Here is a 115,343-nt window from a genome sequence, read left to right on the forward strand (position 1 = left end):
GCTCCCCGCATGCTCCCGGCGTCGCCGTCCTTGTCCTTGTCCAGCAGCACTGTCACCGAGACGGACTCCAGATCCGGCACCAGGACCAGCTGCGAGATGCTCGTGCGCGGCACCGACTCCAGCCACACCGTTTGCCAGATGCCCGACTGCGCCGTGTACCAGATGCCGCCGCGGTCCAGGGTTTGCTTGCCGCGGCTGTGATAGCCGGTGTCGCTGATGTCGCGCACCCGGACCACGAGTTCCTGCTCGGCACCGGCAACCAGCGCATCGGTGATATCCAGGGAGAAGGGCAGGTAGCCGCCGTCGTGCCCACCCACCTCCGTGCCGTTGACCGTCACCGTACAGCTCTGGTCCACCGCGCCGAAGTGCAGCAGCACCCGCTCACCGGCAAACCCCGCCGGCAGCCGGACCGTGCGCCGGTACCAGAGGAGCTGCTGGGGCTGAAGCTGGCGGCCGACGCCGGACAGCGGAGCCTCGGGCGAGAACGGCACCAGGATCTGCCCGTCCCAGTCCCCGCCGCCGGGGACCGCGGACTGCCGGGCGGAGGTGATGGCGTACTGCCAGTACCCGTTCAGGTTCACATAGCTGTCCCGGACCAGCTGGGGACGGGGGTACTCCTGCAGCACGGAGGCCGGATCCAGGTCCGCTCCCCAGGGGGTTGAAAGTGTCACGGGTGGCGGTGCTCCTTGGAGAGTGGCGGTGCGGACGGACATCAGCTGCCGATGCCGATGGCGGGACCAAACAGTGCAAAGCCCACAAACCCGGTGATGTCCACCAGGGCATGGGCAATGACCAGCGGCATCACGCGGCGGGTTTTGACGTACGCGTAGCCGAAGAGCAGTCCCATCAGGAAGTTTCCGATGCCGGGGCCGATCCCCTGGTACAGGTGGTAGCTGGCACGGATCAGGGCGGAGGTGAGGATGATCGCCGGGGTGCCCCAGCCCAGCTGCCGCAGCCGCAGGAAGAGGTATCCCACCACAATGACTTCCTCGAGCACCGCGTGCCGCATTGCGGAGAGGATGAGCACGGGCAGCGTCCACCAGTAGGTGTCCAGGGCCGCGGGAACCAGTGCCGTGGTGATCCCCAGTGCCCGGCCTGCGGCATACACGCCCAGGGTTCCGACGCCGATCACCGCTGCCAGTGCCGCACCCATCCCGAAGTCGCGCAGCGGTTTCTCAAACGTGAACCCGATCCGCCGGAATGCCGACTTTCCCGGTTCGGTCAGCAGGAACAGCACCAGCGCCACGGGCAGCAGGGAAAAGAAAATGCCCAGCAGCTGATAGGTCAGGTCGAACCAGGGATTTTCATCCAGCACCGGGTTCAGCGTGGTGGTCTGCCCGGCCAGCGGCCCCTCGGCGGCCTTTTCCAGCAGCTCGACGACGGCGTAAACACCCGAGCGGCCGAGGGACAGTCCCAGCACAATCAGGATTTCGAAGACCAGCATCTTCCGGGCCCGCGGATCAAGCGACTCGGCGGGAACGGAGGGGTAGGCAGCGCGCATGCCTACCATTGTGCAGGATAGGGCGGGCATCACACGTGTGGCGGACTCTGGGAGGGCGCCGGGGCCGCTACCGGACAGGGCCGCTACCGAGCGGGCATTCCCAGCTGCTGACCGGCCCGCCACACGGCACCGGTCAGCGGCATCCCCGGCCGGTAAGCCAGATGTGCGGCTGAGGGTGCGTTGAGCAGCTGCAGGTCCGCACGGTGCCCGACGGCGAGCGAGCCCACCGCCCGGTGCCCGTTCCGGTCTTCCCCGGTATGCACGCGCAGCGCGAGTGCACCGCCGAAGGTCGCGGCCCGAACGGCTTCCTGAACCGTCAGCTCCATCTGCAGCACCGCTGTGGCCACACAGAAACCCATGGAACTGGTAAAGGATGTTCCGGGATTGCAGTTGGAGGCCAGCGCCACCTGCACGCCGGCATCGAGCAGCCGCCGCGCCGGAGCCAGCGGCGCACGGGTGGACAGGTCGCAGGCCGGCAGGCAGGTGGCAACCGTACCGGCAGCACCGGCCGCGTCGGGCTTCCACCCGGCCCATGTTCCGGCGAGGGCCTCGACGTCGTCGTCGGTCAGGAAGTTCACGTGGTCCACGCTGGCGGCCGCGAATTCCACGGCCAGGCGCACACCCGCTCCGGTGCCCAGCTGGTTGCCGTGCACCCGCAGCCCGAGGCCCGCTTCCCGGCAGGCGTGCAGCACCCGGCGGGACTGTTCCTCGGAGAAGGCACCCCGCTCGCAGAAGACATCCGCCCACTGCACGTACGGCAGCACCGCTTCGAGCATCCGGGTGCAGACCAGATCGGTGTACTCGTCCGCATCGGCGCCGGCCGGGACCAGATGGGCTCCCAGGAAGGTCACCTGGTTCGCCACGGTGGAGGCGATGCGGGCGTGCCGCCGTTCCTCCTCCACGCTCAGCCCGTATCCGGTTTTGGTCTCCAGATAGGTGGTGCCGCCGGCCGCCGCTTCGGCGGCCCGTGCCAGCAGCAGCCGCGTCAGGTCATAGTCCGAGGCCGCCCGGGTGGCCTCGGTGGTGACGGCAATTCCCCCGGCGGTGTAGGACTCCCCCGCCATTCGGGCTTCGAATTCCGCGCTGCGGTCCCCGGCGAAAACCAGGTGGGTGTGTGAATCCACCCAGCCGGGCAATCCCGCCCGGCCGCCGGCGTCGACCATCCGGTCCGCGGCCGGTGCCTCGGACGCCGCACCGATCCAGCTGATCCGCTCGCCCTCGAACACCACGGCGGCGTCCCGCAGCACGGACTCCGCCGCCCCCCGGGACGCTTCCTGGGTGGAGAGTTCGCCGATGTTGGTGATCAGTGTTGAAGCCGGGCCTGCAGTGGGTGTGCTCATGGAACTTCCGTTGTAGTGGCGGGAGTGAGGATGCGGGAAGAGTCAACGGCGCCAATGGCCGCTGACAGCAGCGCGGCCGGATCCCCGAGCAGCGCGTGCTCTCCGTTCCGGGCGAGGATGCGCCCGCCGACGACGACGGTGTGCACATCCGCGGCGGTGGCGGCCAAGGCCAGCTGCCCGGGGCGTGCACCGGCGGTGCGGAGGCTCCCGGGATTGACCGACATGAGGTCACAGACATTCCCGACCGTCAGCCCCGGGTCCGGCCGCCCCTGAGCGGCTGCCCCGGCCGCTGAGACCGCGGCGTGCAGATCCGCGGGGGCAAACCGGCCGCGGGCACCAGAGCTCAGGCGTTCGCCGTGTTCCAGCGCCCGCATCTCCAGCCAGGGATCGACGACGGCGTGCTGGTCGGTACCCAGCGCAAGCCGTGCACCGGCCGCGCGCAGCTCGGCCGCGGGGCCGATGCCGTCGGCCAGGTCCGCCTCCGTGGTGGGGCAGAGAACCACGGTTGCCCCGGCTTCTCCGAGGACCCTGATGTCTTCAGCGCTCAGGTGGGTGGCGTGGACTGCCGAGAGCCGCCCGGTGACCAGGCCGTGTTTCGCCAGCAGCCGGGCCGGCGTGAGTCCGGTGGCTGCCAGGCAGGCTTCGTTTTCGGCGGGCTGTTCGGAGAGGTGGATATGCAGCGGCAGGTCCGCAGGGAGCTTCGCGGCGATGACCGCCAGAGCTGCTTCGGGAACCCCGCGCACCGAGTGCAGGGCCGCTCCCACGCTGACCTGTGCCGGGTCGAATTCCTCGGCCAGCGCGGTGCGCAGGGAGGCCAGCCGCTGCAGCCAGGCGGCGGCGTCGCGGTCCCCGAACCGCAGCTGCCCGGCGCTGAGCGGCGTCCCAAAGCCGCCGGCCAGGTAACAGGTGTCCAGCAGGGTCAGCCGGATGCCCGAGGCGACGGCGGCCCGCGCCAGCGCCCGTTCCATGGCATGTTCTTCCGCGTAGGCGCTGCCGTCCGGCTGGTGGTGGACGTAGTGGAACTCCGCGACCGAGGTCCATCCGGTGACCACCATTTCCGCGAACACCGCGGTGGCAAGCTGCCCGTACAGGTCCGGGGTCAGGGCACCGGCGGCCCCGTACATCTGCTCGCGCCAGGTCCAGAAGCTGCCGGGGCCGGCGTCGTGCGTGCGTCCGCGCAGGATCCGGTGAAAGGCATGGGAGTGGGCGTTCGACGCCGCCGGGAACGTCACGCCGGAGAGCCGGCAGTCCTCCGGGCGGGGCTGCACACCGGTTTCCGACGCCGTCACCATGCCGCCGGCGCCGATCTCCACCCGGACTCCGTCCGCGGGTGCACCGTTGATCCAGCCGGTCTCGCACCAGAAGGACGCCTGCCGTTCCGGGGCGCTCACAGCAGGTCCTGCAGGGCGTCGGCGAGCGCGGCGACCCCGGCCTCGGCGTCGGCGTCCTCCACGTATTCTTCGGGCGAGTGGCTGATCCCGGAGGGATTGCGGACAAACAGCATGCCGGTGGGCACCCGGGCCGCCAACACCCCGGCGTCGTGCCCTGCGCCGGTGGCCAGGACGGGAGCCCCGGGCACGGTCCGGGCCACTGACTGCTCAAGTGAGCGCTGCAGGGCGGCATCGAAGTGGACGGTGCCGGAGAGTGATTCCTCGGTCAGTTCCACAGTGCAGCCCTCAAACGCGGCAATCTTCTGGGCCTGGCCGTGGATTTTTTCCACCAGTGCAGCTGTCACGGCGTCCTCGGGGTGGCGGACGTCCAGCCACACATCCACCCGGGACGCAATGACATTGGTGCCGCCGGGCACCGGTTCCAGCCGGCCCACGGTGGCACGGGCACCGGCCTGGGCGGCGGCGGTCTGGCGCACGGCCACGATCAGCTGCGCGGCAGCGACCATCGGATCGGCGCGGTCCGTCATCAGGGTGGTTCCGGCGTGGTTGCCCTGCCCCGTGATGGAGAACCGCCAGCGGCCGTGCCCCAGGATGGAGCCGCCCACCGCGACGGCCGGTCCGCGGCCCGCGGCATCAGTGAACTCTTCCGTGTTCAGGCCCCGGCCCTGCTCCACATGGAGTTCCACAAAGTCGCCGATGCGGCCCAGCGCGTCGTCGTCCCTTCCCATCAGGTCCGGGTCCAGTCCGTTGGCCCGGACGACGTCGGCAAAGGTGTTGCCGTCGGCGTCGCGCAGGGACAGTGCCTTGGCCGGATCGATCGCGCCGGCCAGCAGGCGGGAGCCAAGGCAGGCGACGCCGAAGCGCGAGCCTTCCTCTTCCGGGAACACCGCGACGGCGAGCGCCCGGTTCCGGGTCAGGCCGCCGTCTTTTTCGCGTGCCTGCAGCAGATCCACCGCGGCCAAAGCGCTGGCCACCCCCAGCGGCCCGTCGAAGGCGCCGCCGCCGGGCACGGAATCCAGGTGGGATCCGGTGACCAGCGCGCCGCGGCGTTCCGGAGCCGATTCGCTGCCGGATCCGTCCCCGGGCAGGTCCCACCACGCCCAGAGAATGCCGTTGGCGTCCGTCTCCACTGACAGTCTCCGGCGGGACGCCTCGGCGGTGAACCACTCACGCAGGTCCCGTTCGGCAGCGGAGTACACCGGACGGGAGTAGCCGCCGCGGCGTCCATCCCGGCCGGTGTCCTCGATGGCGGCGAGCAGGGCGGTGACGGGGGCAGCAGGTAACAGGTCCATGAACTTACTCTGCCATCGGAATGCGGATGCCGCGCTCGGCGGCAACTTCGGCGGCGCGGTCATAACCGGCGTCGGCGTGGCGCATGACGCCGGTGCCCGGATCATTGGTCAGCAGCCGCTCCAGCTTGCGCGCCGCCAGTTCCGTTCCGTCGGCCACCGACACCTGTCCGGCGTGGATGGAACGCCCAATGCCGACGCCGCCGCCGTGGTGGATCGAGACCCAGGTGGCCCCGGACGCAGTGTTCAGCATCGCGTTGAGCAGCGGCCAGTCCGCAATCGCATCGGAGCCGTCCGCCATGGCTTCGGTCTCCCGGTAGGGCGAGGCCACCGAGCCGGAGTCCAGGTGGTCACGGCCGATCACGATTGGTGCGCTGACCTTGCCCTCGGCCACGAGCCGGTTGAACAGCAGCCCTGCCTTGGCCCGGTCACCGTAGCCCAGCCAGCAGATGCGGGCCGGCAGTCCCTCAAACTCCACGTGTTCCGCCGCGGCGTCGAGCCAGCGGTGCAGGCGGGTGTTCTCCGGAAAGAGCTCCTTGATGGCGGCATCGGTGACGGCGATGTCCGCCGGGTCCCCGGAGAGCGCCACCCAGCGGAACGGGCCCATGCCCTCGCAGAAGAGCGGGCGGATGTAGGCCGGGACAAAACCGGGAAACTCGAAGGCCCGCTCGAACCCGCCCTGGCGTGCTTCATCCCGGATGGAGTTGCCGTAGTCGAACACCTCGGCTCCCGCGTCCTGGAAACCCACCATGGCCGCAACCTGGCGGGCCATGGAGTCGCGGGACTTCTTGGTGAATCCTTCCGGGTCCGATTCGGACTCGGCGGCCCAGTCCGCCAGCGGGATACCCACCGGCAGGTAGCTCAACGGGTCGTGCGCGGAGGTCTGGTCCGTCACGATGTCCACGGTGATGTCCCCGGCCAGCTGCCGGCGCAGCAGTTCCTCGAACACCTCGGCGGCGTTGCCCGCCAGGCCCACGGAGAGCGCCCGCTTCTCCCGCTTTGCGGCCATAACCCGTGCGACGGCGGTGTCCAGGTCCGGTGCCACTTCGTCCAGATAACGCTTGCCCTCGCGGCGGCGGAGGCGGGCTTCGTCGACGTCGACAATCAGCACCGCTCCCCCGTTCAGGGTCACGGCCAGCGGCTGCGCTCCGCCCATGCCGCCGCAGCCGCCGGTCAGGGTCAGGGTGCCGGCGAGGGTGGCGTTCTCGTCGTTGAACAGTTTCCGGGCGACGGCGCCGAAGGTCTCGTAGGTGCCCTGCAGGATGCCCTGCGTACCGATGTAGATCCAGGAGCCGGCGGTCATCTGTCCGTACATCATCAGGCCTTCGGCCTCCAGCCGGCGGAACTCCGGCCAGGTGGCCCAGTCCCCCACCAGGTTTGAGTTGGCGAGCAGTACCCGCGGCGCCCACTCGTTCGTGCGGAACACGCCCACCGGTTTGCCGGACTGCACCAGCAGGGTTTCGTCATCCTCAAGGGTGGCCAGCGTGCGGATGATCGCGTCGTAGGCCTCCCAGCTGCGCGCCGCCCGGCCGGTGCCGCCGTAGACCACCAGGTCCTCCGGCCGCTCGGCCACTTCAGGGTCCAGGTTGTTCATCAGCATGCGCAGCGGTGCTTCGGTCTGCCAGCTCTTAGCCGTCAGGGAGGTGCCGCGGGGAGCCCGGATGCTGCGGGAAGGATCAGAAAGGGTAGCCATCTCCCGACCGTAACCGACGGGCAGGGCCCGTTGGCGGCCGCGTGTGCATTGTCTGGGATGCCAGACAGACAGCTCAGGGGACGTCAGGCAGGCGCCGGGTTGGCGGGACGCGGAGCACCGAGCCGGCGGGAGATTTCGGCCGCGCACCGGGACACAACAGGCAGCTGCCGGGCGGCAAAGCCGGCAATGTCCTGCGCGGGCGCACGCCCCGCATGCCCCGGACGCTCCCGGCCACCGGCACCCGTCCGGCCCGGTGGCCTAACCGGCCTCCGGTTCGGTGCGGTCAGGGTGACGCTGGCGACGGCATGCCCGGACCGGTCCAGGACCGGCACGGCAACTGATGAAAAGCCCTCAGTGACCTCGTCCTCCTCCCAGGCGTAGCCGAGAGAGCGGACCTGTTCCAGCAGCGCAGTGAGGAGGGGCCCGCCGGCGCGGCCGGACCGCAGAGTTCCCGGCTCGGGGTACAGCGCCCGCAGCTGCGCCTCGGTCATCCGCGCCAGCATGGCCCGCCCGCTGGCGGTGCGGTGCGCCGGAAGCCGGATGCCGGCGTCGGTCACCAGAGGATCCTGCAGCGGCGCCCGTTCCTCGATCACGTAGATCACGTCGGTGCCCTGCAGGACGGCCAGGTGTGCGGTGAGCCGCGTCTGTGCCACCAGCTTCCGCAGCGGAAACCGGCCGATGCGCTGCAGCGGCGCCTGCCGGGCATATCCGCTGCCCAGCTCGTGCGCGGTGGCCCCGAGGGCGTACTTGCGCTCCTCCGGCAGGTGGACGGCAAAACCGTCGGAAATCAGCGCGGCAAGCAGATGGTACGTGGTGGAGCGGGGCAGATCCAGGTCCCGGGAGATGGCGGTGGCGCTGACCGGTCCCGCCTGGACGCCCAGGTACCGCAGGATGGACAGGACCTGCGCGGCAGCAGGAACCTGCACCTTGGAATAGCTCTCTGGCATATGCAGATCCTAGTGCAGTCTGGGATCCCAGAAACGGAATCGGCCGCGGGCTAGGGCAGGCCGCCGTTGCCGTGCTCAGATAGGACGATGGAAACCCTGCAGACTCCCCGCACCGCCGTCGAGCTTGGAACCGGTGCCCTGGCGCCGGAGGATGTTGTCGCCGTCGCCCGGCACGGCGCTTCCGTAGCGCTCGCAACCGAGGCTATCTCCGCGATGCGCACCTCGCGTGCCGTCATTGAAGAGCTCGCCGCCGATGAGAAACCGCACTACGGCGTGTCCACCGGTTTCGGTGCGCTGGCGGTCAAGCAGATCATTCCTGAACAGCGCCGGCAGCTGCAGCGCTCGCTGATCCGCAGCCACGCGGCGTCGTCAGGTGCGGAGGTGGACACGGAGGTGGTGCGGGCGCTGATGCTCAACCGGCTCTCCACCCTGGCCACCGGCCGCACCGGTGTCCGTCCGGAAGTGGCCGAGGCCTATGCCGGGATGCTCAATGCGGGCATTACCCCGGTGGTGGGCGAATACGGGTCGCTGGGCTGTTCCGGTGACCTTGCTCCCCTGTCCCACTGTGCGCTGGCCCTGATGGGTGAAGGCGAGGTGCGCACGGCCGGCGGCGAACGGGTTCCGGCCGCTGCAGCGCTCTCCGCTGCCGGTCTGGAACCGGTGGAACTGCAGGAAAAGGAGGGCCTGGCCCTGATCAACGGCACCGACGGCATGCTGGGCATGTTGACGCTGGCGATTGCTGACCTTCATCTGCTGCTCTCCACCGCGGACCTCGCCGCCGCCATGAGCGTGGAGGGCCTGCTGGGCAGCGACGCGGTGTTCGCGGCGGATCTGCAGGCGCTGCGGCCCCAGCCCGGGCAGGCCGAATCAGCCGCCAATGTCCGGGCCGTGCTGGCCGGATCAGCGCTGATCGAGGAGCAAAAGACGGGCGGATTCACCCGGGTCCAGGACGCCTATTCACTGCGCTGCGTTCCCTCCGTCCACGGTGCCGCCCGGTCCACCCTGCTGCATGCCGAGAATGTGGCAGCCTGCGAGCGGGCGTCGGCGATCGACAATCCGGTGGTGACGCTGGACGGCCGGCTGGAGTCCAACGGAAATTTCCACGGCGCACCGGTGGGCTACGTGCTGGACTTCCTGGCCATCGCCGTGGCCGATGTCGCGTCCATGAGCGAACGCCGCACGGACCGTTTCCTGGACCGCTCCCGCAGCCACGGTCTCAATGCGTTCCTGGCCTTCGACCCGGGAGTCGATTCCGGGCACATGATCGCCCAGTACACGCAGGCCGGGATCGTCTCCGAGCTCAAGCGGCTGGCCGTTCCGGCGTCCGTGGATTCCATTCCGTCCTCGGCAATGCAGGAAGACCATGTGTCCATGGGCTGGGCCGCCGGGCTGAAGCTGCGCCGCTCCATTGACGGACTGACACGGGTCCTGGCCATTGAGGTGCTGACCGCTGCCCGGGCACTGGACATGCGCGACGGCGGTGTCTCCACCTCGCGCAGTGCCCCGGCAGTCACCGCAGTGCGGGCGGCGCTGCGTGAAGTGGTCCCGGGACCGGGTCCGGACCGGTACCTGGCTCCGGAGATCGAGGCCTGCCGGCTGGCCGTGGCGGACGGTTCCCTGGTTGCTGCTGCTGACTCGGTGCTGGACGGGCCGCTACTCTAGGGCCCATGACGCCTACGGATACCAGCTCACCCGCCCGCCGCCTCACGGCCCGGATCACCGGCAACGTGCAGGCCGTGGGGTTCCGCTACCGCACCCTGCAGCAAGCCATCCGGCTGGGGCTCACCGGGGTGGTTTCCAACCGGAACGACGGCTCGGTGCGGGTGGTGGCGGAGGGCTCCCCGGCGGATCTGGACAGCCTGCTTCAGTGGCTGGAGTCCCCGGCCGCTCCGGGCAGCGTTGCCGCCGTTGAGGCGTCCTCGTCCGATGCCACCGGGGAGTTCCCGGATTTCCGCACGGACTGAACCGGACTCTGCGGGAACCCGGTGCGGTCGCGGCGGGGGAAGTTCGGGTCCGAGCGCTGCCGGATCACCGCTTCCCGCGTCCGGCTGAGCGAGTCGTTCACGGTGTCGAAGAGGCTCTGCGCAAGCCGTACGAAAAGCACGTCGACCACCGCAAGCTGGGCGGTCCGGCTTGCCGTGGCTCCGGAACGGAAAGCATGCTCGCGTGCCTGCGTGGTCAGCAGGATGTCGCACATTCCGGCCAGCGGAGAACCGGAGTCATTGGTGATGCCCACGGTGGTGGCACCGGTGCGCCGGGCCTCCCGCAGCAGGCCGAGGACTTCCGGGGTGACGCCGGAGTGGGACACGGCAATGAACACGCCGCCCGGGCGGAGCAGGGCAGTCGAGGACAGGGCCAGGTGCACGTCCGCGTGATGGGAGCTGCGGCGGCCGATGCGCTGCAGTTTCATGTTGAGGTCATGCGCCGTCAGGCCGGAGGAGCCAAACCCGGCAATCACCACGTCCGGTGCCTGGACCAGTGCGTCCCGGGCACGGTCAACAGCCGTAAGGTCCAGCTCCCGGAGGGTGTGCTCAATGGCCTGGGTCTCCTGGAAGAGCACTTTTGCGGCGACGTCGGCCACCGTGTCCGCCGGATCGATGTCCCCGGTGGACACGTTGGAGCGGTCAAGATCCGCCTGGTCCCGGCTGGTGGTTCCCACCAGGTCAAACCGGAATTCGCGGTACCCGGAGTAGCCCAGGCTCTGGCAGAACCGGGCCACGGTGGCCGCCGACGTACCGCAGAGTTCGGCCACGCGGTTGATGGGGTTGTCGACGACGATGTGCGGATCGGCCAGGATCGCACTGGCCACCTTGGCCTCGGCGGTGCTGAAGCGGTCCAGTGACCCCTGGATCCGGGTGAGTGCGCGCATCAGTGTGCGGTCGCTTCGGAGATGGCGGGGCGCAGGAAGCCGCCGTTGGCCTCAAGCGCAGCAACGGCGTCGGAAGCGGGAATGCCGGCTTCGATCGCCAGGATGGCTGCCTTGACCCAGCCTCCGCTGGCCTCAAGCGCAGCAGCGGCGTCGCAAGGATCGGCCCCGGTGGCGAGGATAACGGTGCGCTCGCTGCGGGCGCGCAGCTTTTCATTCGTAGCCCGGAGGTCAACCATAAAGTTACGGTAAACCTTGCCGGCCCGAACCATGGCACCGGTGCTGATGGTGTTGAGCACAAGCTTCTGCGCGGAACCTGCTTTGAGCCGGGTTGATCCGGTGAGAAGCTCGGGGCCAACCTCTGTTTCGATGGCGACATCCGCTGCAGCACCGATTGCCGAATTCGGGTTGCAGGAGTGCGCCACGGTGAACGCTCCGCGCTCCCGGGCCCGCTGCAGCGCGCCGATTACGTACGGAGTCCGCCCGGAGGCGGAGATGCCCACCACGCTGTCATCGGGTCCCAGCTCCAGTGCATCCACGTCAGCGGCGCCGGAGCCGGCGTCGTCTTCGGCGTTTTCGACGGCGGTGCGGATGGCCCCGGCCCCGCCCGCGATCCGGCCGATAATGACGTCGTCGGTGATCCCAAAGGTGGGCGGGGCCTCGCTCGCGTCCAGGATTCCCATGCGTCCGGCGGTGCCGGCGCCCATGTAGATGAGCCGGCCGCCGCGGGCCATGCCGGCGACAATCCCGTTGAGCGCAGCGGTAATCCGGGGGGCCTGGGCGGCGACGGCGTTGGCTACCGCACGTTCGCTGTCGATCATGGCGTGCACAAATTCAGCATCGGTGAGCAGGTCGAGGTCCGGATAACGCTCGCCCACCGTCTCGGTCGGCAGGGTGCCGAGGAAATCGCGCAGGTGCGCGCGGTCCTCGGTTCGGTGTGCGTTATCCACGGATAATCCTTTCTTCGTAACCCAAATCGGTGCGCGTGATGATGAGTGCAGCGCCGTCCAGGGCGTCCCCTCGGGACGGGATGATGGTGATGCCCGCTGCGGCGAACGTCGCCGTCAGTTCGGCAGAGAAATACGGGTGCCCGGCGACGCCGCCCCACACTGCCAGCTCCGGGGATCCGGCTGCGCGGGCCGTGGCGGCAAGAGCGGTGCACGCCCGGCTCACGATGTCCCGGGCAACGGGATCGCCGTCGGCAGCGGCGTCCAGTACGTCCGGGGCGAAGCGGCCCAGGCGGCGGGCCGGGTTGCTTTCGGCTCCCACCCACGCCGGCATGGCCGCCAGGTCACCGGCGAGGTCGGCGGCGCGAAGGGTCAGTGCGGTGGGTGCGCCGCGGCCGTCGAAATGACGCAGCGCCGCGAGCAGTCCTTCCTGACCGATCCAGCGGCCGCTTCCCTCGTCCCCGAGCCACGGACCCCAGCCGTCAATCTGCCGGGTTTTTCCGTCTTCCGCCACGGCGTAGGCGATTGCTCCGGTTCCGATGATGAGGATGACTCCCGCGCCGCCGTCGAAAGCGCCGGCATGCGCGGCCAGGGCGTCGTTGATCAGGGCCACCGGCGCGCCGGTGAAGGCGCGCACCCGGGCCGCTAGGTCCTCGGCCGCGGCACGGGCTGCCTCGACGCCGGCAGCGCCGATGCCGACACCCTCGATATCCGCGCGGTTCTCCGGGGAGAAACGGTTCAGTACGGTGCGGATGGCATGGGCGGACTTGGCCGCTCCGTCAAAGTCGGCCAGGCCGGGAGCACCCGGCCCGCTCTCTTCCGCGATGATCCCGCCGGCATCGAAGAGCCGGATGCGGCAGGAGGTTTTTCCCAGGTCTACCGCCAGGCGGCGCGGTTCTGTCAGCACTGTGTTCTCCGGGTTGAGGGCGCAATCATGGTCAGGCTGCCGATGCCGTTCAACGGTGCCGGCAGGGTGAATCCGAGCGGCCCCGGGCTGAGGACACCGGCGATCCGGGCGGTTCCCCGGTTCAGGCTTACCGGTATGCGGTGCCATGAGCAGAAGCCCAGGAAGGCGAAAAGCAGGGACTCCTTGAAATCGGGGTTGAGGCCCAACTCGTCGCTGGTCCGCAGGCTCACGCCGTCCGGGGTCAGGGCGGCTGAGAGCTCGCGCAGCAGGCCGGGGTTCCGCACGCCGCCGCCGGAGGCGACCACCGTACGGACCTCAGGGCCGTGGCTCCGCAGGGCAGCAGCAACGGTGGCTGCCGTATACCGGGTCAGGGTTGCCAGCCGGTCGGGAAGGTCCAGCCGCACTCCGGCGGTTTCCTCGGCTGCGAGCACACCGGCCAGGGTGAACGTTTCGCGGCCGGTGCTCTTGGGCGCCGGCCGCTGCAGGAACGGGTGTTCCAGCAGCGCCGCGAGCACGCCGTCGTGCACTGTACCGGCGGCCGCTAGTTTTCCGTCAAGGTCAAAGCCCAGGGCGCCGCCCGTCTGCTCCGCCACGGCCGCATCCAGGAGGACGTTGGCCGGGCCGGTGTCGAAGGCGAGGGCAGACCCGTCACCGCGCAGAATCTGCAGGTTGGCGATGCCGCCGAGGTTCAGGGTGGCGGTCCGTGCGGCGGGATCAAAGAATGCTGCGTCGAACAGTCCCATGAGCGGAGCTCCCTGGCCGCCGGCAGCAATGTCCGCGGCCCGCAGGTTGGACAGGACCGGGCAGCCGGCTGCCTCAGCGATCCACGCGGGCTCGCCCAGCTGGAGCGTTCCGCGCGCCCGGCCTTCCTCGACCCAGTGGAACACCGTCTGTCCGTGTGAGACCACCAAATCCGGCACGGCACCGCATTCGGTGATCGCCGCGGCCGCTGCCGCCGCGAAGCCCTGCCCGAGGGCGGTGGTGAGGGCGGTGTGCGCTCCCGCGTCCAGGGCCGCGCCGTCAGCATAGGCCAGGATTTGGGCCTGGAGTTCAGGCGCCCAGTCCACTGTGCGGGTCAGCAGCGGAGCCAGGGCAACGTCCGGAGCCGCCGGATTACCGCTCGCGGTCGCTTCCACCACAGCCACGTCGATGCCGTCCGCGCTCGTGCCCGACTGCAGCGACACGATGATCATGCGGTGCCCTCCGCGCAGATGAGCCGGGCCACAATGCCGGCGCTCAGCGCGGAGTCGGCCAAAGCGTCAATGCGGTCCAGCCGGCATTCGTATCCGGTGCCCGGGACCACGCCCACATTGACGACGACGGCGTCGGGACGGACCGCCCCGATCTGCTCCAGCGCCTCCCGCTGGCTTCCCGGAACCCCGATGCGGTCCACCAGGACAACGACGTCGGTATCCGTTGCTGCCTGCCCGAGGCTGTCCGGAAGAGCAGCCGCTGACACGGCCGGGTCCAGTTTCCGGCGCTCCGCGAAGGCCCGCCGGAAGGCATCGGACTCCGACGCCACGGCAATGGTTGCCCGGGCCCGCAGATCAAGCAGGGAAACGCGCGATCCGTGACGCGCCGGGCTGCCCTGTATTTCCATTCCGGGAGCCACTTCGGCCGCCCAGTCCGGTTCAGGCTCCGTGTTCAGCCCGGATCCAGCGACCGGACCCGAGGTCGGCGGCCCGGACAGGCTCCGGGCCGCTTCCAGAGCATCCGCCAGCGATCGGACCCGGGCGGCTGCGCGCCGCAGCAGGTCCAGATCGAGCTCATCCGAGGCGACGGCCGCCAGCAGCGCATCCCGCACCTCGAGATAGTCCGAGTAATCGGCGTCGGGCTTCCCGGTGGTGCCGGGGTTGGTCCGGGGATTGCCGATGCACAGCAGATCCGCGCCGGCCCGGATTGCCGCGACGGCACCGGGTCCGGCGCCCACGCTTTCGCGGATAACTGCCATGTCCAGCGCATCGGTGATGATGACGCCTTCAAAGCCCAGCGCGCGGAGCTTGCCCAGGATCAGCGGATTTAGGGTCGCCGGCGCCTGGCCCCACTCCGGCACCCGGATATGCGCCGTCATGATGGTCCGGACACCGGCATCGATCGCCGCGCGGAACGGCTCAAAATGGACGGCTTCAATCTCGGCAGTTCCCAGGTCCAGCTCCGGCAGGGAAAGGTGGGAGTCGGAGTGGGTGTCCCCGTGCCCGGGGAAGTGCTTGGCGCAGGCGGCGACATCCCCGGATGCCTGGATCCCGCGAACCGTTGCCGCAGCATGGACGGCGACGGCGGGAGCCTCGGCTCCGAAGGAGCGCACCCCGATGACCGGGTTGGCGGGGTTGGTATTCACGTCGGCAACCGGCCCCAGGACGAGGTTGACGCCGGCCGCGCGGGCGCGGGCGGCAATCGCCGCACCAGCAGCGGTGCTGAGTCCGACGTCGTTCACCCGGCCCAGCTGTGCCGGACCGGGGATCGTGGAGCCGGAGACCGCTTCCAGGCGGGTCACGGTACCGCCCTCCTCATCGATGGCGAGGAGGGCGTTGGACCGGTGGGCGCGGACGGAGGCCGAGAGGGCTGCGGTGTCTGCGGAGATGTTCTGGCCGAAGTAGACAACACCCGCAAGGCCTTCCTCGAGGGCGGCGGCAAGCCACGGGGGCAGCTCGGTGCCGAAGAAGCCGGGAACGATGACTCCGTTGACTGCTTCAAGCACCGCCGGGTCCGGCGTCAGCGCCGGGATACTCATCCCTTCACCGCTCCGGCCACGAGGCCGGAGGAGAGTTTGCCCTGGACCACGATGAAGAAGATCATCACGGGCAGGGTGATCAGCGTTGACGCTGCCATGACGTGGCCCCAGTCGTTGGAATTCTCTCCGAAGAACTGCTTGAGGCCGATCGCCACGGTGTAATTCTCGCTGGCTCCGCCGAGCATTGTCATCGCAAAGATGAACTCGTTCCAGGCGGTGATAAAGCTGAAGACGCTGGTTGCCACCAGTCCCGGCATGACGAGCGGGAGCATGATGGAGCGGAACATCCGCCACCAGCTCGCGCCGTCCAGGAACGCGGCCTCCTCGAGCTCAACCGGAACTGCTGCCACAAAGCCGCGCAGCATCCAGATGCCGAACGGCAGCGAGATGGTGACGTAAACGATGATGAGGCCCAGCAGTGTGTTGAGCAGCTGCAGGTCACGCACCTGCACAAACAGCGGGATAACGAGGGCTTCCAGCGGAACCATCTGCACAATGAGGATCATGAGCAGCACCGCGGTCCGGAACTTGAACCGAAAGCGGGCCACGGCAACCGAGGCAAAGAGTGACAGGACTGCACTGCAGCCAACCACTGCGACGGCGACGATCAATGAGTTGCGCAGGAACCGGGCAAAGCCGCCGTCGTCCAGGACAAAGGCAAAGTTGTCCAGGGTGAGTTTTGACGGGATGAGCCCCTGGGAGCCGCTGGCTGCGTTGGCGTCGAACGCGCTGGACATCATCCAGTAAACGGGGAAGAGCGTGAAGAGCAGGAGCAGTGCAACAAGCAGGCCCATGATTGCGTTGCGGCGGACGCGTGCCGCGGCGGATTTGCGGCTCACAGCTCGTCCTCCTTCATCAGTACCCGGATGTAAATGACGGTGATGACCAGCAGCACCAGGGTGAGCAGCACGGCGATGGCAGAGCCGAATCCGTACCGGTTTTGGCCAAAGGACTCCACATAGGACCAGACGCCGAGGTTGAGGACACTGCGGTTGGTGCCCGCTCCGCCCGGCATCAGGTAGACCTGTCCGAACACCTTGAAGTCCCAGATGGTGGACAGGATGATAACCACGGCGAAGACCTGCTTGAGCGAGGGAAAAGTGATCTGGAAGAACCGGCGGAAGGCTCCGGCGCCGTCCATTTGGGCGGCCTCCAGCATTTCTTTGGACACGCCGAGCAGGCCGGCCATCACGGTAATTGCCACAAACGGAAAACCATGATGCACCACGTTGATTAGGACAATCAGGTAGAACGTCCAGCGGTTGGTGAACCAGTTGAACGGCTCGTCCATCAGGCCCGCACCCATCAGCAGGTGGTTGACGATGCCGTTGTCGGCGTCGAAAATCCAGACCCAGACGTAGGTGCCGGTCACGGCTGGCATGGCCCATGCGACCATGATGGCGCTGCCCGCGACGGTGCGCCAAAACATGCCCAGGTTGCTCATCAGCAGGGCAACAAGTGTTCCGAGCAGCACGGTGCACAGCACCGCAGCAACGGCAAAGACCACCGTGTTCGGCAATACGACCGACCACAGCGCGGGATCGCTAAGAGCCTCCGTGTAGTTGGCGCCGCCAATGAAGTTGGTGTCCCCGCTGACGATCTGGCGGAGTCCGTAATCCTGGAAGGAAAACAGCACCACGCGGATAAGCGGCCAGAGGAGCAGCGCCGCCAAAACAAGCAGGGCGGGCGCGAGCAGGAGCCACGGGCGAGCCGCAGCCGCAGCGGCGGCGGCCGCCCCGCGCCGTCGTCCGCCGGGGCCTCCGGCCGCCGGGGAGCGTGAGCTTCCCGGGACGGCCGGAGGCTGAACCGTGGTGGTCATGGGTAGGTCTTCTTACTTCTCGTTGAGAATTTCGGTCATTTCGGCTGCCGCGTCGGCCGTGGCCTGCTCCACGTTCTTTTCGCCGGAGAGGATCGACTGAATCATCGCGTTGGTGGTCTTCTTGGCCTGTACGGCACCGAATTTGGGAGTGACGGGCAGGTAGGCTCCAGCTTCGACCATCTGGTCTGCGAAGGCTTCGGTTATTTCATCGGCATTGGCGACTGTGGCGTCAAGTGCAGAGGTCTCGCCCGGGAAGTAACCGCTCTGGGTGGCCCACTCCGTGGCGAACTCCCCCGTGGTCATGAGGTCAATGAACTCCCAGGCCAGATCCTTGTCCTTGGTTGTCTCGAACATGGTCAGGTGGGATCCGCCCAGCATCGACGGACTGATGCCGTCCTTCTGGCCGGGAACGGGGAAGGATCCGATCTTTCCCTCCAGCTCCGGGTTCTTTTCGATGATGGTGGCGGGGGTCCAGGAACCCATCATGGCCATGCCAACCTTGCCCTGGGCGAAGTTGTCCAGGACGTCCGTTTCCTTCCAGGTGGTTGCGCCGGTAGTGGAGGACCCGTCCTTAAGCGCCAGATCCGTGTAGAACTGGATTCCGGCACGAGCCTCCGGGGTGTCCAGCCCGGAGGTCCAGGTGTCGCCGGATTTGGTGGCTACCTCGCCGCCCGCTCCCCAGACCCAGGGATACGTCAGGTATTCCGCGTCTCCGGCGACCGGGAAGGGGATGAGATCGGGGTTGGTTGTCTTGAGTTTCAGGACTGCGTCCCGGAACTGCTCCCAGGTGCCGGGTTCGGCGATGCCGGCAGCTTCGAAAATGTCGGTGCGGTAGACAATGGAGCGAACGCCGGCGTACCAGGGCATGCCGTAGAGCTCGTTATCGAGTTTGCCCGGTTCCACAAGGCCCTCAACAAGCTTGCCGTCCAAGCCTGCCTCGGTGACGTAATCCCCGATGGGTGCCAGCGCTCCGGCTTCCGCGAACTCAGCCGTCCAGGTGGTGCCGGTCTCGGCAACATCGGGGGTGGTGCCGCCGGCAATGGCCGTCACGAAGCGGTCGTGGGCATCCGCCCACTGCACCATCTCCACGTTGAGCGTTGCTCCGGTCCGTTCCGTGAAGGCTTCCCCTGCCCGGTCAAAGAAATCCTCGGATTCCGTATTGGTGCCCTGCATGATCCAGACGTCGAGCGTTTCACCGTCCCCGCCGGTGCCGCTGTCGCCCGCAGAACAAGCACTCAGACCGAGTGCAGCCGTGGCCAGGATGGCGAGCGGCAGATGGCGCTTCTTCATTGAAGTCTCCTCGTAGATGGCAGATGCCCGTGATGGTCTGAAAATAGTATTCACGGAGATTGCCTGTGACGCAACTAACTTTCAAAGGCTTCTGGTTTTGGGCAAAGAAAAGCGCCGGCAGACTGTGTGGGGAAGTTGGGGGAACATCCCTAGTCTGCCGGCGCCGGATAGGTCACTACTCTATCCATTCATCACTCGCACCCTTATGAGGTATCTCCTACAGTAATCACACCGGCTGGGCGGGAACTGTAGGAAAGCTGGCAACTTCCTGAGTGCCTCTTCTGCGGGTTAAACCGCAGATCAGGAAGCTTTTTGGCAACCCGGTGCCTGACGCGCTTTTTGGACTTCCTGCGGGGCACTGCTGGAAGCCAGAACCAGCCTGGGGCGCTTGGCCGCGGACGCCTTCGGTTCGGAAGCGGCCGTGCCGCCGGGCTTCTGTTCGCGGTTATTCTGGGGTTTGTTCTGCTGGGGTTTGTTCTGCTGGGGCTTGTTCTGCTGGGGCTTGTTCGCTTCAGGGGTCTCGTGAAGGGGCGGGCGCACTGCCGCTGCCTGGGCGGCAGCAACAGCCTGGGCCACGGACTCTGCCACGGCGGCCCTGCGTGCAGCTGCCACTGCGTCGGTCATGGGCACTCCCGGACCGACATTGCGGACCGCGGGGGCATACCGCCCCGTTGGAGCCGGGGGCCGCAGGGCCGCGCGGAATTCCTGGGAGGCGGAACGGGCGGTATCGACAAGCGCCACCGCTGCCGTGTGCTCCTGGGTTCGCTCAGTCCGCTGCAGCAGGAATTTCTGGACGAACCGGTAGATTGCCGCAATCACCACGATCAGCGCGATGCCGGTGCCGTAAAGAAGGGTCAGGGAAAAGGCCAGGGAGGTGGTTCCGCCGGAAAAGAATCCGATCCCCGTTATTGCCATCAACAGCCATAGGCAGGAAATAACAGTGAGCACGGTTCGGGCTTTTATGTAGAGGGAACGCTGCTGCACGCCAACCAGCTGTGGCGGCAATATATCTGGCACTGGGACAGACCTTTCAAAGCAAAAGGCGGATCAGAAAAGAGGAGAACGACCGCCTGGGTTTATTCTTCAACTCTAGGCACCCGGGCCCGGAAAAAAGACCATTCCAACCAGCCCGGAGCGATTCGTTATACAACCGTAAGTGTGATATTGGTCATAATGTGAGGCGGCCCGGGCTGAGCGCTTCAGCGGCCGGTGAATCCTGTCCCTGGCCGAGCAGGAGCGCAGCACCAAGTTCGGCAATTCCGGATGACGTTTGGAAGCCGTAACCGCCCTGGCCCGCAAGCCAGAAGAAGCCGGGAACGACGTCGTCGTACCCCACCACCGGCAGGCCGTCAGCGGCTTGGGTCCGCAGCCCGGTCCAGGATTTTTCCACTCCGGTAATGCCCAGCGTCGTCACTGAATTGACCAGCTCCACCAGGGCGGCCACCTCATCGGGCACCGGCTGGGCGTCCGTCGGTTCACTGGGAACGCTCTCCGACGGCGAAATCAGGACCCGGCTTCCTTCGGGACGGTAATAGAAGGACTCGTCGGCCGCGGCCACCATGGGAGCGCCGTCGCCCGGCGGGTTCTCGGCGTCGACGACGGCGGCGGTGCGGCGGTAGGGCTGCAGTCCGCGCGGCCGGGCGCAGTAGAGGGTTGCCAGCTCGTCTGCCCACGCACCTGCGGCGTTGACCACCGTCCGGGACCGGATGCTCGAGTGTCCCGCCCCGGTCCGCCACCTGCCGTCCTCATACACAGCACTGTGGACCGGTGCACCGGTGCGGATGCTGCCGCCGCGATCCAGGATCCGCTCCCGGTGGTACTCCATGAGCGCATCGGTGTTGCAGGCAACGGAGGAAGTATCCAGGCCGGCGGCAGGAAAGAGGTCCTGCTTCAGTTCCGGTGCCAGCACCTGCAGCTGCGCCGGCGTAATGGGATGCATGTGGCCGCTGGCCCGGTCCCGTACGGTTTCTTCGCTGCCCACCAGGACAAAGCTGCGCGGGGTGAGGACAGGCTCCGGCAGATGGACTTCCAAGGCCCGGATCAGTGCCAGGGTTCGAATGGTCAGGTCCTGGATGACCGGCGGGCCGTAACTGGGAATGAGCTGGCGCGCAGAACGGGACGAGGTGTGGAACCCCAGCGTCTCCTCGGCCTCCACCACGAGGACGCCGGTCCGGCCGGCCAGCGCCGAGGCCAGCGACAGCCCCGCGATTCCGCCGCCGACCACCAAAACATCACACTCCACCGCATTCTCCTTTTCTGTCCCGGCCGGCTGTCCCGGCCGGCTGTCCCGTCACAGCCAGTCCGGCACGTCGGTGAGGATCTCCATCAGGGTCTCCGAACCCAGGAGGTACATGCCCGGATGGTCGTCGGAGTTGGACAGCAGAGCCGAGGCCATGCAAACGGCCCAGGCCTGCGCCCGGCCCCAGACGCAGGGATCGCCGTCGTACTGGCTTCCCAGGGCTGCCCGGAAGGCACTGCGCCCGTTTTGGTCAAAGACCAGCCAGGCCGCTGCGAGGTCGGTGGCCGGATCTCCGGCGGTCAGGTCGCCGAAATCAATGACGGCCTGCAGGGTGCTGCCGTCCGCGGTGCCCACGAGGTTTCCCGGATGCAGGTCGCCGTGGAGCCACAGTGCCGGGCCCGGCCAGGGCGGGAGCTTGAGGCCGGCCTCCCAGAGTTCACGGACCCGGGCCGCATGCGGCACCATGCCGCTGGCCAGCCGGTCCCTCACCGCATCGTTGCGTTCCTCCAGCGGTACGCCCCGCACCGCGTTGTAGGGGAAGCCCGGCGGGGCAGGCTGGTGGAAAACGTTCAGGAACCCAGCCAGTTGGTTGGCGAGGGCCGTGTTGCGGTCCCTCGGCTGCAGGGACACCTCCACCCCGTCGAACCAGCGGGTGATGTTCCACGGCCAGGGAAATGCTTCGGAGGGCCGGCCGGCCAGGACGGGAGCCGACGTTGCCACGGGGAGGTTGCTGGTCAGTCCCGGGAGCCACTGCTGCTCATTGGCCGTCAGCTGCGCTGCCGAAACTCGCCGGGGAAGCCGGACGGCGTGGTCGGCTCCGAGCCGGAAAATGTAGTTGTCCCAGCCGTTGGCGACCGGGAGCAGCGGCTCATCAGCCAGCGAGGGATGCTGTTCGCGCAGCAGGCGCTGCACCAGATGAGTATCCACAAAGATCTCTGCCGCAGGATGGTTGGCCATGCCAGAACCCTACAGTCCGTCCACATCCGGCGTCTGCTTAAAGCACTGCCGACCCCGGGAATCCCGGGGCCGGCAGTGTTGCGGCGGTTGGCGCGGCGGTGATTAGCCCTGCACGCCGAGGCGTTCCAGGATCAACTCGCGGACGCGGCCGGCGTCGGCCTGCCCGCGGGTGGCCTTCATGACGCCGCCAACAATGGCGCCCACAGCCTGGACCTTGCCGCCGCGGATCTTGTCCGCAACGTCGGGCTGGGCTGCCAGGGCGGCATCGATGGCTTCGAGCAGGGGGCCGTCGTCGGACACCACGGCCAGGCCGCGGGCTTCGATGACTTCCTCCGGAGTGCCTTCGCCGGCGAGCACGCCGTCGAGGACCTGGCGGGCCAGCTTGTCGTTGATCTTGCCGGCCTGGATCAGGCGGTCAAGCTCCACGATCAGTTCGGGAGTCACGCCCACCTCGGTGGGATCGACTTCAGCTTCCTTGGCGCGGCGGGACACTTCGCCCATCCACCACTTGCGGGCCACCTGTGCGGAGGCTCCGGCGGCGACGGTCTCCTCGATGGAGTCCATGACGCCGGCGTTGACGACGTCGCGGAACTCGGCATCCGAGTAACCCCAGTCCGACTGCAGGCGCTTGCGGCGCTCGGCGGGCGGCTCGGGAAGGCGGGAGCGCAGCTCTTCGATCCATTCCGGCGTGGTGACTACGGGAACCAGATCGGGCTCCGGGAAGTAGCGGTAGTCATCGGCGTCGGACTTGGGCCGGCCCGACGTCGTCGAGCGGGTGTCCTCATGCCAGTGCCGGGTCTCCTGGACAATCTTGTTGCCGGATTCCAGAACGGCAGCGTGGCGTTGGATCTCGAAACGGACGGCGCGTTCGACGGCGCGCAGCGAGTTCACGTTCTTGGTTTCCGAGCGCGTGCCGAACTTTTCCTGGCCGTACGGACGCAGCGACACGTTGGCATCGCAGCGGACGTTGCCGCGTTCCATCTTGGCGTCGGAAACGCCCAGGTTCTTCACGATCTCGCGGATTGCCGCCACATAGGCCTTCGCCAGTTCGGGTGCACGGGAACCGGCACCCTCAATGGGCTTGGTGACAATTTCCACCAGGGGAACACCGGAGCGGTTGTAGTCCACCAGGGAGAAGTCGGCGCCCTGGATGCGGCCGGCCGCGCCGCCCATGTGGGTGAGCTTGCCGGCGTCTTCCTCCATGTGCGCACGCTCGATCTCGACGCGGAACACGGTGCCGTCTTCCAGCTCGATATCCAGGTAGCCGTCGTACGCAATGGGATCTTCGTACTGCGAGGTCTGGAAGTTCTTGGGCGTGTCCGGGTAGAAGTACTGCTTCCGGGCGAAGGTGCAGGATTCGGCGATCTTGCAGTTCAGCGCCAGGCCGATCAGGATCGAGTACTCCACGGCGGTCTTGTTCACCACCGGCAGGACGCCGGGCATGCCCAGGCACACCGGGGTGACATTGGTGTTCGGCTCGTCGCCGAAGACGTTGGGCGCATCGGAGAACATCTTGGTGTTGGTGCTGAGCTCCACATGGACCTCAAAACCGAGCACCGGATCATACTTCTCCATGGCCTCGTCGAAGGACAGGGTCTCGTCCTGGATGTGCACAGACATTACTTGACTCCTCCGAGTACGGGTGCGGAGGCCAGCAGCGGGCCGCCCCACTTCTTTTCCAGCAGGCCCTCGAGAGCGGCACCGGCGCGGTACAGGCGGGCATCTTCCCGGACCGGAGCCAGGAACTGGATGCCCACGGGCAGTCCGTCAGCAAGGCCGCCGGGGATGGAGATGCCCGGGACGCCGGCCATGTTGGCCGGGATGGTGGCAACGTCATTCAGGTACATGGCCAGCGGATCGTCCAGCTTCTCCCCCAGCTTGAATGCCGTGTTGGGCGAAGTCGGGGAGATCAGCACGTCAGCCTTGGCGAATGCGGCGTTGAAGTCGCGCTGGATTAGGGTGCGCACCTTCTGGGCCGAGCCGTAGTAAGCGTCGTAGTAGCCTGCGGACAGGGCGTAGGTGCCCAGGATGATGCGGCGCTTGACCTCGTCGCCGAAACCGGCGGCACGGGTGGCGGCCATGACCCGTTCGATGGTCATGGGGCCGTCGGCGGGCAGGGCACGCAGGCCGTACCGGACGCCGTCGTACTTGGCCAGGTTCGAGGAAGCCTCGGACGGCATGATCAGGTAGTAGGCACCCAGCGCGTACTTGAAGTTGGGGCAGGAAACCTCAACGATTTCCGCGCCGGCGTCCTTCAGCAGTTCCAGGGATTCGGAGAAACGGGCCAGGACTCCTGCTTCGTAGCCTTCGCCCTGCAGTTCCTTGACGATGCCGATGCGCATCCCGGCGACGCTGCCGTTTCGGGCAGCTTCCACGAGGTTACCCACGGGATCGGGCAGCGACGTGGAGTCGCGGGGGTCGTGGCCGCCGATGACTTCCTGCAGCAGTGCAGCGTCCAGGACGGTGCGCGATACCGGGCCGATCTGGTCCAGCGAGGAGGCCATGGCAATGGCGCCGTAGCGGGAGACGCCGCCGTAGGTGGGCTTCACGCCGACAGAACCGGTGACGGCGGCCGGCTGGCGGATGGATCCGCCGGTGTCAGTGCCCAGCGCCAGCGGAGCCTCGAAGGCGGCGACGGCGGCTGCGGAACCGCCGCCGGAGCCGCCGGGGATGCGGTCCAGGTCCCACGGGTTGCGGGTGGGGCCGAATGCGGAGTGCTCGGTGGAGGAACCCATGGCGAATTCGTCCAGGTTGGTCTTGCCCAGCATCGGCATGCGGGCGGCACGGATCCGGGTGATCACCGTGGCGTCGTACGGGCTCATCCAGCCCTCAAGCATCTTGGAGCCGGCCGTGGTGGGCTGGCCCTTGGTGACAATGAGGTCCTTGATGGCGATCGGCACGCCGGCGAGGGTGTGCAGCGATTCGCCGGCGGCGCGGGCCTTGTCGACGTCGGCTGCTACCTGCAGCGCTTCGTCGGTGTTCACGTGGAGGAAGGCGTTGACGGCGCCGTCCACCTCGGAGATGCGGTCCAGGTGGGCCTGCGTGACCTCGACGGCGGATACCTCGCCGGCCGCGAGCTTGTCTGCCAGGACGGCAGCGCTCGAAGTAATCAGTTCATTCATGGAAGTCTTTACTCCTCATCCAGGATGGCAGGGACCTTGAAGCGGCCGGCCGCATTGTCGGGAGCACCGGAGAGCGCTTCTTCATTGGTCAGGGTCTGCCCTACAACATCCTCGCGGAACACATTGACCAGCGGGATGGGGTGGGAAGTGGCGGGGATGTCCTCACCGGCAACTTCGCTAACGGATTTGATCGAATCAACAATGACATCGAGTTCGCCGGCCATTTTGGCCAGTTCATCCTCGGTCATCTCAATGTGGGCCAGATGCGTCAGGTGCGCCACAGCCTCACGATTGATCTCAGACATGAGTCTCCCATGCGTCTTTTTTCGGATAAAAAGGTATCCGTTCCAGTCTACGGCGTTTGGTGGCGCCGTTTTTCGGAGCACCGGGGAGGGGAAGCGCCGTCGTCCCGGCCAGCCGGCGGTCCTCCGTGCAGAAAACGGGACCACACGCCCCTCCGCCCATTCCTCCGTGCAGATAACGGGACCAAAAAGGCGTTTTGAGCCGGTATGGGCCCCTCATCTGCCCGAAGGATCCCAGCAAAGCCCCTCATCTGCCCGAAGGATCCCAGCACCCCGGAACGGGGCCACAGGAAACCCCCACCCGCAGAAGGTGCGGATGGGGGTCTCATGAGCGTTGCTTTGCCCGAAAGGCGGCCGTGCGGGTCAGAGCTCCAGAACGAAAACCCAGAGGAGGATGTCTTCATCCTGCACGTACCAGTCGCGCTCCGGAACACGTTTGAATCCCAGGGACCGGTAAAGCGCGTGCGCCCCGGTCATGGGAGTCATGCTGGTCAGGCTGACAGCATGGATGCCGTCGAGGGTCCGGGCGTAGTCAATGATGGCTGCCACCAGGGCCCGGCCGACGCCGCCGCGCTGCAGGGCGGGATCCACGGCAAGCATGCGGAACTCCAGCTCGCCCTCGATCGCAATGTCCGTGTAGGGCTGACCGGCAAAAGTAATGGCTGCCGAAGCTGCCACCTTGCCGTCCAGTTCAGCAACCCAGACCAGCGCGTTCGCGGCGCGGTCTTCTACGTTTTCCAGATCCTTCACGTAGGGGTTGTCTGCCTCGATGAAGTTGGCAGTCAGGTATGCGTCACGGGTGATCCGGCGGATGTCGTCGAAGTCTGCCTCGGTGGCCTGCCGGATGGTGATGCTCATGCGTCGTACGGATCCTTGCGTCGGTCTTGATTTCCACCGATGATTCTAGCCGCCCTGATCAGTCCCTTGGCGCCGGTCGTGTCGCCGGACACCGCCGGGGTGACCGGGCACTTATTCATCCCAGGCGGCAACCGGCTAACGACGCCGCGCGGCCGCCGCGCAGGCAACGCAAAAACGTGCCTCGGGCCGGATTTCCAGACGCTCGGCCGGAATGGGATTGCCGCACATCTCACAGACCCCGAACGTGCCTTCGTCCAGCCGGACCCGTGCATCAAGGAGTTCAATGAGCGAGGCTTCGGCGGCCGCGAGCAGGGCCATTTCATTGTTGCGTTCAACTGAGACGGTGGATCCTTCGGGATCATGCTCGTCGTCGGCGGGAGTGTCCTTGGCCGCGAGGGTTACCTCACGGATATCCGCCACGACACCGCTGATCTTTTCCCGGGCGGAATGGATGCGCTCGTCCAGAAGCTGCTCAAAACGGGCCTTGTCCAGATCAGCCGGGGTGGCACGCTTGGGAGCCGCAACGTTCGCGGATGCAGCCGTTGAGGGGTTCCGCGGAGCGGCAGTTGCTTTACGTGTCATGGGGGTTCCTCCTGGTCCCGGAATGCCAAGCAGTGTCATAGATTATCCGCTCTCACCTGCCCAAACGCCCTGCTGCAGAAAGCCGCTTTCCTCAGGGCTTAAAGCCGCGCTGATTCACGGCTGAGGATCAGGCTGATCCGCCTTTCAACGGACCGGCGGACCGGTGCAGGGTTGCTGTCACACAGCGGCAGTGATAGTTCCGGGCAGGTGCAGCGTGGTCCCGCACCAGGCCTCCAGGAGTTGGCGGTCATGGCTCAGCACCAGGACCCCGACGCCGCGGGCAGCGACCTCCTCACGGACAACCCGGACCACAGCCGCCGTGGTGGCGGCGTCAAGCATGGCTGTCGCCTCATCGCAGATGAGGTAGCCCGGTGCAGCGGCCAGGGACCGGGCAAGACAGGCACGCTGGAGCTGGCCGTCGGAAACCTCGTGGGGGTGCCGGTCCAGCAGGTCGGGAGTCAGCTGGACCCTGTCGGCGAGCTGCCGGACCCCCGCGTCCACGTCCTTGCGGCGCCCGGTACGGCTTATCCGGGAATACCCCTCCGCGATAACGCTCCGCAGCGTCATCCGGGGGCTGCAGGACCGGCGCGGGGACTGAAACAGCATGGCCACACCGCCGTCGCCCGCTGCCTGGACGGGTGCTCCGTTGCAGGACACGTGCCCCGTTGACGGCCTCAGCAGGCCGGCCAGTATCCGGGCCATGGTGGTTTTGCCACTGCCGGAGGGACCGGCCAGGCCCACTTGGCTGCCTCCGGGGATGCTCAGGTTCACGTTCTGAAGCACCGTTATGCTGCCGTAGGCGAATCCCACGTTCACGGCGCTGAGTTCACCGGGCACGGCCGGCCTCCTTTTCCCTGGCCGTACGCAGCCGGTCAGCATAGGTGTAATCCGGCGGCAGATTTGTCAGTTCCGGCGGCATGCCGGGCATCGGATGCAGCCCGTTGGCTGGAAGCGCCGCGAGCAGATCCGCGGTGTACCGTTCCGCGGGCGCCGTGAGGATCTGCGCGGCCGGACCGGTTTCGATAATCCGTCCCGCGTACATGACGGAAAGCTCGTCCGCTATGGCCGCCGAGGCGAGCGCCTGCAGATCGTGCGTGATCAGTACGACGGCGGTGCCGGAGTCTGCGGTGCTGCGCAGCAGTTCCAGCGTGAGCCGGGCCAGGCCGGGATCCAGACCGGAGATCGGTTCGTCCGCCACGAGCACGTCGGGATCCCCGGCAAGGGCGAAGGCAAGGGCCGCCCGCTGCAGCATGCCCCCGCTCAACTCATGCGGAAACGCCTCCATGGCAGCCTCATCCAGGTTGACCCGCGCCAGCAGCTGCTCTGCGGTGGCGTTCCCGCGCAATTCGCCGATCGTCTCGCGCAGCTGCGCCCCCACCCTGCGGACCGGGGTGAGATAGGTGGCGGCGGACTGGGGAACGTAGCCGATCCGCCGTCCCCGAAGCTTTGCGGTCCTGGCGGCCGCTGCACGCCCCGCGCCGGTCAGGGCCGTGGCAGTTCCCCCGCGGTCCACATAGTCCAGCCGTCCCCGGGCCAGCGTGCCAGCCGGAAGCATGCCGAGGATGGCGGCGGCCAGCGTCGTCTTTCCGCAGCCTGACTCCCCCACCACGGCATGCACCCGGCCGCGGCTGGCCGTAAAGTCCACGTCAGTCGCAGCGTGCACCCATGCCGGAGTTCCGCGGATCACCACCGGAATCCGGATGGTGTGTCCCTTGGCCCTAATAGCTGCGCTCACGACCGGCCTCCAATTCTGGAGACGAGCCCGCCTCCGCAGGCCGCAAGGGCCCAGGCGGCGAGGAGGAGCAGCAGTGCGGGGAACACCAGCGCCCACCAGCCGCCCAGCAGCACCTCGGCCTGCGCTTCCTGCATCAGCGTCCCCAGGGAAGCCCGGTCAGGTGAGAGGCCGAGCCCAAGGAAAGACAGCGTGGATTCATGCCAGATGGCGTGGGGCATGAGCATCACGGTGGCCACCACGCCCTGCCCCAGCGCGGCCGGCAGGAAATGCCGGCGGATCACCTGGGCAGGGGTCCCGCCCAGAAGGTAGGACGCTTCCACATACTCCAGGCCGCGCACCGACAGAACTTCCGCGCGGACTATCCTGGCAACCTGCGTCCAGTGCGTCAGGGCAATGGACGCAATGATGGCAATGACGGATCCCCTGAACATTGCCACGATCACCACGCCCAGCAGCAGGTGCGGAACAGCATTGACCGCATCGATGATCCGCATGATGATCCGGTCTGTCCGGCCGCCCGCGGCCGCAGACACCGATCCCACCAGCATTCCCAGGCCCATTGCCAGGACGGCGCAGAGCGCGGCAATGAGCAGCGACACGCGTAGCCCTGAGGCCAGCCGGGTAAACAGGTCGCGGCCGGCATGGTCTGTTCCGAACCAATGGGCGGACGACGGCGGCAGGCGGCCGGAGCCGAAATCGGTCAGTTTCTGGTCCGTGCCGGCCAGCAGGGGAACAAAGACTGCATAGGCAACAATGGCGGCAAGGATGGCCGCGCCGCCGATTGCACCCCTGCGCGTTCCGGCACGGCGGCGCTCCGGGGGAACCACGCGGCGCAGGTCCGGCGCATCCTGCGGGCTGGAGCTGTCTGCGCTAGGCATCGGCGGTCACCCTCGGATCGATAAGGACGTACAGGAGATCCGCGAGCAGCGAGGCGGCCAGCACAGCCATGGTCGTCATCACGGTGAGGGCTGCCAGCAGGGCAAAATCCAGTGCCTGCGCTGAAGACACCACAGCCGCGGCCAGGCCCGGCCAGGAAAACACCGTCTCAATCAGCACGGCACCAACAATGACTTCCGGAAGCCTGGATCCGAGCACCGCGATGAACGGAGCCAGCGCCGAAGGCAGCACATGTTTGTGAATCACCGTTCTTTCCCGCAGTCCGCGGAGCCGGGCACCGCGCACGGCATCGGATCCCAGCACCCCCGTCATGGAGGCGCGCAGGGAAAGAACCAGCCACGGCAGCTGGGACAGCGTGGTGGCCAGCACTGGCAGCACCATGTGCCGGGCCACCTGCCCTGCGCTGATCCCGGCGCCGGGATCTGTCAGCCCGCCGCCGGGCAGCCAGCCGGCCGTTACCGCGAAAACGGCCAGCAGGCCCAGGGAAATGACAAACGGCGGCAGTCCCTGAAGGAGGGTGGCGGCACAGCCCATGGTCCGGTCCAGCAGTGCGCCCGGACGGTGCGCGCAGCGCACGGCCACCAGAACCGAGACGACCATTGCAAGGAACAGTCCTGTCCCTGCAACCAGCAGCGTCCACGGCAGGCGCTCGGACATCACCGTCGTCACCGGCTGGCGGAAAACCCTTGAATGCCCCAGGTCGCCGCTGAGCGCCGAAACGACCCACTGCCACCAGGCCTGATACCAGGACGTGTCCAGGCTCAGGGCTTCCGAGAGCTGCTGGCGCTGGTCGACTGTGGCCTGCACGTACCGGTCCCCCAGGTAGGCGGCGAGCGGATCGAAGGGTGAAATTCCGGCGAGCAGGAAAACCAGCAGGCTGACTCCTCCGACGATGGGGACTGCCAGGACACAGCGGCGGAAGGCAATGGTGCCCAGGTCCGCACGCCGTCGCCGCCGGCGCATCTTCCGGCCGGGCAGCAGCGCCGTTTCCCTTTGCACGGGCTACTCCCGGGTCCAGTCACGCAGGCTCCACCAGAAGCCCCAGCCGACGTCGTGGGTGTGTGGTTCCAGGACCGTCCGGATGTTTTGCCAGCCCATGTCCTTCTGGATGTAGTTGTGGTTGATGAAAGCCAGCATGACGTAGCCGGGTTGTTGGATGTACAAATCCTGGACGGCCAGGTAGTGGGCGGTACGTTCTGCCGGGTGAGGACTTTGACGGGCTGCTTCCAGGTGGCTGTCCATCGCTGCAGTGCCGGTGTTGCCGGGATTCGCGAACGGTGAGCCGGAGCCCGGTATAGCCGTATGGAGGGTCTCGAAGAGCTGCGAGTCCAGGTCATAGGGTTTGTCGCCGCCGCCCAGGAGGATCCCGACGTCGGCGCGCCGTTCCTCGATGACGTTCCAGTCGGTGCCGAGGAGGGTCACGTCCACACCGAGCTTGGACATGTCCGAGGCAAAGGCAAGGGACAGGTCCCTGCGGAGGGTGTCGCTGGCGTTGTACGCCAGTTCAAAGGAGGCCCGCACTCCGTCTCTGGCCCGTACCCCGTCCTCTCCCGGGAGCCAGCCCGCCTCGTCCAGGAGCACTGCGGCTGCCTCGGGGTCATAGGGAAAAGCAGCCTCCGGATTGAAGGCATCCCCGTATACCGGTGCCACCGGAGTGTGGGCCGGGATGCCGCGGCCGTCCAGCACATGGTCCACGACGCCTTCGCGGTCAACGGCCAGGTTCATGGCCAGCACCGAATTGGGGTCGCCGGCGAAAACGCTGCCGGACGGCAGGGACAGCCCCCGCCAATCGGCCGTCCCCACGGCTTCGTGCGAGTATCCGGGCTTGTCCTCATAAGCTGCAGCCAGCCGCGGCGGCAGCACAGTTCCGTCGATCTCTCCCGATTGAAGCCGCTGAGCCCGTGAGTTGTCATCGGGAACGTGGATTATGGTCACGGTTTTCACCTCCGGGGCACCGTTCCAGTAGTCCTCATTGGCGCTCAGGACCAGCTCATCCGGGCGCAGAGAGGTGACCTTATACGGTCCGGTTCCCACCGGCTCCGTGTTGAGGGACGATTCGGCTGCCAGGCCCGGTGTGAGCCGTTCCGACGGCGCGATGCCCAGCAGCAGCCTGCTGGCGAACCCCGAATAGGGGTACTTCAGCCGGAAGGTGACGGTTCCGTCAGCTGCAGTGGTAACGTCCTGGAGCATGTCGTAGGAAGGCGCCAGCTCGGAGGCTGACCCAGGGTCGATGACGGCCTCATAAGTGGCAGCAACATCACCGGCATCCAGGGCAGTCCCGTCGCTGAAGTTCACGCCCTCGCGGACACGGACCGTCCATTGGGTGCCCTCGGCATTGCTCTGCGGCAGCTCCGTCGCCAGCCATGGAACGAGGTCGGGCAGGGACGAGGAACCGTCCTTGGGCGAAAGCCGCAGGAGCCCGTCATAAATATGTGACTGTCCACTGTCCCCATGGCCTCCCACGGGGTTGAACCGGCCGGGTTCAGTGGCATCAGCGAGTACAAGCGCGGCGTTGTCCCGTGTCCCCTCCGCATCCGCTGTGCAGCCGGTCAAAGCGGTCAGCAGCAGGACAATCGCCGCCGCTCGTGGGCGGTTCTGCAAACTAGGCTCTGCCATGGGGCTCCCGTCAACGTATGCATCCCTGTGCAGATAATGATGAATCAGCGCCTGCCTTCGCCACCATGCTCAGGTCCCAAACCTGCTCCGGAACCCGTGCTTTCGTGTGCCTGGTCCCGGATCCGGGGACGCCCCGTGCCGGAGCTCTGCAGCGGACTCGGCGTGTGCAAGGATTCGAGGTATGGAACCCTTGCCGTACAAGGCCGCCGCTGACTCGGTGGAGGACGTTCCCGGCACCGTTGATGTGCAGGGATGGGCTGCCCGCTTTGACCTGATTTCGGATCCGACCCGGCTCAAGCTGCTCCTTTGCCTGCACTTTAGTCCGGAGATCTCGGTGACCCGGCTGGCTGCAGCCTCCGGCGTCTCGCAGACGGTCGTTAGCCAGTCGCTGCGTCCGCTGCGGGACCGCGAATGGGTGGTGATGGTGAAAGTCGGCCGCGAGCACCGCTACCGGCTGGTCGACGATTCCCTTCACCTCCTGCTGCACACCATCGGGGCGCCGCATCCCCATTGACCTGGTGCTCTGAGTGAACGGAAGAAGGACTGCAGTGGTTGATGCGCACTACAACGAGCCGCGGCTGGTGGCGCTCTACGACGAGGACAACGCAGGCAGGTGGGACATCGACTTCTACACCGGCATGCTCGGCACGCTCAGCGAACAGCGCGGGCCGCTGCGGATTGCGGACGTCGGCTGCGGCACCGGCAGCTTTGCCGTGGAACTGGCGCAGGCCGGTCATGCGGTGACCGGCATTGACCCGGCGCCCGGGATGCTGGACGCCGCGAGATCACGCCACGGCGGTGAACTGGTGACGTGGCTGCGCGGAACCGCCGAGGACCTGCCGGCGGGTCCCTTTGATGCAGCGCTGATGACCGGGCACGCTTTTCAGTGCCTGCTCACCGAAGCGCAAATCCTCGCCTCGCTCCGGGCCGTGCGTTCCCGGCTTGGCCCCGGGGGAACCTTTTATTTTGAAACCCGGAACCCGGCCGCGAAGGCGTGGCTGGAGTGGGACAGCGGCAGGACGGGACCGGAACGGCAGGAATCCTCGGCGGGAACGCTGGAAGTTGAATGGGAGCTGATTGCCGTCACCGAGGAGCCCGACGGCGTCCTGGTCACCTTCGAGGACCGCACACATTTCCTGTCCGACGGCGAGCGCTTCGCCAGCCGCAGCACCCTGAAGTTCACACCGGCCGACGTCCTCGCGCAGCTGCTGCACAAAGCCGGCTTTGGGCCGGTGGACTGGTACGGCGACTGGAACGGCGGGCCGCTGGACCCGGAGTCCAGCCGCGAGATCATTGTCGCCGCCAGCGCACGGAACCGGCTCCCCTAACACCTCGCTGGCCCCGCGGCTAAGAAACCACGGCAGCTCCGGCGGCCGTCACCGCCTCCAGCCGCTCAGCATCGCTGCCCGGTTTTCCCGGGCGCCGGACCGGAACTCCTGCCTCCTCGGCAATCAATGCCCCGGCGGCGTAATCGTATTCGTTGAGGCCGCGCTCCAGATAGGCGTCCAGCGTGCCGTCTGCCACCATGCACAAATCCAGCGCTGCGGACCCGAGCCGGCGCACATCGGCGAACCCGGCGGCCAGTTCCCCCAGCGCCGAATACTGTTCGGCGCGGACTCCGGCGTCATAGGAGAATCCGGTGCCCAGCAGTTTGCCGGTCCGTTCCGGATCGGGTCCGGTCAGTTTCCGGACGGTGACGGTGCCGTGTTCGGTCAGCCAGGCCCCGTGTCCCCGGGCGGCCGAATACACGCGCACCAGCGCCGGGGCGTGGACGACGCCGGCCAGCCAGACGCCGTCGTCGGTCACCGCGGCCACGGAGGTGGCGTAATAGAGGATGTTGCGGATGAAGTTGGTGGTGCCGTCCAGCGGATCGATGGACCAGCGGATGCCTGAGGCGTTCGCCGGAACGCTGGCCTCCAGCTCTTCACCTGTGACGGTGTCCTGCGGGCGCAGCCGGGCCAGGACCTCCCGGACCGCCCGCTCGGCGGCCGTGTCGAATTCGGTGACCCAGTCGCCGTCGGCACTCTTGTTGACCGCGTTCAGTCCCTCCGCGGTCCGCCCGGCCAGGACAGCCGCGCCTGCCGCGGCCGCCTGCCGCGCCACATCGAGCAGCTCCAGCGGATCGGCAGGATCGGGCAGCGGGCTCATTCGGCGCCTTCCTCCGGGACGGATTCTTCAGCTGCAGTGTCAAGCGGCACCGCGCCTTCGGCCAGCAGGACGCGGAAGCCGTCTTCGTCGATCACCCGGACACCCAGGGATTCGGCCTTGTCCAGCTTGGTTCCGGCGTTCTCCCCGGCCACCACATAGTCGGTCTTCTTCGAAACCGAGCCGGAAGCCTTGCCGCCGCGCGTCAGGATGGCCTCCTTCGCCTCATCCCTGCTGAAGTTCGGCAGGGTGCCGGTGACAACGACGGTCAGGCCCTCCAAGGTGCGCGGCATCGACTCGTCGCGCTCGTCCGCCATCCGCACTCCGGCGGCAGCCCAGGCGTCCACGATTTCGCGGTGCCAGTCCTCGGTGAACCATTCCGTTAGCGCGGCAGCAATCGTGGGGCCCACGCCGTCGACGTGTGCCAGCTGCTCCTCGGACGCGGCCCGGATGGCCTCCATGGAACCGAACGCACCGGCCAGGGCCCGCGCCGCCGTCGGGCCCACGTGCCGGATGGACAGCGCCACCAGGACCCGCCAGAGCGGCTGGGTTTTGGCCTTCTCCAGTTCAGTGAAGAGCTTGCGCGTTGTGGCACTGGGCTCGGACGGCTTTTTGGCCGTGCCCTTGGTGTAGAAGTACGGGACCAGCTCGGTGCCTTCCACCACGCCCTTGACGCGCTTGGGCCGTTCAATCCGGACGTCCGCCAAATCCTCGATCTTCAGGTCGAACAGGCCGGCCTCGCTGGTCAGCGGCGGGATTTCCGGTTCGGCGGGCGAAGTGAGCGCGATGGCCGCTTCCCAGCCGAGGGCCTCGATGTCGAAGGCGCCGCGGCCGGCCAGATGGAACACGCGTTCGCGCAGCTGGGAAGGGCAGGATTTGGCGTTGGGACAGCGGATGTCCACGTCCCCTTCCTTGGCCGGCTTCAGTTCGGTGCCGCAGGAGGGACAGTGGGTGGGCATCACGAAGTCGCGGACGGGCGGATCCTGGGCATCACGCAGCGCCATCACCGGGCCGACAATCTCGGGGATCACATCGCCGGCCTTGCGCAGCACCACGATGTCGCCGATCTTCACGCCCTTGGCCCTGACCACGTCCTGGTTATGCAGGGTGGCCATTTCAACGGTGGAGCCGGAGACCAGCACCGGCTCCATGATGCCGTACGGCGTGACGCGGCCGGTGCGGCCCACGTTCACCCGAATATCCAGCAGCTTGGTGTTCACTTCCTCCGGCGGATACTTGTAGGCCACGGACCAGCGCGGCACCCGGGAGGTGTTGCCCAGGGCCCGCTGCAGGGCGAAGTCATCCACCTTGACCACGATGCCGTCGATCTCGTGGGACAGATCGTGCCGGTGTTCGCCGTTGGTTGCAATGAAATCGAGCACCTCGTCGTAGGTGTCCAGCACCTTGTAATAGGGCGACGTCGGCAGGCCCCATTGCTTGAGCAGCTCATAGGTTTCGGATTGGCTGCCCGCGGCCAGTCCCTCGCGTGCCCCGATGCCGTGCACGTACATGCTCAGCGGCCGCCGTGCGGTGACCTCGGGGTCCTTCTGCCGCAGCGAGCCGGCGGCGGCATTGCGCGGGTTGGCGAACGGCGCTTTCCCGGCTTCCACCATGGACTCGTTCAGGCGGCTGAACTCCCGGGAGGGAATGAACACCTCGCCGCGTATTTCCATCTCGGCCGGCAGATCCTCGCCGGTGAGTTTCCGCGGGATGGAGGCAATGGTGAGCACGTTGTGAGTGATGTCCTCACCCGTGGTTCCGTCACCGCGGGTTGCCGCCCGGACCAGTTCGCCGTTCCGGTAGAGCAGGTTCACGGCCAGGCCGTCGATCTTGAGCTCAGTCAGCCACTTGATCTTCTCGCCGGGGGCGATGTTCGCAACGGATGCCTCGGTCTTGCGGACCCATGCATCCAGCTCGTCCAGCGAGAAAACATCCTCCAGGCTGTACATGCGCGCCAGATGTTCCACCGGGGCAAACGCGGCGGAAACCTCCCCGCCCACTTCCTGGGTGGGTGAATCATTGCTGACCAGTTCGGGATGCAGCGCCTCAAGCTCTTCCAGCCTGCGGTACAACCCGTCAAACTCGGCATCCGAGACCAGCGGGGCGTCGTCGTTGTAATACGCAAAGCGGTACCTGCGCACCTGATCCGCGAGGCTCTGGTATTCCTCGCGCAGTGCGTCAGCGGGAGGGGTATCAGTGCTCACGGAATCAACGGCGGCGGCAGCGGACGATTTCACAGGGCCGGATTCTTCCGGGGATGTCTTGGCTATGCTCACCTAACCAATCTTGCCGCATTCCGCCCCTTCCGTGGCAGCCCTGACACTCCGGCCGGATCCCCGCGCCCGGCCGCGGCACTGTTTTGAAGAGGTCCGCGGCTTCCCTCAGCCAATGTTCTGCACCGCATTCCGGGCCCGGGTGCCGGCGCCGGACGCGGTCTGGTCGTTCAGGGCCAGAGTCTGTTTCACCAGCCCGATGATGTGCCGGGTTTCGGTGGCAGCGTTGCGGAAACGGTTCTCCACCACCTGGTATTCCTCCGAGACGCCGTCGGCGGAGAAATCAGCCATGGCGGAATTCACCGCTTTCTCCCGCTCGCCGATGAGCGATTCGAGGCGGCCGGCAAGGGATTGGATTTCCCCCTGTACGGCGGAGGACGTGTCGGTGTCATAGCTCAAACGGTTCGGGGACATGGCAAAGCCTTTCACGATCAGGAAAAAACGATCTGGAACGAGAGGGGTGCAGGAGGTTAGCTGCGGTCAGTGTCTAGGTGTGGTCAGTGTCTGGAGCCGAACCGCGCAGAATCGAAGCTGGCAGCTCCCTGCTGCTGCACGGCATTGTCCGCAGCCTCCTGATCCCCAAGCCGGAAGGAGCGGTCCATTTCCGACTGTCCCGCGAGGATGGCCGCCAGAGACCCGTTGAGTTCCTTCGCCATCTCGTCGGTGCGGGCCTTGAACTCGTCAAACTTCACCCGGCCTGAACCGTTGAATTTGCCTTCCAAGGGGGCAGCCGCCTCCACCAGCGCACGAACCAGCTGCCCCAGGTCTTCGCTGGAAGATCCCGTCTGCCGGGCCAGTGTTCCCAGCGTTTGCGAACCCATGTCAAATTTCATCACTGCTCACTTTCAACACCTTTACGCCCCTCGTCCGGTTGATGCGGCGCAGGACCCCGCTTCCCTCCCGGGGCTGTCTGGTCCGTCCGCCAAGGGCACCATCCAATGCCCGGGCTGCCCGAGACACCACGAGATTCCGCGCGCCTGTGGATAAACCTGCCGCCGCCTCGCCGGCCCCTCTGCGCGGGTAGGGTAAGTGACAGCCGAAGGCCCTTCCGGCAGACTTCCCGTCGGGGGCGCGACAGCGCAAACCTTGCTATGGGATGCGTCACCTGCTAGGCCTATTCCTACGGATGGGGCGGTTTGCCCGGAGAAATAAGGTTCCGGACTGCCGACGGCGGACGGTGAAGGGAAGTGTGTAAGTGGTACGGAAAGAACCGCGGGTGGAAAACGTGGACGAGAAGGATATTCAGGTCAAGCCCCCGAAGGAGTGGGCCGCGGGAATACCGGCGGTCTATCACTCGCTCAAGCCTGCCATTGAGCACATGGGCGTCAAGCGGGCATTGGACGCCACCTTCAAGATGAACCAGAAGGACGGCTTCGACTGCCCCAGCTGTGCCTGGCCGGATCCCAGCCACCGCAGTAAGTTCGAATACTGCGAAGAAGGGGTCAAGGCAGTCACCTGGGAGGCAACGCCCGTCGTCATCTCTTCGGAGTTCTGGGCGGAGCACAGCATCAGCGAACTCCTCGGGCGCACCGAATACTGGCTGGGCATGCAGGGCCGGCTGACCGAACCCGTGTACAAGCCGGCCGGTGCCGACCACTACCATCCCGTCAGCTGGGATGAAGCGTTCCGGATTGTGGCGGACAAGCTCAACAGCCTCGACTCGCCGCACGAGGCCGCGTTCTACACGAGTGGACGCACCTCCAATGAGGCGGCGTTCCTCTACCAGCTGCTGGTGCGCGGCTTCGGCACCAACAACCTGCCCGACTGCTCCAACATGTGCCATGAGTCCTCCGGCTGGGGCATGGGCCAGACCATCGGCATCGGCAAGGCCACCGTGACCTATGACGATTTCGGCAAGGCCGATCTGATTATCCTGATGGGCCAGAACCCGGGAACAAACCACCCGCGCATGCTGACCGCCCTGGAGGAATGCAAGCGCAACGGAGGCAGCATTGCCGCTGTGAATCCGCTGCCCGAAGCCGGCATGCGCCGGTACAAGAACCCGCAGAAAGTGCGCGGGATTGCCGGCAAGGGAACGGAACTGGCCGATCAGTTCCTGCAGATCCGCCTTGGCGGGGACATGGCACTGCTGCAGGCCATCTCCAAACGCGTCTTCGAGGCCGAGGAACGCAATCCCGGCAGCGTCCTGGACCATGACTTCCTCGAGATGCACTGCGAAGGACTGGCTGACCTCAAGGACCATCTGCTTCAGCTGGATGATGCGACCGTGGTGGAGGCCACCGGCCTGCCGATCGAACAGATCAACGAGCTCGCCGACCGCTACTTGAAGGCGGACAAAGTCATCATCACCTGGGCCATGGGCATCACGCAGCAGAAAAAGGGCGTGGCCACGATCAAGGAAATCATCAACCTGCTGCTGCTGCGCGGAAACATCGGAAAGCCCGGAGCCGGAGCCTCTCCCATCCGCGGACACAGCAACGTCCAGGGTGACCGCACCATGGGGATCTGGGAACAGATGCCCCCGGCCTTCCTGGACGCGCTGGGCAAGGAATTCAACTTTGATCCGCCCCGGGACCACGGTGTTGACGCCGTGGACACCTTCTACGGGATGCAGGAAGGACGAATCAAGTTTTTCATGGCACTCGGCGGAAACCTGATCTCGGCCATTTCCGACACCCAGTTCGCTGAAACGGCGATGCAGAAGACCGACATGAGCGTGCAGATTTCCATCAAGCTGAACCGCTCGCACCTGATTACCGGCCAGGAAGCGCTGATCCTGCCCACCAAGGGGCGCACCGAACAGGACATCCAGGAGAGCGGCCCGCAGTTCGTCTCAGTGGAGGACACGGTGTGCAACGTGCACGCCTCGCACGGCAACCTCAAGCCGGTCTCCGACAACCTGCTCTCGGAACCGGCCATCGTATCCCGGCTGGGGGCGCTCGTCGTCGGCGACAAGATCGACGCCGACTGGGCCGGATACGAGAAGAATTATGACCTGATCCGCGACCACATTGCCCGCGTGGTGGAGGGATGCGACAACTACAACGAGAGGGTCCGGCATGAGGGCGGCTTTGTCCTGCCCAACGGTCCCCGTGATTCGCGCACCTTCCACACGCCCACGGGCAAGGCGGTGCTGACGGTCAACGACCTGGAGGTCGTGGAACGCCCCGAGGGAACGCTGATCCTGCAGTCGCTGCGCTCCCACGACCAGTGGAACACCACCATCTACGGGCACAACGACCGGTACCGGGGTATCCGCGGCGGCCGCCACGTGCTGTTCATGAATCCTGACGACATCATGGAACTGGGGCTGCAGGACGGCCGCTACGTGGACATCCACGGGGTGCATCACGACGACGTTGAACGGGTCCTGCGGAAGTTCCGCGTGGTCTCTTATCCCACGCCCCGCGGCTGTGTTGCCGCCTACTACCCCGAGGCCAACGTCCTTGTCCCGATGGACCATGTGGCAGAGGGAAGCAATACGCCGGTGTCCAAAACCGTGCTGGTCCGGGTGGAGCGCAACCTCGACCCCGAGCACGAGCAGGTTGAGGACTTCAAGACCCGCACTCCGGCCTAAAGCCGGCCATCACGCCGGAGGGAGCTTCAGCCAGTGGCTGAAGCTCCCTCCGGCGTTTCCCGGCTACTGTGCCGAGTTCTTCCAGCCGGGCTGGTCAGGGCCTTCCAGCCCGGTTTCTGCGAGTGTGGAGACCGTCTCAACGGCTGTCTGAACCGCTTCATCCGCCGCCTTGCGTCCGCTGGTCTTGGACAGCCCCGCTGCATACCCCACCAAAAACGTGCTGATCGGACCGGCGTTGTTACCCACGGTCCTGGATGACTTGTCAGCCAGCTCCACCAGCGTCTTGTGGTCCACCTCCAGGTCCAGGATCTGCAGCGCCTGGGTCAGGCGGCGGCTCCATTCGCTCAGAGTGCGCTCTTCGGTGTCGGGATTGGTACTCATAACATCTCCTTAGGTGCGGGCTGGTGCAACAAGCATTAGCACCGGCCACAGTTTTGCACAACGTCCCGTCCCGCCGCTCCTCCCACAAGTTTGTCCACAGCCGCACCTCCCCTGCTCCGGTTCCCTGCCTGCGGTGCAAGGATGAAGCCCAACGTGTCCAAAGGCGAGGGGACCAACATGGCGAGCGACTACGACAATCAGCTCATTGAGTCGGTCACCGTGCGCCGGCACCGGCTGCTGGCCGCCTTTCTTTTTGGGGACAATCCCCATGAGCGGCGCTGGATGGACAGCAACAGACTGTTTTTCCTCAGTATTGCTGCCGCCGCCGTGATTGCCGCCCTCTGCGTGGGGTACTCCTTCGTCAGCCACCTGCTGGAAGCGTGAACGCCATGGCACACTCCTTCACCCGCGTCACGCTGGTGGGACCGCGCAAACACGCTGACCTGCTGCTGCCGTCGGACCAGCCGGTCGGGCTGCTCCTGCCGCAGGTGCTGAACCTTCTGGAGGATGCGCCTGCGGAGCAGGTAGCGGCCAAGGTCCTGGTGGCCGGTGACGGCACGGAGCTTCACGCCGAGCAGTCGCTGAATCAGGCCCGGGTCCTGGACGGGTCGTCCCTTCTTCTCTGCAACGCGGCTGACGCCCCGCCCGCCGCCGTGGTCTATGACGTCACGGACCTCGTGTCGGATGAGGGCAGCACCGTAGCGGGCAGATGGTCCAGCCGGTTCAGTGACCTGACGGCAGGAGCCTTCGCTGCTGCCGGGTTCTGGGCCGCTGCCGAGATTCTGCTGGACATCCTCGCGCCGGAATCGGTGCAGTGGCTGCTGCCGGTGCTCTCGGTGCTGCTGCTGGCTGCCGGAGCGGCCGCGGGACGTCCGCCGCGGCGGGCCGCCCCCGCGTTCACCGTGGTTTGCGCGGGATGGCTCACCGGGCTCGGCGCCGCCCTCCATGTGTGCGACGGCGACCCGCGCCGGCTTCCGGCTGCTGCCCTGCTGCTGGCCGGGCTGACCGCGCTTGCCCTGGGGGCCCTGGCCGCCGGTTCCGCCCGTCCGCGAGCACTGGTCAGCGGAGCGGGAACCTTGGTTCTCGCGGCCCTGCTGTGGTCCGGGGCTGCCGCTGTGACACGGGAACAGGTGCAGGCCGGCGCGCTGGCGGCCCTGGCGGGCACCGTGCTCCTGGGGGTGCTGCCCAGGCTGGCGCTGGCTTCCTCCGGGCTGGCCGCGCTGGATGACCAGCGGGCCAGGGGCGGCTCGGTTCCGCGGACCGATGCACGGAACGCCGTGGCCGCTGCGCACGAGGGGCTGACATTGGGGACCGTGATTGCGGGCCTGTGCCTCGGGCCGGGGCTGTGGCTGCTCGGCACAGACACGGAGCGTTCACGCTGGACGCTTCCGCTGCTGCTGGCGCTGACCCTGGCTGTGTTCCTGCGTACGAGGTCCTTTCCGCTGGCCGCGCAGCGGTTCGCGCTGTACTTTGCCGCCGCCGTCGGGCTGGTATCCGCTGTGCTGGCAGGACTTAGACTGCCGGAGGTTCCGTCCTGGACCGCAGGCGCGGCGGTTCTGGGCCTTGCCGCTGCCGCCGGTGTTTTCCTGACACGTTCTTTCCCGGACCATGTGCAGGCCCGTTTCCGGCTGTTGGCCAAACGGATGGAGACTGCGGCAGTCCTGGCATCCGTCCCGTTGACCGCAGGCATGCTCGGCATCTTCAGCCAGTTGTCCGTGAGCTTTTCATGACTATCCTGCAGCCCGCCGAGTCCTTCCTTCTGCGTGTCCTGGCAGGATCGGCCGGCCTCTTCCGCGGGGATGACTATCCTCAGCGCCTGGCCCAAGCAGCGGCGGGAGCCCAGCTTCCCGTCACCACCGGCCGCCGCATCGCCGTGGTGGGTTCCAGGGGCGGGGCAGGCAGGACCACTGCGGCAGCCCTGCTGGCCCGCATCTATGCAGCCCTGCGCGCTGACGCCGTGGCCGCCGTCGACAATGCCCCGGAGAGCGGCACCCTTGGCTTACGCCTGGGTGTGCCGGGAGCTCCGTCCCTGGACGCAGTTGCTGCCCGCCGCGGGCCTGCCGTTCCGGACTCTCTGCGCGAGCTCGCCGCCCTGCTGACCGTGGCAGGACCGGCCAACCTGCTGGTCACCGGCCGCCGTCGTCCCCGATCATGGACGGGAGCCGGACCGGGAGCCGGGCCGGCTCGGGTCCGGCCGGTGCCGGCAGCCTGGGTTCCGCCCGGCCCGGCTGCCGGCGCTCCGGACTGGCAGCCGGATTTCAGCCACCCGGGCGGCGCCGGGAAGACGGGCACCGGGTCCGAGGAGGCCGCCGCCTCGCTGCTGCGGGTGATTTCCCGCTACTGTCCCGTCACTCTTTTCGACTGCGGCCCCGGACTTGGTGATCCGGACGCTCGGAGAGTCCTGGATCAGGCCCACCTGGCTCTGTTCGTGACGCCGGCGAGTGCTTACGGTCTGGCCGATGCCGCAGAATACGCCTCCGGTTGGGAGCTGGATCCCCTGCTGGCCGGGGTGCCCCTGCTGGTCCTGGTGGTTCAGCCGGACAGGGACAGCGACTTTAACGCGGCCCGGGAAGCGGGCAGGCTGCGCCGCTCCGGAATCGACGCCGCTTCACTGGGCTATGACCGGCACCTGGCGACGGGACTGGTGGTGGACCCTTCCAAGTGTTCCCGCCGCACCCGGCTTGAGGCGGCGTCGCTGGCTTCGCGCGTCCTGTCCGCCGCCGTCTCGGCGCCGCCTGCTGCACCAGCTGCCACAGACCGGCCGCTCCGAAGGGTGTCCGCTTGAGTACCAAGATCCTGCACCGGCCGTCCCGGACCACGGCACCGGCACGCACCATGGATGCGTTCACCCTTGACGCCCCGCCGCCGATCGAAGCCGGCAAAACCGGCATGAACATGATGTCGCTGGTTCCCCTGCTCGGAGCCGGAGTGTCCATGACGGTCATGATGCTGTTCCGCGGATCCCCGCTCGCAGCAGTGGGGGCGCTGACGATGGCCGCGACGGTTATAGCCTCGGTGCTGATGATGCTCAGCCAGCGCGGCCGGCAGGGAAAGCAGCGCCGGGAGCAGCGCGAAAACTACCTGGAATATCTGGAACGCTCCCGTGCCTCCCTGCGCGCAGATGAGCAAACAGCCCTGGCCGTGGCCCGGAAGGTGAGCCCGCCTCCGGATGCACTGTTCGACATCGTCAGGGATCCCCGTCGCATCTGGGAACGCCGCCGCGCTCACGAGGACTTCCTGCAGGTGAGGATCGGAAGCGGTTCACGGCATACCCGGGACATCATCATCCAGAATGCCGGGTCCGCACTGGCCCGGACCGACGCCTTCATGACGGCGGAAGTGGAAATCCTCAAGCGCCGTTACGAGTCCGGTCCGGACCTGCCGCTGACCCTTCCGCTGGACTGTGCCGGAAACGTCTCGGTGGTGGGATCCCGGAAGTTCGTGACCCAGGTGGCTCGCCTCCTGCTCGTTGAAGGGGCGGCGTTCCACTCTCCCGAGGACCTCCATCTTGCGCTCGTCCTTCCGCCGGACCGCCGGGATGAGTGGAACTGGGCCACCTGGCTTCCGCATTTGGCGGACCAGCAGTCAGCCCATCCCACCGGGCCGGTCCGCCGGCTGGCACCCTCAGCGGATGCCCTGGGCGAAGTCCTCGCCGAAGACCTGAACCACGGCTCCACCCTCGCAGCGCAATCGCGCAAGAACTTCCTGCACGGGAGCGTGGGTTCAGCCCTGCCCCGGCTGCTGGTGCTCAGCGATTCCTATGGCCGGCTCCCGGCGGAACTTCAGCCGGCGGACCAGCAGGCAACACCCGGGTCCCTGGGGATCACCACGGTCTTCCTGGCGGCGGAGCGTTCGCAGGAACCGGGCGAAGTTTCACTGCGCATCAGCGAGGACCAGGCCAATCCCGGGACGTTCGTGGTGGAGAACTACCGCGGGGATCCGCTGCTTCCCGCCGTCGAACACGGCACGCTGGATGCCTTTCCGCCGGCTCTGGCCGAGGCTCTCGCCCGTGAACTGGCGCCGCTGCGCCTGTCCCCGGATTCGCTGGAGCACGACGCCGCAGGCACCGGCCAGGGATTTTTGGAGATGCTGGGGCTCTCCCGGGACCTGGATGCCGCGGATATCCGGCGGCTATGGAACCCGCGGAGTGAAGCGGACTTCCTGCGGGTTCCGCTGGGGCCCGATGACCGGGGCAGGCCTGCCCTGCTGGATTTGAAGGAATCGGCCCAGTTTGGGCACGGGCCGCACGGGCTCTGTGTGGGTGCCACCGGATCGGGCAAATCCGAGATGCTGCGCAGCATGGTGGCGGGGCTGCTGGCCACCCACTCCCCCGACGTCCTGGCCATGGTGCTGGTGGATTACAAGGGAGGAGCCACCTTTGCCCCGTTTGCCGGCGCACCCCAGGTGGCAGGAGTGATCACCAACCTGTCCGACGACGTCAGCCTGATCGAACGCGTGTATGCCAGTCTGTCTGGTGAAATCCAGCGACGGCAGGAAGTCCTCAAAAGCGCAGGGAACCTCGCCAACATCACCGACTACCGGCTGTACCGGCAGGAGCTGAAAGCGCAGGGCCGGGAGGCAGCTCCCCTGCCGCATCTGGTGGTCATCATTGACGAGTTCGGAGAACTCCTGACCGCGCGTCCGGACTTCATTGAGCTGTTTCTGTCCATTGGCCGGATCGGCCGCTCCATTGGCGTGCATCTGCTGCTCTCCAGCCAGCGGATCGAATCCGGAAAGCTGCGCGGCTTGGACACGTACCTCTCCTACCGCATCGGGCTGCGGACGCTGTCCGAAGCGGAGTCACGGACCGTACTGGACACCCCCGATGCCTTCCATCTGCCGCCGGTGCCGGGATTCGGATACTTGAAGGTGGACACCACCACCTACACGCGGTTCAAGGCAGGCTACGTGTCGGGGCCGCTGGAGGTCGACCGGCAGGGCAGGGGATCCGACGGGGCGGGCAGGCGGGGGCGGCTGGACGGAACGGACGGGGAGGAGACAGCGGAGCCTCCGCCGCAGGTCCTGGCGGTCCCCCGCTACGCCGCCTCGCTGCAGGCCGCAGATCCCTCAACGGCCGGCCAAGACCCGGGCCAAGGCACCGGGCCGGCGCCGGCGTCGCCGGTGTCCACGTCGCCCAGACGCACCACCGGACCCACCATCCTGTCCACGCTCATGGGTACGCTGGCGGCATTCCCGCGTGCCGTCGCGCCCATCTGGCTGCCGCCGCTTCCCAAAGGGATAGCCCTCGACCGGGCCGCGGGAGGTCTCTCCTCCGGGCGGGGACTGCGGCTGTCCCGGGGCGGATCCCTGCGCATACCCGTGGGACTGCTTGATGACCCGGCCAAACAGTGGCAGGGCATCTGGGAACTGGACCTGGCTGCCAACGGCGGAAATGTCGCCATTGTGGGCGGTCCCCAAACGGGCAAGAGCACGGCTCTGCGCACCATCGTCGCGGCGCTGGCCCTGACCCACAGCCCGGCGGAAGTGGGGGTCTACGGCGTTGATCTGCTCGGCAGTGCGCTGATGCCGCTTGCGGGCCTCCCGCACGTGGGCGGGATAGCGGTCCGCACCAACCGGGAGGTCATCAGGCGCACCGTCGATGAGCTTTTGGCCATGCTCGCCGTGCGCGAGCAGGTGTTCGAGAAATACGGGGTGGATTCTTTGCCGACGCTGCGGCGGATGTTTGCTGGGGGCTTGGTCCCGGAGCTGTCCAGCGCGGACGTCATCCTGGTGCTGGACGGCTATGGGCAGCTCGGCGATGAATTTGAGGACATTGAAAAACCCGTCCACGCGCTGATCAGCCGCGGCGCCGGATACGGGATCCATGTAATTGCGGCCTGCTCGCGGATGAATGAAATCCGGATTTCGCAGCAGGGCTTTTTCGGCAACCGGATCGAGCTGCGGCTGGCCGATCCCGGGGAATCAGCCCACGGCCGCAAGCTCGCCGAAGCTGTCAGCCCGGGCAGCCCCGGCCGGGCGCTGACGGACCGCAAGCTGCAGGGACATTTTGCTTTGCCGCGGGTGGATTCAGTTCCGGAAGACGCTACCGCCGCCCGGGGCCTGCGCGACCTGGTGGCAGCCGTTGCCGCTTCCACCGGGGAACGAGCCATGCAGGTCCGGGTCCTGCCCGGCCTGGTGTCCGCCGCGGACGTCCCCACTCCCGGAGCAGCGGCATCGGTTCCGCTGGGTCTGCGCGAGTCCGACCTGGGCACCGAAATCCTCGACCTGCACGGCAGGGAACGGCATCTGGTGATTATGGGCGACGACGGTTCCGGCAAGACCAATGCCCTGATGTCGGTCATCCGCCGCCTCAGTCAGCAGCACCGGGCAGAGGACCTTGTCTTTGCGGTATTCGACCCCCGCCGCACGCTCGCCGGCGAGGTACCCGCGGCGTCGATTGGCGGATATGCCACCAGCGCCGTCCTGGCAGAGCAGCTCGCCGCCGCCGTCGCCGTCGAACTCGAAAAGCGGGTCCCGGCCGCACCCGCGGAACTGGCCGGCCTGCCCCGCATTGTGCTGATCATCGACGACTACGACGTCCTGACTGCCGGCGGCTCTTCGCCGCTGGCCCGGTTGACCCCTTTCCTGCCCCTGGCAGCGGAAATCGGTCTCCATGCAGTCCTCACGCGCCGGGTCCGAGGAGCCAGCCGGGGCATGTATGAGCCGTTTTTCACTTCTTTGCGGGACTCGGGCAGCAGCTCGCTGCTCCTCTCGGGGGACCGCTCGGAGGGCGCGTTGATCAACGGCGTCCGTGCCCGGACGCTTCCCCCGGGGCGGGGCCAGCTGGTCCAGGCCGGCAAACCGGTCCGGGTGCTGCAGCTGTTCCTCAATGAGGAGGCACACGCGGCCGCCGGCTCAGCGGCGGCCGCATCCCCAGGCAGCTGTTTCCCCCATGGGGCCCCATAAGGTCGTGAACTACGCCCCTGCGGACCCTGCCGCCGGCTGATGTTCCGCTGTGCCGGGCAGGGCCGCGGCGGACGCACCGCTGTGTTCTCCGGCGCCTTCAAGGTCCACTACGAGGACCGTGATGTTGTCCCGGCCTCCGGACCGAAGCGCCGCTTCCACCATGGAGGCACAGGCGTCCTGCGGGTTGTCCACGGAGAGCAGGATCTGTTCCAGCTGTCCGTCACTGACTTCCCCGGTCAGTCCGTCCGAGCAGACCAACAGCCGGTCCCCGGGTTCGGCCGGGATCAGCCAGTAATCGGCTTCCGTGTCGCTGCCCGTTCCCAGTGCCCTGGTCACTACGTGGCGGCGCGGATGGATCAGGGCTTCGTCGGGCGTGATTTGACCCATGTCCACCAGCTCCTGAACCTCGCTGTGGTCCACCGTGATCTGCTCCAGCACGCCGCCGGTCAGGCGGTAGGTCCGGGAGTCGCCCACGTTGAAGACCAGCCAGCACGGAACGCCTGCTTCGCTGACCAGAACCGCGCCGGTGAGGGTGGTGCCCGCACGGCCGCCGGTGGCCTCACGGATCCCGGCGTCGGCGTCGCGCAGCAGTACGCGCACATCGTCGGCCCCGATTTCCGGGAGATGCCGGCCGACAAAGGGGGCGTCGCCCAGGGTGCGGACGCAGATGCTGCTGGCCACTTCCCCGGCCTCGTGTCCGCCCATGCCGTCGGCCACGGCAAATACAGGGTCCGCTGCGATCAGTGAATCTTCATTCTGTTCCCGCCGCAGGCCTCGGTCCGAGGCATAGCCAAAGACTGCTCGGAGTTCCAAGCCCGGGGATGTCGTATCGTCGGAGTTCAATTCACGCCCTATCCGGAAGCTGCCCGCTGTGTGGACCACAGCAGTGACACATATTACGCCTTGTGGTCCTCACCCTAGCGGAACCCGGGCCCGGCTCCGTACTAGTCAAGGATCAGCCCCTGACCGGTACCGCGGGCAAGAGTCACCGGATGAATTTCGCCGAAACCGCGCACGTTGCGCGGCTGGTGCGGGATCAAAACGAATTTATCGTTGTTGCGCAGGGCCGCGGCCGTGGAGGCGTCGGTCAGCACCGTGCCCGGCTCCGCGAGCGAGGTGAGCCGGGAGGCCAGGTTGACGGTGGGGCCGTAGATGTCGCCGAGCCGGGAAAGCACCCGCCCCCAGACCAGGGAGACGCGTGCAGCCGGCAGGAGGTCGTCCTCGGTGAAAGCCTTGGCGAGGGCCAGCGAGATTTCCGCTCCGGCCTCGGGGGTTTCGGCGTTGAAGAGAACTTCATCGCCGATCGTCTTCACCAGCCGACCGCCGCCCACGGAGATGATCTCGGCGCATTTATGCTCAAACCGCTGGACCATGTGGGCGAGGGTTTTCTCGTTCATTTGCCGGGACAACGAGGTGTAGGACACCAGGTCGGCAAACCCGACGGCGCGGGCCAGCGGCAGCGGATTGTCATCCGAGGCCGAGCCGTCGTGGCTGGCCAGTCCGGCTTCAGCCCGCAGGGCCAGCCGCTGCACAGCGGAGTTCATCTGGCGTTTCCAGGCATAGACAAGGGTTTTTTCCAGCGGTTCGATCAGGCCCGGCAGCGCCGCCACCAAGGCCTTGCGTGCCTCGGCATCGGGAATGCCGCGCTGGACCACCATCTCCTCCACCAGGGCTTCGATCTGCCAGACCACCATGCGGTCCGTCATCTGGCCGATGGAGCGCATGATCGAGATAGCGGCTTCTTCGGTCAGCTGCTCATCCCGAACAAGTTCAATGACGGTCGTCAGGGCCTCGCGGTCCTGTTCGGTGAAGAACACGGCGTCGTCGTCGAGGTTGGGGAAGCCCATTGCCCGCCACAGTTTGCGTGCGGACAGCAGCGACACGCCTGCTTCGGCGGCGGCTTCGCGCCGCTTGAGTGTCCGCGGGCCGCCGATCAGCTGCGCTTCCAGCTTCCGGATGTCTTCGCGGTTGATGACGGCGGAATCCGATCCGGTGTCAGCAGCCGCAGAGTCACCGCTACCCGCAGCGCCGGGGGCTCCGCCGTCGTGCTGAGTCCTGGGGCGGATAGTGGGCATGGACAGGGTCATGGGCTCGGGATCCGCGGCAGCGTCGCGGCCTTCCTCACTCATCTCCCCTCCCTTCGTAGTCGTATTCCCCATCTCCTTCAATATCTACACCATCGAACATGGCGGTCAGTGGGAGCTGGTCAATCGCCCCCACCACTATGGCTTTGAATTTGTGCACCTCCGGAACGTGTTCGTAGTGCACCATCCGGTTGTAGCCCACGTCTACGGCCAGTGTTCCGGAGCGCTGAATGCGGTCGGCGAAGGTCTGCCACGCCTCAAGCTGGACAACCGAGGCCAGCCCCAGTTCACGTTCACGCCGGCGGAGCACTCCCTGCCGGTGGATCAGCCGCCGGTTGGTCACAATGTAGGAGGCAAAAGCCCAGCGCAGCACCGGAGGAACGCAGAACCGCGCCAGCATCGCCGCCGCGCCGGCCACGACGGCGGCCTGCAGGTATCCGCTCCAGCCGGCGAGACCGCTGGGCAGGCCGTCACGGCTGAGGTAGCCGCAGCCAAACCCGGCGACGGCGCACACCACGACGGCGAGCAGCACCGGCCAGACCAGCTGGCGGGCATGCGGCCGGCTGGCAACGATGATCCGTTCCCCGGGAGCGAGTTTAAGCCGGATGCTCACGCTTGGACTGCGCGCAGGTGCACCACGTCGCCGGCCACGACGGCGTGCCGCTCGCCGGCTCCGTCCACGAGGATCAGTGAGCCGCGCGGGTCCAGGGCAACGGCCCGGCCCGTCAGGGAGACTCCGCCCGGAAGATCCGCCCGAACCTCACGTCCGAGGGTGTTCATGCGGGCGCTGATCTTTTCCAGCAGCGAGGTTCCGTCCGCCCACGGGCGGGAAGCGTCGCCGTCGACCGCCCGGAATTGTTCGTACCTCCGGGCCAGCTGCCGCAGATAGTCCTCCAGCAGGATGTTGCGGTCCGTGGTGGAGGCGTATTCCATCAGCAGCGACGTTGCCGTGGGAACCGGCAGATCCTCGTCAGTGAGGGAAACGTTCATGCCCGCGCCCACGACGACGGCGGGCGGAGCGCCGGACGAGTCCGGTACCAGCTGGGCCAGGACTCCGGCGAGTTTCCGTCCGTCGACCATGACGTCGTTGGGCCATTTGAGCCGGGCTTCGACGCCGGTGCGTGCGGCAACGGACTCGGCCAGGGCCAGGGCCGCCAGCAGCGACAGCCAGCCGTAGGACTGGGTGGGCAGCGGCCGGCCGTCGGCGTTCACGGGGCGCAGCGCCACGCTGACAAAGAGCGACGAGCGCGGCGGCGCAATCCAGGACCGGCCCAGCCGGCCCTTACCGGCGGTCTGCATTTCGGCCGTCAGCACGGAGAGGTCGGGGACCTCGGCCGGCCGCAGGCGCGCCCGCTCTGCGAGGTCCGTGTTCGTGGAGCCCGTTTCCGCCACCACGTCCAGTTGGGACAGAGGCCCGTGGGGTGCCGTGAGAGCAGCGCGAAGGCGCTCCTGGTCAAGCCCTGGTCTTTCCATGCTGGAGTAGCGCAAATGCATGCTTCCGATCTTACGCGCCGGGCAGGCTTTCCCGGCGGCGGCAGCCGGGCGGGGGTGTCCCCCGGTCCGGCCGGGCCGCCGCCGGCTGTACGCTGCGCGGGCTGTACTGCTTAGAGGAAGAAGTCCTGCATGAGCTGGTCCTCGGGAGCGCCGAGCGAATAGGGGCGGAAGTCGGAGATCCCTTCTTCGCGCAGCACCTGCTCGTCGGTGTAGAAGTTGCCCGTGGCTTCGCGGCTGGGCCGGGTCAGCACGGCATGCGCGGCGTCGGCCATGATGTCGGAGCTGCGCGAGGCCGCTGCCATGCTCTCACCGCCGAGGTTGCGGATGGCTGCAGTGTCGATCGAGGTGACCGGCCAGAGCGAGTTGACCGCGATGCCGTCGTTCCGGAGTTCTTCAGCCAGGCCGAGCGTGGTCAGCGACATTCCGTACTTCGCCATGGTGTAGGCGAGGTAGGAACCGGCCCACTTGGGATCAAGGTTCAGCGGCGGGGAGAGTGTGAGGATGTGGGGGTTTTCCGAGCGGCGCAGGGCGTCGAGGGAGAACTTGGAGAGCATGAAGGTGCCTCGGGCGTTGATGTCGGCCATGAGGTCGTAGCTCTTCATGGTCACGTCATCGGTGCTGCGCAGGTCGATCGCGGAGGCATTGTTGACGACGATGTCGATGCCCCCGAAGGTATCCACCGTTTCGGCCACGGCGCGGGTGACGTCGTCGTCGTTCCGCACATCGCCAATAATCGGCAGGGCCTTGCCGCCTGCGGCCTGCAGCTGCTCGGCGGCGGTGTAGACAGTGCCCTGCAGCTTGGGGTGCGGCTCGGCAGTTTTGGCCATGATGGCGATATTGGCGCCGTCGGCCGCTGCGCGCAGGGCGATGGCCAGACCGATGCCGCGGCTGCCGCCGGACATCAGGATGGTGCGCCCGGACAGGGAGCGCGTGTTCACGAAGGGTGTAGTCGAGGTCATACGGACAGGGTAATGCACCCGGCGGGAATATGTTACTCGTCAGTAACATCGCCTCCGGCCGGAATCGCCGGGCCCCGGTGCACTTCGGCGCCTGCGAGTTCGTCGTTTGTACACATAACGGCCCCTCTCCATGCCCGTTGTACAGATAACGGTCCTAAATCGGTTCCTTAGACCCGTTATCTGTACAACCAACCAATATTCGTACAGTCCTCACCGGCACCGGCGGGAGTCCGCCACATCCACCTAAGGTTCCGCGGGAATGGTGTAGTTGGACCCCGCCGCGAGGCCGAACCAGCGGCTCCCCACAAGATGGGCGGCAGGGCCCCAGACCCTGTGAAGCCATCACCTCAGGGGAGACCTGTCCTTCGTGCAGATAAGGGTGGTATCCAAATTCCTTCGTGCAGCTCCTGGGCTCATACCGAGCAAAAAGCTTGTGTTGGCCCCGGTATCTGCACAGAGAATCTCAACCTCCCGGCTTTAGGCCCGTCAGCTGCACGAAGGATCGCAGCAGCCCGGTTTTGGGCCCGTCAGCTGCACGAAGGATCCCAGCTCCACCTGGCCCAACGGTGCCTCGCCGGGCGGGAGGGCCCGCCACCGCCGCCAGGTTCCGCCGTGTCCAGCGAAGTACCCCGCCAGCTGGAAACCTCTGCGTGCCACAACACTTCCGGGCACCACCGGGAGAGGTGTCGCACCACTCAGGCCAAGGCCTGTGGCGCGAAATTGTAGGATCCCTACACCGGGGGCGGACGAATGCCCTCACTAGACTGGATAAATCGCCGTGTGCGTTGTGCAATTCCTACTTAACGCAGAAATTCGCATCACCACTGCACGGCGAACGCCCCACCCACTCAGCACTCCGGAGACCAGATGAGCATCGACCAGGACCTTGATCTGCAGACCACAGCGGGCAAGATCGCGGAGTACCGCCGCCGCCAGGCACAGGCAGAAATGCCGTCCGGGCCGGCAGCCGTAGAGAAGCAGCACGCCCGGGGCAAGCACACCGCCCGCGAGCGCATCGAGATGCTGGTTGATGCCGGATCCTTCGTCGAGTTCGACGCCCTGGCCGTGCACCGCTCCACCGCGTTCGGCATGGAAAAGAAGAAGCCGCTGGGCGACGGCCTGGTTTCTGGCTACGCAACGGTGGACGGCCGCCCGATCGCCGTCTACAGCCAGGACTTCACCGTGTACGGCGGCTCGCTGAGCCAGGTCAACGGCGAAAAGATCGTCAAGGTCCAGGAACATGCGCTGCGCAACGGCTGCCCCGTCGTCGGCATCCTGGACGGCGGCGGCGCCCGCATCCAGGAAGGTGTCGCCTCGCTGGCCATGTTCGCGGACATCTTCCGCAACAACGTCCACGCATCCGGCGTGGTCCCGCAGATCTCCCTGATCATGGGTCCGTCCGCCGGCGGCGCCGCCTACTCCCCTGCGCTCACCGACTTTGTGGTCATGGTGGACAAGACCAGCCACATGTTCATCACCGGCCCGGACGTGATCAAGACCGTCACCGGCGAGGACGTGGATATGGAAACCCTCGGCGGCGCCCGGCAGCACAACACCAACACCGGAACTTCCACTTACCTGGCCTCCGATGAAGAAGACGCCATCGAGTTTGTGCGCGAGCTGCTGGACTTCCTGCCCTCCAACAACCTCGCCGAGGCTCCGCTGGCCGCTTTTGCCCCGGACATGGAACTGAACGACGGCGACCTCGCCCTGGACGAGCTCATCCCGGACTCCGCCAACCAGCCCTATGACATGCGCGCCGTCGTAGAACAGGTGCTCGACGACGGCCACTTCCTGGAGATGCAGGCCCTGTACGCACCCAACGTGATGATGGGCTACGGCCGCGTCGAGGGACACACGGTGGGCATCGTCGCAAACCAGCCGCTGCAGTTCGCCGGCACCCTGGACATCGCCGCGTCGGAAAAGGCCGCCCGGTTTGTCCGCCACTGCGATGCCTTCAACATTCCCATCCTCACCTTCGTGGACGTTCCTGGCTTCCTGCCGGGCACGGACCAGGAGTTCAACGGCATCATCCGCCGCGGCGCCAAGCTGCTCTACGCCTACGCCGAGGCCACCGTTCCCAAACTCACCGTCATCACCCGCAAGGCGTACGGCGGAGCGTACATCGTCATGGGTTCCAAGAAGCTGGGCGCGGACCTGAACCTCGCCTGGCCCACGGCCCAGATTGGCGTCATGGGCGCCCAGGGCGCGGTGAACATCCTCTACCGCGGCCAGCTCAAGCAGGCGGCCGACGCCGGTGAGAGCGTTGAGCAGGCCCGCGCGGATTACATCACCCAGTACGAAGAAGAGCTGCTCAACCCGTACCAGGCCGCCGAGCTGGGTTACGTTGACGCCGTCGTCGCGCCGTCCGAAACCCGCCTGCAGCTCATCCGCGGCCTGCGCGCCCTGCGGGACAAGCGTGCCTCGCTGCCCGCCAAGAAGCACGGGAACATCCCGCTGTGACGGCCTGGGATATGCCGGACACCTGGGGCCGGGAGCAGCAGGCCGCACCGCCGCAGCCGCCGCTGTTCTCCGTGCTCGGCGGGAATCCGTCGGACGAGGAGCTGGCGGCGCTGGCCGCCGTCGTCATGGGTCTCACGGCCGACGACGGCGTCTCCCGCCCCGCGCCGGAATCCGTCCGCCGCACGTGGCACCGGCGCCGGATGCTCAGCCTCGCACCCAAGCCGGGCCCCGGTTCCTGGCGGCGCAGCTTCCGCTAGCCGGCTGCCCGGAGCATCTGTTTGCGTTACGTTGGGATTTCATTCATCCGGGAATGTCCGAGGGACGCGTTAGGCTTCACCTGTGACCCAACAGACTCCTTCATCAGATCCCCTGTCCTTCACTGGCTCGCACAACCGCCAGCCGACCGCCATCGACGCCGTTGCCGATGCGTTCACTGAGACGCTGCTGCAGCTGGACCCCTCCCTGGCCACTTCGCTGGGGATTCCCGGCCACGAAACCGAGTACGCGGACTATTCCCCTGCCGGACTTGAATCCGCTGCCGAAGCCATCCGCGAGACGCTGGAACGCCTGGACGGCCTGCAGCCGGCCGACGACGTTGACCGCGTCACCCTCGACGCCATGCATGAGCGCCTGGGCCTGGAACTGGAGATCCATGCCTCCGGCTGGAACCTCGCGGACCTGAACAACATCGCGTCACCGGCCCAGGAAATCCGCTCCATCTTCGACCTCATGCCCGCAGCCACCATCGAGGACTGGCAGCACATTGCCGGACGCCTGCACAACGTTCCGGATGCCGTCTCCGGCTACATCACTTCCCTGCGCGCCGGGAAGGAACGCGGCCTGCTGCCGGCCCGCCGCCAGGTGCTGATCGTCATGGAACAGACCACCAAGTACGCCGAGGACGGCGGCTTCTTTGACAGCTACGTCTCCGGCGCCGCGCTGGCCGACGGCGGTGCCCTGCCCGACAGCCTCACCGATGCGCTGCGCGCCGGTGCCGACGCCGCCCGCGCCGCCTACCGCAACCTGGCCGCGTTCCTGGAAAACGAACTGCTGCCCGAGGCTCCGGAAAAGGATGCCGTGGGCCGCGAGCGCTACGCCCTGATGTCCCGCCGCTTCCTGGGCTCCGCCGTGGACCTGGAAGAGACCTATGCCTGGGGCGTTGCCGAACTGGACCGGATCATTGCCGAGCAGGAAGCCGTTGCCGAGCAGATTAAGCCCGGGGCCACCGTTGAGGAGGCCATGCGACTGCTGGACGAGGATCCCGAGCGGCAGCTGCACGGCACCGCCGAACTGCAGGCCTGGATGCAGGGCCTGGCGGACCGTGCCGTGTCCGACCTCGCCGGCACCCACTTCCAGATTGACGGCCCCATGCGCGAAATCGAGTGCATGATCGCCCCCACCCAGGAAGGCGGCATCTACTACACGGGCCCCAGCGACGACTTCAGCCGCCCGGGCCGCATGTGGTGGTCCGTTCCCGCCGGCGAAGACACCTTCACCACGTGGAAGGAAACCACCACGGTCTACCACGAGGGTGTGCCGGGCCATCACCTTCAAATCGCGACGGCGACGGCGGCCCGCGGCCTGCTGAACAACTGGCGCCGCAATATCTGCTGGGTTTCCGGACACGGTGAGGGCTGGGCCCTGTACGCCGAGCGGCTCATGGATGAGCTGGGCTACCTCAGCGATCCCGGAGACAAGATGGGCATGCTGGACGCCCAGCGCATGCGGGCCGCCCGCGTGGTCTTCGACATCGGAGTGCACCTGGAACTGGACATCCCCGAACGCTGGGGCTCCGGCACCTGGACCGCCGAAAAGGGCTACGAATTCCTGAAGCAGAACATCGCCATCTCCGAGGGGCAGCTGAACTTCGAGTTCACCCGCTACCTTGGCTGGCCCGGACAGGCCCCCGCCTACAAGCTGGGCCAGCGCCTCTGGGAGCAGATCCGCGACGAGGTGCGCGCCCGCGAGGGCGAGGACTTTGACCAGAAGCGCTTCCACACCCGGGCCCTGGAGCTGGGCTCCGTTGGCCTGGACACCCTGCGCCGGGCGCTGCTGGAGGCCTAGGACCGGCCTCGGCTTGAGGATCCGCTCCGGCAGCAGCTGACGGCGGCATTTGCAGGACTGCAGGTGCCGGTGCATTCAGCGACATTCCTCACAGCCAGCTGCGGAATAACCCCCGGGACAGGCGATGCGCCGCCATGTTCCGGGGGTTTTCGCATGATCTGCCGCAGATGAGCTCCATGGAAGCACGTAACATTTCGCAACGGGCAATCGTATCTGGTAGTGGAGCCCCGCTACTGTTTCAGAGTGACCACACAGACCCCCTCCCCCAAGACATCGGCCGGCCGACGGCTGCCCCACTGGATGACTGCCTTCGGACCGCAGATCATTGCCGCCCTGGTGGCCGGCCTGCTGCTGGGCCTGCTGGCCAAGAACATGGGCACCGCCGGCGACGGCGAGCCCAACTGGCTGACGACCACCCTGAACACCATCGGCACGAGCTACGTCTCGCTGCTGAAGGCCGCCGTCGTCCCCCTGATCTTCACCGCCGTCGTGAGCTCGATTGCGAACCTGCGCGCCGTGTCCAACGCCGCCCGCCTGGCCTGGCAGACCCTGCTCTGGTTCGCCATCACCGCGCTGATCAGCGTGGTCATCGGCATCCTGCTCGGCGTCATCCTGCAGCCCGGCAGCAACGCCGACGTGTCCGGCAAGGATTACACCGGCAGCCAGGGCAGCTGGGTCGGCTTCCTGACCGGCCTGGTTCCGGGAAACTTCCTGGGTCTGGGTGCCAGCTCCAAGGTTGCGGAGAGCGGTGATGTCAGCACCAGCGTGAGCTTCAACGTGCTGCAGATCCTGGTGATCGCCATCGCCGTCGGCATTGCAGCCCTGAAGGTCGGCAAGCCGGCCGAACCGTTCCTGGCCCTGAATGCCTCGGCCCTCGCCGTGATCCAGAAGGTCCTCTGGTGGATCATCCGCCTGGCCCCGGTGGGCACCATCGGCCTGATCGGCACGGCCGTGGCCACCTACGGCTGGGACACCATCGGCTCCCTGGGCATGTTCGCCCTGACCATCTACATCGGCCTGTTCCTGGTCCTGTTTGTGGTCTACCCGGTGCTGATCAAGTCCCACGGCTTGTCCGTCCGCCAGTGGTTCTCCGGCGCCTGGCCTGCCATCCAGCTTGGCTTCGTGTCCCGTTCCTCGGTGGGCACCCTGCCGCTGACGCAGCGCGTCACCGAGCGCAACCTCGGCGTCTCGCGCTCCTACGCCTCCTTTGCCGTGCCGCTGGGCGCCACCACCAAGATGGACGGCTGCGCCTCAATCTATCCGGCCGTCTCCGCGATCTTCGTGGCCCAGTTCTTCGGCATTGACCTCAGCTTCACGGACTACCTGCTGATCGCCCTGGTTTCGGTGCTGGGTTCGGCCGCGACCGCCGGAACCACCGGCGCCGTCGTCATGCTGACCCTGACGCTGTCCACTCTGGGCCTGCCGCTGGCCGGCGTGGGCCTGCTGCTGTCCATCGATCCGATCCTGGACATGGGCCGCACCGCCGTGAACGTTGCCGGACAGACTGTGGTCCCGGCAATCGTCGCCAAGCGCAACGGGCTGCTGGACGCTGCCGTGTACAACGCCAAGCGGACCGGTGATCCGTTTGCGGATGACTCCGCGGAGGTTGCCGCTGAGGTGACCGACGCCGTCGAGGCCACGGTGCCCGGCTCCGCTCCCGTCACCGCCCAGACGCGTTGATCTGCTGACGCGTTGATTCACTGACGCGCTGCAGCTACGAACTGTTGCAGCTCCGAAGGCCGCTCCAGATTACCGGGGCGGCCTTCCGTGTTCCGGCTCCGGTTCGGTCCTCTGTTCCGGCTGCTTGCTCCGTCCGCATGTGCGGCCGCCTGCACCGGTCCCTGTTCCGTGCTGGACCTGGACCCCGACACTGCGGCCCGGCTGGTGGAACGTTATCGTGACCAATGGGGTCCGCACACCCAACCGGCAGCCTTCGCCCGGAGGGTCGCCTCAGAACAGTGGGCAAACGAGGCATGGCCCGACTAGGCACCACCGACAACATCACTATTTCCAGAAGACACAAAACACCATTCATAAGAAAGCAGACACATCATGGCTGAAGAACTCATCGTCATTGAAAGCGGCTACAAGATGGCCTCCAACAACCACAAGATCCTGACTCTTGGCCCCTTCAGTGCGTCCGAGGCGCAGGAAAAATACCAGGAGCTGCTCTCGGGGACCTCCTCGGAACTGCCTGCCGCCAAGAACACCACGGTTGTCACCGTCTCAGAACGCCAATTCCTGCGCGTCCGCAACGGACTCACCGGTGCGACCATTCTGGACCGGGTCACCCGGGGCACAGTGGCTTAGCTTTACCCCGTCCTCATCAAGGCCCATGGCCTCTCCATCCGCCAGTGGTTCTCCGGCGCCTGGCCCGCCGTTCAGCTGGGCTTCGTTTCCCGCTCCTCCGTGTGCACCCTGCCGCTGACCCGGCGCGTCACCGAGCGTAACCTCGGCTTACCCCGGGCCTACGCGTCCTTCGCCGTTCCCCTGGGCGCCACCGCCAAAATGGACGACTGCGCCTCGATCTGCCAGGCCATCTCCGCCATCTTTGGCGGACGCTCAGGCGCGTTGATTTACTGACGCTGATTCACTGATTGTTGTCGCTGCGAAGGCCGCTCCGGCTTACCGGAGCGGCCTTCTTGCGTTCCGGGCGGGTGTTCCGGCTGCCTGCACCGGACCGGCTCCTCACCGCTCGTTCGCACCGGCCGGGCTGCGCGCACCCTCGGGCTAGGCTTGAGGGGTGACTGATCTGAACCTCATCCTCGCTTCCGCTTCCCCCGCCCGCACCAAGCTGCTGACCAACGCCGGCATCGCCCACAGCGTCATGGTCTCCGACGTCGACGAAGACGCCGTCACCGCGCGCTACGGCACTCCGGACCCGCATGACACCGCCCTGCTGCTGGCCCGTGCCAAGGCCGAAGCCGTTGCTGCGCTGCCTGAGGCCGAGGGATCCCTCGTGGTGGGCTGCGACTCGGTCTTCGAATTCGAGGGCGAAGCCCACGGCAAGCCCTGGGAGCCCGAGGTGGCCCGCGAGCGTATCCGCCGGATGAGCGGAAACGTGGGCGTGCTGCACACGGGGCACTGGCTCGTGGACTGCCGGGACACGGATGACGACGGCGGATCGGGCGCCACGCTGGGCGGCGTCAGTTCCGCCTCGGTGCACTTCGCCAAGCTCACCGACGAGGAAATCGACGCCTATGTCGCCACCGGAGAGCCCCTGCAGGTGGCAGGGTCCTTCACGATCGACTCCCTGGGCGGAGCGTTCATCGAGAAGGTTGTGGGCGACCCGCACGCCGTCGTCGGTCTTTCCGTCTCGATGCTGCGCGAGCTTCTGGCGAGCGCCGGCGTGAAGATCACGGACCTCTGGGACCGGTAAACCCCTTCGCTCCCGTCCGTTGTACAGATAACGGCCCCATTCCGGGTGCGTGCCCGTCTGTTGTACAGATAACGGCCCCATTTCGGGTTCAGAAGCCCGTTATCTGTACAACGAACGGCTCCCCCTGAGCGAAGGACCTGCTTAGAACGGGCGCCAACCGGCCATGGACAGACCCCGGCGCACCTTTGCTCTGACGGCGCGCTGCCCCAGGGCCAAATCTGTCTTGCTGATTTTGACTTGCACCCAACCGAGCTCAGCCGTTTTCAAGTCCCGATAATGGTCCCGGGCCTGCTGCTCCGGAGTGAGGTGGTGGGCGCCGTCGTACTCCAGGCAGGTGCGGAACTCATGGCAGCCGAGGTCCGACCAGATCTGCGCTTTTCCGTGCTCGTCGCAAATGGCGACGTTGGGTACAAACTCGGGCATCTCCGGATCATTCGACAACATGAGCCGTAGCAGGGTCTCGGGCGGGGAGTCCACGCCGACACGAAGGTGCTCCAGCGCGGATTGGCACTTTCGGAGATGGGCCACGCGCTTCTTGCCCCCGATAAAGGCCCGCAGGTCATCCAAGGGAACGAGTGCGTGTCGTGCAGGACCGAAACTCCGGTGGTGAGCGCTCACTATCTGGTCGCCCATGACAATGAGTTCTTCCGCAGACAGCAGCCCCGCGAGATCCAGCCAGGTTCGCGCGATACCTGTCACGGCAAGGCCCGCAACAGTGCTCAGGTCTTCGGAGCTCAGGTCCAGCCGGTGACCTTCAACATTTCTTCTCCTCGGCTTGCCTTTTCCGGATGCGCGGCTCAGGTGAAGCACGGGTTCTTCCGCCAAACGGCGCGGCAACACCAGGCCATGGAGCCTTGCCGCAGTGGAATGACTGATGACGGCATCCGGGAGCAGATCCACGTACGGTCGGCAGCTATTGGCCAGATTCCCCGCCGCATCGCGGGGAATCCGAATGGAACGACTAGGAGTACGAAGGTCAGCGGCACGGAGACGTCCAACCCCGACTCCCAGCGCTTTGGCTTCGCCGACGGTAAAGGGCCGTTCTCCCAGCCGACGAGGGAGAGCGTTCGGCTGTCTCATACATTCCATAAATCATTTCCGGCCGGCTTTCGGGCCTTCTGCAGGCTTCGCTGAGTACAACCAGGTCCCGGCATCTACCTGTGCAGGGACACCCGGAGAGCCGGCCCAGTTGTAGGTTCCCCACAACTAAACGCCGCGTCCCACGCAGAAACAGCACGCATTATGGCCGGAAACCACAAAATCGCGCTAGGCTCCGAGAAGATCAAAAGGAGCCAGTGCATTCAATGAGCCAGTTCAACCCCGCACCCGCCGGCAGCCCCGAGGGATCCACGCAGGACACCCTGCAGGACCAGGACCGCCCGCAGACCAGTACCCCGAACACCCGAAGCATCACCAAGGTCCTGATCGCCAACCGCGGTGAAATCGCCGTCCGCGTCATCCGTGCAGCGCGCGATGAAGGCCTCGCCTCCGTTGCCGTCTACGCCGATCCGGACCGGGACGCCCTGCACGTCCGCCTCGCTGATGAGGCGTATTCCCTGGGCGGGAGCACCGCAGCGGAGTCTTACCTGGACATGGGGAAGATTATCGACGCCGCCCGCAAGTCGGGCGCGGACGCCGTCCACCCCGGCTACGGCTTCCTGTCCGAGAACGCCGAGTTTGCCCAGCGCGTCATCGACGCCGGCCTGACCTGGATCGGCCCCTCCCCGTACTCCATTTCCCAGCTCGGCGACAAGGTGCAGGCCCGCCACATCGCGGCCAAGGTTGGCGCACCGCTGGTTCCGGGCACCGCAGATCCGGTGAAGAACGCACAGGAAGTCCTGGACTTCGCGGACACCCATGGCCTGCCGCTGGCCATCAAGGCAGCTTTCGGCGGCGGCGGGCGCGGTATCAAGGTGGCCCGCACCCGCGCTGAAATCCCCGAGATGTTCGAGTCGGCCGTCCGCGAGGCCACGGCTGCGTTCGGCCGCGGCGAGTGCTTCATCGAGCGGTTCCTGGACGCCCCGCGGCACGTGGAAACCCAGTGCCTCGCCGATGCGCACGGCAACGTCGTCGTCGTCTCCACCCGCGACTGCTCGCTGCAGCGCCGCAACCAGAAACTGGTGGAGGAGGCTCCGGCCCCGTTCCTGACCGAAGAGCAGAACCAGCGCCTCTACGCCGCGTCCAAGGCAATCCTGCGCGAAGCCGGTTACCAGGGTGCGGGCACCTGCGAGTTCCTCGTGGGCACCGACGGCACCATTTCCTTCCTCGAGGTCAACACGCGCCTGCAGGTGGAGCACCCGGTGTCCGAGGAAGTCACCGGCCTTGACCTGGTCCGCGAGCAGTTCCGCGTTGCCCGCGGCGAGGAGCTCGGCTACGGCGACCCCGAGGTCCGCGGCCACGCCTTCGAATTCCGCCTGAACGGCGAGGATCCGGGCCGCAGCTTCATGCCCGCCCCCGGCACCGTGGACACCTTCAAGCTGCCCACCGGTCCGGGCGTCCGCGTGGACTCCGGCATCGAAGCCGGTGAAACCGTCGGCGGAAACTTCGACTCCCTGCTGGCCAAGCTGATCATCAGCGGCGCCACCCGCGAACAGGCTCTCCAGCGCGCCCGCCGTGCCCTGGCCGAAATGGAAATCACCGGCATGCCCACCGTGCTGCCCTTCCACGCCGCAGTGGTGTCGCACCCCGATTTCGCCCCGGAAGAAGGCCCGTTCAAGGTCCACACCCGCTGGATCGAGACGGACTTCGTCAACGAGATTCCGGCCTGGTCCGGCGAGCAGAGTTCACGGAACGACGACGGCGGCCGCCAGCGCGTCACCGTCGAGGTCGGCGGCAAGCGGCTCGACGTCGTGCTCCCTGCCGGGCTGGGCGGCAACGGCTCGAACGGCGCAGCAGGCCGCGGTGCCGGCGCCAACGGCAAGGCCCGCAAGTCCTCACGCAGCCGCGGCGGTGCCAACCCGGCTGCAACGGGCGCGGACCTGACGTCCCCCATGCAGGGAACCATCGTCAAGGTGGCCGTGCAGGATGGTTCGGTAGTCGCTGAGGGCGATCTCGTCGTCGTGCTGGAAGCCATGAAAATGGAGCAGCCGCTGACTGCACACAAGGCCGGCACCGTGTCCGGGCTGACCGCGCTTCCCGGCGCCACGGTCTCCGCCGGTGCAGTAATCGCCTCGATCCTGGACTAGGACTTCCTGCCGGCAGGACTTCCGGCAACAACAAAACGGCTCGGCCCCCTAATCGGGAGCCGAGCCGTTTTCGTTGGTCCAGGACTTAGCTGGAGTGGTTCGCGTAATCCACGTTCTTGGTGTCCTTGGTGACAAACAGGGCGATCAGCGTGAGCACTGCCATAGAGGACAGATAGACGCCCACCAGCCACGGGCTGCCGTCCGCTGCCTGCCACAGGGCCACGGCGATGAACGGAGCCACGGCCGCACCCAGGATCGAGGAAACGTTGTAGGCAATGGCCGAGCCGGTGTACCGAACGTTCGTGGGGAACAGTTCCGGCAGCATGGCGCCCATCGGCCCGAAGGTCAGGCCCATCAACGTGAAGCCGATGATCAGCAGCGCCATGACACCTGCAGTTCCGCCGTCGAACAGCGGCGAGAACGTGAACCCGAAGATGAAGATTCCGGTGGTCACCAGCAGCAGCGTCTTGCGGCGGCCGAACTTTTCGGCCAGCGGGCCGGAGACCAGCGTGAAGATTCCGAAGAACACCACGCCCACAATCAGCATGAGCAGGAAGTCGTTGCGCGCGTAGCCCAGGCCGGCGGCGAAGGTGTCCGGGTCAAAAGTCTTTCCCGCCTTCTCTGCGGCGGCCCGTGCTGCGTCCTCGCTCTTGGCGGCGGTGCCGTAGGAGAGGGTGAACGTGGTCATCAGGTAGAACAGCACGTACGTGGCCAGCATGATGAACGTGCCGGCGATCATCTGGCGCCAGCTGTACTTGAACGCCCGGCTCAGCGGCAGCTTGCTCACTTCACCGGAATCGACCACCTTCTGGAAGGCCGGGGTCTCCACCAGCTTGAGGCGCACGTACAGGCCAATGATCACCATGACGGCGCTGGCCAGGAACGGGATGCGCCAGCCCCAGGCGTCGAACTGGTCGGCGTCCAGCTGGTAGCTCAGCAGCAGGAACAGTCCGTTCGCGAGGATGAAGCCGATGGGCGCGCCAAGCTGCGGGAAGGTTCCCCACACCGCGCGCTTGTTTGCCGGGGCGTTCTCCGTGGCCAGCAGGGCGGCGCCGGACCATTCCCCGCCAAGGGCCAGGCCCTGGGCAAAGCGCAGGACCACCAGCATGGCCGGAGCCAGGATGGTCCAGCCGTCCGTGGCAGTAGGCAGGCAGCCGATCAGGAAGGTGGCAATTCCCATGGTCAGCAGCGATGCCACCAAGGTCCCCTTGCGCCCCACCTTGTCCCCGAAGTGTCCAAAAATGATGGATCCCAGCGGACGGGCAACAAAAGCCACGCCGAAAACGGCGAACGAGCTCAGCAGAGCCGTGACGCCTTCCGCATTGGGGAAGAACAACCTCGGGAACACAAGGACGGCCGCCGTGGCATAGACATAGAAGTCGTAAAACTCAATGGACGTTCCAACGAGGCTGGCAACAATCACCCGGCCCTTGGTATTAGCCTTGGCCGGCGCCGGTGCCGGCACCGCAGAGGGATTCGTAGTAGACATGAGGAGTCTTTCTCAGGTGGGAGTGAGGTTATCGACAATGCTAGAAGCTCCATCCCACCATTCGGACATTGTGTCCACAATATGGACTATGTTTCTTTTCAGGAGTCTTCAGCGCCTGACGACGGCGGCCGGCACCTCTTGGGGCTATCGCTGCCGACTCGACCCTTCGGTCAGATTCCGGGCTCAAACGGGGCCTGCCCAAATCCTCCGTGCAGATACCGGGCTCAAACGGGGCCTCCACCAATCCTCCGTGCAGATACCGGGCTCAAACGGGGCCTGCCCAAATCCTTCGTGCAGATACCGGGCTTAAACAGGGTCTCCACCAATCCTTCGTGCAGATACCGGGCCCAAACAGGGCCTCCCCAAACCCTCCGTGCAGATACCGGGCCCAAACAGGGCCTCCCCAAATCCTCCGTGCAGATACCGGGCCTAAACAGGCGGTATACCGCGAAATAGGCCCATTATGTGCACGAAGGTATTTTCATGGCCCCGTTACCTGCACGGAGGACTCCCCTTACCCACATCCGGCCCCACGCCCGCTCCCCACGCCCGCTCCCCACATCCCGCTCCCGGAACCCCGCTCCCCCGAACCTGGATCACCCCGAGAGCCCCCTTCCGCCGAACCGGCGCAGATCACCAGGCAGGACTCCGTGACGCACCCACAGAAGCCTTCCCGGCAACAGCAACCGCAACAGCACCCGGACCCGGCACGGACAACGGCACCACGAACACCCGAGGCACAAAAAAGCCCGCATCCGCAGCGAAACAAATCCACCGCGGATGCGGGCTCAACAACTTCAGCCGGCCGGGAAAAGCTACATATGCACGTGCAGGCGCCGGGCAGCCTCGGAAATGGACCCAGTCAGCGACGGGTACACAGTGAAGGTGTTCGCCAGGTCATCCACGTGCAGCTTCTGCGTGACGGCAATGGAGATCGGGAAGATCAGCTCGGATGCACGCGGACCCACCACCACGCCGCCGATCACGGTGCCGGAACCCTTGCGCGCAATGATCTTCACGAAGCCCTCCTTGACCTCCATCATCTTGGCCCGGGCATTCGTGTGCAGGGACAGCTTGATGACGTCGCCCTGGTAGCGTCCGTCCGCAATGTCCTGCTCGGAAACACCCACGGAGGCAATCTCGGGCGAGGTGAAAATGTTCGAGGCGACGTTCTTGAGCTTCAGCGGCTTCACGCCGTCGCCCATCAGGTGCGCAATGGCGATCCGGCCCTGCATGGCGGCCACGGACGCCAGGTTGAACACTCCGGTGCAGTCGCCGGCGGCGTAGACATTGGAGGCCGTGGTGCGCGAGACGCCGTCGACCTTGATCTGGCCGCGCTCGTCGAGCGCCACGCCGGCTTCCTCCAGGCCGATCCCCGCAGTGTTGGGAATGGCGCCCACAGCAACGAGGCAGTGGCTGCCCTCGACGGTGCGACCGTCCTCGAGCTGCACCACCACGCCGTTGCCGGTGTTCTTCACGCTGTCCGCGCGGGAGCGGTTCAGCACGGTCATCCCCCGGTGCTGGAAGACGTCTTCCAGCACGACGGCGGCATCGGCGTCTTCGCCGGGCAGCACGCGGTCGCGGCTGGAGATCAGGGTGACCTTGGTGCCCAGGCCGTTGTACGCGGACGCGAATTCGGCCCCGGTGACACCCGAGCCGATGACGATGAGGTGCTCGGGGACTTCCGTGAGGTTGTAGATCTGCTTCCAGGTGAAGATGCGTTCGCCGTCGGGCATGGAGGAATCCAGCTCGCGCGGGTTGGCACCCACGGAGATCAGCAGGGCTTCGGCCTCCACGGTCTCGGTGCCGCTGTCCGTGGTGACTTCGATGGTGCGGTTGTCCAGCAGCCGGCCGTCTCCGATGATGACCTTCACGCCCACACGTTCCAGCGTGGTGCGGATGTCATTGGACTGTTCCTTGGCCAGCGCCAGCAGGCGCTTGTTGACCATCTTTAGGTCGGCCACCGCGGGCTGGCCGCTGGTGCCGAAGTCCACGCCCAGGCTGGAAGCGGAGGCGAAGCGGGTCATCACGTCCGCGGTCGCAATCAGTGTCTTGGACGGAACGACGTCGGTCAGCACGGCGGAACCGCCCAAACCGTTGCGTTCCACAATGGTGACGTCCGCGCCGAGGGATGCGGCTACCATGGCAGCCTCATATCCGCCGGGGCCGCCGCCGAGGATTGCGATTTTTCGAGCAGTGAAATCAAGTTGGGTCGTCACAGTTGTCCATTCTGTCCCATCCCCGGCGCCCGCTCAAACGCCGACAGTTCCCTGCAACTGCTGAGGGTGGCGGATATCACGGTAAGTTGGACGGGTGAACAATGATCCTTTTGAACTAGCCCAGCAGGCCGCCAAGTACATTGCCGAAGAAACCGGCGTGCCCAGCCACGACATTGCCCTGGTCCTCGGCAGCGGCTGGGGTGAGGCCGCCGACCTGATCGGCGAGACCACCGCCACCCTCAGCGCAACTGACATCCCCGGATTCTCCGCCCCTGCCGTGCAGGGCCACGTGGGCACCATCCGCTCCGTCCTGACTCCCTCGGGCAAACGCGCCCTGGTCCTGGGTGCACGCACCCACTACTACGAGGGCAAGGGCGTCCGCGCCGTCGTCCACGGAGTGCGCACCGCAGCCGCTGCCGGCGCCAAGACCATGGTCCTGACCAACGGCTGCGGCGGCTTGAACCCCAGCTGGAAGCCCGGCACGCCGGTGCTGATCAGTGACCACATCAACCTCACGGCCGCGTCTCCGCTGGAAGGTGCCACCTTCGTGGACCTGACGGACCTGTACTCCTCCCGCCTGCGGGACCTGGCCCGCACCGTAGACCCCACCCTGGATGAGGGCGTCTACGCACAGTTCACCGGACCGCATTACGAAACCCCGGCCGAAGTCCGGTACGCCAAGACCATCGGCGCCGACCTGGTGGGCATGTCCACCGCCCTCGAAGCCATTGCCGCCCGGCACGCCGGCATGGAGGTTTTCGGCATTTCCCTGGTCACCAACCTGGCCGCCGGCATCAGCGACGAGCCGCTCAGCCACGCCGAAGTCCTGGAATCCGGAGCCGCCGCCGGCCCCCGCATCTCCCGGCTGCTGGCCGACATCATCGGCAAGCTCTAACCCAGCTGCCTCTCCCGCACATCCCGAACTACCCCGATCCGTAGGTATTCCCCATGACGCTAAATCCCACTGAGCTCGCCGAGCTCGTGACCGCCGCCAAGAGCTGGGCGGATGAAGATCCCGATCAGGCCACGGCCGCGGAGCTGCGGGCCCTGCTCGCCGCCCTGAGCACCGATGCCCCCGCAGCGGCAGCCGCCGCCGAGGAGCTGGCAGACCGCTTCGCCGGAACACTGGAGTTCGGCACCGCCGGACTGCGTGCCGCCCTCGGTGCCGGACCGCGCCGGATGAACCGCGTGGTGGTGCGCCGCACCGCCGCCGGAATTGCCTCCTTCCTGCAGGACGCTTCCGGTGACAGGTACACGCCCAGCGCCGTGATCGGCTACGACGCACGGCACAACTCGCATGCCTTCGCCCTGGAGACCGCTGCCGTGTTCAGTGCCGCCGGGATCGAGACCTTCCTGCTCCCCTGCACGCTTCCGACGCCGGTGCTCGCCTACGCGGTCCGCGCCCTGGATACCGACGCCGGTGTCATGGTCACCGCCAGCCACAACCCGGCAGCGGACAACGGCTACAAGGTTTACCTGGGCGGGCGGACGGTAAAGGGACCCGGCAAGGGGGCGCAGATTGTTGCACCCTACGACGCCGAGATTGCCGCACGCATTAACTACGACGTGCCCCTGGACAGCATCGAGACGGCACCCGAGGGCTGGACTGATGTCTCCGAATCCATCGTCGCGGACTACACCAGCGTGGTGGACCGGCTGGTGGCCCAGGAGCACTATCCGGAGCGGGACCTGAAGATTGTCCTGACCTCGCTGCACGGCGTGGGCGGCGCCACCATGAAGGCGGCCCTGAAGGGCGGCGGTTTCTACAGCGTCATCCCCGTGGCTGCCCAGGCGGAGCCGGACCCGGACTTCCCCACGGTGGCGTTCCCGAACCCCGAGGAGCCCGGCGCCCTGGACATGGCGCTGGCAACCGCCGTCGAATACAACGCGGACCTGGTCATTGCCAATGATCCCGACGCCGACCGCGTGGCAATTGCCGCTAAGAATCCGGCCGACGGGCAGTGGCGGATGCTGCGCGGAGACGAGGTGGGTGCCCTGCTGGGCGCTCACCTGACCCGCCGCATCAAGTCCGGCCAGTGGAAGGTCCGCGGCGAAAAGGCGCGTTCCGGCGCCGTCTTCGCGAACTCCATTGTGTCCTCCCGCCTATTGGCCCGCATTGCCGGGGATGCCGGGTTTGCGCACGTGGAAACCCTCACCGGGTTCAAGTGGATCTCCCGGGTGCCGCAGCTGACCTACGGGTATGAGGAGGCGCTGGGTTACTGCGTGGCTCCCGGCCTGGTCCGGGACAAGGACGGTATTTCCGCCGGCCTGCTGCTGGCCGAGCTGGCCGCAGCGCTGAAGGCCGACGGGCGCACCCTCTTTGACGAGCTGGATGACCTGGCAGTGCGGCACGGCCTGCACCTGACGGACCAGCTCTCAGTCCGGGTGGAGAACCTGGACCTGATCGGGACCATGATGAACCGGCTGCGTGAGCAGGGACCTGCCTCGCTGGGCGGCTCGCCGGTGGATTCCGCCGTCGACCTCGCGGTGGGCTCCGCTGACCTGCCGCCCACCGACGGCATGTTGTACCTGACGGCGGACAACACCCGCGTCATCATCCGGCCCTCCGGCACCGAGCCCAAGCTCAAGTGTTACCTCGAGGTGATTGTGCCGGTGGATGCCGCCGCGGACCTTCCGGCCGCGCGCGGGCAGGGACGGGCCCGGCTGGATGCAGTCCTCGCCGATGTGAAGACCGCCCTGGGGTTGTAAATTCGCGGGCCGCCGGCTGTTCCTTTAGGAAAGGGCGCCGGCGGCTTTCGGGAGTACGACGGCGGCATCGGGCAGGGCGCGGCCCTCGCGCAGCAGGGCGGTCACCTGATCTGCCCGGACGGGTCTGCTGAAGTAGTAGCCCTGCCCGCTGCAGCAGCCCATTTCCTGCAGCCGGCGGGCCTGCTTGGCGGTCTCGATGCCCTCGAAGACTGCTTCCATTCCGGCAGCGCGGATCAGGTTGTGCACGGCGTCGACAAACCGCAGCTGGCCGTCGTCGCCGTCGATGTCCGCAATCAGTGTCCGGTCCACCTTCACCGTGTCCACGGGAAGCCGCCGCAGGTAGCTGATCGAGGAATACCCCGTGCCAAAATCGTCAATTGCCAGGCTCACTCCCAGCGCCTGCAGGGACCGCAGCGAGTAGGTCTCCACATCGCCTCCGGAGATGAAGGCACTTTCAGTGATTTCCAGGATGAGCTCACCGGCCTGCGAACCGGTTTCCCGCAGGCTCCCGCGGACAAAGTCCACCAGGTCCATGCTCTGCAGTTCCGCCGCTGCCAGGTTCACCCGCAGGAGAAAGTCTTCCCCCGCAGGTACGAGCGGGCGCCAGCGGGCCAGCTGTTCCAGGGCGGCCCGGAGCACCCACCGGCCAATGCTGACAATCAGCCCCGTTTCCTCGGCCAAGGGGATAAAGGCATCCGGCATGACCTGCCCCCGCGTGGGGTGGTTCCACCGCACCAGGGCTTCAACACCCTGCATCCGGCCGGTCGAGAGGTCCACCACGGGCTGGTATTCCAGGAAGAATTCACCATGGGGCAGGGCCCGGCGAAGCTCCTGCGCCATATCCCGGCGCAGCTGCCTGCTGTAGAGCATCACCGGTTCAAAGACCTTAATCCGCCGGTGCACGTCTTCCTTGGCCGCATACATTGCGGTGTCAGCGCGCAGCAGAATCCCGCCGGCATCCTCGAGGGGAGCGGCCAGATGAATGCCGATGCTCGCCCGCGGCCACACGTCCACGTCTTCCACCAGGATGTGCTGCTTCAGGGCCTCCGTGATTGTTGCTGCCGCTTTCCGGGCCTGCTGCACCGTGGACACCGGCAGCAGCACGGCAAACTCATCTCCGCCCAAGCGGGCAACGAAGGTCCCGGTGCCCGCTGCCTCCACGAGCCGCCCGGCGATTTCGATCAGCACCAGGTCCCCGGCGTGGTGGCCGAAGCTGTCATTGATGTCTTTGAAGTTGTCCAGGTCGATCATGAGGAGCGCCGGGCCGGGCTCCCCGTCCTTTCGCCCGCGGACTGCTGCTTCCAGTTTCTGGTGGAGCGAAGAGCGGTTGCCGACTCCGGTGAGCGGATCCGCCATGGCCATCTGCTGCATGGTCAGATGGGCTTCCTGCAGCTCACGGGTCCGTACCTCCACCCGCTCTTCAAAGTCCGCATACACCTCGTTGAGTTCCCCGGCCAGCAGGTTGATGCCGGTGATCACGGCGTCCACCTGGTCCCGCGCCGGAGAAACCGGGATGTAGGTATTGAGGTCCCCGGAGGCCATGCGGATGATGCCTTCAACAACCTGGCTCAGCCGGTCATCTCCAGCCTCAGGCAAGTTTCGTCTTCCTCTTCAACCAAGCCAGGGCCTCCCGCTCGGTGGAGAAGTAGCGGGTGGGGCAGGGCTCACTCATTCCGCCGAGCCGGAAGTTCGCAATGACCCGGTCCACGGGCGTGACGCCGAGGACGGCGACGGCCGTCAGGGTCTCCGCGGCACTGAAGATGGTGCGGGCGCTCCGCGTGACAGCCTCCACTCCGCTTAGCACCAGCAGCAGCGGAACTTTCCGTGCACCGGCAAGCCGGGCAATTGCTGAGGCGGCGGCTTTTGCCATGGCTCCGGTCACTACTTCCCCGGGCGGCAGCACGAGGACAAGATGTCCTTCGGGTGCGGCCCTGACGCTAAATCCTGTGGTGCCGGTAAAGGTTGCGGTGTCCGGAAAGCTGTTGCATCCTTCTCTTTCCGTAGATCTTTGCTGTGCCAAACTTCCCCCCAGAAGCGTCACGGCTTTCTGCACACTGACTCCGCAGCATCCCGTTCCGCGCTTAGACCAAATCCCTGCTTTTGCTTCCCCCGGACTACTGCTTAGGCTGTTGCTGAAGCGCCGGTAATGCTCTTTATAAGATTGCGGGCCTCAAGCGCCCTGCGCTGCGAGCCGTGCCCGATAAACACCTTTTCAGCATGGGCTGCAGCAATCAACGCTTCATCATTCCGCCCAAGCTCATGCAAAGCAAGGGATGAAACATATTCCACCTCTGCCAAGGTGTGCTCCGGCAGAAGTTCTTGGTGAGCCAGGATTTCCAGCGTTATCTCAGCTGCCTCAGATGCTGCACCGCTGAGAACAAGCCAGTGGGCACGCGCAGTGGCAATCTCCAGTTCGAGGATCGGGCTTCCGCCGGTCACCGAGTTGGCAAGTTCAGCGCGTTCAATACACGCGAGGGTTTCCTCATCCACAACGCCAGCGATAAGGCGTGCGTGCGCTGAACCCTTATTAAAGAACGCCCACGTATTTACGTCATTGCCGGGAGCCAAGTTCTCCGCTGCCAGCGCATGATAATAGATACCGTTTTCGGGATCTTCGTTCAGAAAGGCAACGTTTCCAACTGCCCAGTACGCCTTTCCGGCAACTCGCTGATTGTCGACGTCACCGGCCAACTCTGCCATCTTCAGTGCGTAGGTCCAGGCTTCCTGCTCACGGCTGCTTTCCGCCAAGGCGGCAACCAAGCCATGGAGCATTTCAACTTCCTCAACTTTGTCAACCAGTCCGGATACGTCGATGGCGGCAGCCTCCATGGCCACGACAAGCGATTCACCGGTGTGGCCCAAGGCTTCCAATGCTCTTGAGTGCAGGACCTTTGCCCGCTTGACCAATACGCGGTCGCCCTGCACAGCGGGATTCTCTGCCAAGTCCTTTGCACTGGCAGCGAATTCCTGCACCATACCCAGCTCCAATTGGCACTCGGCCAGGAGGAAGGTCATCCGCCAATAGCCGGTGACGTCTTCCTTCCCCAGCGCTTCATCAGCGGCAATCGTCGCGTGATCCAAGGCAGCCTTGTAATCCCGGCGGTCCCAGTGCAAACGCGCTCGATACTCATTCAGCATTTGGTCGACAGAGTTGTTCAATTCCACGGCACCTTACTTTGCACTCATCCATCGATGTGTTCCGCCTTAGACTACTCCAAGTTGCAGCCGGGCTAGCGGCACGCGTCATTTCTCTCAGATCTTGATTCGATTGGGGCGAAGCAGCGAAAAATGAACGTAAATGTTACCGGTTAGGTCTCGTTTTATTTGAGAAAATCGGTAATGCTTACTGAGTTGTTATCTACTACTTGGAGGAATCAGATGAAAAAGCTCGGATCCGCTCTTCTACTCGCAGCGACCATTGCCGTTGTGGGTGCGGCAGCACCCGCGTCTGCCGCCGGTCTCAGCGCAGGACCGTCCGTAGTCAAGCCGCAGACAATTTTTCCTGTCAGTTTCGATTAGCAGCAATCGTATGGCCGGGCGTCGTCGACCGACGATTCCCGGCCATACGTATATCCGGCACCGAAAACGGCAATGCACCCCTGTGGCAAGATAGAGGGCATGCCTAATGCCATTGCCTCATATATCGACCACACGCTCCTCAAGCCCGAAGCGAGCCGTGAAGACATCCTGAAAGTCTGCGCCGAAGCAGCCGAATACGGATTCAAGTCCGTCTGCGTCAACCCCCTGTGGGTTGGCACCGTGCGCAATGCGCTCAAGGGCAGCGGCGTGCTGACCTGCTCGGTCATCGGTTTCCCCCTGGGCGCCACCACCACCGAGGTGAAGGTCTTCGAAGCCCGCGGTGCACTGCAGGACGGCGCGGATGAGATCGATATGGTTATCGACATCGCCGCAGCCCGCCGCGGTGACCGCGAAACACTGGTCCGGGACATCGCCGCCGTCGCCGATGAGGTCCACACCGGCGGAGGAATCCTCAAGGTCATCATCGAGACCTCCCTGCTCACGGACGAGCAGAAGGTCCTTGCCTGTGAAGCAGCCGTGGAAGCGGGCGCCGATTTCGTGAAGACCTCCACCGGATTCAACGGCGGCGGAGCCACTGCCAAGGACGTCGCCCTCATGCGCCGGACGGTCGGACCGGACCTGGGAGTCAAGGCTTCCGGAGGTGTCCGCTCGCGCGAAGATGCGCAGGCTATGATCGACGCCGGAGCCACGCGTATCGGAGCAAGCTCAGGTATCGCTATTGTTAACGGTGGGAACGCCGCGTCGGACTACTGATCCGCGGCTACTGAACACTTTGCGAAACGGAGAAAACCATGGCAGGAACACGGGCCAAGCAGCCCACGCACTCGGGTGAAGGGCACCTTGGCAGCAACCTGGTCAGCTTTATCATCTACCTGGCGATCTTCCTCGTCGGTCTGTACTCGCTGACCTGGCTGAGCCTGGACAACGTCTGGCCGATGGCTATCTGCCTGGGTCTGTGCACGCTTGCTTACTTTGTGCCGTTTGTCACGGGCCGCTCCGACACGGCCAAGATCCTGGCCGAGGGCCGGGCTGCAGGCAAGTAGCAGCACCCCTTAAACAACATCTGCACGCAGCCGGTCCGGCTGCGTGCAGATGTGTTTAACGGCCCGGGCACCCATGGCGGGGCCCCATATCAGAGGCCCCGGCCGGCAGGGTCACTCCTTGAAAACGGCGTCCACCACCTGCTGCGCCCAGGCCAGGATCTCGGCGTCCACCAGATCCCGGCCACCAATGCGCGCGGTCTTCGGCTTGGGCACCAGCACGGCGTTCAGCGCCGGCTTCACCTGGGCCCCGGGGTACATCCGCTGCAGCCGCATCACGCGGGACTCGGGCAGGTCCCCGGGGGCAAACTTGATGAAGTTGCCCTGCAGCGCAACGTCCGTCAGTCCCGCCTCACGGGCGCCCACCCGGAACCGGGCCACATCAATGAGGTTCTTCACGGCCAGCGGCGGCTCGCCGTAGCGGTCCACCAGCTCTGCCAGCACCTCGTCAATGGCCTCGTACGTCACCGCGGAGGCCAGCTTCCGGTAGGCCTCCAGCCGCAGCCGCTCCCCCGGCACGTAATCGTGCGGCAGGTGCGCATTGACCGGCAGCTCGATCTTCATTTCGGCGGCCTTTTCCTCGGCCTCCCCGCGGTAGTCCGCCACAGCCTCACCCACCAGCCGGATGTACAGGTCAAAACCGACGCCGGCAATGTGCCCCGACTGTTCCCCGCCCAGCAGGTTGCCCGCACCGCGGATTTCCAGGTCCTTCATGGCCAGCTGCATGCCGGCGCCGAGCTCGTTGTGCGTGGCCACGGCCTTGAGCCGTTCCAGCGCCACTTCACCCAGCGGCTTCTCCGACGGATACAGGAAGTACGCGTACGCCCGTTCCCGGCCGCGGCCCACGCGTCCGCGCAGCTGGTGCAGCTGGGACAGGCCAAAGTGGTCCGCACGGTCCACAATCAGGGTGTTGGCGTTGGAGATGTCCAGCCCGGTTTCAATGATGGTGGTGCACACCAAAACGTCAAAGCGCTTCTCCCAGAAGTCCACAATGATCTGCTCCAGGCGGGATTCGCTCATCTGTCCGTGCGCGACGGCGATGCGCGCCTCCGGGACCAGCTCCTGCAGGTGTGCGGCGGTACGGTCGATTGAAGACACCCGGTTGTGCACAAAGAACACCTGGCCTTCGCGCATCAGCTCGCGCCGGATCGCGGCCGAGGCCTGCCGGTCCGTATACGGGCCCACGTAGGTCAGCACCGGGTGCCGTTCCTCCGGCGGGGTGGCCAGCGTGGAGGTTTCCCGGATGCCGGTCAGGGACATTTCGAGCGTGCGGGGAATCGGCGTGGCGCTCATGGCCAGCACATCCACGTTGGTGCGCATCTTCTTCAGCGCTTCCTTGTGCTCCACGCCAAAGCGCTGTTCCTCATCCACAATCACCAGGCCCAGGTCCTTGAACTGGACTTCCTGCGAAAGCAGCCGGTGCGTTCCGATCACCACGTCCACGGAGCCGTTCTTCACGCCCTCAATGGTTTCCTTGGCCTGCTTGGCGGTCTGGAACCGGGACAGGGATTCCACCCGCACCGGGAAGCCGGAGAAGCGTTCGCCGAAGGTTTCCATGTGCTGCTGGGCCAGCAGCGTGGTGGGCACCAGCACCGCTACCTGCTTGCCGTCCTGCACGGCCTTGAACGCGGCGCGCACCGCAATTTCGGTCTTGCCGTAGCCCACGTCGCCGGAGACCAGCCGGTCCATGGGAACTTCCTTCTCCATGTCCGCCTTGACCTCGTTGATGGTGGTCAGCTGGTCAGGGGTTTCCACGTATGGGAAGGCTTCCTCCAGCTCACGCTGCCAGGGCGTGTCCTTGGCGAATGCGTGCCCCTTGGAGGCCATCCGCGCGGAGTAGAGCCGGATCAGTTCGCCGGCGATCTCCTTGACGGCCTTTCGGGCCCGGGACTTGGTCTTCGCCCAGTCCGAGCCGCCCATCTTGGACAGCGCCGGGGTTTCCCCGCCCACGTAGCGGGTGATCTGGTCCAGCTGGTCGGTGGGCACAAACAAGCGGTCCCCGGGTGCGCCGCGCTTGGCCGGGGCGTATTCGAGCACCAGGTACTCGCGCACGGTTTTGTTCTGGCCGGCGCCGGTGGCGCGCTGGATGAGTTCCACAAACCGGCCCACACCGTGCTGCTCGTGCACCACAAAGTCGCCCTCGTGCAGCTGCAGGGGGTCGACGGCGTTGCGCCGCTTGGAGGGCATCTTGCGCATGTCGCGGGTGGAGTAGGCGCTGGCCCGGCCGAGCAGGTCCGCTTCGGTCAGCAGTCCCGTCTTGAGCCCGTCAAAGACGTAGCCCCGGCCCGCGCTGGCGGTGGTGATGGAGATGATGCCCGGTGCCGGTTCGGTGTCCAGGGATTCGGTGAGCGCGGCGGGAATGTCATTGTCGCGGAACAGCTCGGCCAGGCGGGAGGCCGGGCCGGGGCCTTCGGTGACGACGACGACGCGCCACGCATCGCGGACGCGGGAGCCGATGAACTCCATCATTTCCGCCACGTCGCCCTGGTAGCCGCGGGGTTCGCGGGCGTTGATGGTCAGGGTGTCGATGTCCAGGACGGTTTCATCGTCCGGGTTGAAGGAGGTGATGGACCACCAGCCCACCGAGTTGGCCAGTGCTGCGGAGCGGGTGTCGGCCAAAGACCGGAAGCTGGCAGCCTCCAGATCCGCGCTGATGCCGGCGGACAGATCCAAAGGTGCGGCACCGCCGTCGGACGCAGTGGCCCAGGCGGCGGCGAGGAATTCCTCGTTGGTGGCAGCCAGGTCGTGGGCGCGGGCACGGACCTTTTCGGGTTCGATCACCACGGACAGGGAGCCGGCGGGCAGCTGGCTCATCAGCGGCACCATTTCATCCACCAGCACCGGAGCCAGGGATTCCATGCCCTCCACGGCGATGCCGCCGGCAATCTTCTCCAGCATGTCCGCCGCGGCGGGCATCTGGGACTGCAGCTTCGCGGCGCGGCTCATCACCGACGGCGTGATCAGGATTTCGCGGCAGGGCGGGGCATACAGCTCGGTGGGCTGGGTGATGTGCGGTCCGGTGAGGGTGCGCTGGTCGGCGACGGCGAACCAGCGCATTGAGTCCACCTCGTCGCCGAAGAAGTCAACGCGGATCGGATGGTCCTCGGTGGGCGGGAAGACGTCCAGGATGCCGCCGCGGACGGCGAATTCGCCGCGGTGGGAGACCATGTCCACGCGTGCATAGGCGGCCTCGGACAGAGCTTTGACGACGTCGTTGAAGGGCCGCTCCTCCCCCACCTTCAGCGTGACCGGCTGCAGATCGCCGAGTCCGGCAACCAGGGGCTGGACGACGGCGCGCACCGGCGCCACGATCACGGAGACGGGATGGCCTTCGGGGTGGGCCAGCCGGCGCAGGACGGACAGGCGCCGGCCCACCGTGTCCGAGCGGGGCGACAGGCGCTCGTGCGGCAGGGTTTCCCAGGACGGGAATTCCTCGATGCCGGCCAGCGGCAGGTAGGACCGCAGCGCTGCGGCCAGGTCCTCGGCCTCACGGCCGGTGGCCGTCACGGCGAGCACCACCGGCGGTGCGGCCGCAGCGTTGGCGGGGGTGCCGTCGTCGGCCGCGTCCTTGGCTGCTTGGGCCAGCCCGTCCACCATTTCCGCCAAAAGCGCCGCCCGCATTCCCTGCGGGGCGCCGATCTGCAGGTCTTCGCTGCGGCGTTCGGGGGTGCGCGAGGCGAGGGTTCGCACCCGTGCGTAGGACGGGTCTTCGGCCAGGGCGGCGCGCAGTCCGTTCAGGCTCATGGGGAGGGGCTCCTTGACGTGAAACAACGCAAATAACCCGAAGTTCGCTGAGGAACCCCGGGGCTTTTGTTCCAGACTACCCGGTGCTCCGGGGCGGTTTGGGCCTCGTCCGCTGCAGGCTGAGAGCCGGTGCAGCCGCTGCAGCGAGTCCCGGCCCGGCCCGGGTGCCGAGTGTCGAGCTCCTGCCACTTACCCGCGCCGAGCCCCGCCGAGTGTAGAGCTCATGTGGCTTACCCCCGCCGAGTGTCGAGCTCCTGCCGCTCACCCCCTGCCGAGTGTCGAGCTCCTGCGGCTTACCCCCGCTCACCCCCTGCCGAGTGTAGAGCTCCTGCGGCTTTCCCCCGCCGACCCCCGCCGAGTGTAGAGCTCTTGCAGGAATGCGCTCGGCGAAGGCACATGAGCGCAGCACTCGATGTTCCTTTGCGCCACTATCTCGACATTCGAGGGCACCGCTCCCGGACTCTAGCCCCCGGTGACGGGCATGAGTAGAGAAACATGGGCGCGCTCATTATTTATGGCGCAATAACGCTTCAGGGGTGCAAAAACGGTTGCCCGGCCTGGATCCGCACTCAATACTCGGCGGACGCAGCGTTCACTCGCACCCCACAAAACTGTCCGGGACGCTGCCGTACCGGAAGTTCAAACGGCAATGGAGCCCGTTGTGGGCCCTGCCGCCTACAAGTGAGGTTCCAATGATTACAAGCAGGAAAGCGCGGCCCTGGCTGGCCGCCGGAATTGCGGCTGCTCTAACGGTCACGGGAGTTGTCTCCGTGAGCGGTGCGGTCGCCAACTCGCCCGGGTACGAAGCATCGGATTACGGTGATTCGGATTATGGCGATTCGAAGTCCGGATCCGGATACCGGGGTCAATACCCTGTGGTGTCCACAACCAACGGCGCAGTAAAAGGCGTAGCGACGTCGATGGTGACTTCCTATAAGGGCATCCCCTACGCAGCGCCCCCGGTCGGGGAACTGCGGTGGAAAGCCCCGGCGGCGGCAGCACCCTGGGACGGGGTCCTCGATGCCACGCGGTTTGGCGGTACCTGCACCCAGGGAACCGGGTGGGATCCCGGCTATGACCAGCCGACCCTGAACGAGGACTGCCTGTACCTCAATGTCTACAGCCCCAGTGAGCCGTCCTCGAAGAAGCTCCCGGTGTTCGTCTGGAACCACGGCGGAGGCAACGTTGCCGGCGCGGGACGCGACACCGACCCCACGAAGTTCATCACCAAGACCGAAGCCGTCTACGTCACGATCAACTACCGGGTGGGTGCAATGGGCTGGCTGGATACGGCCGGGCTGGAGGCTGACAACCCCGACGGCGCCGCCGGCAACTTTGGGCTTCTCGACCAGCAGGCAGCCTTGAAGTGGATCCGGGAGAACATCCGGAAGTTCGGCGGTGACCCCCGGAACGTCACCCTGGCCGGGCAATCTGCCGGAGCCTCGAACACCTGTGCTCAGATGGCTTCACCCGGAGCCAAGGGCCTCTTCGACCGGGCCATCCTGCAGAGCGGCGGATGCTCGGCCCGTACACCGGAGGCAGCCCGCCAATCAGGTGCCTCGTTCACGACGGCGATCGGCTGCCCCGATCCCGCCACGGAACTGGCCTGTCTGCGGGGGAAGACTCCGGCCGAGGTCCTTGCTGCGCAGACGGCGGCCCGGCAGAGCGGGCCCGTTTACGGGAACGCTGTTCTTCCCGAGGATCCGCTGGCATTGCTGAAGGCCCGCAAGCTCACCGACCTTCCGGTCATTGTGGGCGGAACCGCCGACGAGTCGCAGCAGAGTGTTTTCGGGGCGTACGACTACGTCAATAATCCGATCACCGAGCAGATGCTCGCGGAACTGATCTCCGCCACTTATCCGGCCGATGCGGCCGCCGTCGCTGCCGCGTATCCGGCCGCCAATTACGCCTCCCCCACCGTCGCATGGGGAGACGTCCAGAGTGACCAGCGTGCGTGCCGCGACCAGACCCTGCGGGACCGGCTGGGTGCGGACACCAGGACCTACGCCTACGAGTTCGCAGAAAAGAACGGTCCGGCGTTCACCTCTATTTGGCGTCTGGGCACGGACTATCCGTTTGGCGCCACACACGTCAATGACCTTGGCTACCTGTGGGACTACCTCGGAACCGCGCTCCCGTTCAGCAGCGAACAGGTGCAGCTCTCAGACCAGATGATCAGCTACTGGTCCAGCTTCGCCGAGGACGGACGCCCCGATGTGAAATACGCACCGCGGTGGCCGAAGTACCGCCCACAGGGAAACATGCTGCAGTTCGCCGCTCCCAGCGCCCAGGTTGTCAGCCGCGCAACGATCGATGCTGAACACGGATGCGACCTGTGGGACCGGGTGAGCCCGGCCGCCTGATCCATACAGGGCTCATTCGCCGAGCCCATTCCGGATTTCTCCTCCACAAGCAGCCGCCGCCCGTCTCATGACGGGCGGCGGTTCTGTGCGGAGCGAGTGTAGAGCTCCTGCCGGAATGCGCGTCTCAAAGCGGCATGAGCGCAGCAATGGATGTTCCTATGCGCCACTATCTTGACACTCGACGACAGCGACGACGACGGTGACGACGGCGGTGACGACGGCGACGGCCACGACGAGAGGTTGATTCTCCGGCAGCCGTGCAGAACAGACAGAAGTGCCCAAAGGAAAAGACGTGCACAAGAGGAAGGGCGGAAGGCCGCTGACTCCGGCCTCCCGCCCTCCCCGGCACCCGGGTGCATACCGCCCGGGCACCCTTGCTTCACTGCATTACTGCGTCACTTCACCACTGCATTACTTCACTGCTTCGTTGCCGCGGTACTGCATGTCAGTGCCGGACGGTGCCACCCGCTGCTGCTTCACGTCCTCACCGCCACGCAGATCCGCGTCCGTCCGGGCGAAGGTCAGCACGGAATGCGCCACGGCGTCGGCCATCTGATCCAGTCCGCGGCGGTTGATGTTCCCGAGGTCGTCGCACTTCTGGTGGTAGCAGGGGTCGTAGGCTTCCCCCGCAGTCCCGCCGAACAGCGCTGCTTCCTCGTCGGTCTTGATGCCCTCGGCGCCGCTGAACAAACCGCCGGCCGGGATCCGTGCATCAGCAAACGCGGCGTAATCCGACCGCCCGTCAAACGCGGTGGGTGCCGAAGCCAGACCCTGCCCGGCGAAGTACTCCTCGAAGACGCGTTCAATCTCGCCCGAACCCGTCGGGCTCGGATTCTCATCGTCTCCGAACGCAGAACCGTCGCCGTCGTACACAAAGCGGACCAGGTTCGGCGAACCCAGCATGTCGAAGTTCAGGTTCGCCAGGGTGCCGTCGAGGCCGGCCTGATCTAGCTGGGACACGTAGTAGTCCGAGCCCACCAGCCCGTTCTCTTCCCCGCCCCAGAAGGCAAAGCGGACCCGGTTCTGCAGCGGGTGCCGCTTGGTGGATTCGGCAAGCTGGATGGCGGTTTCCAGGATGGTGGCGCTGCCGCTGCCGTTGTCATTGATCCCGGATCCTGCGGGAACGGAATCCAGGTGTGCGCCGACGACGACGGTGCGGTTGGCAGCTCCGCTGGCCGTGTCCGCCGTGATGTTGAAGGAGTTGGTGGTCTCCACTCCCGAATCAATGTTGAGCCGCAGTTCCACGCCGTCAATGCCGGCAAGAGCCTCGCCCAGGGCAAAGGTGGTGCCGACGGCCGGGATGGCTGACAGTTCCGTACCCAGGGTGCCGTTGATCAGCACGCTGCGGTCCTCGTTGGGGTCCGCGTTGCCCTGGTTGAAGATGACGACGCCGGCCGCGCCGGCCGCTGCGGCGTTGTCCACTTTGATCTCGAAGGAGCAGATTCCGCGCTGGATCAGTGCAATGTTGCCGGCGGGAAAGCCGGTGAAATCTTCAGCCTCGCAGCCGGAGGTGCTGGCGCGGTCCCCGGTGAGATTGATGTCCACCGCGCTGACCGGTGCCGTGACATCCCCCGGGCCGGAGTAGCTCATGGTGGTGAAGTCGGTCCCCGCCGTGTACGCGGTGGCCGTCGGCGCGGTTTGCTCCAGGGATTCGCTGGTCAACTCAAACCCGTCATAGGTGAAATTCTGCCGTACCGGCTTGTACCCGGCCCGGCGCAGCTGGTCCTCGATGTACTGTCCGGATGCCTCGTAACCCGGCGTGCCGTCGGCCCGGTTCCCGTCGTTGGCATCGGCGGCGTCCTGCAGTCCTTCCAGATGGTCAAAGACGTTGTGCAGCGTGACCTTGGCGCGCAGTCTTTCGCTCTCGCCCTTGACCGGTTTGACCGGCTTCCCGGGCTTCCAGGGTTTGCCCGGCCGGCCCGGTTTGCCGGGATGGTGGCCCTTGCCGCTGTCCGTGGCGGCAGCGGTGCCGTCCCCGGCTGTGCCGTCCGCAGCTGTGCCGTCCGTCACCGTGGTGCGGGCTGCCCCGGATTCGGCGAACACCGGTCCGGCGGTTCCGGCGGTGAGAACAACAGCGGCTGCGAGCGCAGTTCCGCGGAGGATACGTGGTGTTTTCATGCTTCCCCTCATGGGTGCGAGTGATTTCCCGTGCCGGCGGAGCGTGAGCAGCCGCCGGGTTCCGGCCCCTCCCCAGGGAAGCCGTGCCGCAGACGGTAAGGCACGGAACCGTGTCCGGGAAGCGAAAGCCCGGCAACCGGGGCGCAGTTGAGCAAAAAACCCACCTCCCGCCGTCGTACCTGTTCTCAGCGGCGACGGCGGCGGCTAGGTTGGGAAGTTTTTCCCGGGCATCGCCCGGCGGCGCCCCAATGCGCGGCAGTGTTCTGGTTTTTCATTCCCTCCCCTGCCACGCTGGAATGGCACGGGCGCACGCCGATCCCACCGTACGTAAGGACTGCCCCATGGCACGCAAAGCATTCCTCCTGGCCAGCGCACTCCTCCTGTCCCTGTTCGCCCTGGCCGGCTGCAATGACAATGAATCCGGGGGCGGTTCGTACTCGGCTGACAATGAAGAGGCCACCTCCACCCCAACGGCCAGTCCGGAGTCCTCGGGCGCGGACACGGCGGCGGCCTGCGCGTCCGCTTCTCCGGGGAGCGCGGCGCAGGAAAGCTGTGAGGCGCAGGGCGTCCCGGGAGTGACCGAGGACCCCGACCGCTGCGGCACCACCACCCCCAGCCCCATTGCCAGCGGCATCATCCAGGGCACGTTCGGCACGTACTGCGAGAACGCCATCGCCAGCACCTATGACACCTCCTTTGTGCCCGACGGCGCTGACACCACCATCACGGTCAATGACACCGATGCGGACACCACACTGGAGATGATCGTGCGCGGCTTCGCGCCGAACACGGAGTTCACCGCCGAGCTGCACCAGAAGCTGTGCGGCGCCGATCCCTCCGATGCCGGCGAGGAGTACGAGGACACCGGGAACGCGGACTCGGATGACCTGAGCCTGGACTTCACCACCGACCGCGACGGCGGCTCCACCGCCAGCGTCACCGTGCCGTGGGTCCTGCCCGACGACGGCATTGGCCGCTCGCTGCTGATCACCCTGGACGACGGCGAGACCGCCAGCCCGAGCCCGGATCCGGCGGGCGATGACCGGGCCGTGGCCTGCGTGAGCCTGGAACGCTGACGGAAACCTGCGTGCCTACCCGGGGTCGAACTTATCTTTGCTCCCGAAAAGAAGCGATCATGGCCTGAATCTTCCGGTGCTCGTCTGTCGTTATGTAGGCCTGCGCTTCTTGGAGAGTTCCGAACTCATGGTTTGAAGTGAAAAGGACATCTCGTTTATCGTTTCCGTCCCCGCTTGGTGATCCCGTTACTACGGTCCCAATCCCATACATCATGCTCGTGAGCAGGTCTTGAGGCACCGGATAGATGACCCGCGATAATGACGTAACTAGGTAGACGTTCTCACCTTCGTTGTAACGCGCCTTGTCGCTCGGGATGCCGGATAGATCCATCGCCATGGACCGTACAACAAACGCCCCGGAACCTGACAATGGAGCCTGCCCGGCCCAGTCGCCCATGTAAACGGCAGGGCGGATCTGACAAGAGTTCGGAGGAGTGCATTCAGGGGGTTGCCACCTGTACAGGATCGTGAGGACAGCGATTTCTCTTCCATCCGGGCCCAAGACTAACGCCGTGCCTGTTTCCCCTCCCTCTTCCACTCTCCAGCCAACTGGATAGTCGAAGGAGTACTGCACGTCGTTTGCCGACCCGGAGAATGTGCTCAGAGGTTCGAAAGCGTTTCTGTCTTCTGCTTGAGCGGAGGATGCTGCATTGAGCGACGGTACGGCGGTTGCCGGCGCGGCAGTTGTGGGCTCAGCTGATGACGACGCGGCGGGCGATTGGGAACGCGCAGCTGGCGCGGGAGTCGGAGTCGCTGTCTGGGTACCGCCCGGAGCAGGTCCGTTGCATGCGCAGAGGGTAGCTGAAAGAGCCAGGGCGACTGCGGCAAAGACGGATCGATTTGGACGCTTCATGTGGGTCTCCTAGATGCGGTGATGCCCGTCACTAAATCGTAGGGCTCTACAGTTCTGCGAAGGAGTCACCCGTTCTGCACCTACTCAGGTACTACACCCGAGAATCCCATGAGCACGGACCGTTTCGGAGCTGGGGACCGCCGCAGATTAGGATGATTGCGGGCCGGTTGAGCCGTGCGCACCTGTGCACTGCACGCCGGCAAAGCGACTTACCTATCTGGAGGACCCATGGCCCTGAACGCCTCGACCACCCTGCCCCACGACGTCCGGACCGTCACTGACACGTTCACCAATGAGGACTTCCTGCGCAGCGTCAGCGAACACGTTGGCGGCTCCCTGGTCTCGGCCACCGTGGACGGCGACACCGCCGGGGCGTTTGTCCTGACCGCAGTGCGCACCCTGCCCACCGACCGGCTGCCGGACATGGCCAAGAAGTTTGTGGGCGCCACGCTCACCGTCACGCAGAAGGAACACTGGGCGGCTCCCGCGGCCGACGGTTCCCGCGAGGCCTCCGTTGACCTCTCCGTGGGCGGTGTTCCGCTGAAGGTTTCCGCCACCCAGCGCCTGGTGCCCCTGAACGGGGGAACCCGTGTGGACGTGGACGGCAAGGTCAGCTCCTCCATTCCGTTCCTGGGCGACAAGATCGCCAAGGCCGCCGAGCCCATGATCGGCAAGGCCCTGACCATCCAGGCCGGCCAGGCCGGCAAGTGGATCGAAAGCCGCAAGGCCTGATCCGTGGATAACGGCATTGTCCTTCCCACCGCCCTTGCGGTCATCCTGATCATCGGCGGCCTGTGGTCCCTGATTGTCTGGCCGCCGTACCTCATCGAGGCCTACAAGAGCCCGAAGGCCCGCGACGAGAACGGTGCCCCCACCCGGTACCTGACCGTGAACCTGATGAAGGTCACCACGTCCATGATCTTTGGCCTGGTCACCGTCATCGTGGGTTTCCGCGCCCTGATCGGCTAAAGCTCATGGGCTAACCGCCCCGGATGGTGCCAAACTTCGGATATCCGTTTTTCTGTCCGAGGAGCTCCATGGCACCGGATCCGCAGAACACCCCCGCCGGCAGGCCCGTGCCGCCCCGCCGTACGCACGGCACGGTGCCGGCCCGCTCCAGCTATCCGGAGTTCCTGCGCATCGGTGAAATCCTGCGCAAGGAAACGGTGGGCGGGGTGCTCCTGCTCATCGCCACGGTGGCCGCACTGATTTGGGCCAACTCCCCGGCGTCGGGCTCCTACTTTGCCGTCCGCGACTTCGAGTTCGGCTACGAACCCTGGCACCTAAAGCTCAGCGTGGGCGCCTGGGCCGCGGACGGCCTGCTGGCCATCTTCTTCTTCCTGGTGGGGCTGGAGCTCAAGCGCGAATTCGTGGCCGGAGACCTGCGCCAGATCAGCAAGGCGATCGTGCCGGTAGCGGCGGCGGCGGGCGGCGTCGTCGTTCCCGCCCTGATCTATACGGCCGTCAACCTCGCCGCCGGCACGGACGCGCTGCGCGGCTGGGCCATTCCCACCGCCACCGACATTGCCTTTGCGCTGGCGGTGCTCGCGGTGATCAGCTCCCACCTGCCCTCGGCCCTGCGGATCTTCCTGCTGACCCTGGCGGTGGTGGATGACCTGATTGCCATCACCATCATCGCGTTCTTCTACTCCGAAGACGTGCACCTGCTTTACCTGCTGATCATGCTCGCCCCGCTGGCCCTGTTCCTGTTCCTGGCGCAGACTCGACGGCGGTTCTTCGCCACCCGTCCCGCGGCGGCCTGGCTGATCCTGCTGCCGGTGGGGGTGGCGGTGTGGGCGCTGATGCATGCATCCGGAGTGCACGCCACCGTGGCCGGAGTGCTGCTGGGCTTCTGCATCCCGGTGCTGCGCCGCGGCCCGGACGGCAAACCGGTGCCGCCGCAGCCGGGCAAGCCGGGCCTGGCCGAAATCTTCGAGCACCGCTTCCGGCCGGTCTCCACCGGTTTTGCGGTGCCGGTGTTCGCGTTCTTTTCCGCCGGCGTGGCGATCGGCGGTGTCAGCGGGCTGGGGTCGGCGCTGACCGATCCGGTGGCCCTGGGCATTGTGGCCGGGCTGGTGGCCGGCAAGCCGCTGGGCATCCTCGCCACCACGTGGGTGGTTACCGCATCCACCCGGGCCCGGCTGGATTCCGCCGTGAAGTGGATCGACCTGCTGGGCATCGGCATTCTCGCCGGCATCGGTTTCACGGTATCCCTGCTGGTCAATGACCTCAGCTTCGATCCGGGGACCGTGCACAATGACCACGCGAAGGTGGCCATCCTGACCGCGTCAGTGACCGCTGCGGTGCTGGCCGCGGTCCTGCTGCGGATCCGCAACCGGCATTACCGGCTGGTGGAGGCGGAAGAGACGGCTGATGCGGACCGGGACGGGATTCCGGATGTGTTTGAAACGGACGACGACGGCGGGGGCTAGCTGAGGCGGCGCGTCAGCAGGTTTGGCCCCACGTGTAGAACTGGTAGCCCTGCAGGTATACGGGGTCACCGGCTCGCGCGCCGTTCATGGGTTGGACCCGAACGCTGTAGGTGGCGAAGTACGGCGCGTCGCCGCTTTCCGGTGAGGGGCGCATAATCCGGAAGGAAGCGCTGGTGCCCGTCACCGATATCTCCCCGCCGTAGGTCCTGTCCGCATTGAGCATCGTCACGGAGTAGCCGGTTGCGCCGCTGGAGGCTGACCATTGCACCCGCAAATCCGTGTAACCCTGGGCTCCGCCTACCGTCACCGGATCTATGCACTTGATCGGAGCCACGCTTCCCAAAGGTGAAGCTCCCGTGGCCGCACTCCAATAGCAGTTGCTGCCGTTTCGATGATCGTACTGGTACGTGAAGTACAGCGGGTCTCCGGCAACATTTCCCGTCATGGGCATCACCCGGACGGTGTATTTCGTGTAAAACGGAGCAATTCCGTCCTGCTGGTCGCCGTTGCTCTTGGACTGCAGCCGCTTGAACTGAAAGGAAACTCGAGGCTGGGTTACTGTCTTTTCGTCCAGCTTGGTGACGCCGTCGGCAAACTTGTAGTCGGGGTTGGTGGATTTCACCGTCACCACATAGGTGGTGGCGGAGGCTGCGGCCGTCCACCCAAAGTTGATGTCAGCGTAGGTGTTGTTCGCCATTTGTTCGTGACTCAGGGCCGGCGAGCAGGACGCCAGGGAGGGTGTTCCCGGCCGCGCCGTCAGGGCAGGGTTTGCAGTCGCGAGGGTTGTCCCGGCCGGAACAGCCGGGACCTCGGAACGGGTAGTCCCGTTGATGGTGGCCACGGTAGCCGACTGGCTCCAGTAGGCGTAGGCAATGGTGCTGCCAGCGCCCAGCACCACGGTCAGGACAAAAGCTACGGCCGCAACCCGGAAGCCCGGGAGGGCACGCAGCCGCTGAAACAGGCGGCGGTTCTCCGGCGGCTGCGGTGGTCCCGGCTGATCAGCAGAAATGGTTTGTCCTTAACTTCATGCAGTACTACGGGAATCGGCCAGTTCTAGGACCTGCAGGGAAAGCCTGCAATTCCCAGGTTCTGGTATCCCATCATGACAGGGGTGCTGGGTTCAGAAGAAAACAACAGGTCTGCAGGTGCAATGCGCACGGTTGTAGTTGATGGAAATCGGACAATGGCTGTTTGAACGGTCACCGTCAATGGATATTCCCGAAAGGAATAACCCAGCTCGTCCTTGAGATCGAGATAATACGGCTCAACCCGGACAGTTCCCCGGGGAAGCGCGTACGATACCGGGCTGTTCAAAAGCCTGGAATCAAAAGTGACGATGTAGCGCGCTTCCGGATCCATCCCGGCAGTGTTAGTCCATTCAATCCGGTTGATGAAGCTTGATTGGCACCGGGCATCTGTAGGAACAGGGGTTTGCGGCCGCGCTGTCTGTCCGGAAATGCTCACGCTGGCCTGCTGACTCCAGTAGGCAAATGCGGCTGTACCGCCAATTCCCAGCGCAACGGTGAGGACAAAGGCCACCGCGGCAGCGCGCAGGCCAGGGATCTTCCTACTCATCCAACTGCCGCTTCCGGAATCGAAGAACCGCGGCAGCAGCCAGAAGCACGGACATGGCTATCAGGAGCGTGCCCTGCAGCGTCCGAATAATTGGTTCCACCGTGCTCTGGAAACCGGCCGGGATGATGGCGGCTTGAGGATTCTGTTCAGCCGGACCGCCGGCCTGCGGCAGCCCGGCTTCCATCGCCTCGTTGGCTTGCCCGCCACTGTCCCCGCGCTCGGGCAGAGCTGCCGGGAAGACGCTGTTAGGCGCCGGCTGCGGCATCCCGCGTGTTCCTTGCAGGGCTGTGACTTCTGAAGGCCCGCGCGCTCCCGTCGGACCGGAGGTATTGGCGGTTGTTCCAGATTCACCCGGCGGCTGTGTTGGATTCCCCAGAGCAGCGCAGGCGGTCCTGGATACGGCGTCCGTGGATTCCAGCAGGAAGACAACGTCGAAGTCCGCCGAGCGGTTCATCGTGTCATTGGGAGCATCCACCGCCAGGTCGAGGACCAGCCGCATCTCGCGTTCTTCCCCCGGCTTGAGTTCCCACGCATCCTGCAGATCAGTGCAGGAGCCGGAGCCCCCGAGCGAAACGCGGGGCGACAGGCCGGATTCCTTGCCGGTTCGAAGACCCAGATAGTTGTTCATCTCCGGATCAGAACGGACGACGACGGCGGCCGAGGCCAACCGGGCCGGGTCTTCGCTGTTGTTGCGGACCCAGAGAGTGGCGCCGCGTGTGCCGCCGGGAACGTAATCAGTGGATTCACCGAAGACCGGGCCGGCAACCGTTGAGGTGAAGGTCTCGCCGTCGAGGCTGAATTCCAGGTAATCGCCGGCCGCGAAAGCGCCGGGTGCTCCGGCCAGGGACACCACCGTGCCGACAACACCGGCAACAGATGCTCCGATCAGACTCCGGCGCCATCCCGCAGCAGGTGCTGTGTGCGGGCTCATCAGACGGTTGCGTGCTTCCGGGCCTCGAGGCGGTGTACATGGTTGTTGAGGTCGCCGCGGAGCTCGTCGTGATCGCAGCCGTCACAGTCGGTCAGGATGGGATCGTCGTGGCGGGGCTCATTGCCGTCGCCTTCGGCCGGGCCGAAGTCCGGGAAAACAAACGGGTCATTGTTGTTGCCGCGGCTGCCTTCATCCGGTTCGCCCTCGTTGCGCTTCTTGGCAAGAGCGCCGCGGACCAGGGCCACCACTCCGTATCCCATGAGGGCAACGGCACCCCATTGCGCCATGGCGCCGCGGTCAGAATTGCCGAGGCCGTTGGCCACAAAGCCTACGTACGGTACGGCGTAAAAGAGCTTGCCTTTGACCTGGACTTCGCGCACGGGCAATTCGTCCTCGACGTCGTTGTTGTCACCCTTGGTAATGAACACAATCTCACCACTTTGTTCGGCGGTGACGGAGGTGATGCGGTGCGTGATGACGGCGGGGGAACCCGACTCGATCTGGTAGGTGATGATGTCCCCCACCTTCAGTTCCTCGAAGGGAACGGGCTTGACGACCAGGAAGGTTCCGGGAGCATATTTGGGAGCCATGGAGCTGGTGAGGACGCTGTAGGTCTGGGATCCGGTGATCATGGGAACGGCCACGAGAACGAGGGCGGCGAGAGCAGCGAGGCAGAGCGCAACGTAGCTGAGGCAGGTACCGATGAACCCCAGGGGGCTGGTGGTGGTTTCTGCTTTAGTGCGAGCGCTCATGATTCTTCCTATCCTCGTGGTGTTACTTGGGTTCCGGGCGCCAGTTGCGTCACGGTGAGGTTTGCCGGGATTTGGATGGCCTTACCGAGTTGTGCGGTAGGCGTGGCCGCGTTGAGTTCCACTGCAACGCAGACGTTTTGCGTGGCTCCCAGGGCCAATGCCCGGGAGATACCGTTCGGAGCTTCCTTGTACGACGCCGCAGCTACTGCCTGGCAGGTGCCGCCCGGAGCCGGCACGAAAGTCTTGACCACCAGGTTTCCGCCGAATCTATCCACCGGCACCAGGGTGAGGTCAAAACCGAGCCGCAGCGGGGAAGCCGCCGTGACATTCACGTTGTTTCTAATCTCGATAGCCGCGTAAGCGGTTTTTCCACGGGCCAGCTCACCGATGGGGAGCTGAACCTGCGTTCCCCTCATGTCCACTCCGTTGACCAGAATGCTGAAGTCCGCGGCTTGGACGGTTGAAGGGGCGGTGTTTACTGTGGCGTTCCACAGCGCGTAGCTTCCCTGGACCGTCATCAGCCCGAGCGCGACGGCGACGAGGATGAGTCCTGCCGCTTTCAGTGCTCGAAGGCTCTTCACGGAATGCATCTCCAGGGAACAGGTTGTGCGCGGAACATGCGCTCCGCGCACAACCAGGGGTTAGAACAAGGTGGCGTTAGCCGGTGCTGCTGGGCCGTTACGGCTTGGTGGCCGGGGCCTGCTGGTCCAGCTTGTAGGTGATGGCGCCAAAGGTGGCATTGGCGTTGACGCTGCTCTGTGCCTGGTCAAGCCTGTTGTTGAAGGTGAACTTGGCCGAAGCGATGATGTCTCCGGAGTCAGCGGGCTTCAGGATCGCCGGGATTGCCGTGCCGTCGGCCTTCTTCAGGGTGGGTGCTTCAACGGTCACATCTGCGGCAGCGAATCCGCCGTTGCCGAAGACCGGCTGTGTCGCGCTGATCTTGGCCGTCATCAGGTCACCAGTGAGCTTGACGTTCAGCTTCTGGGTGTAGGTCAGGACGTCGCCCGGAACCACCTTGTAAGTGTTCAGATCCACCACGGTGCCAACAGCGTTGGTCCATTTGCCTTCGCCGCCCACAACCGGCGACAGCTGCAGGTCACCGGCAGTGATCGAGCCGCTGGCGGTGGTCTCGGCGTCGTTCCAGATGGCGAGGGTTCCGCCGCCGCCGAGGAGGAGTGCTGCGCCTACGCCGATTGCCAGTGCGCCTTTAGCCATCTTGTTCATTGTGTTCCCCTTGTTCATTGTGTTTGAAATCTTTTCGGCCTGAGGAAGGTTTTCCTTGCCGCTGGGTATTACTTTGCCGCCCGGTCCTCAAGAAACAACGCGCTCTTCCCGCAGGGTTGATGCAACGTTTGGCCAATGCACAAGGCCGGCACAAGGTAACCTCAAGATCGACGCAATGAACCGTGGATTGTCCGCAAAAGCCCGTTTCAGCGCCCCAAAAGCATTCCAAAGCAGTCGCAGTAACCGCAAAAGCAGCCCCAAGAACGCGCAATTCGAAGCCCGGAGACATGAGCACCAATACCCCGTTCCGCATCCTGACCGTCTGCACCGGCAATATCTGCCGCTCCCCCATGGCCGAGCGTCTGCTCCAGGCCGGATTCGATGAGATGGCCCCGGGCGAGTTCACCGTCGCCAGTGCCGGCACCGGCGCCCTGGTGGGCTCCGGCATCGAACCGCACGTGGCGGGCTTCGTGAACGTTTTCGGCGGGGACTCCACCAACTTTGTCTCCCGCCAGCTCAGCTCCGACATCCTCGCCGGCCAGGATCTGGTGCTGGCCCTGAGCCGGGCGCACCGCAGCAAGATTGTGGAACTGACCCCGGGCCTGCTGCGCCGCACCTTTACTCTGCGTGAACTGGCCCGGCTGCTGCCCGAGGTGGACGGGCAGGACGACGTCGGCGCCTCCGAACGCTGGACGGCCGCCCTGAGCAGGGCGCTGCGTCTGCGCAGCGCCAATCCCGGCGGCCCGGGCGAGGACGACGTCGTGGACCCCTACCGCCGCAGCGAGGAGACCTATCAGCAGATGGTGCAGGAACTGACCCCGGCGGTGAACACGTTGCTAGCCTGGGAACGGCAGTACCGGTGACAGGAGCCGGACAGCAGCCTCCGCCTCCCCCGCCGTACCCGCCGCGGCTTTTCCCGCCGGCCCCGCAGCCGCGCCCGCTCCGGACGCATCCGTCCCGCCGGGTGCGCCAGCGCCGAACCCTGGCCGTGCTTTTTATGCTCTATATAGGGATGCTCGCGCTGGTGGTGCTCTGGCCCTCCCCCGTGGATGAGAGTTCCGGCGGCACGCTGAAGGCGATCCTGGCCAAGCTGCACGGGATGGGCGTGCCCGGGTGGGTCAATTACTCCTTCGTGGAGAATCTGGCGAACGTGCTGATGTTTGTGCCCTTTGGGCTGATCGGCGCTGCCTGGCTACCCGAGCGGCGGATCTGGCTGGCGGCTGCCGGCGGCATCGCGGCCTCCTGCCTGATTGAATCCACGCAGGCCGTGCTGCTGCCGAACCGCTTCGCCACCATTTACGACGTGACCGCCAATTCCCTCGGCGCCACCCTGGGATGCATTGCGGTTTACGCGTGGCGGAACCGCCGAGATCGCAGTAAGTGCTCGTCTGAGCGCTGAGAGATGCACGTACTGCCATCTCGCGGGGAGGGAAAGACCCGGACGCACAATCTTGCCCCGATCTTGCGTCTTCCCCGGGGCCGTTCCTGAGCTAGGGCTGGCATTGTTCTATATATCAAGCAGCCTTACAGAACACCCGGCCCCACCGCACATCACAGCGGCTCCCAGAGCGGAGGACCCCTTATGGTTCCGACAGTATCCGCTTCAACCAGCACCACTGCGCCTTCGCCCAGGGCTGGCCGATGATGGCCACGGCCGAGCACGGCCCGGACCTGATCGCCCGCGAGCAGCTCCTGGAGCTGACCGACCAGCTCGGCCCGGCGTCCTGCCGCGAGTTCATCAGCAACTTCATCAACATGTGGGAGTCCCGCTACGAGCGCCTGCGCCGTGCGGTCACCGGAGCGGACGACGCCGCCACCATGGACGTGGTGCTCAGCATCAAGATCTCCAGCGAAATGGCCGGCGCCCAACGCCTTGCCGAACTGGCCCGCTGCGCCCAGCAGCGCCTGGCGCACTCCGGTGCCGCAGCGCTTGTGTCCATGCTCGCCCTCTTCGCCGCCTGCGGCCGCGAAACCATAGCCTCCCTGCTGGCCGCCCTGGACTAGCCGCTCCATAAGAGGCCGCGCCGCAAAAGATTCGGTCAGGCGGCGCCGGACAGGCGGGTACCCTGAGAGCACGCCAGTTCGCTTATCAGGGGGAGTTTCACCAACCATGTCACGGCTCGGCACGCGTCTGCTCTCCCTGGTTGGACTGCACTCGGACTTCCACGAGATGACGCTGCGCCAGCGGGTGTGGATGAGCCAGACCCCCCTCGTGATCACCGTGGGCCTGCTCTGCATCATTTATGCGTCCCTGCTTCCGGAGATCATGGGCCGTCCGCAGTTCCAGGCCGGGCTGATGCTGGTGCTGCTCATCAGCGTGGCCGCCGCCGTCGTTCCCTGGGGCCGTCTCTGGCATCCCTCTTACTGGATTCTTCCGATCCTGGATTTTGCTGCGATCGGTGTCCTCTATCAGGGCGGGTTCGGCTTGGCCATGGGCATTTACCTGCTCAGCGTGTTTCCCGTCTTTTGGCTGGCCTGGTCCCGCGTGTCGGCGGCGGGGGCGCTGCTGCTCAGCTTTGTCGGTCCGCTGATCATCGTGTGGTATCCGGTGTTCAGCTCGCCTGAGCCCACCACCGGGCAGCGCCTGGCCGCGCCTATCCTGGGGCCACTGGTCACCCTGGCCGCGGCTTTTACGGTGGTGGTGATCCGGCGGGACATGGACTCCCGGCAGGCCGCCCTGGCACACAAGGACCAGCTGCTCGGAGACGCGCTGTTCCAAAGCACTGAACGGTCCCAGCTGCTGGACGTTGTCCTGAACGCCATCGACGTGGGCGTGCTGGTGGTCGGACCGGACGGCTCGGCCGTGCATAAGAACGAACGGATGCGCGTGCTCGATGACCGGATCCGGCCCACGGACATGGAGCACACCCAGGAACAGGACCTGCTCTTCTTCGGTTCGGACCGCACCACCGCGCTGCGCAGGGAGGAGCGGCCCGTTGTCCGGGCGTTAAAGGGTGAGGCCTTCCAGGACGTGCTGATGTGGGCCGGCCGGCCCGGCGACCTGATGGCGCTGTCCTGCTCCGCGAGCATCCTGCGCAACGAGAACGGGTTCAACGGCGCGGTCATCACGTTCAATGACGTCACGGCCCTGATGGACGCGCTCCGGGCACGGGATGACTTTGTGTCCAGCGTTTCCCATGAGCTGCGCACTCCCCTGACGTCCATCATCGGCTACCTGGACCTGGCGCAGGAAGAGGCGGAGGACACCGGGCTGAGCGGCACCATTCCGCACGCCGTGGAGGTGGCCCAGCGCAACAGCGAACGGCTGCTGAGCCTGGTCTCGGATCTGCTGGCCGCTGCCTCGGGCAGCGTGGCGCTGGATCCGCGCCCGTGTTCGGGTGAGGAAATGATCAGCGCCGGGCTGCGCTCCGCCCTGCCCCGCGCCGCGGCCGCGGGCGTGCACCTGAGCGCCGACTGCGCTCCGGGCCTGACCGTCCACGGCGATCCGCGGCGGCTGGCGCAGGTGCTGGACAACCTGCTCTCCAACGCCATCAAATACTCGCCCGACGGCGGCACCGTCACCGTGCGTGCCTGGCGAGAGCCGGGCGAGGCGATCCTGCAGGTGCAGGATGCCGGCATGGGCATGAGCGAGGAAGACCAGCGGGAGCTGTTCACCAAGTTCTTCCGCACTGGAGCGGTGCGCCGGGCCGGGATCCCCGGAGCAGGCCTGGGCCTGGCCATCACCAAGAACATTGTCGAGGCCCACGGCGGAAGCATTTCCCTGACCAGCGCCCCGGGCAAGGGATCCACTTTTACCGTGCGCATTCCGCAGCCGGCGCAGACGCCGTCCTCTACTGACGGACCGGCTCCCGCCGAGGAGATCGAAATTGCCGGAGCCGCTTCACCCTCTGAGTGACACAGCCGTCCCACAGCTGTGAGGCAGAAAGCCTGGGAGGACGTTCTCGAGGAGATTATCGATCTGGTCGCTGAGTGAATGGTGTTGGCCACCCGAGATTACGACCAAGCGCCCGAGTTCTCCGGTGAACTACCCGCGGTTCCGGGTCGTTGGCACGGCGCCAGCACTGCTGCCGCCTGCAGAAGAGGGCTATGGACGTGTCCCTCATGTGACTGTCGCTGACCAGGGAAAGGTTCGGTGAGTTTGAAGAATCGGCCGCGATCACCGCTCTGCCCGCCATGGCGGTCGCGGAGACCGATGACTGGCCCGGATTGTGGATGGTACGACGAGCTGGCGCGGCTCGACCACAATCCGTGGCTAGGATTCTTCGAGCAGTCTTGGGTGGAGAAGCAAGACGTACTGCGCGCTGCGCTGCCCGCACTGGAGATACTGGATCCCTCCCTCGGCACACATCACGCCGGCTTCTGTGCCCGAGCGCGACGGGCCCACTGGTTGGCTGTGAGTTCGCCCTGTGTTCAAGCAGCATGTGGCCACCAATATGCAGGAGTGGAACCGTTTTACGCGGCAGGATGCCGACTGAAGACGCTGCTGTCGGGCCAAGGAGTTTCTGAGGTAACCAAACCTCATTGGGGAGCGGGCTTGCGTCATCTGCTCCTGCAAAGTTGCCGACTGCAGACGGAGGGGTAAGCCTCTTTCGTATTCATTTCCCTAGTCACGCGGGTAGACCGAACGAGAACCATACGTGCGTGTAAGAGCAAGTATAATTTTTGGAAGACAATATAAATTCTTGGGGGAAACGTGTCACGCCAACTAACACTAAATGTTCTCTGGACGTCCGGATGGGACTCGACCTATCGTGTGATTGATCTGCTTTTAAATCAGTCAGCAACCGTACAGCCGTGGTATGTAATGGATTCCGGACGTCGGTCGACGAAGCGGGAACTTCAAGCGATGAAGGAAATTCGAGAAGCTCTGGAGGCCAAGGACCCTTCAGTGGCTGAGCGCTTCCTTCCGACGAAGATCTTTAAGATCGAAGACATTCCTGCTGACACAGAGGTGACTTCCGCATACGAGCGAGTAGCATCCCGGTATACCTTGGGTAGACAGTACGAATGGCTAGCCCGTCTGGCTCGCAGCCAGCAGGTAACCCTTGAGCTCGGCGTTCACCGGGATGATAAGTTCCATAATGTGCTAGGCGCAGAGATTCGCCCGACCGGAACGGGTTCATACAGTGTCGCCGGAACCTCTGACCCGGATCTAACCGCCTTCGCCAACTTTGAATTTCCAATTTTCGATATGACTAAAATCGAAATGCAACACTTCGCCGAAAAGTATGAATTCGATGACATTATGGAGATGACATGGTTTTGCTTTAGCCCTCTTTTGGATGGAAAACCGTGTGGGTTCTGCAACCCATGCAGATACACCCGCGAGGAAGGATTGGGCAGACGAGTTCCTGCGCGATCACGAACAAGACGCGCTCACCACATAGCTCTCAAGGTATTGTGGAAGGTGCGAACCACGGCAATGTCAAAGGGCAAATAGCCCCGGATGATCCGAGCGTCGGCGAACAGAGGCCCACAACGGATGCCACGGATCCCCATTTAGTCGGGCTGACTTCGCATCCCTAGTGGGTCAATCGATAAGGCCACAACCGACAGTGACCACTGGTCACGTAGCCTCCACCTGTAGTCCAGGCCAGACGGGGCGCCGCTGTGGTCCATCACCCGTTTGAAGCCAGGTTCTATGTATCAGTGATGCACGACTTCGAGCGTCGGCAGGAACAACGTAAAGCCGTTTTTCCTACCGACGCTCCAGCTTGACAGATTTAACCGGTATCTCGCCTTTGGGAATATGTAGCCACCGACCTCGGAGACGAAGGCATGCCGCCCAAAGGTACTGTGAGAAATGGCAGCCAGCGCGCATTCCTAAGGTCGATTAGCGGGACGGAGCGAGCCGGTAGCCGACGCCGCGGACTGTTTCCAGCCAGCGCGGTGAGCGGGAGTCGTCGCCGAGCTTGCGCCGGACGTTGCCGATGTGGACTTCAACCGTGCGTTCGTCGGCCTCGCTGATGAACCCGCCGGCGTCGTACTCGTCGCCGCGCAACCGGCGCACCAGGTCGGTTTTGGTGCGCACCCGGCGGCCGCTTTCCAGCACGGCGTACAGCAGTTCAAATTCGGTGCGGGTCAAATCCACCGGCGCACCGTCCACCTCGGTGGTCCGGGTGCCGAAGTCCAGGCTCAGGCCGTTGTGCAGGAAATGACCGGACTCTTTGCCGCCCGCTTCAGCGGGAGCGGCAGCCGCAGCGGCCGGCATCGCGGGCTGCGCGGGGGCATCTGCTGCCTCCGGGACTGCGGGAGCGGGCGCAGCAGCGGCGGTTTCCTCACTCGAGCGGGGGCGGCGCAGCATCGCGGAGATGCGGGCCCGCAGTTCGCGCGGGCGGAAGGGCTTGGTGATGTAGTCATCGGCCCCGGCTTCCAGGCCCATTAGGGTGTCCAGCTCCTCGGCGCGGGCCGTGAGCATCACAATGTAGGCGTCGGAGAACAGGCGCAGCTGACGGATCACTTCAAAACCGTCAATATCCGGCAGACCCAGATCCAGGGTCACCACCGTGGGGTTGTGCGTCCGGACCGCGTCCACACCCTCGGTGCCGTTGGGTGCGGTGAAAACGATAAATCCGGACTGCTGCAATACCGCGTTTAGCAGATCGCGGATGTCCTTGTCGTCCTCAATGATGACTGCAACGCGCTGTGTTTCCATATGCTGCTGAATTTCCGTCCTGCGAGACCTTCTGATAACCCGCTCCCCTTACCAGAGATACTACAGGCTCCCCCTATAATCACAGCTACAGCCATGAGGATTCCGGGGGTCCAATTTTTGTCCAGTTTTGAGCGCCGCGCTCTGGCACTGGTGGGAATTTCGAACGAATTCCATGCATTGTCGCTGCGCCTCCGGGTGGCCGCCAGCCAGCTGCCGCTGGTGCTGTCCGTGTTGGTTACCCTGTTCCTTGTCGCCGCGGTCAGTCCGGCGGCTTTTTCCGAAGATGCCTTTCAGCTCGGATTGCTGCTGCTCGCCGTCACCACCGCGGCAGCCTTCGCCGTACCCTGGGACCGGTTGTTTGTACCGGCTTACTGGGTGATTCCGCTGGTGGATTTCTCCGCCATCGGCTTCCTCTACACCGGTGGGCGGAACACTGTTACAGGCCTCACCCTCCTGTGCGTCTTTCCGGTCTTCTGGCTGGCATGGTCCGGGGTAGCCACCCATCTTGGCGCCTTGCTGAGTTTTGCCGGCACGCTCCTGGTCGTATGGACGCCGGCCATCAGCAGCGGCGTGGAGTCCGTCAGGGATTTGGCCAGTCCGTTGTTGATTCCGTTCATCATGCTGGCAATCTTCAACACCGTGACGATTGTGGAAAGAGACACCACCTCCCAGCACAAGCGCCTCCTGGAGGCTGAGAAGGGTCTTCAGGACAGCCTGCAGGAAAGCCGGATGCGTACCCAGCTGCTCAACGGCGTCCTGGAGACTGTCGACGTCGGCGTGACCGCATTGGCTGCCGACGGCCGGATCCTTTTGATGAACAGCCGCCAGAGAACCAATTACGCCTTAGCCGGGCTGGCTGGAACTGCCGACTCCGACGACCCAGACGACCGCGCTCTGCTTTTCGGCCTGGATCAGGTAACGCCGTTGACCCTGGCGCAGCGTCCCACCCAACGGGCGATGCGGGAAGAGTCCTTCTCCGACGTGATCATCTGGGTAGGAACAGGAAAGGACCAACGGGCACTGGCTGTCTGCGCGCGGGCGCTGCGCGACAACGACACGTTTGCCGGCACGGTTTTGGCCTACAGCGACGTCACCGACGTGGTCAACGCGCTGAACGCCAAGGAAGACTTTGTCTCCAGCGTCTCGCATGAGCTCCGCACGCCCCTAACTTCAATCATCGGTTACCTTGATCTGGCGGTCGACGACGCCGAGGAACAGAATCTGCAGGGCCCCGTCCGGACCGGACTGCTCGTGGCGCAGCGCAATGCCGAGCGGTTGCTCACCCTTGTCTCGGACCTGCTGACCACGGCCTCGGGAGTGATGAACCTGAGGAAATCCAATGAAGACCTGGCGGAGCTCGTCCGGACTGCTGTGGATTCAGCCGACCCGAGGGCCGAAGCCGCCGACATTCAGCTGAGCAGTGAGATCCCCGGCGCCCTGCCGGTGCGGGTGGATTCCGGACGGATCCTGCAGGTGCTGGACAACCTGCTCTCCAATGCCATCAAGTACTCCCCCGACGGCGGTGCAGTCACCGTACGGGCCTGGGCGGAGCCGGACTCGGTGGTTTTGGAAGTCACCGATGACGGCATGGGTATGAGTCCTGAAGATCAGCTGGAGGTGTTCACCAAGTTCTTCCGGACCGGGCAGGTGAAGAAGGCTGCCATTCCCGGCGTGGGCCTCGGCCTGGTCATCACCAAGTCCATTGTGGAGGCCCACGGCGGGCGGATCACGTTCGAGTCGGAGCTTCATGCCGGCACAACGTTCCGAGTGGAGTTACTTGGCTAAACCGCCCTCCTTGACACGCCAATTGCAAAGCCGCAGATCGGCTCTTCGTGGAGAGTGCAAACGAAGACTCCTGAACCGAACAACGCGAGCATGTCCACCACCTCGCATACAAGTTCAACCGCCGGATCATACAGTGCAATACACATTGATTCTTGCTGCCCCACTGGGACCCGCACACTCCGGCCTCCGGTTGCTAGCGCCAAAGTCAAGATGCTGCTCTAAGGCATCATTCGACCCACTGTAAAAGATTACTGACCACGAAGTACAAGCCGGTTCCCCCTAACCAAAAGTTTACCCAGTGTATAACACAGTATTAGACGCCCAGCTCTCTTGATCGCATTATTTGGCGCATACAAGGATAAGCTCTAAACTATTTTTGGGCATGCTCGAATCCGGTCATGGCCTACTGACCAATACATGCATCAGTAACGGTGACGAGCAGCGACGACTGATGGACAGCTTCTTTCTGAAATCTTCCTGGGCGAACCACAGCTGTCAGAGTGAGGAAAATTGAAAGTTCTCGTTATTGGCGATCCGCCAGGCACACCGGGTGGCATAGCACAAGTAATGACTTTGCTTGACTCATGGTGTGATGCCCAACATGAAATCAAAGTCAACTTTCTGAACCCACTTGGAAAAAAAGACCCTTCCGGAACGCCAAGCTTGCGAAGCTTCTTCGGTGCACTCGTCCATATGGGACGGTCCGAAATCGTCCACTTTAATACCGCATCAAACGGAAGCACCTACCGCAACATTATCTTTAGCCTCGTCTCACGAACACTCCGGATTCCATACATTATCCACTTGCACGGCGGGGGCTATGCTGGGTTCCTACAGAGCCTCCATCCTTGGCAATTACGCTTGGTTCTGTCCTATTTCCAGCACGCTGAAACGGTCATTGCACTAACACCGGGCTGGAGCAAATTTATCTCGAACCAGTTGAAAGTTAGCACCGCTAAAATAACCGTGATCCCTAACGGAACAGCAGATCCAGGAGAACCCCTGGCTAGGACTGCCCAGAAGTCTCAGACCCCCACATTTGTTTATGCAGGCCGGCTCACCAAGGCCAAGGGCGTGCCCGAGCTCATTAGAGCCTTCCGTGCGCTACCTATGGAGCTGAACGCCAAATTAATACTGATTGGGAGCGAAATCGATTCATTAGTATCTAATGAACTCAACAAAGGCTCTGAAAATATAAGTCAGCTTGGTTGGCGCGAAAATACGGAGACACTCGCTAAAATGGCTGCAGCGTGGGCGGTAGTCCTCCCGTCACACTTTGAAAACATGCCTCTAACCGTCCTGGAGTCCATGTCAGTCTCCACTGCGGTTATAGCAACACGCGTTGGAGGAATACCAGAAGTAGTTCGAGATAACCTAGATGGGATCCTTATTCCACCCGGTGATACGGACGCACTAATGCGCAGCATGACAGAACTTTGCAACTTCAAACAGGCAGTGGAATATGGGTCTCGTGGTCGCGTCCAGTGGCTGCAGAAGTACACAAGCGAACGTATGAGCGCATCCATAGTAGATCAGTGGAGTCATGCGAAGAAAAAATAGTCAATTCTCGCGAAGCTTTAGCGTACTATTGATTCGTGTCGGTGGCGCTGCGCTCCAGCTTATCCTCGTGGCACTTGCTGTGGCTCTTTTCCCCGTTCACGATGTCGGGCAAAACGCCATTCTCTGGAGTGCAGCTATTATGGCACGCGTCGGTGGAACGCTAGGTCTTGATCTTTATATTCTGCGTGAACTTCCATCTCTTTGGGAAGACTCACAAGCAGAATTTGGACTGCGTAGTAAGGGAATCCTCCAAAGCCTCCTCTGGGTTTTGATTCCCGTAACAATATTGCTGTTCGCCGGCGGAATATGGCTCGATTCAATTGGATCTCTCGACATTCAGATGGCTTATGCAATTCCACTAGTCGTCTTCGCATCGGCACTACAACGACTCTGGTCATGTCAGCTTCGCGCTCGTGGCCAACTGATGCTTGGCCAAACCCTCGATGCCATAGTTCTTCCCTCAGCCGCAATAGGCTTTCTCATTGCAAGCCACACTTGGGCTCCTCATCTGTTTATTGCGGGCCAGTGCGCCTCAATTGTGCTCTTATCCGCCGTGATGTCTGCGCTCCTTCGGTCAGACTTTCGCCAGAAAGGGAAACAAAAAAGGCTGACCCGTCGAGACTGGAAGCAGGTTGTACCTTTAGGTGCTGGATCAGGGCTGAGCGTACTTTCTTCACGTGCGCCAATCATGTTCGTCGGAGCTGCCTCTATCACGCAAGCCGCATCCTATGAAATCGGTCAGAGAATTCATTCTGCGGCGACATTAGCGTCTGCTTCAGCGACAGCGGTTCTATTTCCCCGAGTCAAAGGACACATAAAACGAGGTGATACGCGCCAGCTCCTCCGGGAACTGGTTTCTGCCGTTTTCCTTGGAGTTATTCCTGCGCTTTTTATACTCATTGGACTCCTTCTGGCTGGGCCCGAACGAACACAGCTATTGATGGGTCCGGAATACGCTGGTGCGTGGGCGACTGCAATAGTCCTCGCCGCTGCAGCGTGCGTTAACTCTGTAACCGGACTATGCCACGGGGTTCTGGCGATGGCAGGCTCCGGACAGGCATTCTGGATCATTGCCGCTGTCCAAGCTTCGATCACACTGGTCTATGGAGTCTTCTACTTCGATGGAGTGTCGGTTCATATGGCCACGTTTGCCCTAATAATGGAGATCGGACGAGGAATCGTACTTTTGGTACTAACTCGTCGACTGTTGAAGAGTATTAGTATGCCGATGCACGATATGGAGACAGAAAAACTATGATTAAGCACCTTGCCCGTCAGGCGTTTTACCAACCTCTGAGGTTTCTTCCACTCTCAGCTCGCCGAAAAATGATCTATTTGCGCGCGTACAAGCGCCTGCCCAACCTTAGGTCACCATCGCTTTTTTCTGAGAAGATTAACTGGCGCATCCTCAACGACCGTCGCGAGTCGATTGCTTTTACTTGCGATAAAGTTAAGATGAAAGAGTATGCAGCATCGAAGGCGAGTGCCGTTTTGGTACCAAAGACCATCTGGCATGGGCGTAATCTCGACGAGCTTGCAACCCTAGACATTAACGTTCCCTGGATTCTGAAGCCGAACCATAGTAGCGGTCAGGTAATTCTGGGGGGTTACTCGGCGATTGACGTCGACACGCTGAAAGCAAAGACTAGGACCTGGTTGAAGGACTTCAATTTCAGCGTCCTGGGCGAGTGGGCATATAGCCGGGCCGCAAAAGAATATGTACTCGAGGAGATGATCGGTGATGGACGATCCCCTCTTCCTGATTATAAGTTTTACGTGTTTGATGGCAAGGTGCGTCTAATACACGTGGATATCAACCGTTTTGGGAGCCCGACTCGCAGAATGTACACACCGGAATGGGACGCACTTGCTTATCACAACAGCATTCCCCTGGGGCCGGCAGAGGAACGCCCCGACAATCTGGACGAAATGTTAGAAATAGCTTCTATTATTGGGGAGGGCTATGACTTTATGCGTGTAGATCTATACAGGAACAACGGGAAAATTTGGTTTGGCGAGATGACTCCCTATCCTGCTGGGGGTGCAAAGCCCTACCGGCCTAAGGATCTCGATCAGATTCTGGGTGGGTATTGGGAGCTTCCGTCGTTGTAGATGCCACGAATACGGATCAGTTCTATTGCGTCCGTTACCACGGCTGTCATCGGACAGACCCCTCTCATGGTGAAGATCGCCGAAATTCGTTGACTGTTATAAGGGCGAGCAATCCGATTCATCCCACCTAAACGCTGTCCGTCGAGGCTGGCGGCGACGAACCGGCATTTAGACGCTGGGTCGTCCCCGTCAACTCATGGGGTGTAGCAACTGCCAACGCATTGGGCGCGCGAACTCAGCACCCAACCTAGATTCATGCCAAAAAGAGCCCATCGGAGGCACCCCTTCCCAACGGAGAAGGGAAGATTAATTCCAGGGTGCCAATGACTCTACAGTGGCTCTTACGGAGTGCCGCTTTTTGACGATGAGAGCGATTCTGCCCCGTGCCACAAAGGGGTCTTAGACAACAAGCTGGTCATGTCCAAACGGTACCTCGTACGGAGTCATGCTGGCTGGGCTCCCAGATAGAAGTCCACCGTTTATGCGAGTTTCGTGTCTGAGAATGCACACAAGAAGAATTTCACGAATCATGGCACGCAAACACACCCCCGAGCAGGTCATCGCCAAAGTCCGGCAGGGCAAGAAAACGCTGAATAACGGATACCCGCTCATCGAAGTCCTTACGCAACTCCAGGCACCGAAGCGACCCGGTACTCGTGGCTGAACCAGTATCTTTCGAGAAGAACGCCGATGGGGCCAAGCGGACAAAAGAGCTGGAAATAAGAATGCCCGGCTCAAGGGGCTGCTGGCAGAGAAGGAACTCGTCATTGACATCCTCAACGAGGTGGATAAGGATAAATTCTGAGCCCCGAACCCCACCGCCGTGCCGTAACTCATGGGGGCGGAGAAGTCCCGGGCTTCCGAACGACTCGCTTGCAAAAGCCTGAGCTAGAACCGATCGGCGTTCCGCAAGGTCACCCCGGTTTTTCAATGATACCGACGTATACACCCGTACCGCCCCGGCGATAATGCCGCAGATCGTTTAACGCCATGGATATGGTTAAGGTGCTGGACGGCATCATCGCTGAGACTTCTGATTGCGGGTGTCAAGGATTCTAGGTCCGCAACACCACGACGGCCACGGCCGACACAGCTGTGTCTCGGAGCTGTTCCGTTCATTGCCTGCTTCTCTGGTCGCACAAAGAAACAGCCGGGATGACGCTTATCCGAGCGTCGAGTTGACTTTTCTCCCGCACGACCAAACTCCCCAGGTCCCTTGCGCGTTCGACAACGGTGAAGATATGTATAAGAGACCGGTTGCTGGCGAAGTTATGTTCCCACTTGCCCCAGAAGCTTCTCACCTATTACTGGAGCCAGCTTGGCGGAATACTCCGGGGTCATGTGGGCGCCATCCACGAAGATTGGGGCGGTACCAGCATAGGCAGGGCAAAGCCTATTAGTAGTGCAGAACCAGGGAGCAGTAGGCACGAAGCGAACGCCCGGAACTTCGGCGGCCGCTGCTTCTTCTGAAGACACAGTGGCAAAAAACAAAAGTGTTACGCCACCACAAATTCAGACTTCCGTAACGGCAGAATGCCATTACCTCTTGAGAACATTGCCGCGGCAAGGAACCTCTAGTGAGCTGGCGCCCGGGCGCAAACTTTCTTGCCCAAACTGGCCGGCCCGCATCGGCGGTGCGTCCCTATTAGGCAGCCGGAGCGATGCTGAGTAAATCGCGAGGCCCCATACCATAGCCACAGTAGGACGGTCCAGCAGGGCATTGCTTAGGGTCATCCCGGCCACGATAGCAATAAGTGCAGCACGGCCCTTGTTTGAGATGTTCATGTATAGATAAATCAGATACATTGCCAACGCTAATATGCCTATGAGGCCAAATTCCATCAACACAGTCATTACATCCGAATGTGCCCCCTTCTCACTCCACCACCACAAAGACGTAGTCCTGAAGTCGCTGTAGGGCCCTCCCCCCAACAGCTTGGCTATCAAATCGCTGTTAATGAATATGTCGATACGTTCTATCCAGGAGTCCAGACGCCCGGATCCAAGCGAACCGATACCTAGCGACGCCACGTCTCCGCCAGCAACCTGGGTACTGTCGCGCCACGCTGCACCGATTGGGATCACGACTGCGGCCACTGCCCCCGTCCATTTAAAGCTCAAGTTATAGTGGTCGAACGCCACAGCAGCAAGAAACATCACTAGCATCAGCAAAGCAGTAGTTACTCCGTAGCCGGCACAAAGCACAGTTCCAATCATGCAAAGTGGTGCCCTCGCCAGGAGGGGCCACGGCGAACACCACAGAATAATGACCAGCGCCACCATAGTGATGGATGAACTATGCACTGCCGTTTCGCCACCAAAAAATGGGGCGAACCGGGCTACTCCGGAATAGGTAAGCGGCCCTGATGTTACGGCGACCACCACCGCATAAAGGAGAAGGACTGTCGCGCCTAAACTTAGAAAACGACGATGATCGCCCACCCGAGCAAATGCAAAAGCTCCTAGTGCTGCCAAGGAAATACAATATCGAGACAGGGGGCCGAAGTTTGCGGGATTATCTCCAGTAGAAGCGAGAATTAGGGTAATTATTACGAACGTACCAATAAGCGCTATTAACCTCGCGCCGAACCTCAAATTAAACACTATGGAAAAATATGTGAACACAAAGAACAGGGAGGAAACACCGATGGACAACAAACTAGCCACTGAGGAGAGATTATTATAGGCTATAATGTAGCAACATTGAACAACCCACAATAATACCAGCGCGAGAGTGGTAATCGAATCGGGGGCGTGTGTTTCTTTTACCGCAGGTGCCAGTTCCACCCTTTGCTTGTCAAAACTTTGCAGGTCATCCACTCTTTCTAGTATTTATCCAAGGATTGATACGGCAGGGTACTTCCCAATGTGGCATTCCAACTGAAGTTTTCTGACTAGTTCGTTGCCTGTAAGTCATATTCTTTTGTGGGCAATCCTAGCACTGGCTTTGAAACCATCGCGCTTCCCAGAACTCCAGGGTTCACGTTGGCAAGCTCCAGCTCGTAGCCTAAGCCCCTACGCGTAAGTTCCCTTGTTATTTGCTCTTGGTGGTCGTCGACATGTTCCCCATAGGCCTTATGCCGCGTCACTAGTACCGGCGTTTTACCCAAGTCCATAATTCTAAGCGCTGAACCAACACCGGCATGAGTTATGACCACATCAGAAGTTTCAACATGGAAGTCGAATTCCGCAGCATCCATCATTTCTGTGGAATACCCTGTGATATCGGTCCGGGAGGTTGCCCCCAGCTGCCACACAATTTCATGGGCGCCAAAATTGGCCAAGATTGCGTCAATAGCACGGTCGAATCTATAGGGCTTAATGGTACCGAGCGTGACAAATATTTTGAGCCTGTCTTTTTGGCTTTTATTCTCCGGAACTAGGTAGTATTCATCTAACACTGACGGGCCCAGTCGCCATCGATTGTTTGCCCAACCGGAATGCTGTGTGTAGAGCTGCGTCCCAGGAATTTTGGCTACAATTTTTCCGGTGAGGGAGGGCCCATCAAAACGCGAAACGCTTTCAAGATAATATCTCGATATTCCCGTCGTCGCGGCCGCAAGAAATACAGGAACAGCAATGGCGGCACCCGTACTGAATACGAGATCATATGGCTGCCGCCGCAGTTCTTTCCTGATCTGTTTGAAAGTTCTTCCTGCAGTCCGCCAATCACGCGATGCTATGTATGGCAGATACATAACATGCTTTTCATCCTTCAACAACGATTTTGATTGTGCATTCTCAAAAGTAATCCAGAGCGGGTCGTCAGCGATATCGAGATGCGGGAGCAAGCGATGCAACTGGGCCAGATGCCCTCCAGTTGACGCGGCAAGCACGGCTCGCGCTCTTTTGTTCTTCACGACGCTTGTCCCCTATCCTATCTTCCTTCGTTACAGCTCGCTAACTATAGGCGAGAACCTGTACATGCACAAAAGGGAAGTCTCATAGGCGCAGATCCTGATACGGACGGAGCGGTCTGATGCAATCCCAGAAGGGTGCTTGCCAGTAAGGGCGTGCGCTTCTTCCTAGATCTGCGCCGCTTCATACCAAGCTTCAGCGATTAGGCTGGATCAGCCAACTGGCCTAATCTTGCTTTGTTGCTAGGTCAAAACGATGATGTTCCAGAGGGCGTCCGCTCACCCCGCCTAGCCTTTGAAAGGTAAAAGGAACTTGGAAATACGCGAATACCTCAGAATTTTGCGGCGAAATTGGCTGTTGACCGTAGGATGCGTTCTGATCGCAGTACTCACAGCTGCACTGGTATCGCTGATCGCCAAACCTACGTACACCGCTACTACTCAGCTGTTCGTTTCAATACAGAACTCGGGCAGCGTCAGTGAGTTACAGCAAGGAAACACCTTTACCCAGGCACGCGTGCAGTCGTATGTCAAGACAGCAAAGACGCCGGCCGTATTACAGCCCGTCATCGACGAACTAGGACTGGATGTCAGCCCAGCTGGCTTAGCCGAAAAAGTACAAGCCTCTGCGGACCTGAATACCGTTCTCATTACTGTTACAGCGTCGGCTGCGTCACCTGTCGACGCTGCTTCCCTTGCCCAAGCCACTGGGGACAGTTTGGTGCGTGTTGTAGGAGATCTGGAGGGAACATCCCAAGGCGGCGCCTCGCCTGTGAAGCTTTCTGTTATCACGCCTGCAATAGCGCCGTCAGAACCAGCCAGTCCAAATGTCAAACTAAACCTTGCCGCTGGAGTCTTTGTTGGTTTGATTCTCGGATTAGCATTGACGCTTTTGCGGTCCATTCTGGACCAGCGAGTTAGAAATGAATCTGACCTGCGTAAGGTTACCGATGCACCTTTGCTAGGAGGGATTTCCTACGACAAAGACGCCGAAACGAAACCGCTGCTGACTCAGGTTGCTGCGCAAAGTCCCCGTGCAGAATCATTTCGTCAGATCCGGACTAACCTCCAATTTGCCCAAGTCAACAGAAAGTCTAATTCTGTCTTGGTCACGTCGTCCTTACCTGCTGAGGGGAAGAGTACAACCGCGACGAACCTAGCCATTGCACTCGCCCAAGCGGGGCAGTCCGTGGTCTTAGTCGATGCGGATTTGCGAAGGCCGCGGGTCGACGACTACTTGGGCCTCGAAAGAGCTGCGGGACTGACTACTGCCCTTATAGGCCAGGCTTCCGTCGATGACCTGCTGCAGCCGTGGGGCGACAACGGCCTTCAGGTGCTCACATCTGGCCAAGTGCCTCCGAACCCGAGTGAGCTTTTGGGTTCCACCGCCATGAAGGACCTACTCACACACCTTGAATCCGTTTTCGATGTAGTCGTTATAGATGCATCCCCTTTGTTGCCGGTGACGGACTCCGCGGTTTTAGCGCAGCAGGTTGGGGGCGTAGTCGTGGTAGTTGGCTCCAACAAACTCAAGACGACAGAGCTCACGAGATCTCTAGCCGCACTGAAGCTTGTCGATGCTGAAATATTGGGAGTTGTCTTTAACCTTATCCCCACGAAGGGTCCAGATTCCTACGGCTACAGCTACTATTCTTATGCATCGCCCGAGCCGACAGAACCCTCAACTCATCCCCTCTCACGCAGAGCAAAAAAAATCGGGACTAGTGGAGGAACAGAACGCACCCTAACATCTGGTGCGATGTCATCACACCCAAATTTGTCAACCAATGGTCACTGATGTGCCGGACACCCATTCGGAAACTGAAATAGCGCTTTCAAACAGTCGTCGGGACTGGAGACAGCGATATAAAAATCGAATGGCAGTTGTGGACGCTCTTGTCGTCATATGGGCTACTTCGGGGGCGCTCATATTTCGCTTTGGCTCCGCAGATAGTTCAAGTCTTCTAAGTGTGGACGGAAAGCCTTATGTGGCAATTTCCGTATTCCTAGCAGCAGCCTGGTGGGCAATGCTAGGAATATGGGGAAGCCGTGACCCGAAGGTAATGGGGTATGGAACAGAAGAGTTCAAACGTCTGCTGAGTGCTTCCATCTGGCTCTTCGGGCTTGTTGGGTTAATTTCTTACAGCTTCCAGTTTGACACCGCAAGGGGATACATAGGTGTAGCGCTCCCAGCAGGTGTCATAGGGCTGATAGCGGCTCGAGCTTTAGTCAGGCGTCTTCTTAGGATTGAAAGAAGACGGGGTCTAAGTACAGCGACGGTCATGGTCATTGGAGGGGTAACCAGCGTTGAGCACCTAGTGCGTTCCCTTAAGAGTCAGCCAATGGCCGGCTACCTTCCAATAGCAACGTATCTCCCTCATGCCGCGCCGGGAACGACCATTGACCCAAAGCTTGGCTTACCCAATTTGGGCTATGAGGCATCGACCGGAGAATTGATACGCACCATTCGAAATGCTGCCCCCGATGCCGTTGCGTTTTCTTCAGGAGTTCCGCTCCCGCCACGAACAATCCGTGAATTAGGGTGGGCGCTCACCGATTTGGACATTCGCATGATCATGGCACCCGCGCTTACGGACGTGGCTGGTCCTAGGATTCATACACAGCCCTTAGCGGGTTTACCCCTGATCCATGTATCCACACCAAATCTCAGTGGATGGAAACGCCTAGCTAAACGGACATTTGATCTCGTGGGTGCTTCGTTGTTGATTTGCCTGAGCTCACCTTTTCTTTTGATGACGGCCATACTGATCCGTTTGGATAGTTCCGGGCCCGTTCTCTTTCGGCAGAAACGTGTCGGTACTTCAGGCAAGCATTTTGAAATGCTTAAATTCCGCTCGATGGTTATTGATGCCGAAGAGCAACTGGTGGAGTTGCAACGTCTGAGCGAAGGCAACGGCGTCATGTTCAAGATGAAGTCTGATCCGCGTGTGACACGCGTTGGTAAGTTCATTCGCAGATACAGCATCGACGAGCTCCCACAGCTCTTCAATGTACTGGGCGGCACCATGAGCCTCATTGGTCCACGTCCTCCACTCCCCTCCGAAGTAGAAACCTACGAAACATACATGCTCCGAAGGTTGCTGGTCCGACCAGGCTTAACGGGCCTTTGGCAAGTGAGTGGGAGGTCACTGCTCTCTTGGGAAGACACTATTCGCCTTGACCTCTACTACGTAGAGAACTGGTCTCTAGCCGGTGACATTGCCATTCTCCTGAAGACGTTCAGGGCCGTTGTTTCGCGCCATGGAGCCTTCTAGCATGACACCGTTTCCCAAGTCTATGTTTCACCGCCGAGCCACCGATGATGGCATGCCGGTTTCCAGACACAATGATCGGCGACCAAACGACCCAGCATCCAGGGAGCGAACGAAACGCATCAAAGTTCGATTTGGATTAGCAGCATTAGTGATGGTGCTACTAGCAGGCTGCACGGGTGGGCTACTTGCGTATCAGGCATTAGCCGTGCGCGGTCAGCTCGAAGGAGCCGTTGATCTTGTTCCTTTGCTACGCACACAGCTGTCTGATGGAAATCAGAAACAGGTGGAACATACTTTTGATGCGATTAGCTCTCAGACGGCGGCTGCAAGGGAGACAACCGATGGGCCCTTGTGGACGATTGCAGCTTCGGTTCCATTTGTTGGAGCCAACTTCAGCGCCCTAAGAGAAATCGCCGTATCTGCAGACGATCTAACAACGAAAGCGGGCACTCCGCTGCTGAGTGTCTACGGATCATTGGAACTACAAATGCTTTCGCCTAAGAACGGGCAAGTAGACATCTCTCAACTGCAGGATGTGGCGCCAAGCATCATTGGCGCCGCCGAAACAGTGAGACTCTCTCACGATCGCTTGGCATCCATTGACCTGGCTACCCTTGTTCCGCAGTTAGCAGGCCCCGTGCGTTCTGCAACTGACATGCTCGGTGAGCTTAACAGCCTTATGAATACAGCTTCTTCGATCTTTCAACTCCTTCCGGCCATGCTCGGAGCAGAGGATTCACGAGATTATTTAGTGCTGGTGCAAAATAGCTCTGAGACTAGAGCTACAGGAGGCATCCCAGGAGCCTTAGCCGTACTACACACCGATGACGGGCACATCAGCCTCGGCGAACAAACCAGTGCCGTCGCCTTAGGAGCCTTCCGCCCCGCAATAGACGTGGACTCCGAACAAGTCTCCCTGTATACGCGTCGCCTCGGAACCCAGATGCAGAACGTGAACCTGACTCCGGATTTCCCCACCGCAGCCCAAACAGCAAAAGAGATGTGGGAACAACGCCACTCTGGCCAGAAAATCGACGGCGTGCTCGCTTTGGATACCGTGGTGCTGAGCCACCTTTTGGAGGCCACTGGACCGCTGGATTTGACCGACCCTCAGGTACTGGATGCGATTCGTGATACGGACCTACCCTTGTCTCTCACAAAAGACAACGTCGTCCCCACGCTCCTGTCAAAGGTCTACAAAGACATAGAGAACCCCGAAGCGCAGGATGCCTATTTCGCCACCGTGGCCAGCCGGGTTTTCTCTGCCTTCACGGAAGGCCAAGGAAACGGGGCTCAACTGATTAAGGCCCTGGGTGCGAGCACTGCAGAAAATCGCCTATTCTTATGGTCCAGCCATCCCGCAGAAGAAAAGATCATCGCTTCGACTCCCGTTCACGGCTCAGTTGCAGGCCCGGACGGCGGAGGAGCTGCCTTTGGCGTGTACTTCAATGACGGCACCGGGGCCAAAATGGACTACTACGTAACGCGCAGCGTTCAGCTCATCCAGTCCTGTCCCGTGGGCGATTACGGGCAATACACCGTCCGTATCACCGTATCCAACAACGCTCCAGCAGATGCTGCCTCTAGCCTGCCCGCCTACGTTACAGGGAACGGCGCTTATGGCATCGAGCCTGGGCGAATCCGCACCAACTACGTTGTTTACGGACCTTCGCAGGCGTTCGTTGAGACGGCAACCGTTGACAGCCAGCCCGTACCAGTGAGTTCAGGCAAGCACAGACAGAGACCAGTCGGAACGGTGGCACTTGAATTGGGGCCGGGGGAAACGGCAACAATCGACGTAGCCTTCTCCAAGGTGGTGCAGAATTCCGAGCCACATCTGCGGATAACACCTACTGTTCAATCACTCGAGGAAGTCGTCCTCCCGCTTGAGCGGGAAGGCTGCGACTGATTTTTGGGTGTACATTTAGCCACATACCACAATACGCTTGGAACTCGCCAAAGTTCCTGTTACCGTAAAGAGCGTTTCCACTAGAGATTAATAGTCTTGAACCGCGTTCGGTGGTGCTGGGGCGAGCCCCGGGCGGACTTTGGATTTAGATTTTCGGTTGGTTTTCATGAGTTGTTGGTGGGGACCGGGCCAATCAGTACCTACAGACAGTCTTTTATCAATTGCATGGGGAGTCTCATATGAAAAAAACCGCATCCGCTTTGGTCCTCGCAGGATCACTCGCCTTCTTCGGTGCCGGCGCCGCTAATGCCGTTGAGAACTACCCGGCACCGACTCCCGGCGGCGTCAGTGACGCAACTGTTGCACCTGGCGCCACCGTCACCTTCAGCGGAACCGGCTTTACCCCCGGCGAAGCAGTCCGCGTAGACGTCGATTACTCGAACACACCGGTTGTTGTTCCGGGGACCGGTGTAAACGGCGTGATCATCCTGGCCGAACTGGTCAGCACCTTCACCACTAATGCCGATGCTCAGGGTGGATTCAGCACCCCCATCACGCTGAACGAGGCCGGCACATACACGTTGACTGCCACCGGCTTGGAGTCGGGCAAGGTAGTCACCGCTGTTGTTTCCGTTGATCCGGCCTTCACAGAAACCGCCGGCAACGGCGGCTCCGGCAGCGGAGCCAGCAACGGCAGTGGGGCTGGCAGCAACGCTGATGAGGCCGGACTTGCCAACACTGGCGCTGACTCGGCCATGCTGCTGTGGGGCGCTGCAGGCATCGTGGCCGTTGGTGCCGGCGTTGCCTCGGTGGCAGTTGCACGCCGTAAGAACGCATAACTCAGCATTTGATGTAGTACCCGGGAGGGCGGAAACCGATCGGTTTCTGCCCTCCCGGCTTTTTTCTTAGTGCTTGGCGACATTATGGTCTCACCCCTAAGTCACCGCACATCCATCTTTTTTTGAACTATTTAGGGGAACCGTGCGTATATCTGTCATCGGCTGCGGCTATCTGGGAGCCGTGCACGCAGCGTCCATGGCAAAGCTCGGACACGACGTTGTGGGCATAGACGTTGACCAAGCAAAAATCAATGACCTGACTTCCGGCCGTGCACCGTTTTTTGAGCCGGGTCTTCCGGAACTGCTCACGGAATCGATTGGCTCTGGACGTCTTTCTTTCAGCACGGACATGGCTGACGCGGCAGGTGCCGATGTCCACTTTGTTTGCGTGGGAACACCTCAGCGCAAGGGCGAATATGCTGCAGACCTCCGCTTTGTGGATGGCGCCTTCTCTTCGCTGGCCCCCTATCTGAAGCCCGGAAATGTAGTGGTGGGAAAGTCCACAGTTCCCGTGGGAACTGCAGCCCGCCTCGCAGAGGACCTACAGGCCTCGGCACCGGAAGCAATCCTGGTATGGAACCCGGAATTTCTCCGGGAAGGCCACGCTGTGCAGGACACCCTGGCACCAGACCGCTTTGTCTACGGCGTTCCTAACGGTGTAGCGGGTACGGCCGCCGTCGCTGCACTCGATGAGGTCTACACAACTCCCCTATCCACCGGCACCCCGCGTCTGGTGATGGACTACGCCACCGCTGAACTGGTCAAGACCGCAGCCAACTCCTTCCTGGCCACCAAGATCAGCTTCATCAACGCGATGGCAGAAGTGTGCGACGCCGCCGGAGCAGACGTCACAGCCCTGGCCGATGCCATCGGCATGGACGACCGGATTGGCCGTAAGTTCCTGAACGCCGGCGTCGGCTTCGGCGGAGGCTGCCTCCCTAAGGACATCCGCGCCTTCATGGCACGCGCGGGAGAACTTGGCGCAGACCAGGCATTGACCTTCCTGCGGGAAGTGGACACGATCAACATGCGCCGCCGCACGCGCGTGGTGGAAATGACCCGCGACATCTGCGGAGGCTCGTTGATGGGCAAGCGCATCACCATTCTGGGAGCGGCGTTCAAGCCCGACAGCGACGACGTCCGGGACTCCCCCGCGCTCAGCGCCGCGGCTCAGATGCAGCTGCAGGGCGCCACCGTCACGGTGACCGACCCCGAAGCACTGTCCAACGCCAAGGGCCGTTTCCCGGAACTCGGCTACGAGCCCGTCACCGAAAACGCCATCGAACGCGCCCACGCACTGGTGCTCCTAACCGAGTGGAAGGAATACCGTGCACTGGATCCGCATACCGTCGGCGCTCTGGTCACGGAAAAGAACATCATTGACGGACGTAATGTCTTGGATTCTGCAGCTTGGCGCCAAGCCGGCTGGAATTTCAAGGGCATGGGACGACCGTAACTACGCCTCAAGTAGCATGGCTTATACGGTGTGCTGCAGGACCAATTACAGGGCTTGCAGCACACCGGCGTTTAACCCTATCCGCAGCGCTCAAGCCCTGCTACGATCAATCTGCTCACCGTTCCTACGCGAACCGGTTAGAGCCAATGGTCTCATTTGCATTACTAGATTCCTGGGGGAATTCTTGCTTTCAGCAGCCTTTATATCTGCACTTCCACTTTCTGGCGTCGTGGCCAGCACCGGCATGATTATCTGGGCCATCATCGGGCTCGCGGGCATGCTTAGCGGTGTTTTGACCGTCGGGGCAGCCCGTCGCCGAAGCCGTCCGGCCGAGCTGAAGGGCACTGCTGCACCCGCGGACAGGGCGCCGCAGGCTACTCCGGCGGCTGAGGCCGAACCGGTTCCGCAGGAGAGCCTGACTCAGGCCGCATAGCCAGCTCTTGCGACCGGCATCGGAAGACCAGCGCTCACTGCATCAACACTGCCGCAACCACACTTGCTGTCACCATCGTCAGCAGTGCCAGTCCGGCGTAGCTGATCCACTCACGGCGGCTGCGGCGATAGTGCTTCCGGCGCCATTCTCTGGTGGGCTCAGCTGTGTCCATGCGTTCGAACATACGGACATATCGTCAGCATGCAGAACGGTAGTTAATACTCGCTTACCGCAATGACCTACGTACCCGGCATGGGCACGCTGCACCAACCCTCCCGCCCGCCATCGTCGGCCGCCACACGAACGCCTCAGTTCGCCGCCAGCAGCGCTTCCTCCAGCGCAACCCACGCGAGCATGGCGCACTTGACCCGCGCCGGGTAACGGGAAACCCCGGAGAACGCCGCAGCATCTCCGAGCACCTCTTCATCCGCCTCCACCGTGCCGCGGGAGCGCATCACCTCGCGGAAGTTCTCCACCAGGTCCATCACTTCATCGCGGGACAATCCAGCGGCCAGATCGGTGAGGACCGAGGCCGA

At 64.2% G+C, this 115,343-nt stretch carries 97 protein-coding genes and 3 pseudogenes (2 of these 100 cut by a window edge); 42 read left to right on the plus strand and 58 right to left on the minus strand.

The features are described from left to right. The 7 genes and pseudogenes from ACIQXM_RS00790 to ACIQXM_RS00820 all read right to left on the minus strand — a co-directional run. A pseudogene (locus ACIQXM_RS00790) lies at window positions 1-713 on the minus strand (sugar-binding domain-containing protein) (its annotated part extends 202 nt beyond the left edge of the window); the annotation flags it as partial. Then, window positions 713-1,501 (minus strand): CPBP family intramembrane glutamic endopeptidase, encoded by a 789-nt coding sequence (locus tag ACIQXM_RS00795; protein WP_400926172.1) that lies wholly within the window; start codon window positions 1,499-1,501, stop codon window positions 713-715. The gene ACIQXM_RS00795 and the pseudogene ACIQXM_RS00790, both read right to left, overlap by 1 nt. Before the next feature lie 83 nt (window positions 1,502-1,584). After that, window positions 1,585-2,841, minus strand: a complete 1,257-nt coding sequence (gene hutI, locus ACIQXM_RS00800) for an imidazolonepropionase (protein ID WP_400926175.1) — start codon at window positions 2,839-2,841, stop codon at window positions 1,585-1,587. Then, on the minus strand, window positions 2,838-4,232 hold the full coding sequence (locus ACIQXM_RS00805) for a formimidoylglutamate deiminase (protein ID WP_400926178.1): 1,395 nt from the start codon (window positions 4,230-4,232) through the stop codon (window positions 2,838-2,840). The genes hutI and ACIQXM_RS00805 overlap by 4 nt, the downstream gene beginning before the upstream one ends. After that, window positions 4,229-5,524 carry an allantoate amidohydrolase gene (locus tag ACIQXM_RS00810; protein WP_400926180.1) on the minus strand — a complete coding sequence of 432 codons (1,296 nt, stop codon included), beginning with the start codon at window positions 5,522-5,524 and terminating at the stop codon, window positions 4,229-4,231. The genes ACIQXM_RS00805 and ACIQXM_RS00810 overlap by 4 nt, the downstream gene beginning before the upstream one ends. A 4-nt stretch (window positions 5,525-5,528) precedes the next feature. Further along, window positions 5,529-7,214, minus strand: coding sequence for a urocanate hydratase (gene hutU / locus ACIQXM_RS00815; RefSeq protein WP_400926183.1), 1,686 nt, complete (start codon window positions 7,212-7,214; stop codon window positions 5,529-5,531). An 83-nt stretch (window positions 7,215-7,297) separates the two neighbouring features. Further along, window positions 7,298-8,161 carry an IclR family transcriptional regulator gene (locus ACIQXM_RS00820; protein WP_400926186.1) on the minus strand — a complete coding sequence of 288 codons (864 nt, stop codon included), beginning with the start codon at window positions 8,159-8,161 and terminating at the stop codon, window positions 7,298-7,300. A gap of 87 nt (window positions 8,162-8,248) precedes the next feature. Between ACIQXM_RS00820 and hutH the strand changes: the two genes are divergently transcribed. Together hutH and ACIQXM_RS00830 are read left to right on the plus strand one after the other, a co-directional pair. Next, window positions 8,249-9,823: a histidine ammonia-lyase gene (gene hutH / locus ACIQXM_RS00825; RefSeq protein WP_400926189.1), complete on the plus strand. Its 1,575-nt coding sequence runs from the start codon at window positions 8,249-8,251 to the stop codon at window positions 9,821-9,823. A 5-nt stretch (window positions 9,824-9,828) separates the two neighbouring features. Next, window positions 9,829-10,125 carry an acylphosphatase gene (locus tag ACIQXM_RS00830; protein WP_400926192.1) on the plus strand — a complete coding sequence of 99 codons (297 nt, stop codon included), beginning with the start codon at window positions 9,829-9,831 and terminating at the stop codon, window positions 10,123-10,125. Here the strand turns inward: ACIQXM_RS00830 and ACIQXM_RS00835 are convergent. The 21 genes from ACIQXM_RS00835 to ACIQXM_RS00935 form a co-directional block, all read right to left on the minus strand. Further along, on the minus strand, window positions 10,026-11,030 hold the full coding sequence (locus tag ACIQXM_RS00835) for a MurR/RpiR family transcriptional regulator (protein ID WP_400926195.1): 1,005 nt from the start codon (window positions 11,028-11,030) through the stop codon (window positions 10,026-10,028). The two genes, ACIQXM_RS00830 and ACIQXM_RS00835, sit on opposite strands and share 100 nt — an antisense overlap. After that, window positions 11,030-11,977 (minus strand): N-acetylmuramic acid 6-phosphate etherase, encoded by a 948-nt coding sequence (murQ, locus tag ACIQXM_RS00840; protein ID WP_400926198.1) that lies wholly within the window; start codon window positions 11,975-11,977, stop codon window positions 11,030-11,032. The genes ACIQXM_RS00835 and murQ overlap by 1 nt, the downstream gene beginning before the upstream one ends. Further along, entirely contained in the window at window positions 11,970-12,881 is a 912-nt protein-coding gene (locus ACIQXM_RS00845) for an N-acetylglucosamine kinase (RefSeq protein ID WP_400926201.1), read from the minus strand. The genes murQ and ACIQXM_RS00845 overlap by 8 nt, the downstream gene beginning before the upstream one ends. Continuing rightward, the gene (locus tag ACIQXM_RS00850; protein WP_400926203.1) at window positions 12,875-14,074 is read right to left on the minus strand and encodes an anhydro-N-acetylmuramic acid kinase; all 1,200 of its coding nucleotides are present in this window, start codon (window positions 14,072-14,074) and stop codon (window positions 12,875-12,877) included. Before ACIQXM_RS00850 ends, ACIQXM_RS00845 begins: the two co-directional genes overlap by 7 nt. Next, window positions 14,071-15,612: a glycoside hydrolase family 3 N-terminal domain-containing protein gene (locus ACIQXM_RS00855; protein ID WP_400926206.1), complete on the minus strand. Its 1,542-nt coding sequence runs from the start codon at window positions 15,610-15,612 to the stop codon at window positions 14,071-14,073. Before ACIQXM_RS00855 ends, ACIQXM_RS00850 begins: the two co-directional genes overlap by 4 nt. Further along, window positions 15,609-16,406 (minus strand): carbohydrate ABC transporter permease, encoded by a 798-nt coding sequence (locus tag ACIQXM_RS00860; RefSeq protein ID WP_400927689.1) that lies wholly within the window; start codon window positions 16,404-16,406, stop codon window positions 15,609-15,611. Before ACIQXM_RS00860 ends, ACIQXM_RS00855 begins: the two co-directional genes overlap by 4 nt. Before the next feature lie 41 nt (window positions 16,407-16,447). Then, window positions 16,448-17,431 (minus strand): carbohydrate ABC transporter permease, encoded by a 984-nt coding sequence (locus tag ACIQXM_RS00865; protein ID WP_400926209.1) that lies wholly within the window; start codon window positions 17,429-17,431, stop codon window positions 16,448-16,450. A gap of 12 nt (window positions 17,432-17,443) precedes the next feature. After that, complete coding sequence (locus ACIQXM_RS00870; protein WP_400926212.1) at window positions 17,444-18,721, minus strand: sugar ABC transporter substrate-binding protein; 1,278 nt, start codon at window positions 18,719-18,721, stop codon at window positions 17,444-17,446. A gap of 300 nt (window positions 18,722-19,021) precedes the next feature. Continuing rightward, entirely contained in the window at window positions 19,022-19,636 is a 615-nt protein-coding gene (locus tag ACIQXM_RS00875) for a hypothetical protein (RefSeq protein WP_400926215.1), read from the minus strand. Between the two features lie 253 nt (window positions 19,637-19,889). Beyond that, a complete protein-coding gene (locus ACIQXM_RS00880) occupies window positions 19,890-20,963 on the minus strand; it encodes an NAD(P)/FAD-dependent oxidoreductase (RefSeq protein ID WP_400926218.1) in 1,074 nt (357 codons plus the stop codon). 48 nt (window positions 20,964-21,011) lie between these two features. Beyond that, window positions 21,012-21,917: an aminoglycoside phosphotransferase family protein gene (locus tag ACIQXM_RS00885; protein WP_400926221.1), complete on the minus strand. Its 906-nt coding sequence runs from the start codon at window positions 21,915-21,917 to the stop codon at window positions 21,012-21,014. A gap of 102 nt (window positions 21,918-22,019) precedes the next feature. Beyond that, window positions 22,020-23,537: an Asp-tRNA(Asn)/Glu-tRNA(Gln) amidotransferase subunit GatB gene (gatB, locus tag ACIQXM_RS00890; protein WP_400926224.1), complete on the minus strand. Its 1,518-nt coding sequence runs from the start codon at window positions 23,535-23,537 to the stop codon at window positions 22,020-22,022. Further along, window positions 23,537-25,039, minus strand: a complete 1,503-nt coding sequence (gene gatA, locus ACIQXM_RS00895; protein WP_400926227.1) for an Asp-tRNA(Asn)/Glu-tRNA(Gln) amidotransferase subunit GatA — start codon at window positions 25,037-25,039, stop codon at window positions 23,537-23,539. The genes gatB and gatA overlap by 1 nt, the downstream gene beginning before the upstream one ends. An 8-nt stretch (window positions 25,040-25,047) precedes the next feature. Then, window positions 25,048-25,344: an Asp-tRNA(Asn)/Glu-tRNA(Gln) amidotransferase subunit GatC gene (gene gatC, locus ACIQXM_RS00900; RefSeq protein WP_400926230.1), complete on the minus strand. Its 297-nt coding sequence runs from the start codon at window positions 25,342-25,344 to the stop codon at window positions 25,048-25,050. 360 nt (window positions 25,345-25,704) lie between these two features. After that, the gene (locus ACIQXM_RS00905; RefSeq protein WP_400926233.1) at window positions 25,705-26,199 is read right to left on the minus strand and encodes a GNAT family N-acetyltransferase; all 495 of its coding nucleotides are present in this window, start codon (window positions 26,197-26,199) and stop codon (window positions 25,705-25,707) included. A 135-nt stretch (window positions 26,200-26,334) separates the two neighbouring features. Beyond that, the gene (locus ACIQXM_RS00910) at window positions 26,335-26,781 is read right to left on the minus strand and encodes a TraR/DksA family transcriptional regulator (RefSeq protein WP_400926235.1); all 447 of its coding nucleotides are present in this window, start codon (window positions 26,779-26,781) and stop codon (window positions 26,335-26,337) included. Window positions 26,782-26,958: 177 nt separating this feature from the next. Then, complete coding sequence (locus ACIQXM_RS00915) at window positions 26,959-27,618, minus strand: ABC transporter ATP-binding protein (protein WP_400926238.1); 660 nt, start codon at window positions 27,616-27,618, stop codon at window positions 26,959-26,961. Continuing rightward, on the minus strand, window positions 27,608-28,516 hold the full coding sequence (locus ACIQXM_RS00920; protein ID WP_400926240.1) for an ATP-binding cassette domain-containing protein: 909 nt from the start codon (window positions 28,514-28,516) through the stop codon (window positions 27,608-27,610). The genes ACIQXM_RS00915 and ACIQXM_RS00920 overlap by 11 nt, the downstream gene beginning before the upstream one ends. After that, entirely contained in the window at window positions 28,513-29,394 is an 882-nt protein-coding gene (locus ACIQXM_RS00925; protein WP_400926243.1) for an ABC transporter permease, read from the minus strand. Before ACIQXM_RS00925 ends, ACIQXM_RS00920 begins: the two co-directional genes overlap by 4 nt. After that, complete coding sequence (locus tag ACIQXM_RS00930; protein ID WP_400926246.1) at window positions 29,387-30,412, minus strand: ABC transporter permease; 1,026 nt, start codon at window positions 30,410-30,412, stop codon at window positions 29,387-29,389. The genes ACIQXM_RS00925 and ACIQXM_RS00930 overlap by 8 nt, the downstream gene beginning before the upstream one ends. A 3-nt stretch (window positions 30,413-30,415) precedes the next feature. Further along, window positions 30,416-32,029: an ABC transporter substrate-binding protein gene (locus ACIQXM_RS00935; RefSeq protein WP_400926249.1), complete on the minus strand. Its 1,614-nt coding sequence runs from the start codon at window positions 32,027-32,029 to the stop codon at window positions 30,416-30,418. Between the two features lie 181 nt (window positions 32,030-32,210). Here ACIQXM_RS00935 and ACIQXM_RS00940 point away from each other — a divergent pair, with 181 nt between their 5' ends. Continuing rightward, the gene (locus tag ACIQXM_RS00940; protein WP_400926252.1) at window positions 32,211-32,543 is read left to right on the plus strand and encodes an ArsR/SmtB family transcription factor; all 333 of its coding nucleotides are present in this window, start codon (window positions 32,211-32,213) and stop codon (window positions 32,541-32,543) included. Window positions 32,544-32,577: 34 nt separating this feature from the next. After that, complete coding sequence (locus ACIQXM_RS00945) at window positions 32,578-33,357, plus strand: class I SAM-dependent methyltransferase (protein ID WP_400926255.1); 780 nt, start codon at window positions 32,578-32,580, stop codon at window positions 33,355-33,357. A gap of 19 nt (window positions 33,358-33,376) precedes the next feature. On the opposite strand, the gene ACIQXM_RS00950 is transcribed toward ACIQXM_RS00945, so the two are convergent. From ACIQXM_RS00950 to ACIQXM_RS00965, 4 genes are all read right to left on the minus strand, one after another. Continuing rightward, the gene (locus tag ACIQXM_RS00950) at window positions 33,377-34,177 is read right to left on the minus strand and encodes an inositol monophosphatase family protein (protein ID WP_400926258.1); all 801 of its coding nucleotides are present in this window, start codon (window positions 34,175-34,177) and stop codon (window positions 33,377-33,379) included. Then, window positions 34,174-36,411, minus strand: coding sequence for an NAD-dependent DNA ligase LigA (gene ligA / locus ACIQXM_RS00955; RefSeq protein ID WP_400926261.1), 2,238 nt, complete (start codon window positions 36,409-36,411; stop codon window positions 34,174-34,176). The genes ACIQXM_RS00950 and ligA overlap by 4 nt, the downstream gene beginning before the upstream one ends. A 144-nt stretch (window positions 36,412-36,555) precedes the next feature. Continuing rightward, window positions 36,556-36,861 carry a pore-forming ESAT-6 family protein gene (locus ACIQXM_RS00960; protein WP_400926264.1) on the minus strand — a complete coding sequence of 102 codons (306 nt, stop codon included), beginning with the start codon at window positions 36,859-36,861 and terminating at the stop codon, window positions 36,556-36,558. 83 nt (window positions 36,862-36,944) lie between these two features. After that, the gene (locus ACIQXM_RS00965) at window positions 36,945-37,268 is read right to left on the minus strand and encodes a hypothetical protein (protein WP_400926267.1); all 324 of its coding nucleotides are present in this window, start codon (window positions 37,266-37,268) and stop codon (window positions 36,945-36,947) included. A gap of 374 nt (window positions 37,269-37,642) precedes the next feature. Here ACIQXM_RS00965 and ACIQXM_RS00970 point away from each other — a divergent pair, with 374 nt between their 5' ends. Next, window positions 37,643-39,985: an FdhF/YdeP family oxidoreductase gene (locus ACIQXM_RS00970; RefSeq protein WP_400926270.1), complete on the plus strand. Its 2,343-nt coding sequence runs from the start codon at window positions 37,643-37,645 to the stop codon at window positions 39,983-39,985. Between the two features lie 63 nt (window positions 39,986-40,048). Here ACIQXM_RS00970 and ACIQXM_RS00975 read toward each other — a convergent pair whose 3' ends face one another. Next, window positions 40,049-40,366 (minus strand): DUF6457 domain-containing protein, encoded by a 318-nt coding sequence (locus tag ACIQXM_RS00975; RefSeq protein ID WP_400926273.1) that lies wholly within the window; start codon window positions 40,364-40,366, stop codon window positions 40,049-40,051. A gap of 153 nt (window positions 40,367-40,519) precedes the next feature. Here ACIQXM_RS00975 and ACIQXM_RS00980 point away from each other — a divergent pair, with 153 nt between their 5' ends. Genes ACIQXM_RS00980 through eccCa form a run of 4 tightly spaced genes read left to right on the plus strand, consistent with a single transcriptional unit; the run spans window position 40,520 to window position 47,272 of the window. Next, window positions 40,520-40,750: a hypothetical protein gene (locus ACIQXM_RS00980; RefSeq protein ID WP_400926276.1), complete on the plus strand. Its 231-nt coding sequence runs from the start codon at window positions 40,520-40,522 to the stop codon at window positions 40,748-40,750. Between the two features lie 5 nt (window positions 40,751-40,755). Continuing rightward, on the plus strand, window positions 40,756-42,096 hold the full coding sequence (locus tag ACIQXM_RS00985) for an EsaB/YukD family protein (RefSeq protein ID WP_400927691.1): 1,341 nt from the start codon (window positions 40,756-40,758) through the stop codon (window positions 42,094-42,096). Further along, entirely contained in the window at window positions 42,093-43,151 is a 1,059-nt protein-coding gene (locus ACIQXM_RS00990) for a hypothetical protein (protein ID WP_400926279.1), read from the plus strand. The genes ACIQXM_RS00985 and ACIQXM_RS00990 overlap by 4 nt, the downstream gene beginning before the upstream one ends. Further along, window positions 43,148-47,272 (plus strand): type VII secretion protein EccCa, encoded by a 4,125-nt coding sequence (eccCa, locus tag ACIQXM_RS00995; RefSeq protein WP_400926282.1) that lies wholly within the window; start codon window positions 43,148-43,150, stop codon window positions 47,270-47,272. The genes ACIQXM_RS00990 and eccCa overlap by 4 nt, the downstream gene beginning before the upstream one ends. A gap of 9 nt (window positions 47,273-47,281) precedes the next feature. Here the strand turns inward: eccCa and ACIQXM_RS01000 are convergent, their stop codons facing one another. The 5 genes from ACIQXM_RS01000 to ACIQXM_RS01020 all read right to left on the minus strand — a co-directional run bounded on the left by ACIQXM_RS01000 (window position 47,282) and on the right by ACIQXM_RS01020 (window position 51,809). After that, window positions 47,282-48,115 (minus strand): PP2C family protein-serine/threonine phosphatase, encoded by an 834-nt coding sequence (locus ACIQXM_RS01000; protein ID WP_400926285.1) that lies wholly within the window; start codon window positions 48,113-48,115, stop codon window positions 47,282-47,284. 101 nt (window positions 48,116-48,216) lie between these two features. After that, a complete protein-coding gene (locus ACIQXM_RS01005) occupies window positions 48,217-49,401 on the minus strand; it encodes an adenylate/guanylate cyclase domain-containing protein (RefSeq protein WP_400926288.1) in 1,185 nt (394 codons plus the stop codon). Then, window positions 49,394-49,969, minus strand: coding sequence for a PH domain-containing protein (locus ACIQXM_RS01010; RefSeq protein ID WP_400926291.1), 576 nt, complete (start codon window positions 49,967-49,969; stop codon window positions 49,394-49,396). Before ACIQXM_RS01010 ends, ACIQXM_RS01005 begins: the two co-directional genes overlap by 8 nt. Continuing rightward, the gene (locus ACIQXM_RS01015) at window positions 49,966-50,850 is read right to left on the minus strand and encodes a biotin--[acetyl-CoA-carboxylase] ligase (protein ID WP_400926294.1); all 885 of its coding nucleotides are present in this window, start codon (window positions 50,848-50,850) and stop codon (window positions 49,966-49,968) included. The genes ACIQXM_RS01010 and ACIQXM_RS01015 overlap by 4 nt, the downstream gene beginning before the upstream one ends. A gap of 110 nt (window positions 50,851-50,960) precedes the next feature. Further along, the gene (locus tag ACIQXM_RS01020; RefSeq protein ID WP_400926297.1) at window positions 50,961-51,809 is read right to left on the minus strand and encodes an SDR family oxidoreductase; all 849 of its coding nucleotides are present in this window, start codon (window positions 51,807-51,809) and stop codon (window positions 50,961-50,963) included. A gap of 867 nt (window positions 51,810-52,676) precedes the next feature. Here ACIQXM_RS01020 and ACIQXM_RS01025 point away from each other — a divergent pair. The 7 genes and pseudogenes from ACIQXM_RS01025 (at window position 52,677) to ACIQXM_RS01055 (ending at window position 59,715) form a co-directional block, all read left to right on the plus strand. After that, window positions 52,677-54,272, plus strand: coding sequence for an acyl-CoA carboxylase subunit beta (locus ACIQXM_RS01025; protein WP_400926300.1), 1,596 nt, complete (start codon window positions 52,677-52,679; stop codon window positions 54,270-54,272). Beyond that, on the plus strand, window positions 54,269-54,529 hold the full coding sequence (locus ACIQXM_RS01030) for an acyl-CoA carboxylase subunit epsilon (RefSeq protein WP_400926303.1): 261 nt from the start codon (window positions 54,269-54,271) through the stop codon (window positions 54,527-54,529). The genes ACIQXM_RS01025 and ACIQXM_RS01030 overlap by 4 nt, the downstream gene beginning before the upstream one ends. Window positions 54,530-54,611: 82 nt before the next feature. Next, on the plus strand, window positions 54,612-56,336 hold the full coding sequence (locus ACIQXM_RS01035) for a DUF885 domain-containing protein (RefSeq protein ID WP_400926306.1): 1,725 nt from the start codon (window positions 54,612-54,614) through the stop codon (window positions 56,334-56,336). 300 nt (window positions 56,337-56,636) lie between these two features. After that, complete coding sequence (locus tag ACIQXM_RS01040; RefSeq protein WP_400927694.1) at window positions 56,637-58,016, plus strand: dicarboxylate/amino acid:cation symporter; 1,380 nt, start codon at window positions 56,637-56,639, stop codon at window positions 58,014-58,016. Window positions 58,017-58,388: 372 nt separating this feature from the next. Continuing rightward, the gene (locus ACIQXM_RS01045; protein WP_400926309.1) at window positions 58,389-58,646 is read left to right on the plus strand and encodes a hypothetical protein; all 258 of its coding nucleotides are present in this window, start codon (window positions 58,389-58,391) and stop codon (window positions 58,644-58,646) included. Beyond that, a pseudogene (locus ACIQXM_RS01050) lies at window positions 58,647-58,889 on the plus strand (cation:dicarboxylate symporter family transporter); the annotation flags it as partial. Between the two features lie 190 nt (window positions 58,890-59,079). Next, complete coding sequence (locus tag ACIQXM_RS01055; protein ID WP_400926312.1) at window positions 59,080-59,715, plus strand: Maf family protein; 636 nt, start codon at window positions 59,080-59,082, stop codon at window positions 59,713-59,715. Window positions 59,716-59,856: 141 nt separating this feature from the next. On the opposite strand, the gene ACIQXM_RS01060 is transcribed toward ACIQXM_RS01055, so the two are convergent. After that, window positions 59,857-60,525 (minus strand): endonuclease domain-containing protein, encoded by a 669-nt coding sequence (locus ACIQXM_RS01060; RefSeq protein ID WP_400926315.1) that lies wholly within the window; start codon window positions 60,523-60,525, stop codon window positions 59,857-59,859. A gap of 494 nt (window positions 60,526-61,019) precedes the next feature. Between ACIQXM_RS01060 and ACIQXM_RS01065 the strand changes: the two genes are divergently transcribed. Further along, on the plus strand, window positions 61,020-62,900 hold the full coding sequence (locus tag ACIQXM_RS01065) for an acetyl/propionyl/methylcrotonyl-CoA carboxylase subunit alpha (protein ID WP_400926318.1): 1,881 nt from the start codon (window positions 61,020-61,022) through the stop codon (window positions 62,898-62,900). A gap of 85 nt (window positions 62,901-62,985) precedes the next feature. Here ACIQXM_RS01065 and ACIQXM_RS01070 read toward each other — a convergent pair whose 3' ends face one another. Together ACIQXM_RS01070 and ACIQXM_RS01075 are read right to left on the minus strand one after the other, a co-directional pair. Beyond that, on the minus strand, window positions 62,986-64,389 hold the full coding sequence (locus ACIQXM_RS01070; protein WP_400926321.1) for an MFS transporter: 1,404 nt from the start codon (window positions 64,387-64,389) through the stop codon (window positions 62,986-62,988). Window positions 64,390-65,204: 815 nt separating this feature from the next. Continuing rightward, window positions 65,205-66,608, minus strand: a complete 1,404-nt coding sequence (locus ACIQXM_RS01075; protein WP_400926324.1) for an NAD(P)H-quinone dehydrogenase — start codon at window positions 66,606-66,608, stop codon at window positions 65,205-65,207. Between the two features lie 94 nt (window positions 66,609-66,702). Between ACIQXM_RS01075 and ACIQXM_RS01080 the strand changes: the two genes are divergently transcribed. Beyond that, a complete protein-coding gene (locus tag ACIQXM_RS01080) occupies window positions 66,703-67,503 on the plus strand; it encodes a purine-nucleoside phosphorylase (RefSeq protein WP_400926327.1) in 801 nt (266 codons plus the stop codon). 53 nt (window positions 67,504-67,556) lie between these two features. Next, on the plus strand, window positions 67,557-69,317 hold the full coding sequence (locus ACIQXM_RS01085; protein WP_400926329.1) for a phospho-sugar mutase: 1,761 nt from the start codon (window positions 67,557-67,559) through the stop codon (window positions 69,315-69,317). Between the two features lie 24 nt (window positions 69,318-69,341). Here ACIQXM_RS01085 and ACIQXM_RS01090 read toward each other — a convergent pair whose 3' ends face one another. From ACIQXM_RS01090 to ACIQXM_RS01100, 3 genes are all read right to left on the minus strand, one after another. Continuing rightward, window positions 69,342-70,913, minus strand: a complete 1,572-nt coding sequence (locus ACIQXM_RS01090) for a putative bifunctional diguanylate cyclase/phosphodiesterase (protein WP_400926332.1) — start codon at window positions 70,911-70,913, stop codon at window positions 69,342-69,344. Further along, entirely contained in the window at window positions 70,906-71,187 is a 282-nt protein-coding gene (locus tag ACIQXM_RS01095; RefSeq protein ID WP_400926335.1) for an STAS/SEC14 domain-containing protein, read from the minus strand. The genes ACIQXM_RS01090 and ACIQXM_RS01095 overlap by 8 nt, the downstream gene beginning before the upstream one ends. Window positions 71,188-71,438: 251 nt before the next feature. Further along, window positions 71,439-72,482 (minus strand): hypothetical protein, encoded by a 1,044-nt coding sequence (locus tag ACIQXM_RS01100; protein ID WP_400926338.1) that lies wholly within the window; start codon window positions 72,480-72,482, stop codon window positions 71,439-71,441. A gap of 453 nt (window positions 72,483-72,935) precedes the next feature. Here ACIQXM_RS01100 and deoC point away from each other — a divergent pair, with 453 nt between their 5' ends. Both deoC and ACIQXM_RS01110 read left to right on the plus strand, forming a co-directional pair. Then, window positions 72,936-73,610 carry a deoxyribose-phosphate aldolase gene (deoC, locus tag ACIQXM_RS01105; protein WP_400926341.1) on the plus strand — a complete coding sequence of 225 codons (675 nt, stop codon included), beginning with the start codon at window positions 72,936-72,938 and terminating at the stop codon, window positions 73,608-73,610. A gap of 38 nt (window positions 73,611-73,648) precedes the next feature. Next, window positions 73,649-73,900 (plus strand): hypothetical protein, encoded by a 252-nt coding sequence (locus ACIQXM_RS01110; RefSeq protein WP_400926343.1) that lies wholly within the window; start codon window positions 73,649-73,651, stop codon window positions 73,898-73,900. A 111-nt stretch (window positions 73,901-74,011) separates the two neighbouring features. On the opposite strand, the gene mfd is transcribed toward ACIQXM_RS01110, so the two are convergent. Beyond that, window positions 74,012-77,641 (minus strand): transcription-repair coupling factor, encoded by a 3,630-nt coding sequence (gene mfd, locus ACIQXM_RS01115; protein WP_400926346.1) that lies wholly within the window; start codon window positions 77,639-77,641, stop codon window positions 74,012-74,014. Between the two features lie 692 nt (window positions 77,642-78,333). On the opposite strand from mfd, the gene ACIQXM_RS01120 reads away from it, so the two are divergent. After that, window positions 78,334-80,004 (plus strand): carboxylesterase/lipase family protein, encoded by a 1,671-nt coding sequence (locus ACIQXM_RS01120; RefSeq protein ID WP_400926348.1) that lies wholly within the window; start codon window positions 78,334-78,336, stop codon window positions 80,002-80,004. A gap of 411 nt (window positions 80,005-80,415) precedes the next feature. Here ACIQXM_RS01120 and ACIQXM_RS01125 read toward each other — a convergent pair whose 3' ends face one another. Continuing rightward, window positions 80,416-82,122, minus strand: a complete 1,707-nt coding sequence (locus tag ACIQXM_RS01125) for a M28 family peptidase (protein WP_400926351.1) — start codon at window positions 82,120-82,122, stop codon at window positions 80,416-80,418. A gap of 341 nt (window positions 82,123-82,463) precedes the next feature. Here ACIQXM_RS01125 and ACIQXM_RS01130 point away from each other — a divergent pair, with 341 nt between their 5' ends. The 4 genes from ACIQXM_RS01130 to nhaA all read left to right on the plus strand — a co-directional run bounded on the left by ACIQXM_RS01130 (window position 82,464) and on the right by nhaA (window position 86,483). Next, window positions 82,464-83,198 (plus strand): hypothetical protein, encoded by a 735-nt coding sequence (locus ACIQXM_RS01130; RefSeq protein ID WP_400926353.1) that lies wholly within the window; start codon window positions 82,464-82,466, stop codon window positions 83,196-83,198. Window positions 83,199-84,279: 1,081 nt separating this feature from the next. Then, the gene (locus ACIQXM_RS01135; RefSeq protein ID WP_400926356.1) at window positions 84,280-84,783 is read left to right on the plus strand and encodes a DUF2505 domain-containing protein; all 504 of its coding nucleotides are present in this window, start codon (window positions 84,280-84,282) and stop codon (window positions 84,781-84,783) included. Between the two features lie 3 nt (window positions 84,784-84,786). Continuing rightward, window positions 84,787-85,020: an SCO4848 family membrane protein gene (locus tag ACIQXM_RS01140; RefSeq protein WP_400926359.1), complete on the plus strand. Its 234-nt coding sequence runs from the start codon at window positions 84,787-84,789 to the stop codon at window positions 85,018-85,020. Window positions 85,021-85,088: 68 nt separating this feature from the next. Continuing rightward, window positions 85,089-86,483, plus strand: coding sequence for a Na+/H+ antiporter NhaA (gene nhaA, locus ACIQXM_RS01145; RefSeq protein ID WP_400926362.1), 1,395 nt, complete (start codon window positions 85,089-85,091; stop codon window positions 86,481-86,483). Between the two features lie 13 nt (window positions 86,484-86,496). Here the strand turns inward: nhaA and ACIQXM_RS01150 are convergent, their stop codons facing one another. From ACIQXM_RS01150 to ACIQXM_RS01175, 6 genes are all read right to left on the minus strand, one after another. Then, window positions 86,497-87,381 carry a hypothetical protein gene (locus tag ACIQXM_RS01150; RefSeq protein WP_400926365.1) on the minus strand — a complete coding sequence of 295 codons (885 nt, stop codon included), beginning with the start codon at window positions 87,379-87,381 and terminating at the stop codon, window positions 86,497-86,499. A 155-nt stretch (window positions 87,382-87,536) separates the two neighbouring features. Beyond that, window positions 87,537-88,058 carry a hypothetical protein gene (locus ACIQXM_RS01155; protein ID WP_400926367.1) on the minus strand — a complete coding sequence of 174 codons (522 nt, stop codon included), beginning with the start codon at window positions 88,056-88,058 and terminating at the stop codon, window positions 87,537-87,539. Then, window positions 88,051-88,989 (minus strand): hypothetical protein, encoded by a 939-nt coding sequence (locus tag ACIQXM_RS01160; protein WP_400926370.1) that lies wholly within the window; start codon window positions 88,987-88,989, stop codon window positions 88,051-88,053. The genes ACIQXM_RS01155 and ACIQXM_RS01160 overlap by 8 nt, the downstream gene beginning before the upstream one ends. Further along, the gene (locus ACIQXM_RS01165) at window positions 88,989-89,741 is read right to left on the minus strand and encodes a signal peptidase I (protein WP_400926373.1); all 753 of its coding nucleotides are present in this window, start codon (window positions 89,739-89,741) and stop codon (window positions 88,989-88,991) included. The genes ACIQXM_RS01160 and ACIQXM_RS01165 overlap by 1 nt, the downstream gene beginning before the upstream one ends. Before the next feature lie 8 nt (window positions 89,742-89,749). Then, on the minus strand, window positions 89,750-90,322 hold the full coding sequence (locus ACIQXM_RS01170; protein ID WP_400926376.1) for a hypothetical protein: 573 nt from the start codon (window positions 90,320-90,322) through the stop codon (window positions 89,750-89,752). 97 nt (window positions 90,323-90,419) lie between these two features. Continuing rightward, window positions 90,420-90,965 carry an alternate-type signal peptide domain-containing protein gene (locus ACIQXM_RS01175; protein ID WP_400926379.1) on the minus strand — a complete coding sequence of 182 codons (546 nt, stop codon included), beginning with the start codon at window positions 90,963-90,965 and terminating at the stop codon, window positions 90,420-90,422. A 287-nt stretch (window positions 90,966-91,252) separates the two neighbouring features. On the opposite strand from ACIQXM_RS01175, the gene ACIQXM_RS01180 reads away from it, so the two are divergent. The 5 genes from ACIQXM_RS01180 (at window position 91,253) to ACIQXM_RS01200 (ending at window position 96,366) form a co-directional block, all read left to right on the plus strand. Continuing rightward, the gene (locus ACIQXM_RS01180; protein ID WP_400926382.1) at window positions 91,253-91,828 is read left to right on the plus strand and encodes a low molecular weight phosphatase family protein; all 576 of its coding nucleotides are present in this window, start codon (window positions 91,253-91,255) and stop codon (window positions 91,826-91,828) included. Between the two features lie 134 nt (window positions 91,829-91,962). Then, a complete protein-coding gene (locus ACIQXM_RS01185; protein ID WP_400926385.1) occupies window positions 91,963-92,364 on the plus strand; it encodes a VanZ family protein in 402 nt (133 codons plus the stop codon). A gap of 242 nt (window positions 92,365-92,606) precedes the next feature. After that, entirely contained in the window at window positions 92,607-92,969 is a 363-nt protein-coding gene (locus ACIQXM_RS01190) for a hypothetical protein (RefSeq protein ID WP_400926388.1), read from the plus strand. Between the two features lie 106 nt (window positions 92,970-93,075). Then, entirely contained in the window at window positions 93,076-94,821 is a 1,746-nt protein-coding gene (locus ACIQXM_RS01195) for an ATP-binding protein (RefSeq protein ID WP_400926391.1), read from the plus strand. A gap of 858 nt (window positions 94,822-95,679) precedes the next feature. After that, window positions 95,680-96,366, plus strand: a complete 687-nt coding sequence (locus ACIQXM_RS01200) for a 7-cyano-7-deazaguanine synthase (RefSeq protein WP_400926394.1) — start codon at window positions 95,680-95,682, stop codon at window positions 96,364-96,366. 393 nt (window positions 96,367-96,759) lie between these two features. Here the strand turns inward: ACIQXM_RS01200 and ACIQXM_RS01205 are convergent, their stop codons facing one another. Then, the gene (locus ACIQXM_RS01205) at window positions 96,760-97,581 is read right to left on the minus strand and encodes a response regulator transcription factor (protein WP_400926397.1); all 822 of its coding nucleotides are present in this window, start codon (window positions 97,579-97,581) and stop codon (window positions 96,760-96,762) included. Window positions 97,582-97,698: 117 nt separating this feature from the next. Here ACIQXM_RS01205 and ACIQXM_RS01210 point away from each other — a divergent pair, with 117 nt between their 5' ends. From ACIQXM_RS01210 to ACIQXM_RS01230, 5 genes and pseudogenes are all read left to right on the plus strand, one after another. Then, window positions 97,699-99,366: a sensor histidine kinase gene (locus ACIQXM_RS01210; protein WP_400926400.1), complete on the plus strand. Its 1,668-nt coding sequence runs from the start codon at window positions 97,699-97,701 to the stop codon at window positions 99,364-99,366. A gap of 510 nt (window positions 99,367-99,876) precedes the next feature. Then, entirely contained in the window at window positions 99,877-100,926 is a 1,050-nt protein-coding gene (locus ACIQXM_RS01215) for a glycosyltransferase family 4 protein (protein ID WP_400926403.1), read from the plus strand. Further along, on the plus strand, window positions 100,910-102,184 hold the full coding sequence (locus ACIQXM_RS01220) for a lipopolysaccharide biosynthesis protein (RefSeq protein ID WP_400926406.1): 1,275 nt from the start codon (window positions 100,910-100,912) through the stop codon (window positions 102,182-102,184). Before ACIQXM_RS01215 ends, ACIQXM_RS01220 begins: the two co-directional genes overlap by 17 nt. Further along, window positions 102,181-103,038 carry an ATP-grasp fold amidoligase family protein gene (locus ACIQXM_RS01225; RefSeq protein WP_400926409.1) on the plus strand — a complete coding sequence of 286 codons (858 nt, stop codon included), beginning with the start codon at window positions 102,181-102,183 and terminating at the stop codon, window positions 103,036-103,038. Before ACIQXM_RS01220 ends, ACIQXM_RS01225 begins: the two co-directional genes overlap by 4 nt. A 529-nt stretch (window positions 103,039-103,567) precedes the next feature. Further along, window positions 103,568-103,927: pseudogene (locus ACIQXM_RS01230) on the plus strand (transposase); the annotation flags it as partial. 380 nt (window positions 103,928-104,307) lie between these two features. Here ACIQXM_RS01230 and ACIQXM_RS01235 read toward each other — a convergent pair. From ACIQXM_RS01235 to ACIQXM_RS01245, 3 genes are all read right to left on the minus strand, one after another. Then, complete coding sequence (locus ACIQXM_RS01235; protein ID WP_400927697.1) at window positions 104,308-104,514, minus strand: SGNH hydrolase domain-containing protein; 207 nt, start codon at window positions 104,512-104,514, stop codon at window positions 104,308-104,310. A gap of 63 nt (window positions 104,515-104,577) precedes the next feature. Next, the gene (locus ACIQXM_RS01240; protein ID WP_400926412.1) at window positions 104,578-105,858 is read right to left on the minus strand and encodes a hypothetical protein; all 1,281 of its coding nucleotides are present in this window, start codon (window positions 105,856-105,858) and stop codon (window positions 104,578-104,580) included. 74 nt (window positions 105,859-105,932) lie between these two features. Further along, window positions 105,933-106,898, minus strand: coding sequence for a glycosyltransferase (locus tag ACIQXM_RS01245; RefSeq protein ID WP_400926415.1), 966 nt, complete (start codon window positions 106,896-106,898; stop codon window positions 105,933-105,935). 310 nt (window positions 106,899-107,208) lie between these two features. On the opposite strand from ACIQXM_RS01245, the gene ACIQXM_RS01250 reads away from it, so the two are divergent. From ACIQXM_RS01250 to ACIQXM_RS01275, 6 genes are all read left to right on the plus strand, one after another. After that, window positions 107,209-108,693, plus strand: a complete 1,485-nt coding sequence (locus ACIQXM_RS01250; RefSeq protein WP_400926418.1) for a polysaccharide biosynthesis tyrosine autokinase — start codon at window positions 107,209-107,211, stop codon at window positions 108,691-108,693. A gap of 79 nt (window positions 108,694-108,772) precedes the next feature. Further along, a complete protein-coding gene (locus ACIQXM_RS01255; RefSeq protein WP_400927700.1) occupies window positions 108,773-110,170 on the plus strand; it encodes a sugar transferase in 1,398 nt (465 codons plus the stop codon). A gap of 1 nt (window position 110,171) precedes the next feature. After that, window positions 110,172-112,079: a DUF4012 domain-containing protein gene (locus ACIQXM_RS01260; protein WP_400926421.1), complete on the plus strand. Its 1,908-nt coding sequence runs from the start codon at window positions 110,172-110,174 to the stop codon at window positions 112,077-112,079. Window positions 112,080-112,318: 239 nt separating this feature from the next. Further along, window positions 112,319-112,918, plus strand: coding sequence for a peptidase (locus ACIQXM_RS01265; RefSeq protein WP_400926424.1), 600 nt, complete (start codon window positions 112,319-112,321; stop codon window positions 112,916-112,918). 142 nt (window positions 112,919-113,060) lie between these two features. Further along, window positions 113,061-114,374, plus strand: a complete 1,314-nt coding sequence (locus ACIQXM_RS01270; protein ID WP_400926427.1) for a UDP-glucose dehydrogenase family protein — start codon at window positions 113,061-113,063, stop codon at window positions 114,372-114,374. A gap of 229 nt (window positions 114,375-114,603) precedes the next feature. Continuing rightward, a complete protein-coding gene (locus ACIQXM_RS01275) occupies window positions 114,604-114,807 on the plus strand; it encodes a hypothetical protein (RefSeq protein ID WP_400926430.1) in 204 nt (67 codons plus the stop codon). Between the two features lie 34 nt (window positions 114,808-114,841). Here ACIQXM_RS01275 and ACIQXM_RS01280 read toward each other — a convergent pair whose 3' ends face one another. Both ACIQXM_RS01280 and sufU read right to left on the minus strand, forming a co-directional pair. Further along, window positions 114,842-114,979 carry a hypothetical protein gene (locus ACIQXM_RS01280; RefSeq protein WP_400926433.1) on the minus strand — a complete coding sequence of 46 codons (138 nt, stop codon included), beginning with the start codon at window positions 114,977-114,979 and terminating at the stop codon, window positions 114,842-114,844. A 136-nt stretch (window positions 114,980-115,115) separates the two neighbouring features. Continuing rightward, window positions 115,116-115,343 carry the 3' portion of a Fe-S cluster assembly sulfur transfer protein SufU gene (sufU, locus tag ACIQXM_RS01285; RefSeq protein WP_400926436.1) on the minus strand. The gene runs 237 nt beyond the window's last position, so only the last 228 of its 465 coding nucleotides appear in the window; its start codon lies off the right edge, out of view; its stop codon occupies window positions 115,116-115,118.

This window comes from Arthrobacter sp. NPDC097144 (assembly GCF_044762205.1).
GTDB lineage: Bacteria > Actinomycetota > Actinomycetes > Actinomycetales > Micrococcaceae > Arthrobacter_B.

Excerpts from the sequence above, each read along its gene's own strand:
- ACIQXM_RS00795 (WP_400926172.1), bottom strand. The coding sequence starts at position 1,501 with ATGCGCGCTGCCTACCCCTCCGTTCCCGCCGAGTCGCTTGATCCGCGG.
- hutI (WP_400926175.1), bottom strand. The coding sequence starts at position 2,841 with ATGAGCACACCCACTGCAGGCCCGGCTTCAACACTGATCACCAACATC.
- ACIQXM_RS00810 (WP_400926180.1), bottom strand. The coding sequence starts at position 5,524 with ATGGACCTGTTACCTGCTGCCCCCGTCACCGCCCTGCTCGCCGCCATC.
- hutU (WP_400926183.1), bottom strand. The coding sequence starts at position 7,214 with ATGGCTACCCTTTCTGATCCTTCCCGCAGCATCCGGGCTCCCCGCGGC.
- ACIQXM_RS00820 (WP_400926186.1), bottom strand. The coding sequence starts at position 8,161 with ATGCCAGAGAGCTATTCCAAGGTGCAGGTTCCTGCTGCCGCGCAGGTC.
- hutH (WP_400926189.1), top strand. The coding sequence starts at position 8,249 with ATGGAAACCCTGCAGACTCCCCGCACCGCCGTCGAGCTTGGAACCGGT.
- ACIQXM_RS00830 (WP_400926192.1), top strand. The coding sequence starts at position 9,829 with ATGACGCCTACGGATACCAGCTCACCCGCCCGCCGCCTCACGGCCCGG.
- ACIQXM_RS00835 (WP_400926195.1), bottom strand. The coding sequence starts at position 11,030 with ATGCGCGCACTCACCCGGATCCAGGGGTCACTGGACCGCTTCAGCACC.
- ACIQXM_RS00850 (WP_400926203.1), bottom strand. The coding sequence starts at position 14,074 with ATGATCATCGTGTCGCTGCAGTCGGGCACGAGCGCGGACGGCATCGAC.
- ACIQXM_RS00855 (WP_400926206.1), bottom strand. The coding sequence starts at position 15,612 with ATGAGTATCCCGGCGCTGACGCCGGACCCGGCGGTGCTTGAAGCAGTC.
- ACIQXM_RS00860 (WP_400927689.1), bottom strand. The coding sequence starts at position 16,406 with ATGGGCCTGCTTGTTGCACTGCTCCTGCTCTTCACGCTCTTCCCCGTT.
- ACIQXM_RS00865 (WP_400926209.1), bottom strand. The coding sequence starts at position 17,431 with ATGACCACCACGGTTCAGCCTCCGGCCGTCCCGGGAAGCTCACGCTCC.
- ACIQXM_RS00870 (WP_400926212.1), bottom strand. The coding sequence starts at position 18,721 with ATGAAGAAGCGCCATCTGCCGCTCGCCATCCTGGCCACGGCTGCACTC.
- ACIQXM_RS00875 (WP_400926215.1), bottom strand. The coding sequence starts at position 19,636 with ATGGCAATAACGGGGATCGGATTCTTTTCCGGCGGAACCACCTCCCTG.
- ACIQXM_RS00885 (WP_400926221.1), bottom strand. The coding sequence starts at position 21,917 with ATGGCCAACCATCCTGCGGCAGAGATCTTTGTGGATACTCATCTGGTG.
- gatB (WP_400926224.1), bottom strand. The coding sequence starts at position 23,537 with ATGTCTGTGCACATCCAGGACGAGACCCTGTCCTTCGACGAGGCCATG.
- gatA (WP_400926227.1), bottom strand. The coding sequence starts at position 25,039 with ATGAATGAACTGATTACTTCGAGCGCTGCCGTCCTGGCAGACAAGCTC.
- gatC (WP_400926230.1), bottom strand. The coding sequence starts at position 25,344 with ATGTCTGAGATCAATCGTGAGGCTGTGGCGCACCTGACGCATCTGGCC.
- ACIQXM_RS00905 (WP_400926233.1), bottom strand. The coding sequence starts at position 26,199 with ATGAGCATCACCATCCGGCAGGCCACCGAGGCAGACTTCGACGACATC.
- ACIQXM_RS00910 (WP_400926235.1), bottom strand. The coding sequence starts at position 26,781 with ATGACACGTAAAGCAACTGCCGCTCCGCGGAACCCCTCAACGGCTGCA.
- ACIQXM_RS00925 (WP_400926243.1), bottom strand. The coding sequence starts at position 29,394 with ATGCCTAGCGCAGACAGCTCCAGCCCGCAGGATGCGCCGGACCTGCGC.
- ACIQXM_RS00935 (WP_400926249.1), bottom strand. The coding sequence starts at position 32,029 with ATGGCAGAGCCTAGTTTGCAGAACCGCCCACGAGCGGCGGCGATTGTC.
- ACIQXM_RS00940 (WP_400926252.1), top strand. The coding sequence starts at position 32,211 with ATGGAACCCTTGCCGTACAAGGCCGCCGCTGACTCGGTGGAGGACGTT.
- ACIQXM_RS00950 (WP_400926258.1), bottom strand. The coding sequence starts at position 34,177 with ATGAGCCCGCTGCCCGATCCTGCCGATCCGCTGGAGCTGCTCGATGTG.
- ACIQXM_RS00960 (WP_400926264.1), bottom strand. The coding sequence starts at position 36,861 with ATGTCCCCGAACCGTTTGAGCTATGACACCGACACGTCCTCCGCCGTA.
- ACIQXM_RS00965 (WP_400926267.1), bottom strand. The coding sequence starts at position 37,268 with ATGGGTTCGCAAACGCTGGGAACACTGGCCCGGCAGACGGGATCTTCC.
- ACIQXM_RS00975 (WP_400926273.1), bottom strand. The coding sequence starts at position 40,366 with ATGAGTACCAATCCCGACACCGAAGAGCGCACTCTGAGCGAATGGAGC.
- ACIQXM_RS00985 (WP_400927691.1), top strand. The coding sequence starts at position 40,756 with ATGGCACACTCCTTCACCCGCGTCACGCTGGTGGGACCGCGCAAACAC.
- ACIQXM_RS00990 (WP_400926279.1), top strand. The coding sequence starts at position 42,093 with ATGACTATCCTGCAGCCCGCCGAGTCCTTCCTTCTGCGTGTCCTGGCA.
- ACIQXM_RS01005 (WP_400926288.1), bottom strand. The coding sequence starts at position 49,401 with ATGAGTGAGGAAGGCCGCGACGCTGCCGCGGATCCCGAGCCCATGACC.
- ACIQXM_RS01015 (WP_400926294.1), bottom strand. The coding sequence starts at position 50,850 with ATGCATTTGCGCTACTCCAGCATGGAAAGACCAGGGCTTGACCAGGAG.
- ACIQXM_RS01020 (WP_400926297.1), bottom strand. The coding sequence starts at position 51,809 with ATGACCTCGACTACACCCTTCGTGAACACGCGCTCCCTGTCCGGGCGC.
- ACIQXM_RS01025 (WP_400926300.1), top strand. The coding sequence starts at position 52,677 with ATGAGCATCGACCAGGACCTTGATCTGCAGACCACAGCGGGCAAGATC.
- ACIQXM_RS01040 (WP_400927694.1), top strand. The coding sequence starts at position 56,637 with ATGACTGCCTTCGGACCGCAGATCATTGCCGCCCTGGTGGCCGGCCTG.
- ACIQXM_RS01045 (WP_400926309.1), top strand. The coding sequence starts at position 58,389 with ATGGCTGAAGAACTCATCGTCATTGAAAGCGGCTACAAGATGGCCTCC.
- ACIQXM_RS01065 (WP_400926318.1), top strand. The coding sequence starts at position 61,020 with ATGAGCCAGTTCAACCCCGCACCCGCCGGCAGCCCCGAGGGATCCACG.
- ACIQXM_RS01070 (WP_400926321.1), bottom strand. The coding sequence starts at position 64,389 with ATGTCTACTACGAATCCCTCTGCGGTGCCGGCACCGGCGCCGGCCAAG.
- ACIQXM_RS01085 (WP_400926329.1), top strand. The coding sequence starts at position 67,557 with ATGACGCTAAATCCCACTGAGCTCGCCGAGCTCGTGACCGCCGCCAAG.
- ACIQXM_RS01095 (WP_400926335.1), bottom strand. The coding sequence starts at position 71,187 with ATGGCAAAAGCCGCCGCCTCAGCAATTGCCCGGCTTGCCGGTGCACGG.
- deoC (WP_400926341.1), top strand. The coding sequence starts at position 72,936 with ATGCCTAATGCCATTGCCTCATATATCGACCACACGCTCCTCAAGCCC.
- ACIQXM_RS01110 (WP_400926343.1), top strand. The coding sequence starts at position 73,649 with ATGGCAGGAACACGGGCCAAGCAGCCCACGCACTCGGGTGAAGGGCAC.
- mfd (WP_400926346.1), bottom strand. The coding sequence starts at position 77,641 with ATGAGCCTGAACGGACTGCGCGCCGCCCTGGCCGAAGACCCGTCCTAC.
- ACIQXM_RS01120 (WP_400926348.1), top strand. The coding sequence starts at position 78,334 with ATGATTACAAGCAGGAAAGCGCGGCCCTGGCTGGCCGCCGGAATTGCG.
- ACIQXM_RS01125 (WP_400926351.1), bottom strand. The coding sequence starts at position 82,122 with ATGAAAACACCACGTATCCTCCGCGGAACTGCGCTCGCAGCCGCTGTT.
- ACIQXM_RS01130 (WP_400926353.1), top strand. The coding sequence starts at position 82,464 with ATGGCACGCAAAGCATTCCTCCTGGCCAGCGCACTCCTCCTGTCCCTG.
- ACIQXM_RS01135 (WP_400926356.1), top strand. The coding sequence starts at position 84,280 with ATGGCCCTGAACGCCTCGACCACCCTGCCCCACGACGTCCGGACCGTC.
- nhaA (WP_400926362.1), top strand. The coding sequence starts at position 85,089 with ATGGCACCGGATCCGCAGAACACCCCCGCCGGCAGGCCCGTGCCGCCC.
- ACIQXM_RS01155 (WP_400926367.1), bottom strand. The coding sequence starts at position 88,058 with ATGAGTAGGAAGATCCCTGGCCTGCGCGCTGCCGCGGTGGCCTTTGTC.
- ACIQXM_RS01160 (WP_400926370.1), bottom strand. The coding sequence starts at position 88,989 with ATGAGCCCGCACACAGCACCTGCTGCGGGATGGCGCCGGAGTCTGATC.
- ACIQXM_RS01165 (WP_400926373.1), bottom strand. The coding sequence starts at position 89,741 with ATGAGCGCTCGCACTAAAGCAGAAACCACCACCAGCCCCCTGGGGTTC.
- ACIQXM_RS01175 (WP_400926379.1), bottom strand. The coding sequence starts at position 90,965 with ATGAACAAGATGGCTAAAGGCGCACTGGCAATCGGCGTAGGCGCAGCA.
- ACIQXM_RS01180 (WP_400926382.1), top strand. The coding sequence starts at position 91,253 with ATGAGCACCAATACCCCGTTCCGCATCCTGACCGTCTGCACCGGCAAT.
- ACIQXM_RS01185 (WP_400926385.1), top strand. The coding sequence starts at position 91,963 with ATGCTCTATATAGGGATGCTCGCGCTGGTGGTGCTCTGGCCCTCCCCC.
- ACIQXM_RS01190 (WP_400926388.1), top strand. The coding sequence starts at position 92,607 with ATGATGGCCACGGCCGAGCACGGCCCGGACCTGATCGCCCGCGAGCAG.
- ACIQXM_RS01195 (WP_400926391.1), top strand. The coding sequence starts at position 93,076 with ATGTCACGGCTCGGCACGCGTCTGCTCTCCCTGGTTGGACTGCACTCG.
- ACIQXM_RS01205 (WP_400926397.1), bottom strand. The coding sequence starts at position 97,581 with ATGGAAACACAGCGCGTTGCAGTCATCATTGAGGACGACAAGGACATC.
- ACIQXM_RS01220 (WP_400926406.1), top strand. The coding sequence starts at position 100,910 with ATGCGAAGAAAAAATAGTCAATTCTCGCGAAGCTTTAGCGTACTATTG.
- ACIQXM_RS01225 (WP_400926409.1), top strand. The coding sequence starts at position 102,181 with ATGATTAAGCACCTTGCCCGTCAGGCGTTTTACCAACCTCTGAGGTTT.
- ACIQXM_RS01255 (WP_400927700.1), top strand. The coding sequence starts at position 108,773 with ATGGCAGTTGTGGACGCTCTTGTCGTCATATGGGCTACTTCGGGGGCG.
- ACIQXM_RS01260 (WP_400926421.1), top strand. The coding sequence starts at position 110,172 with ATGACACCGTTTCCCAAGTCTATGTTTCACCGCCGAGCCACCGATGAT.
- ACIQXM_RS01265 (WP_400926424.1), top strand. The coding sequence starts at position 112,319 with ATGAAAAAAACCGCATCCGCTTTGGTCCTCGCAGGATCACTCGCCTTC.
- ACIQXM_RS01280 (WP_400926433.1), bottom strand. The coding sequence starts at position 114,979 with ATGGACACAGCTGAGCCCACCAGAGAATGGCGCCGGAAGCACTATCGC.